The 112,474-nt window shown below is 66.3% G+C and carries 104 protein-coding genes, 1 tRNA gene and 2 pseudogenes (1 of these 107 cut by a window edge); 47 read left to right on the forward strand and 60 right to left on the reverse strand.

All coding sequences use genetic code 11. The annotated features are described in order from the left end of the window. Positions 1-146 precede the first annotated feature (146 nt). From QMZ26_RS04945 to QMZ26_RS05015, 15 genes are all read right to left on the reverse strand, one after another. Positions 147-374, reverse strand: coding sequence for a hypothetical protein (locus QMZ26_RS04945; RefSeq protein ID WP_079222284.1), 228 nt, complete (start codon positions 372-374; stop codon positions 147-149). Between the two features lie 75 nt (positions 375-449). Then, entirely contained in the window at positions 450-1,844 is a 1,395-nt protein-coding gene (locus QMZ26_RS04950; RefSeq protein WP_283220746.1) for an efflux transporter outer membrane subunit, read from the reverse strand. Continuing rightward, positions 1,831-2,994, reverse strand: coding sequence for an efflux RND transporter periplasmic adaptor subunit (locus tag QMZ26_RS04955; protein ID WP_283220747.1), 1,164 nt, complete (start codon positions 2,992-2,994; stop codon positions 1,831-1,833). Before QMZ26_RS04955 ends, QMZ26_RS04950 begins: the two co-directional genes overlap by 14 nt. Continuing rightward, positions 2,987-6,205 carry an efflux RND transporter permease subunit gene (locus tag QMZ26_RS04960; RefSeq protein ID WP_283220748.1) on the reverse strand — a complete coding sequence of 1,073 codons (3,219 nt, stop codon included), beginning with the start codon at positions 6,203-6,205 and terminating at the stop codon, positions 2,987-2,989. The genes QMZ26_RS04955 and QMZ26_RS04960 overlap by 8 nt, the downstream gene beginning before the upstream one ends. 593 nt (positions 6,206-6,798) lie before the next feature. After that, positions 6,799-8,178: an ATP-binding protein gene (locus QMZ26_RS04965; protein WP_283220749.1), complete on the reverse strand. Its 1,380-nt coding sequence runs from the start codon at positions 8,176-8,178 to the stop codon at positions 6,799-6,801. Further along, the gene (locus tag QMZ26_RS04970; protein WP_079222289.1) at positions 8,156-8,839 is read right to left on the reverse strand and encodes a response regulator transcription factor; all 684 of its coding nucleotides are present in this window, start codon (positions 8,837-8,839) and stop codon (positions 8,156-8,158) included. Before QMZ26_RS04970 ends, QMZ26_RS04965 begins: the two co-directional genes overlap by 23 nt. A 95-nt stretch (positions 8,840-8,934) precedes the next feature. Further along, positions 8,935-11,118, reverse strand: coding sequence for a PAS domain S-box protein (locus QMZ26_RS04975; protein ID WP_283220856.1), 2,184 nt, complete (start codon positions 11,116-11,118; stop codon positions 8,935-8,937). 207 nt (positions 11,119-11,325) lie between these two features. After that, positions 11,326-13,713: a Tex family protein gene (locus tag QMZ26_RS04980; RefSeq protein ID WP_283220750.1), complete on the reverse strand. Its 2,388-nt coding sequence runs from the start codon at positions 13,711-13,713 to the stop codon at positions 11,326-11,328. 186 nt (positions 13,714-13,899) lie between these two features. Next, the gene (locus QMZ26_RS04985; protein WP_025879252.1) at positions 13,900-14,115 is read right to left on the reverse strand and encodes a hypothetical protein; all 216 of its coding nucleotides are present in this window, start codon (positions 14,113-14,115) and stop codon (positions 13,900-13,902) included. A gap of 655 nt (positions 14,116-14,770) precedes the next feature. Beyond that, positions 14,771-15,223, reverse strand: coding sequence for a hypothetical protein (locus QMZ26_RS04990; RefSeq protein WP_283220751.1), 453 nt, complete (start codon positions 15,221-15,223; stop codon positions 14,771-14,773). Further along, on the reverse strand, positions 15,220-15,423 hold the full coding sequence (locus tag QMZ26_RS04995) for a PspC domain-containing protein (RefSeq protein WP_079222293.1): 204 nt from the start codon (positions 15,421-15,423) through the stop codon (positions 15,220-15,222). Before QMZ26_RS04995 ends, QMZ26_RS04990 begins: the two co-directional genes overlap by 4 nt. 65 nt (positions 15,424-15,488) lie before the next feature. Beyond that, complete coding sequence (locus QMZ26_RS05000; protein ID WP_283220752.1) at positions 15,489-15,857, reverse strand: YfeK family protein; 369 nt, start codon at positions 15,855-15,857, stop codon at positions 15,489-15,491. Between the two features lie 45 nt (positions 15,858-15,902). Then, positions 15,903-16,970, reverse strand: a complete 1,068-nt coding sequence (gene phaC / locus QMZ26_RS05005) for a class III poly(R)-hydroxyalkanoic acid synthase subunit PhaC (protein ID WP_283220753.1) — start codon at positions 16,968-16,970, stop codon at positions 15,903-15,905. 6 nt (positions 16,971-16,976) lie between these two features. Further along, complete coding sequence (phaE, locus tag QMZ26_RS05010; RefSeq protein WP_283220754.1) at positions 16,977-18,062, reverse strand: class III poly(R)-hydroxyalkanoic acid synthase subunit PhaE; 1,086 nt, start codon at positions 18,060-18,062, stop codon at positions 16,977-16,979. 22 nt (positions 18,063-18,084) lie between these two features. Beyond that, on the reverse strand, positions 18,085-18,699 hold the full coding sequence (locus QMZ26_RS05015) for a phosphatidylcholine/phosphatidylserine synthase (RefSeq protein WP_108746909.1): 615 nt from the start codon (positions 18,697-18,699) through the stop codon (positions 18,085-18,087). A gap of 345 nt (positions 18,700-19,044) precedes the next feature. On the opposite strand from QMZ26_RS05015, the gene QMZ26_RS05020 reads away from it, so the two are divergent. Further along, positions 19,045-19,695, forward strand: a complete 651-nt coding sequence (locus QMZ26_RS05020; protein ID WP_283220755.1) for a class I SAM-dependent methyltransferase — start codon at positions 19,045-19,047, stop codon at positions 19,693-19,695. A gap of 62 nt (positions 19,696-19,757) precedes the next feature. Here QMZ26_RS05020 and QMZ26_RS05025 read toward each other — a convergent pair whose 3' ends face one another. From QMZ26_RS05025 to QMZ26_RS05045, 5 genes are all read right to left on the reverse strand, one after another. Further along, positions 19,758-21,125, reverse strand: a complete 1,368-nt coding sequence (locus tag QMZ26_RS05025) for an MATE family efflux transporter (RefSeq protein WP_283220756.1) — start codon at positions 21,123-21,125, stop codon at positions 19,758-19,760. A gap of 118 nt (positions 21,126-21,243) precedes the next feature. Further along, positions 21,244-21,873, reverse strand: coding sequence for a DUF2239 family protein (locus QMZ26_RS05030; protein WP_200734283.1), 630 nt, complete (start codon positions 21,871-21,873; stop codon positions 21,244-21,246). Between the two features lie 179 nt (positions 21,874-22,052). Further along, positions 22,053-22,541, reverse strand: coding sequence for an 8-oxo-dGTP diphosphatase (locus QMZ26_RS05035; RefSeq protein ID WP_108769173.1), 489 nt, complete (start codon positions 22,539-22,541; stop codon positions 22,053-22,055). A gap of 42 nt (positions 22,542-22,583) precedes the next feature. After that, positions 22,584-23,096 carry a DUF1249 domain-containing protein gene (locus QMZ26_RS05040; protein ID WP_079222302.1) on the reverse strand — a complete coding sequence of 171 codons (513 nt, stop codon included), beginning with the start codon at positions 23,094-23,096 and terminating at the stop codon, positions 22,584-22,586. A 186-nt stretch (positions 23,097-23,282) separates the two neighbouring features. After that, positions 23,283-24,104: a pyruvate, water dikinase regulatory protein gene (locus QMZ26_RS05045; RefSeq protein WP_079222303.1), complete on the reverse strand. Its 822-nt coding sequence runs from the start codon at positions 24,102-24,104 to the stop codon at positions 23,283-23,285. Between the two features lie 143 nt (positions 24,105-24,247). Here QMZ26_RS05045 and ppsA point away from each other — a divergent pair, with 143 nt between their 5' ends. Both ppsA and QMZ26_RS05055 read left to right on the forward strand, forming a co-directional pair. Beyond that, on the forward strand, positions 24,248-26,626 hold the full coding sequence (gene ppsA, locus QMZ26_RS05050) for a phosphoenolpyruvate synthase (protein WP_283220757.1): 2,379 nt from the start codon (positions 24,248-24,250) through the stop codon (positions 26,624-26,626). Positions 26,627-26,757: 131 nt separating this feature from the next. Then, on the forward strand, positions 26,758-27,642 hold the full coding sequence (locus QMZ26_RS05055; RefSeq protein ID WP_200734281.1) for a mechanosensitive ion channel domain-containing protein: 885 nt from the start codon (positions 26,758-26,760) through the stop codon (positions 27,640-27,642). A gap of 122 nt (positions 27,643-27,764) precedes the next feature. On the opposite strand, the gene QMZ26_RS05060 is transcribed toward QMZ26_RS05055, so the two are convergent. The 4 genes from QMZ26_RS05060 to tadA form a co-directional block, all read right to left on the reverse strand. Further along, on the reverse strand, positions 27,765-28,880 hold the full coding sequence (locus QMZ26_RS05060; protein ID WP_283220758.1) for an alkene reductase: 1,116 nt from the start codon (positions 28,878-28,880) through the stop codon (positions 27,765-27,767). A 99-nt stretch (positions 28,881-28,979) separates the two neighbouring features. Continuing rightward, positions 28,980-29,852: an EcsC family protein gene (locus QMZ26_RS05065; RefSeq protein WP_283220759.1), complete on the reverse strand. Its 873-nt coding sequence runs from the start codon at positions 29,850-29,852 to the stop codon at positions 28,980-28,982. A gap of 168 nt (positions 29,853-30,020) precedes the next feature. Further along, entirely contained in the window at positions 30,021-30,593 is a 573-nt protein-coding gene (gene orn / locus QMZ26_RS05070) for an oligoribonuclease (RefSeq protein ID WP_079222308.1), read from the reverse strand. 75 nt (positions 30,594-30,668) lie between these two features. Continuing rightward, the gene (gene tadA / locus QMZ26_RS05075; RefSeq protein WP_283220760.1) at positions 30,669-31,196 is read right to left on the reverse strand and encodes a tRNA adenosine(34) deaminase TadA; all 528 of its coding nucleotides are present in this window, start codon (positions 31,194-31,196) and stop codon (positions 30,669-30,671) included. Between the two features lie 85 nt (positions 31,197-31,281). On the opposite strand from tadA, the gene QMZ26_RS05080 reads away from it, so the two are divergent. Beyond that, on the forward strand, positions 31,282-31,719 hold the full coding sequence (locus tag QMZ26_RS05080; protein WP_283220761.1) for an acetyltransferase: 438 nt from the start codon (positions 31,282-31,284) through the stop codon (positions 31,717-31,719). Between the two features lie 80 nt (positions 31,720-31,799). Continuing rightward, the gene (locus tag QMZ26_RS05085) at positions 31,800-32,006 is read left to right on the forward strand and encodes a hypothetical protein (RefSeq protein WP_283220762.1); all 207 of its coding nucleotides are present in this window, start codon (positions 31,800-31,802) and stop codon (positions 32,004-32,006) included. Positions 32,007-32,045: 39 nt separating this feature from the next. On the opposite strand, the gene QMZ26_RS05090 is transcribed toward QMZ26_RS05085, so the two are convergent. Continuing rightward, positions 32,046-32,552 (reverse strand): N-acetyltransferase, encoded by a 507-nt coding sequence (locus QMZ26_RS05090; RefSeq protein ID WP_283220763.1) that lies wholly within the window; start codon positions 32,550-32,552, stop codon positions 32,046-32,048. Positions 32,553-32,652: 100 nt separating this feature from the next. Between QMZ26_RS05090 and QMZ26_RS05095 the strand changes: the two genes are divergently transcribed. The 8 genes from QMZ26_RS05095 to QMZ26_RS05130 all read left to right on the forward strand — a co-directional run bounded on the left by QMZ26_RS05095 (position 32,653) and on the right by QMZ26_RS05130 (position 40,732). After that, the gene (locus QMZ26_RS05095; RefSeq protein WP_283220764.1) at positions 32,653-33,486 is read left to right on the forward strand and encodes a hypothetical protein; all 834 of its coding nucleotides are present in this window, start codon (positions 32,653-32,655) and stop codon (positions 33,484-33,486) included. 108 nt (positions 33,487-33,594) lie between these two features. Beyond that, positions 33,595-34,791 carry an MFS transporter gene (locus tag QMZ26_RS05100; protein WP_283220765.1) on the forward strand — a complete coding sequence of 399 codons (1,197 nt, stop codon included), beginning with the start codon at positions 33,595-33,597 and terminating at the stop codon, positions 34,789-34,791. 143 nt (positions 34,792-34,934) lie between these two features. After that, positions 34,935-35,183: a hypothetical protein gene (locus QMZ26_RS05105; protein WP_079222314.1), complete on the forward strand. Its 249-nt coding sequence runs from the start codon at positions 34,935-34,937 to the stop codon at positions 35,181-35,183. After that, a complete protein-coding gene (locus QMZ26_RS05110; RefSeq protein ID WP_079222315.1) occupies positions 35,180-35,368 on the forward strand; it encodes a hypothetical protein in 189 nt (62 codons plus the stop codon). Before QMZ26_RS05105 ends, QMZ26_RS05110 begins: the two co-directional genes overlap by 4 nt. 15 nt (positions 35,369-35,383) lie before the next feature. Next, positions 35,384-36,127, forward strand: a complete 744-nt coding sequence (locus QMZ26_RS05115; protein ID WP_283220766.1) for an SOS response-associated peptidase family protein — start codon at positions 35,384-35,386, stop codon at positions 36,125-36,127. 116 nt (positions 36,128-36,243) lie between these two features. Next, a complete protein-coding gene (locus tag QMZ26_RS05120; protein WP_283220767.1) occupies positions 36,244-36,513 on the forward strand; it encodes a hypothetical protein in 270 nt (89 codons plus the stop codon). A gap of 145 nt (positions 36,514-36,658) precedes the next feature. Continuing rightward, complete coding sequence (locus QMZ26_RS05125) at positions 36,659-38,779, forward strand: methyl-accepting chemotaxis protein (RefSeq protein ID WP_283220768.1); 2,121 nt, start codon at positions 36,659-36,661, stop codon at positions 38,777-38,779. Positions 38,780-38,968: 189 nt separating this feature from the next. Then, positions 38,969-40,732, forward strand: coding sequence for a sensor domain-containing phosphodiesterase (locus tag QMZ26_RS05130; protein ID WP_283220769.1), 1,764 nt, complete (start codon positions 38,969-38,971; stop codon positions 40,730-40,732). Between the two features lie 127 nt (positions 40,733-40,859). On the opposite strand, the gene QMZ26_RS05135 is transcribed toward QMZ26_RS05130, so the two are convergent. Then, positions 40,860-41,276, reverse strand: a complete 417-nt coding sequence (locus tag QMZ26_RS05135) for a hypothetical protein (RefSeq protein ID WP_200732417.1) — start codon at positions 41,274-41,276, stop codon at positions 40,860-40,862. Positions 41,277-41,393: 117 nt separating this feature from the next. Here QMZ26_RS05135 and QMZ26_RS05140 point away from each other — a divergent pair, with 117 nt between their 5' ends. After that, the gene (locus QMZ26_RS05140; protein WP_283220770.1) at positions 41,394-42,587 is read left to right on the forward strand and encodes a GAF domain-containing sensor histidine kinase; all 1,194 of its coding nucleotides are present in this window, start codon (positions 41,394-41,396) and stop codon (positions 42,585-42,587) included. Here the strand turns inward: QMZ26_RS05140 and QMZ26_RS05145 are convergent. Beyond that, a complete protein-coding gene (locus tag QMZ26_RS05145; protein ID WP_283220771.1) occupies positions 42,571-44,094 on the reverse strand; it encodes an FAD-dependent monooxygenase in 1,524 nt (507 codons plus the stop codon). The genes QMZ26_RS05140 and QMZ26_RS05145 overlap by 17 nt on opposite strands. A gap of 81 nt (positions 44,095-44,175) precedes the next feature. Here QMZ26_RS05145 and QMZ26_RS05150 point away from each other — a divergent pair, with 81 nt between their 5' ends. The 8 genes from QMZ26_RS05150 to QMZ26_RS05185 all read left to right on the forward strand — a co-directional run bounded on the left by QMZ26_RS05150 (position 44,176) and on the right by QMZ26_RS05185 (position 51,976). Then, positions 44,176-44,823, forward strand: a complete 648-nt coding sequence (locus tag QMZ26_RS05150) for a TetR/AcrR family transcriptional regulator (RefSeq protein WP_283220772.1) — start codon at positions 44,176-44,178, stop codon at positions 44,821-44,823. 93 nt (positions 44,824-44,916) lie between these two features. Next, a complete protein-coding gene (locus QMZ26_RS05155; protein WP_283220773.1) occupies positions 44,917-45,591 on the forward strand; it encodes a response regulator transcription factor in 675 nt (224 codons plus the stop codon). After that, positions 45,591-46,931 (forward strand): HAMP domain-containing sensor histidine kinase, encoded by a 1,341-nt coding sequence (locus tag QMZ26_RS05160; protein ID WP_200732422.1) that lies wholly within the window; start codon positions 45,591-45,593, stop codon positions 46,929-46,931. The genes QMZ26_RS05155 and QMZ26_RS05160 overlap by 1 nt, the downstream gene beginning before the upstream one ends. Before the next feature lie 118 nt (positions 46,932-47,049). Further along, positions 47,050-47,802 (forward strand): hypothetical protein, encoded by a 753-nt coding sequence (locus QMZ26_RS05165; RefSeq protein ID WP_283220774.1) that lies wholly within the window; start codon positions 47,050-47,052, stop codon positions 47,800-47,802. 126 nt (positions 47,803-47,928) lie between these two features. Further along, complete coding sequence (locus tag QMZ26_RS05170) at positions 47,929-49,122, forward strand: efflux RND transporter periplasmic adaptor subunit (protein ID WP_283220775.1); 1,194 nt, start codon at positions 47,929-47,931, stop codon at positions 49,120-49,122. Then, positions 49,119-51,089 (forward strand): MacB family efflux pump subunit, encoded by a 1,971-nt coding sequence (locus tag QMZ26_RS05175; RefSeq protein WP_283220776.1) that lies wholly within the window; start codon positions 49,119-49,121, stop codon positions 51,087-51,089. Before QMZ26_RS05170 ends, QMZ26_RS05175 begins: the two co-directional genes overlap by 4 nt. Positions 51,090-51,180: 91 nt before the next feature. Next, positions 51,181-51,567 (forward strand): hypothetical protein, encoded by a 387-nt coding sequence (locus QMZ26_RS05180; protein WP_283220777.1) that lies wholly within the window; start codon positions 51,181-51,183, stop codon positions 51,565-51,567. Between the two features lie 31 nt (positions 51,568-51,598). After that, positions 51,599-51,976, forward strand: coding sequence for an EF-hand domain-containing protein (locus QMZ26_RS05185; RefSeq protein WP_283220778.1), 378 nt, complete (start codon positions 51,599-51,601; stop codon positions 51,974-51,976). Between the two features lie 129 nt (positions 51,977-52,105). Here QMZ26_RS05185 and QMZ26_RS05190 read toward each other — a convergent pair whose 3' ends face one another. From QMZ26_RS05190 to QMZ26_RS05210, 5 genes and pseudogenes are all read right to left on the reverse strand, one after another. Further along, complete coding sequence (locus QMZ26_RS05190) at positions 52,106-52,561, reverse strand: hypothetical protein (protein ID WP_283220779.1); 456 nt, start codon at positions 52,559-52,561, stop codon at positions 52,106-52,108. 53 nt (positions 52,562-52,614) lie between these two features. Continuing rightward, a pseudogene (locus QMZ26_RS05195) lies at positions 52,615-52,895 on the reverse strand (IS5/IS1182 family transposase); the annotation flags it as partial. 42 nt (positions 52,896-52,937) lie between these two features. Beyond that, positions 52,938-53,171: a hypothetical protein gene (locus QMZ26_RS05200; protein ID WP_283220780.1), complete on the reverse strand. Its 234-nt coding sequence runs from the start codon at positions 53,169-53,171 to the stop codon at positions 52,938-52,940. Positions 53,172-53,255: 84 nt separating this feature from the next. Beyond that, entirely contained in the window at positions 53,256-55,130 is a 1,875-nt protein-coding gene (locus QMZ26_RS05205) for a S8 family serine peptidase (protein ID WP_283220781.1), read from the reverse strand. A 62-nt stretch (positions 55,131-55,192) separates the two neighbouring features. After that, positions 55,193-58,885: an ESPR-type extended signal peptide-containing protein gene (locus QMZ26_RS05210; protein ID WP_283220782.1), complete on the reverse strand. Its 3,693-nt coding sequence runs from the start codon at positions 58,883-58,885 to the stop codon at positions 55,193-55,195. 203 nt (positions 58,886-59,088) lie between these two features. Here QMZ26_RS05210 and QMZ26_RS05215 point away from each other — a divergent pair, with 203 nt between their 5' ends. Then, positions 59,089-60,441, forward strand: coding sequence for an ATP-binding protein (locus QMZ26_RS05215; protein ID WP_283220783.1), 1,353 nt, complete (start codon positions 59,089-59,091; stop codon positions 60,439-60,441). Here QMZ26_RS05215 and QMZ26_RS05220 read toward each other — a convergent pair. Both QMZ26_RS05220 and QMZ26_RS05225 read right to left on the reverse strand, forming a co-directional pair. Continuing rightward, positions 60,413-61,105, reverse strand: coding sequence for a response regulator transcription factor (locus QMZ26_RS05220; protein WP_283220784.1), 693 nt, complete (start codon positions 61,103-61,105; stop codon positions 60,413-60,415). The genes QMZ26_RS05215 and QMZ26_RS05220 overlap by 29 nt on opposite strands. A gap of 319 nt (positions 61,106-61,424) precedes the next feature. Continuing rightward, a pseudogene (locus QMZ26_RS05225) lies at positions 61,425-61,684 on the reverse strand (winged helix-turn-helix transcriptional regulator). Positions 61,685-61,930: 246 nt separating this feature from the next. On the opposite strand from QMZ26_RS05225, the gene QMZ26_RS05230 reads away from it, so the two are divergent. Further along, complete coding sequence (locus QMZ26_RS05230; protein WP_283220785.1) at positions 61,931-62,377, forward strand: DUF805 domain-containing protein; 447 nt, start codon at positions 61,931-61,933, stop codon at positions 62,375-62,377. Here the strand turns inward: QMZ26_RS05230 and QMZ26_RS05235 are convergent. Beyond that, positions 62,325-62,732, reverse strand: coding sequence for a hypothetical protein (locus QMZ26_RS05235; RefSeq protein ID WP_283220786.1), 408 nt, complete (start codon positions 62,730-62,732; stop codon positions 62,325-62,327). The two genes, QMZ26_RS05230 and QMZ26_RS05235, sit on opposite strands and share 53 nt — an antisense overlap. A gap of 630 nt (positions 62,733-63,362) precedes the next feature. Here QMZ26_RS05235 and QMZ26_RS05240 point away from each other — a divergent pair. Then, positions 63,363-64,559 carry a PAAR domain-containing protein gene (locus QMZ26_RS05240; protein WP_283220787.1) on the forward strand — a complete coding sequence of 399 codons (1,197 nt, stop codon included), beginning with the start codon at positions 63,363-63,365 and terminating at the stop codon, positions 64,557-64,559. Between the two features lie 1,141 nt (positions 64,560-65,700). Here the strand turns inward: QMZ26_RS05240 and QMZ26_RS05245 are convergent. Further along, positions 65,701-66,048 (reverse strand): helix-turn-helix domain-containing protein, encoded by a 348-nt coding sequence (locus QMZ26_RS05245; RefSeq protein ID WP_108746931.1) that lies wholly within the window; start codon positions 66,046-66,048, stop codon positions 65,701-65,703. Positions 66,049-66,149: 101 nt separating this feature from the next. Between QMZ26_RS05245 and QMZ26_RS05250 the strand changes: the two genes are divergently transcribed. After that, entirely contained in the window at positions 66,150-67,139 is a 990-nt protein-coding gene (locus tag QMZ26_RS05250; protein WP_283220788.1) for an MDR family oxidoreductase, read from the forward strand. A 149-nt stretch (positions 67,140-67,288) separates the two neighbouring features. Next, positions 67,289-70,042, forward strand: coding sequence for a UvrD-helicase domain-containing protein (locus tag QMZ26_RS05255; protein ID WP_283220789.1), 2,754 nt, complete (start codon positions 67,289-67,291; stop codon positions 70,040-70,042). A gap of 118 nt (positions 70,043-70,160) precedes the next feature. On the opposite strand, the gene QMZ26_RS05260 is transcribed toward QMZ26_RS05255, so the two are convergent. Continuing rightward, positions 70,161-70,520 carry a hypothetical protein gene (locus QMZ26_RS05260; RefSeq protein WP_283220790.1) on the reverse strand — a complete coding sequence of 120 codons (360 nt, stop codon included), beginning with the start codon at positions 70,518-70,520 and terminating at the stop codon, positions 70,161-70,163. A gap of 29 nt (positions 70,521-70,549) precedes the next feature. After that, positions 70,550-70,852, reverse strand: a complete 303-nt coding sequence (locus QMZ26_RS05265) for a DUF3892 domain-containing protein (RefSeq protein WP_283220791.1) — start codon at positions 70,850-70,852, stop codon at positions 70,550-70,552. 364 nt (positions 70,853-71,216) lie between these two features. Here QMZ26_RS05265 and QMZ26_RS05270 point away from each other — a divergent pair, with 364 nt between their 5' ends. Next, positions 71,217-72,389, forward strand: a complete 1,173-nt coding sequence (locus QMZ26_RS05270; RefSeq protein WP_164212578.1) for an integrase arm-type DNA-binding domain-containing protein — start codon at positions 71,217-71,219, stop codon at positions 72,387-72,389. A gap of 34 nt (positions 72,390-72,423) precedes the next feature. Here QMZ26_RS05270 and QMZ26_RS05275 read toward each other — a convergent pair whose 3' ends face one another. Further along, positions 72,424-73,257 carry a hypothetical protein gene (locus QMZ26_RS05275; protein WP_283220792.1) on the reverse strand — a complete coding sequence of 278 codons (834 nt, stop codon included), beginning with the start codon at positions 73,255-73,257 and terminating at the stop codon, positions 72,424-72,426. Between the two features lie 167 nt (positions 73,258-73,424). Further along, positions 73,425-73,688 (reverse strand): hypothetical protein, encoded by a 264-nt coding sequence (locus QMZ26_RS05280; protein WP_164212576.1) that lies wholly within the window; start codon positions 73,686-73,688, stop codon positions 73,425-73,427. A gap of 834 nt (positions 73,689-74,522) precedes the next feature. On the opposite strand from QMZ26_RS05280, the gene QMZ26_RS05285 reads away from it, so the two are divergent. Beyond that, on the forward strand, positions 74,523-74,840 hold the full coding sequence (locus QMZ26_RS05285) for a helix-turn-helix transcriptional regulator (protein ID WP_283220793.1): 318 nt from the start codon (positions 74,523-74,525) through the stop codon (positions 74,838-74,840). A 1,142-nt stretch (positions 74,841-75,982) separates the two neighbouring features. Here the strand turns inward: QMZ26_RS05285 and QMZ26_RS05290 are convergent. Then, on the reverse strand, positions 75,983-76,543 hold the full coding sequence (locus tag QMZ26_RS05290) for a recombinase family protein (protein ID WP_283220794.1): 561 nt from the start codon (positions 76,541-76,543) through the stop codon (positions 75,983-75,985). 171 nt (positions 76,544-76,714) lie between these two features. Between QMZ26_RS05290 and QMZ26_RS05295 the strand changes: the two genes are divergently transcribed. The 4 genes from QMZ26_RS05295 to QMZ26_RS05310 are packed head-to-tail and all read left to right on the forward strand — an operon-like array spanning position 76,715 to position 79,037. Continuing rightward, positions 76,715-77,092 carry a TIR domain-containing protein gene (locus QMZ26_RS05295; protein WP_283220795.1) on the forward strand — a complete coding sequence of 126 codons (378 nt, stop codon included), beginning with the start codon at positions 76,715-76,717 and terminating at the stop codon, positions 77,090-77,092. Beyond that, positions 77,093-78,043, forward strand: coding sequence for a caspase family protein (locus QMZ26_RS05300; protein WP_283220796.1), 951 nt, complete (start codon positions 77,093-77,095; stop codon positions 78,041-78,043). Then, positions 78,040-78,507 (forward strand): hypothetical protein, encoded by a 468-nt coding sequence (locus QMZ26_RS05305; protein WP_283220797.1) that lies wholly within the window; start codon positions 78,040-78,042, stop codon positions 78,505-78,507. The genes QMZ26_RS05300 and QMZ26_RS05305 overlap by 4 nt, the downstream gene beginning before the upstream one ends. Next, the gene (locus QMZ26_RS05310) at positions 78,504-79,037 is read left to right on the forward strand and encodes a hypothetical protein (RefSeq protein ID WP_283220798.1); all 534 of its coding nucleotides are present in this window, start codon (positions 78,504-78,506) and stop codon (positions 79,035-79,037) included. The genes QMZ26_RS05305 and QMZ26_RS05310 overlap by 4 nt, the downstream gene beginning before the upstream one ends. A 1,559-nt stretch (positions 79,038-80,596) precedes the next feature. Here the strand turns inward: QMZ26_RS05310 and QMZ26_RS05315 are convergent. Continuing rightward, positions 80,597-80,686 (reverse strand) — tRNA-Ser (locus tag QMZ26_RS05315). 102 nt (positions 80,687-80,788) lie between these two features. Then, positions 80,789-81,781: a LysR family transcriptional regulator gene (locus tag QMZ26_RS05320; protein ID WP_079222336.1), complete on the reverse strand. Its 993-nt coding sequence runs from the start codon at positions 81,779-81,781 to the stop codon at positions 80,789-80,791. A gap of 125 nt (positions 81,782-81,906) precedes the next feature. Here QMZ26_RS05320 and QMZ26_RS05325 point away from each other — a divergent pair, with 125 nt between their 5' ends. Both QMZ26_RS05325 and QMZ26_RS05330 read left to right on the forward strand, forming a co-directional pair. Then, entirely contained in the window at positions 81,907-82,491 is a 585-nt protein-coding gene (locus QMZ26_RS05325) for an NAD(P)H-dependent oxidoreductase (RefSeq protein ID WP_079222337.1), read from the forward strand. A gap of 245 nt (positions 82,492-82,736) precedes the next feature. Further along, positions 82,737-83,087 carry a ligand-binding protein SH3 gene (locus tag QMZ26_RS05330; RefSeq protein WP_283220799.1) on the forward strand — a complete coding sequence of 117 codons (351 nt, stop codon included), beginning with the start codon at positions 82,737-82,739 and terminating at the stop codon, positions 83,085-83,087. Positions 83,088-83,271: 184 nt separating this feature from the next. On the opposite strand, the gene serS is transcribed toward QMZ26_RS05330, so the two are convergent. Next, complete coding sequence (serS, locus tag QMZ26_RS05335) at positions 83,272-84,552, reverse strand: serine--tRNA ligase (protein ID WP_283220800.1); 1,281 nt, start codon at positions 84,550-84,552, stop codon at positions 83,272-83,274. Between the two features lie 113 nt (positions 84,553-84,665). Here serS and QMZ26_RS05340 point away from each other — a divergent pair, with 113 nt between their 5' ends. Both QMZ26_RS05340 and QMZ26_RS05345 read left to right on the forward strand, forming a co-directional pair. Beyond that, the gene (locus QMZ26_RS05340; protein ID WP_079222340.1) at positions 84,666-85,304 is read left to right on the forward strand and encodes an energy transducer TonB; all 639 of its coding nucleotides are present in this window, start codon (positions 84,666-84,668) and stop codon (positions 85,302-85,304) included. A gap of 118 nt (positions 85,305-85,422) precedes the next feature. Next, positions 85,423-85,986 (forward strand): energy transducer TonB, encoded by a 564-nt coding sequence (locus QMZ26_RS05345; RefSeq protein ID WP_200732451.1) that lies wholly within the window; start codon positions 85,423-85,425, stop codon positions 85,984-85,986. 186 nt (positions 85,987-86,172) lie between these two features. Here QMZ26_RS05345 and aroA read toward each other — a convergent pair whose 3' ends face one another. From aroA to QMZ26_RS05365, 4 genes are all read right to left on the reverse strand, one after another. Further along, complete coding sequence (gene aroA, locus QMZ26_RS05350; RefSeq protein ID WP_283220801.1) at positions 86,173-87,480, reverse strand: 3-phosphoshikimate 1-carboxyvinyltransferase; 1,308 nt, start codon at positions 87,478-87,480, stop codon at positions 86,173-86,175. Between the two features lie 72 nt (positions 87,481-87,552). After that, positions 87,553-88,743 (reverse strand): prephenate dehydratase, encoded by a 1,191-nt coding sequence (pheA, locus tag QMZ26_RS05355; RefSeq protein ID WP_283220802.1) that lies wholly within the window; start codon positions 88,741-88,743, stop codon positions 87,553-87,555. Between the two features lie 51 nt (positions 88,744-88,794). Continuing rightward, positions 88,795-89,880: a 3-phosphoserine/phosphohydroxythreonine transaminase gene (gene serC / locus QMZ26_RS05360; RefSeq protein WP_283220803.1), complete on the reverse strand. Its 1,086-nt coding sequence runs from the start codon at positions 89,878-89,880 to the stop codon at positions 88,795-88,797. 142 nt (positions 89,881-90,022) lie between these two features. Further along, the gene (locus QMZ26_RS05365; RefSeq protein WP_283220804.1) at positions 90,023-90,832 is read right to left on the reverse strand and encodes an FHA domain-containing protein; all 810 of its coding nucleotides are present in this window, start codon (positions 90,830-90,832) and stop codon (positions 90,023-90,025) included. A 124-nt stretch (positions 90,833-90,956) separates the two neighbouring features. Here QMZ26_RS05365 and QMZ26_RS05370 point away from each other — a divergent pair, with 124 nt between their 5' ends. The 3 genes from QMZ26_RS05370 (at position 90,957) to QMZ26_RS05380 (ending at position 93,096) form a co-directional block, all read left to right on the forward strand. Then, positions 90,957-91,232, forward strand: coding sequence for a polyhydroxyalkanoic acid system family protein (locus QMZ26_RS05370; protein ID WP_079222346.1), 276 nt, complete (start codon positions 90,957-90,959; stop codon positions 91,230-91,232). Positions 91,233-91,313: 81 nt separating this feature from the next. Further along, complete coding sequence (locus QMZ26_RS05375) at positions 91,314-91,805, forward strand: phasin family protein (protein WP_283220805.1); 492 nt, start codon at positions 91,314-91,316, stop codon at positions 91,803-91,805. Between the two features lie 238 nt (positions 91,806-92,043). Then, positions 92,044-93,096 (forward strand): restriction endonuclease, encoded by a 1,053-nt coding sequence (locus tag QMZ26_RS05380; RefSeq protein WP_283220806.1) that lies wholly within the window; start codon positions 92,044-92,046, stop codon positions 93,094-93,096. 48 nt (positions 93,097-93,144) lie between these two features. Here the strand turns inward: QMZ26_RS05380 and QMZ26_RS05385 are convergent, their stop codons facing one another. From QMZ26_RS05385 to QMZ26_RS05395, 3 genes are all read right to left on the reverse strand, one after another. Beyond that, complete coding sequence (locus tag QMZ26_RS05385) at positions 93,145-93,537, reverse strand: type II toxin-antitoxin system HicB family antitoxin (protein WP_283220807.1); 393 nt, start codon at positions 93,535-93,537, stop codon at positions 93,145-93,147. A 130-nt stretch (positions 93,538-93,667) separates the two neighbouring features. Continuing rightward, complete coding sequence (gene hutC, locus QMZ26_RS05390) at positions 93,668-94,396, reverse strand: histidine utilization repressor (RefSeq protein WP_200734233.1); 729 nt, start codon at positions 94,394-94,396, stop codon at positions 93,668-93,670. 44 nt (positions 94,397-94,440) lie between these two features. Continuing rightward, positions 94,441-95,811: a formimidoylglutamate deiminase gene (locus QMZ26_RS05395; protein ID WP_283220808.1), complete on the reverse strand. Its 1,371-nt coding sequence runs from the start codon at positions 95,809-95,811 to the stop codon at positions 94,441-94,443. Between the two features lie 67 nt (positions 95,812-95,878). On the opposite strand from QMZ26_RS05395, the gene hutI reads away from it, so the two are divergent. The 6 genes from hutI to QMZ26_RS05425 all read left to right on the forward strand — a co-directional run bounded on the left by hutI (position 95,879) and on the right by QMZ26_RS05425 (position 104,986). Continuing rightward, on the forward strand, positions 95,879-97,102 hold the full coding sequence (hutI, locus tag QMZ26_RS05400) for an imidazolonepropionase (RefSeq protein ID WP_283220809.1): 1,224 nt from the start codon (positions 95,879-95,881) through the stop codon (positions 97,100-97,102). Further along, complete coding sequence (gene hutH / locus QMZ26_RS05405) at positions 97,099-98,640, forward strand: histidine ammonia-lyase (RefSeq protein ID WP_200734236.1); 1,542 nt, start codon at positions 97,099-97,101, stop codon at positions 98,638-98,640. The genes hutI and hutH overlap by 4 nt, the downstream gene beginning before the upstream one ends. After that, positions 98,637-99,491, forward strand: coding sequence for an N-formylglutamate deformylase (gene hutG, locus QMZ26_RS05410; RefSeq protein WP_283220810.1), 855 nt, complete (start codon positions 98,637-98,639; stop codon positions 99,489-99,491). The genes hutH and hutG overlap by 4 nt, the downstream gene beginning before the upstream one ends. Next, positions 99,488-101,155, forward strand: coding sequence for a urocanate hydratase (gene hutU / locus QMZ26_RS05415; RefSeq protein WP_283220811.1), 1,668 nt, complete (start codon positions 99,488-99,490; stop codon positions 101,153-101,155). The genes hutG and hutU overlap by 4 nt, the downstream gene beginning before the upstream one ends. 136 nt (positions 101,156-101,291) lie before the next feature. Next, on the forward strand, positions 101,292-102,728 hold the full coding sequence (locus tag QMZ26_RS05420; protein WP_283220812.1) for a serine hydrolase domain-containing protein: 1,437 nt from the start codon (positions 101,292-101,294) through the stop codon (positions 102,726-102,728). A gap of 149 nt (positions 102,729-102,877) precedes the next feature. After that, on the forward strand, positions 102,878-104,986 hold the full coding sequence (locus QMZ26_RS05425) for a TonB-dependent receptor (RefSeq protein ID WP_283220813.1): 2,109 nt from the start codon (positions 102,878-102,880) through the stop codon (positions 104,984-104,986). Positions 104,987-105,027: 41 nt separating this feature from the next. Here QMZ26_RS05425 and QMZ26_RS05430 read toward each other — a convergent pair whose 3' ends face one another. From QMZ26_RS05430 to QMZ26_RS05440, 3 genes are read right to left on the reverse strand one after another with little or no spacing between them, the layout of a single operon-like run. Next, positions 105,028-105,810, reverse strand: coding sequence for a hypothetical protein (locus tag QMZ26_RS05430; RefSeq protein WP_283220814.1), 783 nt, complete (start codon positions 105,808-105,810; stop codon positions 105,028-105,030). After that, a complete protein-coding gene (locus QMZ26_RS05435; protein ID WP_079222358.1) occupies positions 105,807-106,187 on the reverse strand; it encodes a VOC family protein in 381 nt (126 codons plus the stop codon). The genes QMZ26_RS05430 and QMZ26_RS05435 overlap by 4 nt, the downstream gene beginning before the upstream one ends. Before the next feature lie 44 nt (positions 106,188-106,231). Then, entirely contained in the window at positions 106,232-106,813 is a 582-nt protein-coding gene (locus QMZ26_RS05440) for a TetR/AcrR family transcriptional regulator (RefSeq protein ID WP_283220815.1), read from the reverse strand. Positions 106,814-106,882: 69 nt separating this feature from the next. On the opposite strand from QMZ26_RS05440, the gene QMZ26_RS05445 reads away from it, so the two are divergent. After that, complete coding sequence (locus QMZ26_RS05445) at positions 106,883-107,428, forward strand: thioesterase family protein (RefSeq protein ID WP_079222360.1); 546 nt, start codon at positions 106,883-106,885, stop codon at positions 107,426-107,428. Positions 107,429-107,437: 9 nt separating this feature from the next. Here QMZ26_RS05445 and QMZ26_RS05450 read toward each other — a convergent pair whose 3' ends face one another. The 6 genes from QMZ26_RS05450 to QMZ26_RS05475 form a co-directional block, all read right to left on the reverse strand. Next, the gene (locus tag QMZ26_RS05450) at positions 107,438-107,905 is read right to left on the reverse strand and encodes a hypothetical protein (protein ID WP_283220816.1); all 468 of its coding nucleotides are present in this window, start codon (positions 107,903-107,905) and stop codon (positions 107,438-107,440) included. Positions 107,906-107,920: 15 nt separating this feature from the next. Next, a complete protein-coding gene (locus QMZ26_RS05455) occupies positions 107,921-108,673 on the reverse strand; it encodes an SGNH/GDSL hydrolase family protein (RefSeq protein ID WP_283220817.1) in 753 nt (250 codons plus the stop codon). A gap of 47 nt (positions 108,674-108,720) precedes the next feature. Next, positions 108,721-109,140, reverse strand: coding sequence for a hypothetical protein (locus QMZ26_RS05460; RefSeq protein ID WP_079222365.1), 420 nt, complete (start codon positions 109,138-109,140; stop codon positions 108,721-108,723). A 156-nt stretch (positions 109,141-109,296) separates the two neighbouring features. Then, positions 109,297-111,684 (reverse strand): GH92 family glycosyl hydrolase, encoded by a 2,388-nt coding sequence (locus QMZ26_RS05465; protein ID WP_283220818.1) that lies wholly within the window; start codon positions 111,682-111,684, stop codon positions 109,297-109,299. A 137-nt stretch (positions 111,685-111,821) separates the two neighbouring features. Further along, the gene (locus QMZ26_RS05470; protein ID WP_283220819.1) at positions 111,822-112,163 is read right to left on the reverse strand and encodes a hypothetical protein; all 342 of its coding nucleotides are present in this window, start codon (positions 112,161-112,163) and stop codon (positions 111,822-111,824) included. Positions 112,164-112,181: 18 nt separating this feature from the next. Next, positions 112,182-112,474: the 3' portion of a hypothetical protein gene (locus tag QMZ26_RS05475; protein WP_283220820.1), read on the reverse strand. It continues 34 nt past the right edge of the window; only the last 293 of its 327 coding nucleotides appear in the window; its start codon lies beyond the right edge, outside the window; it ends in the stop codon at positions 112,182-112,184.

The raw sequence follows: 112,474 nt of genomic DNA on the forward strand, positions 1-112,474 counted from the left end.
GGGGGCGGCCCCGGCGGGCCCCCGCCCCGGCGCCCGTCCCGGCGGCCCCCCCCCCCCCCCCCCCCCCCCCGGGCCCCGGCCCCCGGGGGGGGGGGGGGGGCGCCCCCCCCCGCCCCCCCCCCTCGACTCTACCAAGACTGGCCTGCTCAGCGGGGCCTGCGCCCGTTGCGCCACAGTACGGCGCTGGCGCCGATGATGCAGGCCAGGGTAGCCAGCAGCGCGCTGGCCACGCCCCATTGCAGCACCGGCACCAGTGACTGCGCCAGCGGGTCGGCACGCAGCTGTTCCAGGCGCAGGCCGCCGGCCAGGGCCAGCAGCCAGCCGATGCTGGCGGGCGCGTAGGCGCCGACGATGTGGGTGTTCCAACGGCTCATGGCACTTCCCTGCTGAGGTGGCGATGGGGCGATTGTTCCGCCCCGCCCTCTCACAGGTTGAGACCGTGGCCGGACTCAGCGCACCCAGCCGCCGCCGAGGGCTGCCATCAGCGCTGCGCTGGCCTGCAGCTGCCGGCTCTGGATGTCCTGCAGGCCCAGCTGCGCCTGCCGCGCGTCGGTCTGCGCACTCACTACATCCAGGTAGCTCACCGCGCCGCCGGCGTAGCGGTCGCGTGCGATCTGTTCTGCGCGCCGCGCGGCCTGCACGGCGTCGTCCTCGTGCCCGCGCTGCGCGTCCAGCTGGCGCAGCAGGGTCAGCTGGTCCTCGACCTCGCGGATCGCCGCCAGCACCGTGGCCCGGTACTGCGCCGAGGCCGCATCGAACTCGGCGTAGGCCTGCGCCTTCGCAGCCCTGCGGCGGCCACCATCGAACACCGGCAGCGCCGCCAGCGGGCCCAGCGCCCAGTAGCGGTTGCCCACGTCCAGCACCGACGCGCTGCCCGAGGTCTGCCCACCCAGCAGCCCGGTCAGGCTGAGCTGCGGGAACCAAGCGGCACGCGCCACCCCGATGCCGGCGTTGGCGGCAAACACCCGCCGCTCGGCTGCGGCGATGTCCGGGCGCTGCTGCAACAGGTTGCTGGGCAGGTCCGCAGGAACCTGCGGCAGCGCTGGTAGATTGCCGTCGGCCAGCACGAAGCCACTGGCCGGGGCCCCCACCAGTTCGGCGATGGCATGGCGCAGCAGCGCATGGCGTGCATCCAGTGCATCCAGGTCGGCCTGTGCACTGGCCAGCTGGTGGCGCGCGCGGGCCACATCCAGTTCCGAGGCGATCTCGCCGCGGAAACGGTCTTCGGTCAGGGCCAGCGCCTGCCGGTAGTCGTCGATGCTGTCGCGCAGGATCACCTGCTGCGCCTCGGCGCCGCGCAGCTGCAGGTACAGCCCGGCCAGCTGCTGCGACAGGCTCAGCCGCGCCGCCGCCAGGTCATCGCCGCTGGCCTCGGCACGCGCCCCTGCCGCAGCGGCGGCATTGCGCAGGCGTCCCCACAGGTCCAGGTCGAAGGACAGCGAGAACGCCGCGCTGTTGCTGTCGTAGATCGCAGGCTGGGTGGCGCTGCGCAGCGGCTTGTCATCGGACTGGCGCTGGCGCATCGGGCCGCCACTGAAGCCGACCTGCGGCGCGCGGGCCGACGCCACTTCACCGGCTGCGGCACGCGCGGCATCGTAATGGGCCACGGCCAGCGCCAGGGTCGGGCTGGCCTCGACCAGCTGCTGCTGCAGGTGGTCCAGCTGCGGATCCTGGAAGGCCTGCCACCACGCAGCCGGCAACGGCGAGGCGGCCGCGGGTGCGCCACTGCCTTCATAGCCTGCCGGCATCGCCACGGCAGGCACCTGGTAAGTCGGCGCGAGCGAACATCCGCCGAGCAGCACCGCGCCCAGCACCAGCACCAGCCGGCGTTCAACCACGCGCATGTGCAGGCTCCTGCTCACCGGCGACCACGCGCACATGGTCGCCTTCGCGCAGGGCATCCGGCGGGTTGGGAATGACCCGGTCGCCCGCCTTCAGCCCACGGTCCACCCGCAGCGTGCTGCCCAGGTCGCTGGCGATATGGATGTCGCGCAGGTGGACGATGTCCTTGCCATCGACCACCGCCACCTGGGTGCCCTTGGCGCGGAAGATCAGCACCTCGGACGGCACGCTCACGCCATCGCCGCCGCCCTGCTGCGGCAGGGTCACTTCGGCGTAGCTGCCCGGCAGCAGCGCGCCGTCGGCGTTGTCGACCACGAACTGCGCCAGCAGCGTGCCCGAACTGCGGTCGATCGCACTGGAGTCTCCCTGCAGTGTGGCGGTGAAGTGGCGGCCGGAGTGGCCCGGCACCTGCAGGCTGGCCTGCAGACCCGGCGTGATGCTGCCCGCGCTGTTCTGCGGCACCGGCACCATCAGGCGCAGGCGGCGCGTGTCGGCAATGTTGAACAGTTCGCGGCCGCTGTCATCGGCGCGGATCAGCTGGCCGACGTCGGTCTGCCGCGAGGTTACGGTGCCATCGAACGGTGCGCGCAGCGTGCGGTAGCGCCCCAGTTCCTGCAGCCGCGCATAGTCGGCCTGCGCCGCTTCCACGCTGGCCTGCGCCGCCAGCGCATTGGCCTGCTTCTCATCGGCTTCCTGGCGCGACACCGAATGGCTGCCCAGCATGCCCTGCCAGCGCTCGGCACTGACCTTGGCCAGCGCGGCATCGGCCTGCGCCTGCAGCAGGTGCGCATGGGCCTGGGCGATCTGCTGATCCAGTTCCGGGCTGTCGATCACCGCCAGCACCTGGCCGGCCTTGACCGACTGGCCGATGTCGGCATTCCATGATTTGAGGTAGCCACCGACCCGCGCGTGGATGGGCGCTTCGGTCCAGGCAGTCAGGTGCGCCGGCAGGGTCATCGTGCCCGCCGCCGCCTGTGCACCGGCCGTGACAACCTGCACGGCCGGCACCGCCTGGCGCTCGGTCCATTCCACCACGGCGTGCGCCTGCTGCGCGCGCAGGCCCAGGCCGGCGGCAACCACGACCACCGCGATGGCGGCACCCAGGATGAGGGGGCGGCGCAGCGAACGCTGCGGCAGCGAAGCATCAGACATGCAGGGGCTCTCCGGCGGGGGCGGTGCGGGGCTTACGCGAGTGGGCCAGGGCAAACACCACCGGCACGAACAACAGGGTGGCGCAGGTCGCCAGCAGCAGGCCGCCGATGACCGCGCGGCCCAGCGGCGCGTTCTGCTCGGTGGACAGTGCGGTCGGCAGCATGCCCAGGATCATCGCCAGCGCGGTCATGCAGACCGGCCGGAAACGGGTGAACCCGGCTTCCAGCGCGGCCTTGGCGGCATCGCCGTGTTCGGCCAGGCGCTCGCGGCAGAAACTGACCACCAGGATCGAATTGGCCGTGGCCACGCCCATGCACAGGATGGCCCCGGTCAGCGCGGGCACCGACAACGAGGTGTGGGTGAGGAACAGCATCCAGACCACACCGGCGAGGCCAGCGGGCAGCGCGGTGATGATGACGAAGGGATCGGTCCACGACTGGAAGTTGATGACGATCAGCAGGTAGATCAGCACGATGGCGGCCAGCAGGCCGTAGCCGAGGCCGGTAAAGGCCACATGCAGCGCATCGATCTGGCCATGCAGGCCGACCTCGGTGCCACGCGGGCGCTGGCTGGCCATGCCATCGATGACCGTCTGCACATCGGCGGCCACCGCGCCCAGGTCGCGTCCCTGCACGCTGGCGTACACGTCCAGGGTGGGCTGCACGTTGTAGTGGGTCACCACCGCCGAACTGGAACCGCGCTGGATCTCGGCCAGGCCGCCCAGCACCTGCGGCACGCCGCTGCTGCCGGTGACCGGCAACGCGCTCAAGGCGGCCAGGCTGTCCATGCGGTACTGCGGGGTGGCGGCCACCACGCCATAGGAAATGCCGTTCTTCGGGCTCAGCCAGAACGTCGGCGCCACCTGGCCACTGCCGGCCAGCGAGGCCACCATGCTGTTGGTGACGTCGCGCTCGGTGATGCCCAGGCCGTTGGCGCGCAGGCGGTCCACGTCCACCTTCAGCGTCGGGTAGCCATCGGGCTGCTGCAGGCGCAGATCGACCAGGCCGGGCACGTGGCGCAGGCGGCGGATCAGTTCCTGCGCATAGGCGCGGTTGCCGGCCGCATTGGGCCCGGCAATGCGCACGTCCATCGGCGCCGGCGAACCGAAGTTGAGGATCTGGCTGCTGGTATCGGCCGGCAGGAAGGCGAAGCTGGTGCCCGGGAAGGCGGCCGGCAGCACTTCGCGCAGGCGACGCTCGTACCCGGCGGCATCACCGTGTCCGGGCTTCAGCGAAACCTGGATGTCACCGTCCTGCGGGCCGATGGTGCCGCTGGCGCTGTAGGCCATGTTGATGCCGGTCATCGGCAGGCCCAGGTTGTCGACGATGGCATCGATCTCGGCCGGCGGGACTTCCTGGCGGATGCGCGCCTCAATGCGATCGAAGGCAGCAGCGGTTTCCTCGATGCGGGTGCCCAGCGGCAGGCGCACATGCAGCGACAGCGCACTGGCCTCGGTGGCCGGGAAGAAATCCTGGCCCAGGGTCGGCAGCAGTGCGAACGACACCAGCACGCAGGCCATGAAGCCGATCAGGAACGGCCGGCGGTTGCCCAGGGCCAGGCCAAGCAGCGCGTGGTAGCGGTCACGCACGGCCGAGAAACCGCCTTCGAAGCGCTGCTGCCAGCGCACCAGCGTGGCGGCCAGGCGCGCGCGGCGGTGCTGCGGATGATCGCCCTCGTGATGGTTGAGGAAGGCATCTTCGGGATGGTGGCCCACGCCATGCTCGACCCGGTGCGGGCGCAGCAGGTACAGCGCCATGGTCGGCACCAGGGTGCGCGACAGCACGAACGAACTGCCCATGGCGAAGATGACCGCCAGCGCCATCGGGCGGAACAGGTAGCCGGCGATGCCATCGAGCAGGAACATCGGCACGAACACGATGCAGATGCACAGCAGCGAGACGAACGCCGGGCCGACGATCTGTGCGGCGCCATCGAGGATGGCCTCGCGCACGCCCTTGCCCTGCTCCAGGTGCCAGTTGACGTTCTCGATGGTCACCGTCGCATCGTCGACCAGGATGCCCACCGCCAGCGCCAGGCCGCCCAGGGTCATCACATTGAGCGTCTGCCCGGCCGCCGACAGCAGCGCGATGGCCGACAGCACCGCCAGCGGGATCGATGCAGCGATGATCACCGTCGAACGCCAGCTACCGAGGAACACCAGGATCATCACGCTGGTCAGCAGCGCGGCGATGATGCCTTCGCGGGCGACGCTGCTGATCGATTCACGCACGAAGGTGGAAGCATCGCCAAGCAGCGAGATCTTCAGCGATGGCGGCAGGGTTTCGCCGATCTGCGGCAGCATGGCGCGGATGCGGCTGACCAGGGTGAGCGTGGAGGCATCGCCATTCTTCAGCGCGGCCATCAGCACCGAGTGGCCGCCGTTGACGCGCACGATGTTGGTCTGTGGCGGCGAGCCATCGCGCACGTGGGCGACCTGGCCGATGGTGACCACCGCGCCATTGACCGTGCGGATCGGCAGATCGTTGAGCGCTTCGATGTCGCTTGGGCTGTTGTTGAGCAGCACGGTGAACTCGTTGCCGCCCAGCTTGGCCGTGCCCACCGGGGTGATCTGGTTCTGCGCGGCCAGCGCGTTGCCGACGTCCTGCGCGGACAGGCCTTTGGCGGCCAGCGCCTGCGGATCGAGGTCGAGGGTGATCTGCCGCTGCTTGCCGCCGTAGGGTGCGGGGATGGCCAGGCCGGGAATGGAGGTGAGCGGTGGGCGCACGGTGTTCTGCGCCAGGTCGCGGATCTGCGATTCGCCCAGGGTCGGGCTGGAGAACGCCATCTGCAGCACCGGCACGGTGGAAGCGCTGTAGTTGAGGATCAGCGGCGGGGTCATGCCGGCCGGCATCTGCTTGACGATGGTCTGCGAGATGGCGGTGATCTGCGCGTTGGCGGTACGAATGTCCACGCCGGGCTGGAAGAACACCTTGACCACGCCCATGCCGGCCAACGACTGCGATTCGATGTGTTCGATGTCGTTGACGGTGGTGCTGAGCGCGCGCTCGTAGGGCGAGATGACGCGGCCGGACATGGCATCGGGGGACAGGCCGGTGTACTGCCAGACGACGGCGATGACGGGGATGCCGATGTCGGGGAACACGTCGGTGGGCGTACGCAGGGCGCTGAGCGGACCGACGATGCAGATGAAAATGGCCATCACCACGAAGGTGTAAGGCTTGTTGAGCGCGGTCCTGACCAAGCCGAGCATGCAGCTCTCCAGCAGTGCGTGTGCCCACCGTGGGCAGCGCAGGCCGGAAAGTATCGGCGCTGGCAGTTAAAACAAAGCTGTGCCGTGGATGAAACATCTTTCATGAAAGGGGTGGGGTTCGGCAGGGCTGCGCCCTGCACCTGCTTAATACAACGTCAACTGCAAAAGCCACAGCGGCATTCCGTGGGATGGCGGGGCACTGTGGGTTTGCGGGGACGCCGTAAACCCATCCATGGGGGCTTGGTCGCCGCATCCATGCGGCTCACACCCCGCAAACCCACAGTGCCCCGCCTTCGACAGGTTCACGCGGCTGTTGGAACCTGCTGGTGGTGGGTGCCGACCGTTGGTCGGCACATCTGTCAGATATCGGATGAATTCATCCACGCATGGCGTGGATCTACTGGCAATGCCGGCTGTTGGTAGGTGTCGACCTTGGTCGACACATCTGTCAGACATCGATATCCGACCCCGCGCCGACCAACGGTCGGCACCCACCGTCAGCAACCGGACCCACCCCGCCATCCCACGGAATGCAGGCTTTTGAAGTTGATTGCAGCAGGTGCAGGGCTGCAAGCCCTGCAGAAGAACACCCCCTACAGCACCTGCGGCCGGCACAGCAGGCTGAAACTGGCACCGCCCAGCCGCGACTCCCCGGCCGTCACACGGAACCCGTGCAGGCCAGCAATGGCCGCCACGATCGACAGGCCCAGGCCGAACCCCCCGCCTTCGCTCGCATCAGCCCGATGGAACCGCTGGAACACCAGGCTGCGCTCCGCCTCGGCAATGCCCGGGCCGGAATCCTCCACCACGATGCACGTGGCAGTGTCCTGTACCCGCGCGGCCAGCCGCACCCGGCCGCCCTCCGGCGCAAACCGGATCGCGTTGTCCAGCAGGTTGCCGATCGCCTCGAACAACAGCCCGCGATCACCCACCACGCCCGGCAGGTCCGCCGCCAGTTCCAGCTCCAGCCATTGGCCCTTTTCCTCGGCCAGCGGCGCGTAGAACGCATGGATCTCCTGCAGCAGCGCCTCCGGCGCCAGCGCGACGAAACCGGAGCGGCGCTGGTGGTCCTCCAGCTCGGAAATACGCAGCAGCGCGCGGAAACGCGCCATCAGCGTATCGGTCTCGTCCAGCACCTGCTCCAGCGCAAGCGCCTGCGGTTCACCCTCGCCCACCTGCTGGCGCATGCGGTACAGCTGCGCGCGCAGCCGGGTCAGCGGCGTGCGCAGGTCGTGGGCGATGTTGTCGCACACCCCTTTGACCTCGGTCATCAACTGCTCGATGCGGTCGAGCATCGCATTGACGATCGAAGCCAGCATGTCCAGTTCATCGCGGCGGCTGGACAACGGCAGGCGCTGCCCCAGGTTGCCGGCCACGATCTGCGCGGTGGCCTGTTCAATGGCCTGGATGCGCCGCAGTGGCCGCCGGCGCAGCAGGTGCCAGCCGAGCAGGCCGGGCACCAGGGTCAGCGACACGCCCCACAGCAGCGCATCAAGAATCAGGTGATTCACCTCGTTCAAGGGACCGCTGTAGCGCACCAGCACCAGGATGCGGCCGTCGCGGGTCGGCATCGCCAGGCCGAAGCCGCGCTTGCCCTGCGCGTTGGCATCGGTGATCGGCAGCCCCGATACCGGGTGCGCGCTGCCATCGCGCGGCAGTTGCGCCGGCAGGGTTTTCAGCACGCCGGCCAGCGGCTGACCCTGCGGGCTGAACAGCCCGTAGGCGTCGATGCCATGCAGGTCGTAGCGGCGGTTCTCGCGCAGGGCTTCGGTCAGCGCGTCGCCGGTGAAGTGTTCGAACAGGTGCGCCCGCTGCAGGACCGCAGACTGCGCCAGCTCGTCCAGGTACAGCGACACCCGCCAGTACAGCACGCCCAGCAGCACGCACGACCACGCCACGAACAGCAGGCTGTACAGCCCCAGCAGGCGGCTGCTGGACGAACGCCAGCCGTCAGACAGTTTCGCTGAGGACATAGCCACTGCCGCGCACGGTACGGATCAGCGACGGCAGGTCGGCCTGGTCGAGCTTGCGCCGCAGGCGGCCGATATGGACGTCGATCAGGTTGGTGCCCGGGTCGAAGTGGTAGCCCCACACTTCCTCGAACAGCATCATCCGGGTCAACACCTGCCCGGCGTTGCGCATCAGGTATTCCAGCAGCTTGAACTCGGTCGGCAGCAGGCTCAGGCTGCGGCCACCCCGGTGGGCGGTGCGCGCCAGCAGGTCCAGCTGCAGGTCGCCCACGCGCAGCACGGTCTCGTTGCTGGCCGGCTGCTGGCGGCGACGCAGCAGCACTTCCACCCGCGCAGCCATCTCGTCGGAAGCGAACGGCTTGGTCAGGTAGTCATCGCCGCCGGCACGCAGGCCACGCACGCGCTCGTCCACGTCGGACAACGCGCTGAGCATCAGCACCGGGGTCTGCACGCCGATGCGGCGCAGGGTGGTGACGATGGCCAGGCCATCCAGCCCGGGCAGCATGCGGTCCAGGGTGATGGCGTCGTAGTCGCCGCTGGCGGCACGGACCAGGCCTTCACGGCCGTCGGCCACCCAGTCCACCTGCAGCCCATGGTTGCCCAGCTCCGCCACGATTTCCTGGGCGGTGATGGCATCGTCCTCGATGGTCAATACGCGCGACATGGGCACCGCTGAAGTCCAGACTCGCCCATGCTCGCCAAATCGGCCGGTGCGGGCAAATGAAACATGCTTCATGCGGGCGCCCGGTACGCACCGGTTCAGCCCGGCTCGTTGTCCTCGCCGGGCAGTTCGCCCAGTTCGCCCTGCACCTGCACGTTGTTGCGGCCCATGGCCTTGGCCCGGTAGCACTGGGCATCGGCGGAGGCCACCGCCTCATCCACGGTCATGCCCGTCTCAAGCGGGGCAATGCCGATGCTGGCGCCGATACGCAGCCGTGCGGTGTCCCACGGAATGGACAGCGCGGCCAGGGTCTGCAGCAGTTCGCGGCCGATGCGGGCGGCACGGCGCGGGCCACAGCCAGGCAGAATCACCGCGAACTCGTCGCCGCCCAGCCGCGCCACGATGTCCGAATCGCGCACGCCGTGGCGCAGTACGCTGGCCACTGCCCACAGCACGGCATCGCCGGCCAGATGGCCCCAGGTGTCGTTGACCGGCTTGAAGCGGTCCAGGTCGATGAACATCAGCGAGGCGGCCTGGCCGGTGCGCTCGACGCGGGTGATCGCCTGCTGCAGGTGCGCCTCGAAACCCCGGCGGTTGCCCAGTTCGGTCAGCGGGTCGATCTCGGCCAGGTGGCGCGCCTCGCGCTGGCGGGCGCGCTGCTGGGTATCGTCGCGCAGCACCCACACCGCGCCGCGCACGTGGCCGTCGTCGTCGCGCAGCCAGGCACGGGTGAGGTCCACCGGCACTGTGGCTGCGCCCATCCGCATCAGCAGGTCAGCATGCAGGTCCACGGCATTGCTGTCCGGGTCCAGCAGTACGGCCACGTCCAGCACCGAGCCGGGCGCGTATTCGGTGGTGAGCGACAGCACGTCCTGCACGTTGTGGCCGGCCAGAGCCAGCGCGTTATCACCCGCAAGGATGCGCACGGCCGCAGCGTTGGCATACTCGATACGTCCTTCCAGGGTCACGCTCAGCACGAGGTCCGTCACGGCATCCAGGGTGATGCGGCTGCGCTGTTCGGTTTCGTACAGGCGCTGCTCACTGCTGCGCTGCGCAGTGACGTCCTGGATCTGCGACACGAAATGCAGCGGCTCACCGCGCTCGTTGCGCACCAGCGAGACCGACAGGCGCGCCCAGATGGTGTTGCCATCGCGGTTGAGGTAGCGCTTTTCCAGGTGGTAGTAGTTGCGCCGGCCGGCCAGCAGGTCCTGCACCAGGGCCAGGTCGGTCTGCAGGTCGGCCGGATGGGTCAGGCGCTGGAAATCCACCTGCAGCAGCTCTTCGCGCGGGTAGCCCAGGATCCGGCACAGCGCGTTGTTGACGTCCAGCCAGCGCCCTTCGAGCGAGACCAGGGCCATGCCCAGCGCCGCCGAGGTGAACGCACCGGCGAACTTGTCCGCCGCCAGCCGCGCATCGGCACGCGCCTGCTGCATCTCGGTGATGTCGATGGCCATGCCGACGTAGCCGATGCGCTGGCCGTCGGCACCGTCCATGCGGCTGATCGACAGGCGCACCTGGCGGCGCTGGCCATCCTTGCGCAGGAAGGTCCACCGCCGCGAGAACGTGCGGCCCTGGGCCTGCGCGGTCATGGCCTGGAACATCGTCGGCAGGCGCCCCTCGGCATCGGCCAGCGGCGCCAGGAACACGGCCATCTCTTCAGGCTCATGGAAGATGCCCGGGTCGACCCGGCCCACCACATCGTCGGCCGAATAGCCCAGCAGGCGCTCGGCGCCGGTGTTGAACAGGGTGATCATGCCCTGCGGATCGGTGGCCATCACCGCCACTTCGTCGGATGCATCGACCAGCGCCTGCAGCCGCTGGCGCATTTCCGCCGCGTCCTGCCGGGCCTGCTGCAGTTCGGTCACATCGTCATGGGCGCCGGCCATCCACAGCGGTCGCCCCTGCCCGTCCCACTCGAACACGCGCCCGCGGTCGTGGATCCAGATCCAGCGGCCGTCCTTGTGGCGCATGCGCAGCAGGCACGCGTACTGATCGGTGTGCCCCTGGAAATGCGCTTCCAGCGCCGCATCCGAACGCGCCAGGTCATCGGGATGGACCAGTGCCTGGAACGTGTCCTGGCTTACCGGCTCCAGGTCTTCCTGGCGGTAGCCGACGATCTCCGCCCAGCGCGCGTTGATGCGCATCTGGCCGGTCTGCACGTTCCATTCCCAGGTGCCGGCGGCGGTGCCTTCAATGATCATCGCCAGGCGGCGACGGTCTTCGGCCAGCTCCAGCAGGCGGCGCTCGACCAGGGTGCCTTCGTTGTTGCCGGGGCCGCCCATCAGCGCCCCGTGCCCTGCGCGCACGCGCACGCCGGCCGCAGCAGTGGGCTGCAACCGTGATGGATGCTGGCGGGTACGATTGGCGCCACGGCCCTCCCCGGCGACGTCGGGACGGCCCGATGGCCCCCCCATGGGCGCAAGTGTGCGCACTGTGGGGGAACCTCGACAAGTCCCCCCACCCGGGCCGCAGCGCAGGTGGGGCGGAGGTCAGCTGCGCTTGGCGCGGGCGAAGGCGTCGGCCAGGGCGTTGTTGGCCGGTGGCGTCGACTGCGCGGGGCGACCGCCCGTGCCCTGCCCGCGGTTCTGGCCACGGTTCGGGCCGCCTGCATCGCGGCGCGGCCCCTGCCCCTGGCCGCGCTCCTCGCGCTGGCCCGGCCGGCTGGTGGCCTGGCCGGGGGTGTCGTCCAGGCGCCGGGTCAGGGCAATGCGCTTGCGCGGCACGTCCACCTCCAGCACCTTCACCTTGACGATGTCGCCGGCCTTGACCACGTCGCGCGGATCCTTGACGAAGGTGTCCGACAGCGCCGAGATATGGATGAGCCCGTCCTGGTGCACGCCGATGTCGACGAAGGCACCGAAGGCTGCCACGTTGCTGACCACGCCTTCCAGCACCATGCCTTCGCGCAGGTCCTTGATGTCCTCCACGCCCTCGGCGAAGCGGGCCGCCTTGAACTCCGGACGCGGGTCGCGGCCCGGCTTTTCCAGTTCCTTGAGGATGTCGCGCACCGTCGGCACGCCGAAGGTCGCATCGGTGAACTGCTCGGCTTTCAGGCCACGCAGGAAGCTGCCGTCGCCGATCAGCGCCTTGATCGGGCGCGCGGTGCTGGCGACGATGCGCTCGACCACCGGATAGGCTTCCGGGTGCACGGCCGAGGCATCCAGCGGCTGGTCTCCATCGGCGATGCGCAGGAAGCCGGCGCACTGCTCGAAGGTCTTTTCGCCCAGGCGCGCGACCTTCAGCAGATCCTTGCGGCGCTTGAACGGGCCGTTGTCATCGCGGTGGCGCACGATGTTCTCGGCCACCGTGGACGACAGGCCGGACACGCGCGACAGCAGCGCGGCCGACGCGGTGTTGACGTAGACGCCGACAGCGTTCACGCAGTCCTCCACGCGCGCATCCAGCGCCCGCGCCAGGCGGTACTGGTCCACGTCGTGCTGGTACTGGCCAACTCCGATCGCCTTGGGTTCGATCTTCACCAGTTCGGCCAGCGGGTCCTGCAGGCGGCGGGCGATAGACACCGCGCCACGCAGCGACACGTCCAGGCCGGGGAACTCCTTGGCCGCAAATTCAGACGCCGAGTACACCGAGGCACCGGCCTCGCTGACCACCACCTTCTGCAGCTTCGGGTTGCCGGCGGCCTTGATCGCCTCACCGGCCAGCTTGTCGGTCTCGCGGCTGGCGGTGCCGTTGCCGATCGCGATCAGTTCGACGTTGTGCTTGGCGCACAGCTGCCTGATCGTCTGCAGCGACTGGTCCCACTGCCGGCGCGGCTCGTGCGGGTAGATGGTCTCGGTGGCCACCAGCTTGCCGGTGGCATCGACCACGGCGATCTTGCAGCCGGTGCGGATGCCCGGGTCCAGGCCCAGCACGGTCTTCGGCCCGGCCGGCGCGGCCAGCAGCAGGTCCTTCAGGTTGTCACCGAACACGGCAATGGCGTCGGCCTCGGCCTTCTCGCGGGCCTGGTTGAACAGGTCCAGCAGCAGGTGCGTGTGCAGCTTCGCGCGCCAGGTCAGGCGGCAGGCATCGAGCAGCCAGCGATCGCCGGCGCGGCCCTGGTCGGCGATGCCGGCCTTGCGCGCCACGCGGCCTTCGGCGTACTGGTGGCCGGCTTCGGCATCGCTGCCCGGGTCCAGCTCCAGGAACAGGATCTCTTCGCGGCGCGCCCGGAACAGCGCCAGCAGGCGGTGCGAGGGAATCTTCGCCAGCGATTCGGCGTGTTCGAAATAATCGCGGTACTTGGCGCCCTCGGTTTCCTTGCCCTCGGCCACGCGGGCGCGGATGACGCCGGTTTCGCCCAGCCAGGTGCGCAGTTCGCCCACCAGCGCGGCATCTTCGCCCCAGCGCTCCATCAGGATCGCGCGGGCGCCTTCCAGCGCCGCCTTGGTATCGGCCACGCCCTTTTCAGCATCGACGAAGGTGGCAGCGAACACCTGCGGGTCCTGCGTGGGGTCGCCCAGCAGGCCATCGGCCAGCGGCTCCAGCCCGGCCTCGCGGGCGATCTGCGCGCGGGTGCGGCGCTTGGGCTTGTACGGCAGGTACAGATCCTCCAAGCGGCTCTTGGTATCGGCGGCGAGGATGTCGTTGCGCAGCGCGTCGCTCAGCTTGCCCTGCTCGCCGATGCTGGCCAACACGGCGGCGCGGCGGTCTTCCAGCTCGCGCAGGTAGGTCAGGCGTACTTCCAGGTTGCGCAGCTGGGTGTCGTCCAGGCCACCGGTCACTTCCTTGCGGTAGCGGGCGATGAACGGAACGCTGGCGCCCTCGTCGAGCAGGCCGACCGCGGCACGTACCTGGGCGGACTGGGCACCGATCTCGTCGGCGATGGTCTGGGCGATCTGCTGGGCGAGCGCGCTCTGGGCGTTCTTGGCGTCGTGCATTGCTTCAGGTCTGGGCCGCGTTACGGGAAGGTCCCATTCTGGCAACCCCCGGCCGAGCGGGACAAGGCGTTGACAGGCGGTGGGATTCAGCCTCCGGCGGCCGGTCTGGACGCCGGCATCCTGGCGGGGGGGCTGGGATGCCGGCGCGGGCGCGATGGTGGGCGCGCCCTGCCGCGTGCTACGGGGTCAACGGTAGTGGCGGGCGGCGCGCTGCATGACGATGTCGTCGCGCAGGCTTTCCAGGGCCATCAACCGGACCTTGCCGACACCCTGCAGTTCCATGAACCGCTCGGTGTAGAACTCCGGCCCCAGCGCGGTGTCGGCGCGGGATTTGCTGAAGCCGTAGGGCACTACGCCCTTTTCGCCATCCTTGCTACCACCCACATAGAGAACGATTGCCATGTGATGTCTTCCTCCAAATTGCTACTGCGTACTGCACACGATGAGCGGTACTTGCGAGCTCATCGGGATAGAGCTTACCGCGATCAAGCTGACTGGAACGTCACGAAGGCTAATGACGATCGGTTGCATGCAGATGACTGCCGGATCACTGCAGAATGCTTACAGATCCTTAACTTCCGGCTAACAAACGGGGGTTTCCAGCCAACGGCGCAGCCCCTCGTGGGTGGTGGTGGTTGGTTGACTGGCAGTCGATCGGCATCGCGAGCTGGGCCGGGCGGTTCCCGGGTGCCACCACCCACGGAAAAGAAAAAGAAGATCAAAAGCAGAGCGGCCTGGCTGGCCGCTCTTTGTAGAGCCGAGCCCATGCTCGGCTGCCTTTCGCGGGGCAACGGCAAGCCGAGCGCAGGCTCGGCTCTACACGAGCAAGCGCAGCGCGCGACCCGCTTCTGCTGTTCTTTTTCTTTTTCGTGGCTGGACGCCCCAGGAACGTGTCCGTGGCCGGGCAGGTGGGTTGCGCAGGGGCGTGAGCCGCATGGATGCGGCGACCGAGCTTACAGGGACGTACTTGCAGCGTCCCCTGCGCAATCCACCTGCCCGGCCAGCCCCCATGAATCACCGCGCCCCAGCCACGAGGGGCTGCGCCGTTGGCTGGACACTACGGCCACCAGCCATGCCCGAACCGGGCGTAATGATCCGCCGCGCGCTCGAACGGATTGCGCGCACTCACCCCGCCGCACAGCAGGTACACCGGCAGGTACAGCGGCCCCAGCACCAGGTACTGGTACACGTGCGCCCGCTCGTGGTCATCCAGCCGGATCAGCGGCTCCACGCCCCACCCCGCCTGGTGCGCATAAGTGCGGCACGACATGCCCAGGTCGTGGCCGGTGTGCAGGATCACATTGCCCAACGTGATCGCCCCACCCGGCCCCCAGGGCCAGTGGTCGAAGATGAGCGCACAGTCGCGCCCGCTCCAGCGCAGCTTCGCCCCGCCCAACAGGCCGGCCAGCCCAGCGATCACACCGATCAGCGTATTGGGCACGGTCCAGGCCGCGCCCAGCACCTGCAGCGCGCGCAGCCAGAGGGGCCAGGGCCGGGAGGCGGCGTTCAATCGGCCTCGTTCGGGATCAGCAGCCACAGGATCAGATAGATCAGGATGCCGGGGAAAGCCGCCGAGCCGATCGAGATCAACACGAACACGATCCGCACCAGGGTCGGGTTCCAGCCGAAGCGATGGGCGATGCCGCCCATCACGCCGGCGATCATGCGATCGTTCAACGAACGCGACAGCGTGCGTGGCGTGGTGTTCATGGCGGTTCTCCTCGGGAATCAGAAGGCACAGTCGAGCGTGGCTCGACTCTACACCCGGGCCATGTCTACGGCGTGCGTTGGCGCAGCGCCTGCAGGCGGGTGCCGAACCAGGCCGCGGCGGTCTGTTCAGCCTGCCCGGGGCACTGGATGCGGTAAGGCTTGCCGCTCATGCTGCTCTGGCTGGCCGCGCGCTCGATGAACTGCTCGGCGCTGTCCACCTTGTCCTTCTTCAGCAGGTAATCGTACTTGCGCTGCAGGTGCGCACGCGCCTCGGCCGCGTCATGCCAGCTGCCGTTGCGCTGGAACCGGCACTGCGAACCATCCAGGCTGCCGATCAGCTGGGCGATCTCGCGCTGCGCCTGCGGGCCGGGGGCGGCGTGGGCAAGCGGCGTTGCCAGCAGTGCGGCGAGAATCAATGGAATACGGTACGGCATCATCCCCCCAGGGCAGTGTACAGAGGCAGTCGAGCAAGCTCGACTCTACGGGTCGCGGGCCTTCAGCCAGCCATCGATCGTTGCCGGCACTTCGCGCTGCGCGCGGCCGGAGACGTAGATCCCGATGTGCCCGCCGCGAAAACTGGATTCAGTGTAATCAGCCGTGCCCAATCGCCCACGCATGGCCCGCGAGGCATCCGGCGGCACCAGATGATCCTGCTCGGCATAGATGTTCAGGACCGGCAGGGTCACCTGCGACAGATCCACCGCTTCCTCGCCGATCCGCACTGTGCCATTCACCAGCCCGTTGCCCTGGTAGAACTGCTTGATGAAGTCACGGAACGCCTCGCCCGCCAGGTCCGGCGAATCGAAGATCCACTTCTCCATGCGCAGGAAATCCTCCAGCGCGGCCTTGTCATCGAGGATGTCCAGCAGGCCAACGTACTTCTGCACGTTCAGCCGGAACGGCTTGAGCATCAGGTAACTGGCGTTCATCAGATCGGCCGGGATGTTGCCCAGCGTGTCCACCAGCAGGTCCACGTCCACCTGCCGCGCCCAGTGCGAGAGCATGTTGTCGGCGGTATGGAAATCGACCGGGGTGACCATCGTGATCAGGTTGCCCAGTTTGTGCCGGCGCAGCGCGGCATAGCACAGGGCGAACACGCCGCCCTGGCAGATGCCCAGCATGTCCACCGGCCCACCGCTGCGCGCACGCAGCGCATCCACTGCGCCATCGATGTAGCGCAGCAGGTAGTCCTCCAGGGTCTGGAAGCGCTCGGAGCGGTCCGGGTAGCCCCAGTCCAGCACGTACACGTCCTGGCCCAGCGCCAGCAGCTTCTGCACCAGCGAACGGTCCGCCTGCAGGTCGACCATGTACGGCCGGTTGACCAGCGCGTAGACGATCAGCAGCGGCGGCTTGCGGCTCGGCGCCTGCTCGCCCACGAACCGGTACAGCACCACCTTGCCGTCGCGCCAGATTTCCTCGCGGGCGGTGGCACCATAATCCACGTCCTCCACCTGCGGCAGCAGTTTCAGCCCTTCCATCAGCTTGCGCTGCATGGCCAGGGTTTCCTGCATCAGGTCATCGGCGTTGAAGCCCAGCGGTCCTTTCATCGGTCGTTATTTCCGCGCAGTGGTGCGGCGTGTGGCGGGCTTCGCCGGTGCTTTCTTTGCTGCGGCCTTCCTGGCAGCCGGCTTGGCCACGGCGGACTTCTTTGCCGGCGCGGCCTTCTTCGCCGCCTTGCGCGCGGCCGGCTTCACCTTGGCCGGGGCGGGCTGCGCCACCGGGTCGACCTCGGCGGTACCGGCCAGCACCGCCACCTGCGCCTGCAGGCGGCGCAGGCTGCGCTCCAGCTCGGCGATGCGGCGGTGGGCGGCGTCCATCTCGCTGCGCGTGGGCAGGCCGATGCGTTCGCTCACCTGCTCGACCTCGCGCTGCAGGCCCGCACGCAGGCGCATCTGCGCATTGCCCAGCGAGGCGTAGACCTGCTGGAACGCCTCGGACAGGGCAACCTTGGCGTAGGCCTCTTCGGCCACCTCGATCCACAGGTCGAACATTGCCCGTGCGCTGGTCAGCTGGCTGCCCGGCTGTTCGTGCTCGGCCAGGCGCTTCTCGAACAGGTCGAAGGCCTCTTCCAGCGCCTGCTTGATCTGGTCCACGTAGGCACGCGAATGCTGCTGGTATTCCTCCTGCGCACGCAGCAGGGTCTGCCAGCGCGCCTGGTGCTCGCGGCCGGGGCCGAACGCCGGGCTCTGCAGCCACGGGCCCGCCTGCACCTGCCATTGCTGCAGCCAGGCAGCGAACTCGGGCAGCGAGGCACCGGCCTGGGTGCTGCCGCGTGCGCCCTGCAGCATCCACTGCAGCATGCCATCGCCCTGCCCCTGCACGGCTTCGCGCCAGGCCTGGGCCACGTCGGCGCTGCTGGCGTCGCGGCCGGCAAAGCGCGCGGCCACTTCCTGCATGGTGCCGTACCAGCTGCCAGCCTGCTCGCGGAAGCGGCGCAGCGCATCTTCCGGGGCACCCTGCCCCTGCTCGGGCAACAGCTGCCCCCACCAGTCGAACAGGCGCTGCCAGCTGCCGGGGTCGTCCCCGGCCGGTGCGCCCGGCGTGGCGGCATGGCGCAGGGCATCGCCCCAGGCGCCGAAGTACTGGCGGGACAGGTTCTCGAAATCGCTGCTGCCGGCGTCGTGGGCCGAGCTGGTCATCGCGGGCCTCCGCTGGGCTGGGTCATGGCTTGGGGATGTGCAGGGTCTTGCTGATCATCAGCGACCCGGACAGGGCGAACAGCAGCACCATCGGGTGCAGCTGCCACGGGCCGAGCTGCCATTGCCCGAACCAGAGGTTGTGGCCGATGGCGTCGGTGCCGGCGGCAATGGCCAGCACGATCACCAGCGCCAGGCTGGTGGGAATGGGCGTGCCCTCGAAATACTTGACCTTGCCCTCGTCGCCGGACAGCGATTCGGCGGTCACGTTGTAACGGGCCAGGCGGCTGACGCCGCAGCAGACGAAGTAGCTCAGCACCAGCCAGTCCCAGCCGCCCTGCATGCCGCAGGCATAGGCCAGCGCCGCCGGGGCCACGCCGAAGGAGATCACGTCCGACAGCGAATCAAGCTCGCGGCCCAGCGTGGAACTGGACTTGCGCCAGCGCGCGATGCGGCCGTCGAGGGCGTCGAAGATGAAGGCCAGCGGGATCAGCGCCATGCCGAACATCAGGTAGCCGCGCTCGCCGTCCTGCAGGAAGCGCATGGCGGCAAACACGGCCCCGGTGCCGCAGAAGGCGTTGGCCAGGGTGAACCAGTCCGCCAGTTGGAACTCACGCAGCATCGAGAAATGACGTTTCATGGGGTCTCACGGAGGATCAAGGCGGACAGGGTACCGCGAGCGCCGCTGCTGGCGACAGCGCGGACCGACGACGGCCTTCACCCGCCCGTCACCGCTCATCACCAGCGGTGAATTTTTGGCCACCCATCTTGACAGCCTAGGGGGGTGGCGCCTGTCGGGGCTTATCCACAAAGTTGCCCACGCGTAATCCACACCCCCTGTGGACAACCTGGTCTCAGGGACTGCGACGCTGGCCATTTGCTGATCACCTCGACGAGGGGTTTCCCTACTTCCCAAGTTGCCGACCCGGCGCTATGGTCACCGGCGGACCCGCCGACGCCACGTCCGATTCCTTTTTCATGGACGTTGTCGATGCTGGACGCACGCACCCTGGCCGCGCAGTTGCGGCACCCCCACGGCCAAGCCGCGCTGGCCGTGGGCGAATCGATGAACCGCAGCAATGGCGAGCTCAATCGGGCCGCCATCACACTGCTGGCGGTGGCGCCGGGCGAACAGGTGCTGGAGATCGGGCCTGGCAATGCCGCCTTTGCGCCGCTGCTGCTGCAGGGCGCGGACAGCCGCTACCTGGGCATTGAACTGTCCACGGCGATGGTCGATGCCGGCAACCAGCACCTGGCCGGCACCGGCCTGGCCGATCGCGCCGTCCTGCGCCACGGCGATGCCCACGCACTGCCGGTGGCCGATGCGTCGGTGGACGCGGCGCTGGCGGTCAACACGCTGTACTTCTGGCCCAACCTGGCCCCGGTGCTGGACGAACTGGCGCGCGTCGTGCGCCGTGGTGGCCGCCTGTGCCTGGCCTTCGGCGATGCCGCCTTCATGCGCAGCCTGCCGTTTGCCGCTGATTTCCAGCTGCACGAGCTGGATGCCGTGGAGCTGGCCCTGCGGGTAGCCGGCTTCAATGTCTCGGCCTGGCGAAGCCACCGGGAAACGGCGGCGGGCAACGACGGGCAGGCGCGCGACAAGCACTTCCACCTGTTGCTGGCGCACCGGCGCTGAACCACCCCGCCGGGCCGCCACCGGTAGTGCCGGCCGCTGGCCGGCAACATCGGCAGCAGCGCTCAGGCAGCCGCCGGCAACCTTCGCCGCCAGCGGCCGAAACACGCCACCTGCATCACCAGCATCGCCAGCAATCCCAGCGGCCAGGCCAGCCACAGCCCCGGCAGACCCTGCGTTGCCTGCAACCACATCGCCAGCGGAAGCTCGAGCAGCAGTACCGCCGCCATGCCCAGCAAGGCGGGCAACAGCACCGTTCCGCTGCCGCGCATCACCCCCACCAGCACCGCCATCGGCGCCATTGCCAGCACGCCCCACACCACCGTCCGCAGCTGCAGCGTGGCCAGTGCCTGCACCTCGGCTGCATCCAGGATCAGGCCGACCAGCCACGGCGCCAGCAGCACCACAAGCAGTACGACCGCAATCAGCAGCACCAGCGCCAGCAACACACCGACGCGGGCGATGGACGGCAGCCGTGCCGTGCGCCCGGCCCCCGATGCATGGGCCGCCAGGATGGTGGCGGTGATGCCCAGCGACATCGCCGGCAGCTGCACCCAGCTCATCAACTGGTTGACCGCGCCATAGGCCGCCGTGGCCTGGTAACCGTGCTGGTTGATCCATCCCAGCAGCGCGATTTCCACCACCGCCAGGCTGAACATCTGCAGCGACGCCGGCACGCCGATCCGCAGGATGCGACGGACGAGCTGCCCATCGAAACGGATCGCCCCCAGCAGCGCGCGGCCCGGCGCCAACGGATGCCGCAGGCGGCGCCAGCACCACAGCAACCAGCCCAGCGCCACGGCGGAGGCGAACACTGCCGACACCGCTGCACTGGCAGCGCCCAGTCGCGGCAGTCCGCCCCAGCCCAGGATCAGCAGCGGCGTGCACAGCAGTCCCAGCACGGTTGCCAGCAGCAGCGCATGCAGCGGTGTCTTTGCATCGCCCACCGCACGGCTGACCGCCGTGGCCAGCCACAGCAGGAAGAACACCGGCGCGCCCAGCAGCAGCACGCGCGCATACACAGTGGCCTCGCCGAGGATGGCCACCGGTGTGCCCAAGGCCGCCATCAGCTGCGGCGCGAACGTGCTGCCCACGCACAGCACCAGCACCGACAGCAGCAGGACCAGGGCGATGGCGCTGCCGGCCACGGCACGTGCCTGCTGCGGCTGACCCGCCCCCCAGGCATTGCCGATCAGCACCATCGCCCCCGTTGCCAGGCCCATCACCAAGGCCAGCAGCAGGAAGAATACCGGAAAGAAGGCAGCGGCAGCCGCCACCGCCTGCGTTCCCAGCAGGTGCCCCAGGTAGATGTTGTCCAGCGTACCGGCCGCCAGCTGCAGCGCATTGGTCAGCAGCATGGGCACCAGCAGGGCCAGGTAGGTCCTCCACAGCGACGGGGTGGCTGCGGCGATCGGTGGTGCGGCGATGGTCATGGCATTCCTTGGGCAAGGCGCTGCCCTGCCCGGCGTTTCCGCCAGCAAAGCACGCACAGTCAGGGCGGGCTGCGGCCCGCGGTCAGTTGAAGCAGCGGCTCACCGCCGGGATGAAAGGTCAGCTGTTGGTGCGTTCGGCGCCGTCATCGAAGGCCAGGCACAGCGCGTGCCGGCGCACGTCCTCCGGCCACGCCTGCAGCGCCGCGAGGAATCGGTCACGGTCGTGCGCGAACAGCACACGGATGACCTCCTCGAACCCCGGCAGGTCACCTGCGATGGTCTGCAGGAAGTGGTAGGCACGCTCGCTGTCGCGGCGCCGGCGATCCTTGTCTGCGCCCTCGCGGCTGGCCGCTTCCACCAGCCGCCGCAGCACTACCGACGCCCCACCCGGCTGCTCCGCCAGCCACGCCCAATGGCGTGACAACAGAGTCACCTCGCGCGCCACCACGCCCAGCTTGGGCCGACCGCGTCCGCGCGGTGCGGCGGGCAGCGCTTCGGCAGGCGACTCCGGCCCGGCAGCAGGTGCGACCGGAAACGCCATGGCCACGCGCGCCAGCAACTGCGCGTCGCTGCCCCGCGTGTCGAAATCATGGGTACGACCGGTAGCGTTGTCGAACACCTGCAGCGGCCCGGCAGCGTTGTCGGCGCGCAGCTGCTTGAGCGCCAGCGCGGCCATTGCCGGGGTGCCGGAAACGACCAGGCGATGGCCATCAAAACAGCTGAAAGGGGCAAGTTCCTGCGCAGGCATGGCGGTGGCATCCGGGACGATGCGCGAATATTGCCCGGGTAATATTGAAACGTCAATATCACCCGGGTATTAATATCCCGAAGCACGTGCCGACCGGTCGCACCCGGTCGTGCCGGCCGCTGGGCGGCAACATCGCGGCGTCCGTCAGCCAGCCAGTGGCCGGCACTACCCGAACAACCTCAGAGCCGGCTGAACGCCCAGCTCTGCATGCGCCCATCCCGGTACGGCATCACCCCATGGAACGGGCGCGGGTCGGCGTCGAACACCAGCGGCAGGAAGTTGCGGTCGCCCTCCCACATCGGCAGCGTGTCCAGCTTGTCCACGTCCACCCACTCCAGGGTGCCCTCGTGGTTGCCGCCGTGCGGGCTGCCCTCGAAGCTGTCGATGACGAAGACGAAGCCGAACCAGTCCTCGCCGTGCTTGCCGAAGCCCGGCCAGCTGATGGTGCCGCGCAGGCGCATGGCCGTGCAGTCGATGCCGGCTTCCTCGGCGATCTCGCGGCGCATGCCGGCCGCGACGTCCTCGGTCGGTTCGACCTTGCCGCCCAGGCCGTTGTACTTGCCCAGGTGATGGTCACCGGGCCGCGTGTTGCGGTGGATCATCAGCACCTGGCGACGATCGGGCGAGAGCACATAGCCCAGGGTGGCGACGATCGGGGTATACGGCATGGGGCAGCATCCAGCGGCAGGTCAGCCCCGGATTATGGCCGATCAGCGCACCAGCGACAGGCGGCGCTCGGCCGGCAGCGCCGCGCTGCCCTCCGGGTCGCGGCGCAGGGTGGCCACGCCGTGGCCTCGCTCGGCCAGGTATTCCAGCCACTTGCCGAGGAAGGTGTTCATCCGCATGCGATGGCTGATCAGCTCCGCCGGCGGCGGGTACAGGCCCATCGTGTCCTGCCAGCGGCGGCCCACGTAGCAGTGGGTGGTCTCGGCCTGGCGGGCATCGCGGTACAGGCGCACATAGGCCGAGGGGTCCGGCTCGCCGGTGACCGGGTCGGCCAGGTCGTAGGTCAGGCGCAGCTCCACCGTGTAGCGGTGGCATTCGATCACATCCAGGCGCACGTCCAGGCCGTCGCCCACGGAGGAGACGTAGCTGCCGGCGGTCAGTTCGGCCGGGGCGAACAGGCGCACCAGATGCCGGTAGTTTTCGGCATACAGGCCCATCAGCCAGCTGAGCCGGCTCAGGCGGGGGATGCGTTCGGTGCGGGGCGAGGCTTGGGCCATGGGTCGATCCTACACGTTGGCCTTACAACGTGGGGGCTGCACGGGCCCGGCCAAAGGGGGGCGTTCAACCGCCGCCGCGCCGCCGGCGCTCACGCCTGTAGAGCCGAGCCTACGCTCGGCTGGGCCACCGGGGTCTGGCGGAAGAGCAGCCGAGCGTGGGCTCGGCTCTACAGGGAGTGGTTCCGGTCAATACATCTCGCGCTGCAGCCCCAGCGTGCCCAGCACCTTGCTGGAAATCTCCTCGATCGAGGTGTGGGTGGTGCTCAGCGTCGGGATCCGCTCCATCTGGAACATCACCTCGGCGGCGGCCACCTCGCGCTTGCAGGTGTCCAGGTTGGCGTAGCGCGAGTTCGGCCGACGCTCCTGGCGGATCTGCTGCAGGCGGTCCGGGTCGATGGTCAGGCCGAATAGTTTCCGACGATAGTTTCTCAGCCGCGGCGGCAGGCGGTCGCTTTCCAGGTCCTCGTCGGTCAGCGGGTAATTGGCCGCGCGCACCCCGTAATGCAGGGCCAGGTAGATGCAGGTGGGCGTCTTGCCGGCGCGCGACACCGCCACCAGGATCACGTCGGCGTCGTCGTAGTTCACCGCGATGCCGTCATCGTGGGTCAGGGCGAAGTTCATCGCGTTGATGCGGCGGTGGTAGGTCTCGAAGTCCACCATGCCGTGGGCCTGGCCGACCCTGGCCAGGCGCGGGCTGGACAGTTCCCGCTCCAGCGGCTCGATGAACGGGGCGAACACGTCAAGCATCAGGGCCCCGCTTTCACCCAGGATCAGGCTCAGGCTCTGGTCCACGCAGGAGTTCACCACGATGGGCCGGACCTGGTACCTCTCGCCCGCTGCCTGGATCCGGGCACAGGCTTCCCGGGCTTTTTCGGGGTCGTCGATGAACGACATCCGATCAGTGATGAAGCTGAACCCGGTGAACTGCGTGAGCAGGCTATGCCCAATGGTTTCAGCGGTGATACCGGTTCCATCGGAAACGTAGAACACCGGACGGATGGTCGACATAGGCGGTTTTCACCCCTCTGAAGCTGAAAATGGTTGCAGCACAAGCTTGTGCCGACGGTACTGCGACCGGCATCATATCGGCTTCTTCCTACGGACGCGGCCATTCAGCCCGCCTCGGGCGATGGCCAAACGGAGCATCGCGCTTGAACGAGAACATCCTGTGGTTGCACGAACTGCGTCTGGGCGATCTGGCCCGCGTAGGCGGCAAGAATTCGTCGCTGGGCGAAATGATCGGCAACCTGGCCGGTCTGGGGGTCTCCGTCCCCGGCGGTTACGCCACGACCGCTGAAGCCTTCAAGGACTTCATTGCCCACAACGACCTGTCCAAGCGCATCTTCGACAAGCTGGCCACGCTGGACGTCGAGGACGTCAATGCGCTGACCGTCGCTGGCAAGGAAATCCGCGCCTGGGTGATCGACGCCCCGCTGCAGCCGCAGCTGGACCAGGACATCCGCAGCGCCTACGCCACGCTGAGCGCCGAAAACGGCGGCGGCGACGTGGCCGTTGCAGTGCGCTCCTCGGCCACCGCCGAAGACCTGCCCGATGCGTCCTTCGCCGGCCAGCAGGAAACCTTCCTCAACGTCACCGGTGCCGACGATGTCGTGCACAAGGTCAAGGAAGTGTTCGCCTCGCTGTACAACGACCGTGCCATCGCCTACCGCGTCCACCACGGCTTCAAGCACGAAGACGTGTTCCTGTCGGCCGGCGTGCAGCTGATGGTGCGTTCGGGCGTCGGCTCCTCCGGCGTGCTGTTCACCCTGGACACCGAGTCCGGCTTCCGTGACGTGGTGTTCGTCACCTCGTCGTTCGGCCTGGGCGAAATGGTCGTGCAGGGCGCGGTCAACCCGGACGAGTACTACGTCTACAAGCCCACCCTGCAGGCCGGCAAGCCGGCGATCCTGCGCCGCTCGCTCGGCAGCAAGGCGATCCGCATGGTGTATTCGGATGTCCCCGGCGAGCGCGTCAGGATCGAGGACACCCCGGCTGAACTGCGCAGCACCTTCTCCATCAGCGACGAGGATGTGCAGGAACTGTCCAAGCAGGCCCTGGTCATCGAAAAGCACTACGGCCGCCCGATGGACATCGAGTGGGCCAAGGACGGTGTCAGCGGCAAGCTGTTCATCGTGCAGGCTCGCCCGGAAACGGTGAAGTCGCGCAGCCACGCCACCCAGATCGAGCGCTTCGCGCTGACTGAAAAGGGCGGCAACGTGCTGGCCGAAGGCCGTGCCGTCGGCGCCAAGATCGGCTCGGGCACCGCCCGCGTGGTCAAGACGCTGGAAGACATGAACCGCGTGCAGCCGGGCGACGTGCTGATCGCCGACATGACCGACCCCGACTGGGAGCCGGTGATGAAGCGCGCCTCGGCCATCGTCACCAACCGTGGTGGCCGTACCTGCCACGCCGCGATCATCGCGCGCGAGCTGGGCGTGCCGGCCGTGGTCGGTTCGGGCAACGCCACCAAGGTCATCGAAGATGGCCAGCAGGTCACCGTCAGCTGCGCTGAAGGCGATACCGGCTTCATCTACGAAGGCAAGCTCGATTTCGAGCGCACCACCACCGATCTGGGCAACATGCCGCCGGCACCGCTGAAGATCATGATGAACGTGGCCAACCCGGAACGTGCCTTCGACTTCGGCCAGCTGCCGAACGCCGGCATCGGCCTGGCCCGCCTGGAAATGATCATCGCCAGCCACATCGGCATCCACCCGAACGCGCTGCTGGAATACGACCGCCAGGATGCGGCCACCAGGAAGAAGATCGACGAGACGATCGCCGGTTATGGTGACCCGGTCAGCTTCTACGTGGACCGCCTGGCCGAAGGCATCGCCACCCTCACCGCTTCGGTTGCGCCGAACCCGGTGATCGTGCGCCTGTCGGACTTCAAGTCCAACGAGTACGCCAACCTGGTGGGCGGCAGCAACTACGAGCCGCACGAAGAGAACCCGATGATCGGCTTCCGCGGCGCCAGCCGTTACGTCGATCCGAGCTTCTCGGCTGCCTTCGCGCTGGAATGCAAGGCCGTGCTGCGCGTGCGCAACGAAATGGGCCTGGACAACCTCTGGGTCATGATTCCGTTCGTGCGCACCCTGGAAGAAGGCCGCAAGGTCGTCGAGGTGCTGGAACAGAATGGCCTGAAGCAGGGCGAGAACGGCCTGAAGATCATCATGATGTGCGAAGTGCCGTCCAACGCACTGCTCGCCGATGAGTTCCTGGAGATCTTCGACGGCTTCTCGATCGGCTCCAACGACCTGACCCAGCTCAGCCTGGGCCTGGACCGCGATTCGTCGATCGTCGCGCACCTGTTCGACGAACGTAACCCGGCGGTGAAGAAGCTGCTGTCGATGGCCATCAAGGCCGCCCGCGCCAAGGGCAAGTACGTCGGCATCTGCGGCCAGGGCCCGTCCGACCACCCGGATCTGGCCGAGTGGCTGATGCAGGAAGGCATCGAGTCCCTGTCGTTGAACCCGGATACCGTGGTCGACACCTGGCTGCGCCTGGCCAAGCACAAGGCCAATGGTTGATCCATTGATGGGCTGACGTCGCTTTCATTGGCGTCCGCCCATACTGCAGCTGCATGCACGCCCCGCCTCTGCGGGGCGTGCCTGTTTCTGGCGTCCGCATACGCCATGACGACTGCTGCAAAGGAGCCCGCATGATTGCTGTCACCGCCCCCGCCACGACCTGGTTCCACTCGCTCGACTGGGAGCGGTTGCTCGAGACTTATGGCTTGCCGTTGCTGGCTGCGGTCGTCGTACTGCTGATTGGCCTGTGGATCGCTCGCCGCATTTCCAACGCCATGCCGCGTGCCACCTCACGCATGGGCGTGGATCCGATGCTGGGCAGTTTCCTGCGCAACGTGGTCTACGCAGCGGCGCTGGTGATCGTGGTGGTGTTGGCGATCGCCACGCTCGGCGTGCCGATCTCGCCGCTGCTGGCTGTACTCGGCACGGCCGGCCTCGCGGTTGGCCTGGCGCTGAAGGATTCGCTGTCCAACATCGCCTCCGGCGTGATGCTGGTGACCCTGCGCCCGTTCCGCGTGGGTGACGTGGTGACCGTGGCCGGGCAGACCGGCACCGTGCGCGAAGTGCGCATCTTCCAGACCGTTCTTACCGGCGCCGACAACCAGCACACCACCCTTCCGAACACGCTGATCACCGCCGCGCCGATCATCAACCTGACCGCAGAACCGACCCGCCGCGTCGAGCTGGTGATCGGCATCGGTTACGAGGACAACATCCAGCTGGCGCGTGAAACCGCCATCGCGCTGATGAAGGCCGACAGCCGCGTGCTGTCTACGCCCGAGCCGGACGTGGTGGTGTACGAACTGGGCGACCACGCCATCAAGCTGGGCATCCGCTGCTACGTGAAATCGGCCGACCAGTTCGGCACCAAGGTCACCCTGCTGGAACAGATCAAGCTGGGCTATGACAAGGCTGGCATCAACCTGCCCTACCCGCAGCAGGACATGCACCTGTACCTGCATGGCAAGGATGGCGGCGTGGTCGAGGCCGAGGCGCTGGTGCGCGATAAGCCCTGAAATCCAGGTTCCGCCGGGCATGGCCCGGCGCTACCCGACACAGCGTGCCGACCAACGGTCGGCACCCACCACATGCCATGCACGGGTAGTGCCGGCCGCTGGCCGGCAACCACACATCGGTATCAGGCCTCGACGGCCTCTTCCAGCGCCGGGTAATCGGTATACCCCGCTTCGCCGCCGCCAAAGTACGTCGCGCGATCCGGCGGATTCAGCTCCGCCCCGTTGCGCAGGCGCTCGGGCAGGTCGGGGTTGGCGATGAACGGCCGGCCGAAACCGATCAGGTCCGCCCAGCCCTCGGCCAGCGCCTGCTCGGCTCGTTCGGCGGTGTACTTGCCGGCGTAGATCAGCGTGCCCGGGTAGACCATGCGCAGGGCCTGCTTGAATGCCACCGGCATCACCGGCGCATCCTCCCAGTCGGCCTCGGCGATGTGCAGGTAGCCCACGCCGAGCCCGCCCAGCAGATGCGCGGCGGCCAGGTAGGTCGCCTGCGGCGTGTCGTCCACCGCACCCTGCAGGGTCGTCAGCGGCGCCAGGCGCACGCCCACGCGCTGCGCACCGGCGACGGCCACCACGGCCTCCACCACTTCGCGCAGGAAGCGCAGGCGGTTCTGCAGCGCGCCACCGTAGCCATCGGTGCGCTGGTTGGCCTGCGAATCGATGAACTGGTTGATCAGGTAGCCGTTGGCACCATGCAGCTCGACGCCGTCAAAGCCGGCGGCCAGCGCATTGCGGGTGGCCTGCGCGTAGTCGGCGATGATGCCTGGAATCTCGTCCTCGGCCAGCGCGCGCGGCATCGAGTGCTGGATCATCTCGCCCACGCCCGACCCGGGGCCGGCGCCGGTCGGGTCGACGAAGACCTTCACCCCTTCGGCCAGCAGTGCCGACGACGAGACCGGCGCCGCACCCTCCGGCTGCAGGGCGACGTGGGAGACGCCGCCGACGTGCCACAACTGGGCGAAGATGCGGCCACCGGCGGCGTGTACCGCATCGGTCACCTGCCGCCAGCCCTGCACCTGTGCCTCGCTGTGGATGCCTGGGGTCCAGGCATAGCCCTGGCCCTGCGGGCTGATCTGGGTGCCTTCGCTGACGATCAGCCCGGCACCGGCGCGCTGGGCGTAGTACTGCGCCATCTGCGCGGTGGCGACATTGCCGGCGGCCGCCCGCGAGCGGGTCATCGGCGGCATCACGATGCGGTTCGGCAGGGCCAGCGTGCCCAGGGTGTGGGGAGTGAACAACATGGCGCGTTCTCTTGCGGGGGACTGACCGCAAGGATGGGGATGGCCCGCGGCGCGCAACAGCCGCCCTCGGGCAAAACAGTTGTGCCGTGAAGGCAAGGGTTACAGCGTCGGCTCGATCCTGGCCGCGCCGTGGGCCACCCGGTCATAGCAGGTCCGCACCACCTCTTCGCCGTACTTCAGCTCCAGCCGGCGCACGATGAAGTGGCCGCGCGCCATGTCCTGGTAATAGTCGGTGAACATCGTATTGAGGGTGGCGCCGGCCGCAGCGCCCACGATCGGCACCGCCTGCGCGGCGAACTTCTCGGCTACCACCACGCCGAAACGCGCAGCCACCTTCTCCACCAGCTTGGCCAGCAGCTTGCCGGCCTCCTTCGGTGCCACGCCCAGGGTCAGGTCGCGGCCGGTCACCACGCGCCCGGCCAGTTCGGCCGACAGGTGGCGCATCACGTCGGTGGTGAAACCGCGCGCCAGGTAGTAACCGGTCTCGCTGGCATCGTCGCGTGGCGAATTGCCGCCCAGCGCGAACACCTCCAGGCAGGCCTGGCGGGTGCTGAACTGCGACAGGTCGAAGCCCTCGCTGCGGGCCACGTCGGCCACCGCACGCATCATGATGGTGGTCGACACCGGCAGCTCGATGAACAGCGCGGCGAAGCCGAAGGCACCGCCCACGGCACCCGATGTGGCCGCGGCCACCTTGTGCCAACGGGTGGAGGCCGACTTGCCGGGCGTGTTGCCCATGCTCCACAGCGCCGCCTGCGCGGATTTCGACAGTGCCGCCTCGACGGCGCCATGGATGCGTCCGGAGATCGCTTTGGGCAGCGCCTTCACCGCGAACTCCAGCGGCGTGCCGACCAGGTTGGCCATGCGCGCGGTGATCGTCGGCGCCTCCAGCAGGGTCACCGCCCGCTGCAGGTCGGCCCAGTCCTGGGCATCGTGGGCGATATCGCGTGGCAGCAGGATCGGCTCGTTCATGGGGCCGATAGTAGCGCCATGGAGTTGAACGGTTTGTCGCGGGCACGACAGAGGGGTCAGAGCCCTTTCCGCCGGAAAGGGATCCGACCCCGGCGCCTTGCCGGCCAGCGGCCGGCACTACCAGTTCGCGTGACCCCGGTAGCGCCGGGCCATGCCCGGCGTCGTTGTTCAGGCCGTCGGCAGGCCCGACAGCACGCCCATGAACTGGCGGTAGTGGCGCAGTTCGGCGATCGAATCATGCACGTCGCTCAGCGCGGTGTGGTTGCTGTTCTTGGCCAGCCCGGCAGCCACGGTCGGCGCCCAGCGCTTGGCCAGCTCCTTCACCGTGGATACGTCCAGGTTGCGGTAATGGAAGTACTTCTCCAGCCGCGGCATCTGGCGGTGCAGGAAACGGCGGTCCTGGCAGATCGAGTTGCCGCTCATCGGCGAAACACCCGACGGAATCCACTGTGCGAGGAAGTTCACGGTCTGCGCTTCGGCCTGGGCCAGGGTGGTGGTGCTGTCCAGCACGCGCTGCCACAGGCCCGAACGGCGATGCTGGTTGCGGTTCCACTCGTCCATCGCTTCCAGCGTTTCCAGCGGGTGGTGGATGGCGAATTCCGGGCCCTCGGCCAGCACGTTCAGCTGGGCATCGGTGACCACGGTGGCGATCTCGATGATCGAATCGTTGTCGGTATCCAACCCGGTCATTTCCAGGTCGATCCAGATCAGTCGTTCGTTGGCCGCGCCGTTCTCCACCATCGTGTCGCCTCGTTGCTGGGCAGGCATGGCGCCCGCCGGAAAAGGAAAGAGGCGGCCATCATACCCTTTCGCTGCTCAGCCCTCGCCGGCGTGGTCTTCCCGCAGCAGCGGCGGTTTGCCGCGCTTGGCGCGGAAGTAGTTGGTCAGGCGCAGGCTGGCCTCCTTGGCCAGCACGCCACCGTGGATCTCCACCCGGTGGTTGTGGCGGGCATCGCCCAGCAGGTTGAACACGCTGCCGCAGGCACCGGTCTTCGGGTCGCTGGCACCGTAGACCAGCCGCGCCACGCGCGCGTGCACGATCGCCATCGCGCACATCGCACACGGTTCCAGGGTCACGTACAGGGTGCTGCCGATCAACCGGTGGTTGGCCAGTGCCCGCCCACCTTCGCGCATGGCCACGATCTCGGCGTGTGCACTGGGGTCATGGGAGGCGATGTTGAGGTTCCAGCCCTCGCCCAGCAGCGTGCCATCGGCACCCACCAGCACCGCCCCCACCGGAATCTCGTCGAACTCGTGCTGCGCGCGCTCGGCCAGGGCCAGTGCGTGGCGCATCCAGTGTTCATCGGCATCGTGCACAGGCACGCCCAGCGGGGTGTCGACCATGGTTCTCCTCCCGCTTGGGGGCTGTTCAATTGCGGGTGAGGCAGCAGCATACTACGCGTCCTTCACAAGCACCTTGGACAGTCACATGCCCACACTACGTCCCTCCCGCGCCGACGAAGGCGCTGCCCTGGTCGATCTCTGGCGCCGCTCGGTCGATGCCACCCACGATTTCCTCAGTGCCGATGACCGCCAGGCCATCGATGCCGAAGTGGCCGGATTCCTGCCGCAGGCGCCGCTGCTGATCGCCGCCGATGCCCAGGATCGCCCGCTTGGCTTCATGCTGGTGGATGGCAGCCACATGGAAGCCTTGTTCATCGACCCCGCTGCGCGCGGTTCCGGCGTGGGCCGCCTGCTGCTGCAGCACGCGCTGGCCGAACACCCCCAGCTCACCACCGATGTCAACGCGCAGAACGCGCAGGCTGTCGGCTTCTACCGGCACCTGGGCTTCGTCGAAACTGGCCGCTCGCCGGTCGATGGCCACGGCCGGCCGTATCCGCTGATCCATCTGCGCTACGGCGGCTGAGCACGCCCACAATCCGTGCACTGGATGCTAGGTTTGCACTCCCTCGACACGGATGACGAACGATGCAACCAGGCGAAGTGATGTGGGGCCTGCTGATGGTGGTGATGGGCACGGTCTGGCTGTTCGTGCCCTTCGCGATTTTTTCGTGCCGCTCGCTGCTGGCCCGGCTGCTGGCCGAACAACAGCGCACCAATGCGCTGTTGACCCATATCGGTGGCCGGCGCATTCCGCCGCCGGAACCCGAGCCGGTGCCATGGGTGCCGCTGCGCGACGACGAAATGCCCTGAACCATTGCGCCCGGGGCATCGCGCCCCTGGGCTGGATACTCAGGCAGTCGCTTCGAATGCCGGGGAATAGCGCACCTCGCCCTGTGGCAACGGTGGCTGCAGGCACAGCGCCTGGAAGTACCCGGCAGGAACGCCCGGCAGCACCAGCGCCGGTTCGGCACGGAAACCAAAGCGGTGGTAATACGCTGGCTCGCCCAGCAGCACGCAGCCCCGCGCATGCTGCCGGCGCAGTGCGTCGATGGCCGCGTCCATCAATGCAGACCCGATGCCCTGCCCCTGCCAGGCCGGCGCGACCGAGATGGGGCCCAGGCCGAACCAGCCAGCGCTGCCATCGGACATCGACACCGGCGATACGGCCACGTGGCCGAGCAGCCGACTCTCGTCCACCGCCACCAGCGACACCGTCAGTTCACCGCGCGCACGCAATGCGTCAACGATGAACGCTTCGGTATGGCTGCTGTGCGCGGCATGGGCGAAGGCGGCGGCCGTCAATGCATGGATGCTGGCGACGTCGGCCGGGGTTTCAGGGCGGATGAGGTAGTTCACGGTGCATCCCGTTCAGTGCGTCTGCCCGCCATTGTCGGGCAGCAGGCGTAGCGCGGCTACGATTGGGCGATAATCGACCTCCCACCTGCAGGAGGCGATGATGGACTGGGTCGAACGAGCACGCGCATTGGCAATCGAAGCCCATGCCGGGCAGCAGGACAAAGCAGGGCGCCCCTACATCGAACATGTGGCGCGCGTGGCGGGCGCCATCGAGGACGATCCGATCGCACAGGCGACGGCCTGGCTGCATGATGTGGTGGAAGACTGCGCCGATCACGCATCCCGCGTCGGCGACTTCCCCGCGCCGATCCAGCAGGCAGTGCAGCTGATGAGCCGCAACAGTGCACCCGATGCAGACACGTACTACGCACGCATCGCCGCCGACCCGGTGGCGTTGAAGGTGAAACTGGCGGATATCGCCGACAACGCCGACGAAGCGCGCCTGGCCGCGCTGGATGCGGCGACCGCCGAGCGGCTGCGCAGCAAGTACCGGCACGCGCTGGCCGCCCTCGGCGCCCGCCGCACGCCTTTGCACCCGCCGCGCTACAGCCCTGGTGCCGAGCGCGACGAGGCGGCCCCACGCCAACGCCTGGTGCAGCTGATGGAAGCCGGTGAGCGCCTGGACACGCTGGTGTGCGGCCTTGACCGCATCGCGTCCGGCTTCACGGAAGAAACTGAACAAGCCGCTGCGCTGCTGCTGTTCATGCACAGCCAACAGGTGCTGCAATCGCTGGCGGAGGTGCGCGGCATCGTTTCGCAGGAACTGGAAGCCCAGATGGAACTGGATGCGTACGACACCTGGACCGACAAGGGCACGCCGGACTGGACGCCGCCTTACGGCGAGAGCGCCGAGCGCATCCTGCAGCGTTTCCTGGACACCTGTGGGCCGCTGCCCCGCTGGCAACCGGTAACACCGGGCACGCCCCTGGGCTGAAACACGGCAGCAATCCACCCATCGAACACTGATTTAACCCCGCGCAGCTGTTGGTGTTGCGGTGCAGCAGTACAATGGGCGGCTTCCTCCGCCCTGCCCGCCCCCCGCATGAGCCCCAATTCTCCCCTGGCCGCGCGGCTGACGCCGCGTCAGCGCACCTGGATCATCCTCGCCCTGTCGCTGGGTGGCTTTGCCATCGGCACCAGCGAATTCGCCAGCATGGGCCTGATGCTGGAAATCAGCCGCGGCCTGTCGATCAGCGAAACCCAGGTCGGCCACCTGATCAGCGCGTACGCCATCGGCGTGGTGGTCGGTGCGCCGATCCTCGCGTTCATCGGTGCCTCGTTCCCGCGCTGCAAGCTGCTGCTGGCCCTGATGGGCTTCTACGCGGTGGGCAACCTGGCCAGCGCCCTGGCGCCCAACTACAGCACCATGCTGATCGCGCGCTTCGTCGCCGGCCTGCCGCATGGCGCCTACTTCGGCGTGGCGATGCTGGTGGCCGCGGCCATCAGCCCGGCCGGCCAGCGTGGCCAGGCGATGTCGCGGGTGCTGCTGGGCCTGTCCATCGCGATCCTGATCGGCAACCCGCTGACCACCTGGCTGGGCCAGCAGTTGAGCTGGCGCACCGCCTTCGGCCTGGTCAGCGTGCTGGCCATCGCCACCGTGGTGATGATCGCCCGCTTCCTGCTGCCCGACCCGGACGAGGTGCGCACCTCGCCAATGCGTGAGCTGCGCGCGTTCAACACCACCCAGGTCTGGCTGGCGCTGGCCATCGGCGCGGTCGGCTTTGCGGGCATGTTCTGCGTGTTCACCTACCTCGCACCGACCCTGGTGCAGGTAACCGGCGTGGCCGAGTCGTGGATGCCGCTGGCGGTGGGTGTTTTCGGCATCGGCGCGATCATCGGCAACATCGCTGGCGGCTGGCTGGTGGACAAGTTCCACTTCAAGGCCGCGGCCGTGGTGCTGGTGTGGTCCATCGTGATGCTGCTGCTGTACCCGCTGGCCGCACAATCGGTGTGGACCATCGGCCCGATGATCATCACCGTGGGCACCATGGGCGCGCTGGCAGCCGTGCTGCAGACCCGCCTGATGGATGTGGCCGGCGAGGCGCAGACGCTGGCCGCCGCCTCCAACCACGCCGCCTTCAATACCGCCAATGCGCTGGGCCCGTGGCTGGGCGGCATGGCCATCAGCGCCGGCTTCAGCCCGGCCACCACCGGCTATGTCGGTGCCGCCACCGCCATCGGCGGCCTGCTGCTGTGGGGCGTGTCGATGCTGGTGGACCGCCGCCGCAAGGCGGCCTGAGCCCCCGGACCGCAGCCCTTGCCGCTGGCAGGGGCTGCGCCTGCCGAGGGCTGCGTTGACCTCGCCGCCGCATCGGGCTGACGGTGCCGTCACAGGGGAAAGTGTGACGATGAATGCACCTTCTCCCTGGCAGCCCCTTTCCCATGTCGGACACCGGTCACTTCGCCATTCGCGCCTTCGAGGCCGTCTTCAACATGGCCGGTGGCGTCGAACGCATTACCGCGCTGACGGTGACCTGCAAGCACTGCGATGCCACGACATCGTCCACCGAAGGCAACCTGCTGCATCTTCCCGGTGGCACCCTGTTCCGTTGCGATGACTGCGGCTGCCACCAGGCGGTGAGCAATGCACGCGTGGCCGACTGGCAGCTGCCGCGGGTACTGGGTGTATGAACATGGACGCGACCCTGACGGCCGGACAGCTGCAGATCCTGCGCGCGATCGCCGATGCGCAGCCGGTGAAGGGCGACGACGCCACCTGGGCTGTCACCGCCGGGCTTGCGGTGCAGGCCGAAGACGGTGACATCGACCTGACCCCGCACGGCCGCGACGTACTGCAGGCGCACGCGCCGCACTGACGCGGCGGGGCGGGCATGCGGCGCTTCGTGCAGGCCTTCGTCGACGCGGAAAGCTTTTCCGCTGACCTGCCCGGCGAAGTGTCTGCGGCGCTGGCCGGTGCCGATGCGCGCTACAACATCGGGAAGGACGGCCACGCATGGGTCTGGGCCGCCGGGGCATCCGATGCAGCTGCGGGCACCGTTGTTGCGGACATGCAGTGGGGCCTGGTGCCGCGCTGGTCGAAGCAACCGTCCACGCCCTACACCACGGTCACCGCCCGGCTGGAACGCGCGCCACGCAGCCGCGTCTTTGCCGATGCCTGGAACAAGCGCCGTTGCATCGTGCCGATGACCGGCTATTTCAAATGGGACCGGCAGCGGCGGCCGCCCTGGCCGATGTTCGTCCAGCGCCAGGATGGCGTAGCGCTGCTGGCGGCGGGGCTGTGGGAGCACTGGCAGGATGACGCGGGCCAACAGCGCGATACGTTTTCGATCCTGACCGATGGCAACCCAGCCATACCCGCCCCGTTGTCGCCCGATGGCCCGGTGTTCCTTGAGCCCGCCGCAGCTGCGGCCTGGCTCAGCGGCACCCTGGCCACACCGGCACAACTGCGGCGGCGTGCCCATACCGCTGCACTGGAAGCCACGTACGTCGGCCTCGGCATCCGCGACCCGCGTCGCGATGACTACACGCTGCTCGAACCCGTCGACCCGGACGGGCTGCAGGCCGATGACGCGCCGACCGACTGGGATGGGGATGCGCTGGACGACGACGCGTGAGCGGTGGGCCTGGGGTCGGATCCCTTGCCAAAGGCAAGGGCTCTGACCCCTACGCCGCCTTCGCTGAACCGCAAAAAACACATGGCGTGGATGTGGCTTCCTGCACAGTGCAGCCCATGCATCACCGCCCTGCCCCCGCCCGCCATGATGCCGTTGCCCTGCAGGCCGGAATGCTGGGCAGCGTGCTGGGCGTGGGCCTGTTCAAGGCACTGGCGCTGTCCGGCGTGGTGTCCGGCTCGTTGATGGGCATGGGGCTGTGGCTGCTGGCGTGCTTGCTGCTCGGCGCCTGGGCGCTGGCCGCTGGATTGGCCTGCCTGGCCCTCAGCCGGCGGGTATTCGTGCTGATGCTCGCCCTGTCGGCCGTGTTCGTGCTCTGCATCGCCTGACCTGCAGGCACCTCCGGAAAAAATCCTGTCGCCGGCGCTAAAGCTTCAGCCTGCGCCGCCGCTACCGTTGTACTGCTTGCCGGGACTCTCTCCTGTGCAGACACGCCCGGCAGTCGGGCCTACAACGACTACCGGATTTCACAAAATGAACACGCTGCGCCGCTTCAAGGTTGGCACCCGCCTCACTGCGGGCTTTTCCATCCTGCTTCTCCTGATCGCCACCATTCTTGCGATCGCCCTGCACAGCAATTACCAGCAGCGGCAACAGTTCGACAACGCCGTGAACGTCCGCGTCACCCGCATGGGCGAGCTGTACGACATGCTCATCATCAACAAGGAACTGCTGCTCCTGCGCCGCGACATGCTGATCAAGCGCGGCCAGGGCCTGGGCGAGGACATTGCCAGGGCGCATGCGATGTCGGAGCGCTACGACCAGATCTGGACCCACTTCACCGAGCGCCCGGCCACCAGCCCGCTGGCCGAAACAATGCGCGCCAAGGTTGCCCAGAAGCAGCAGGCCACCGTTGCACTCAACCGCGACCTCGATGCGGCGATGCTGGCCGGCGATTTCGATGCGGCCAGCACGCAGCTGCTGACCCGTGCCGGCCCCGCTGCCGCCGATTGGAACGCCGCGCTGGCCGAGTTCGCCGAACTGCAGCAGACCCTGGTCGACGAAGCCGCCAAGGAGATGCAGGCACTGGCCGCACGCACGACCGCGCTGCTCAGCCTGTTCGGCGTGCTCAGCCTGGGCCTGGGCATCATCGCGGCATGGCTGATCTCGCGCAGCCTGACCCGCCCACTGGCGCAGGTGCAGGCGTCGATCAATGCGGTCACCCGCGGCGATCTCAGCATCCGCCACCAGGACGACAGCCCCGACGAAGTGGGCCAGATGCTGCGTGCCACCGACGGCATGGTCGGGCTGCTGCAGCGTTTCTCGCAGCAGACCCAGCTGATGATCGGCAAGCATGCCGCCGAGGACATCAGTCACCGCATGCCGGTGGATTTCCCCGGCGTCTACGGCGAGCTGGCGCAGGGCATGAACACCATGGTGTTCGAGCACCTGGACGCGATCGTCGACGCCATCGAGGTACTGAACCAGTATGCCCAGGGCGACCTCAGCCGCGACGCACGGCGCCTGCCGGGCAGCCGCGCGATGCTGCACGAATCGATGGATGCCGCCAAGGCCAGCCTGCACGCCATCAACCAGGACATCCAGCGCCTGGCATCGGCCGCCGCGGCCGGCGACTTCAGCGCGCGTGGTGATGCCACCGCCTATCGCCACGATTTCCGCCGCATGATCGAAGACCTCAACCGCCTGATGGCCACCGCTGACGGCAGCCTCGGTGCGTTGTCCAAGGTGCTGGGTGCGATGGCCGAGGGCGACCTGACCCGCCGCATCGACGGCGACTTCCAGGGCGTGTTTGCCGCCATGCAGCGCGACACCAACCGCACGGCGGAAAACCTCGCCGGCATCATCCGCCGCATCCAGCAGGCCTCCGGTTCGATCGCCAGTGCGTCCGATGAGATTGCCGCCGGCAACGCCGACCTGTCGCGGCGCACCGAAAGCCAGGCCGCCAACCTGGAAGAAACCGCTGCATCGATGGAAGAGCTGACCTCCACCGTCCGCCAGAACGCCGAGCATGCGCAGCAGGCCGATGCGGCCTCGCGCAGTGCCGGCGAGGCCCTGCAGCAGACCGCGCACGCGGTGCAGGACGTGGTGCGCGTGATGGGCCAGATCAACGCCTCTTCGCTGCGCATCGGCGAAATGGTCAGCCTGATCGACGGCATCGCGTTCCAGACCAACATCCTGGCCCTCAATGCAGCGGTCGAGGCGGCCCGCGCCGGCGAACAGGGCCGCGGCTTCGCCGTGGTCGCCAGCGAAGTGCGCACCCTGGCCCAGCGCGCGGCGGCCTCGGCCAAGGACATCAAGGCATTGATCGATGAATCCACTGGCAGCGTGGAAGCGGGCATCGCCATCGCCCGCCAGACCGAGGCCGCCATCGGGCAGCTGACCGATGCCGCGGGGCAGACCGGGCACCTGGTGCAGCAGATCGCCCAGGCCAGCGTCGAGCAGGCGGCTGGCATCGAGCAGGTCAACCAGACCATCGCGCAGATGGACGAGGCCACCCAGCAGAATGCCGCGCTGGTCGAGGAAGCCAGTGCAGCCGCGCGCGCAATGGCCGGGCAGGCAGCGGAACTGGACCAGGCCGCCGCCGTGTTCCGCGTCTCGGGCCACGCAGCCACCGCACTCCGGCGCGCGGCCTGATCGGCAGGGGCCGATGCGGGCACTCACACTGCCCGCATCGGCCCCGCACTACCATCACGGCGCAGGCCTGAAGCATTCAGCAGGCAGCGGCCTGCACCCCTTCCCCCGATCCCTGCCGCGCGACATTGTGGTTGCGCTGCCGCGGTCGTTCCGCCTGTGCAGCCCCCTGTACGTTCTGATGTGGTCCTGATGCCCTCCCCCGAACAAGAACGCCTTTCCACCCTGGCCGGCCTCAATGCGCTCGGCGACGTCTCCGGCGCCGCCCTCGACAGCCTCACCGAGCTCGCCACGCACGCCTTCAACGTGCCCGTTGCGTTCGTTTCGCTGCTGGAGGTCGATCGCCAGCGGCTGGTCTCGCGCAAGGGGCTGGATGTCACCCAGACGCATATCCGCGATTCGATCTGCGCCTCTGCCATCGGCATTGCCGAGACACTGGTCATCGATGACCTGCGCGCGCACCCGCGCCACGCCAGCAATCCGCTGGTGACCGGCGATGCGCAGCTTCGCTTCTATGCAGGCACGCCCCTGGTTGCCCGCAACGGCGTGGCCATCGGTGCGTTCTGCATCATGGACGACGCGCCCCGGCAGTTTTCCGAAGCGCAGCGTCGCCAGCTGCAGACCCTGGCCAATGCAGCGATGAACGAACTCGAGCTGCGCGCGCTGACCGGCCGCCGCGATCCGGTCAGCGGCCTGCCCGACCGCCATCAGTTCGCGCTGGACTTCGACGCCCACGCCGCGCGCGAGCCGGACACCTTCGTGCATGCGGTGCTGATCGACGTCTTCGATGCCACCACCGCTACCGAGGCCGGCCAGGTACTGGGCATGGCGCCACTGGAAACGCTGATCCGCCGCATCGGCGTGCGCCTGCGGGTGGCGCTGGACGGCATGGCCGAGGTCTACCACGTGGGTGTGGCGCGGTTTGCCTTCGTGGTCGAGGTGTCATCGTCGAAGGCCGTGGAAGACCTGGTGGCCGAGCTGCAGGATCGGCTGACCCGGCCCATGATGGCCGCGCAGGTGCCGATGTCGCCCTCCTTCCACGCCGGCATCTGTGGCGTCACGCTGGGCCAGCACACGGCGGACGAGGCCATCCGCCGCATGCTGGTGGGACTGAACGCCGCCATCAACAGCCGCGCGCCGTTCCGCTGGTATTCCGAAACGCGCGATGCGCGGACGCGGCGCGGCTATCGGTTGGCCACCGATGCACGCGAAGCGCTGCAGGAGAAGCAGTTCCACCTGGTCTACCAGCCGCGCTTCCGCGCCTCGGACCTGGAACCAGTGGCCGCCGAGGTGTTGATCCGCTGGAACCACCCGCAACTGGGTACTGTCAGCCCGGCCGAGTTCATCCCGGTGTTCGAACGCACGGCGGTCATGCAGGGCATCACCCGCTGGGTGATCGACCAGGCGCTGGACCAGTGCGTTGCCTGGCGCGCGGCGGGCATCACGCTGACCCTTTCGATCAACTACTCGGCGCGCGACATGGGCGAGGAAGATGCGGCGCTGCGACTGATACGCGCGATCGAACAGAAAGGGCTGTCCTGCGCGGACATCGAAGTGGAGATCACCGAGAGCCAGTGGCTGCGCGTGGACTCCCCCGCTGGCCAGCAGCTGCGGCAGATGGCGGCGGCGGGGCTGCGCATCGCCGTGGATGACTTTGGTAGCGGCTACAGCAACTTCGGCTACCTCACCGAGCTGCCGATCAGCACGCTCAAGCTGGACAAGACCGTGATCGACCGCCTGTGCCTGGACCCGCGTGCCGCGCTGAAGGTGGAAGCGATCATCGGCCTGGCCCAGCGCCTGGGCTATGCCGCGGTGGCCGAAGGCGTGGAAAGCGCCGAGCAGGTCGCGCGGCTGCAGGCACTGGGCTGCGATGAAATCCAGGGCTTTGCCCTGGCTCGACCGATGACGGCTGAAGCGTTCAGCGAACGATTCCGCCCCGCGTCCGCCCAGGCGTAGCGTCGAGCGTGCTCGACTGCCTCTGCGTGAAAATCCGTCGAGCAAGCTCGACGCTACGAAGCACGCGATTACACACCGAGTATTCCCAGGCGTAGAGTCGAGCTTGCTCGACTGCCTCTGCGCGCGGTTACGCGGCGCGTGTGGCCAGCAGTTCAGCCACGCCGACACCCTCGAGCGAGCCGCAGCGCTCCAGCACGCCGCCGGTGTACTGCGGTCGCAGCAGCGGCAACGCTTCCTCCAGCGCCACGACATCGCCAAACGCGAAGCACAACGCGGTATCGGCAGGCACCTGCTGCAGTTCCTGATGGAAGCGGATGGGGCACTCGAAGGCGCTGCCCAGCACCACCACCTTCACCTGCCCGGCGCGCTCAAACAGCGCATCCAGCATCTGCTCGCCGGCCATGTCGAACACCGGCCGGCCCAGTTCGATGCCGGTCACGCAGCAGCCCACGAAAGTCTCCTTGCTGCCAAACCGGGTGCGCAGCACACGCGCATCGGCCGGGTGGGAAGCGGAGAAGGTCTGGAGGAGCGTACTGCTGATCACGGCATGCCTTGCGGTTCGGGAAGGGCGTGCAGTGTGTGCATGCGGCCGCGAAGGCGTGATGAAACTCCAGTAGCGCTCGCTATACTGGCCGCATACCGCAGTCTGTCTGGAACCCCCATGCCTACCCGAATCGATTTCCGGCCATCGCTGGACCTGGCATGCGCATTGACCGGCATGCGCGTGGCACTGGTGGCGGAAGTAACCGACACCTCGGCACGCTCCATCCAGAGCATCGACAGCGCCGGCCTGGGCATTTCCAGCGGCATGCTCCTCGATGTGAACAAGACCTTCTGCAAGGAAGTCCGCGCGTCGTGCTCCCCGGTGTGGTTTGCCGATGCGCTGAGCCACCCGGACTACCAGTGCAGCCCCATCCCCGGCATGTACGGCTTCCGCAGTTTCCTCTCGGTGCCGCTGGTGCTGGTCGACGGCTCCATTTTCGGCACGCTGTGCACGCTGGACCCGGAACCCCGGCCGGTGGATGAGGAACGCGTGCAGTCGCTGAACTCTTTGGCGGCACTGGTGGCGGCGCAGATCGATGCCATCCTCAGCCACGATGCCGACAGCCGCACCATCGATGGCCTGAGGGCGCAGGGCGATTCGGTCGGCCGCCAACTGGCCGAGTTCGAGCAGTCCAATGCCGAACTGCAGCGGGTGGCCAAGCAGCGCGAAGAATTCATCGGTGTGCTGGCGCACGATCTACGCAACCCCGTGCAGGCCATCCGCGCCGGTGTCGACCTGCTGTCGCTGGGCGCGTTGTCCGATTCGCAGAAGAAGGTGCTTGGCCATATCAACGAGAGTGCCGACCGCATCGCCGAACTGATCGATGTCACCCTGGATTTCACACGCGGACGCCTGGGTAGCGGCATCGCACTGAAGCTGGAGCCGTGGTCGGACCTCTCGGGCATCCTGGCCATGGCCTGCCGCGAAGCAATGCGCCCGTATCCGCAGCGCAGCTGCGAGGTGGACCTGCAGTTGCCGTTGACCTTCCTCTGCGACGCCGCACGCCTGTGCCAGCTGCTGGCCAACCTGGTCATCAACGCCGCCGTGCACGGTACGGCGGACCAGCCGATACGGGTGCATGGCCGAGGCACCGAAGACGGCATCGAAATCAGCGTGGCCAACCAGGGCGTCATTCCCGCAGCGCAGCTGGCGCAGATGTTCGAGCCGTTTGCGCGGCCGCAGGAGCGCCGGCTGGATGCGGGGCTCGGGCTGGGGCTGTACATCGCCTCGCAGATCGCCAAGGCCCACAGCGGCACGCTGAGCGTCATCAGTTCCGATGGCGCCGGGACGGTGCTTACGCTGCGGATCTGAACCAGCGCGACGCCGCCTCACGCACGTCGCCTGCCGCTTCACCAGTGTCGGCCGCCCAGGCGACGATGCCATCGGGCCGCACCAGCAGCGCGGCCAGTCCCATGCCATCTATGGGCTGGCGGATAATGCACTGGACCTGCGGCTGCCACGCATCCAGCACGCCGCACAGCGGCGAACCTGCGTCGAACACCCAGTACACAGCGCGTCCGGCGCGCAGCAGTTCGCCCATGCGCAGCCCATCAGCCGACACGAAATCCGGCGCGCTGCGCCCGACCAAAGGATGCGCGCCCCCGAGCGGCAGCTGCTGCGAAATACCCCACACGCGCTCGGCCATGTAGGTCGCGCCCCCGGTGGTATCGAGCAGATCGGCCATCACCGCAGCCAGCGCACGCGAGCCCGCACCCGGCCGCATCAGCGCCACCTGCGCGCGCGACCAGTCCAGCACCTGTGCCCCGATCGGGTGGCGCTCGGCGTGGTAGCTGTCCAGCAGCGCCTCGCCCGCCTCGCCACGCAGCACGGCGGCCAGTTTCCAGCCCAGGTTCATCGCATCGCCCAGCCCGAGGTTCAACCCCTGTCCGCCCAGCGGCGAATGCACGTGCGCGGCGTCACCGGCCAGCAGCACGCGCCCGTGGCGATAGCGCTCGGCCTGGCGCGCGGCATCGGTCCAGGTTGTCGCCAGGTGCAGTTCGCGCACCCGCACATCGCGGCCTGAAACGCGGCGAAGCAGGGCCTCAGCGGTATCACGGTCAAGCGGTTGGCGGTGCCCGGCGCCACCATCGAAATCGGCCAGTGCCAGCGTGCCGGGCGGGTTGAAGTTGCACATGCCATGGTCGGTGTACTGGCGGCCAGGCGTCAGCACCGTGGGATCCTCCAGCGTGACGCCGAGGGAGTGGCCGGTGAACTCAGGCGCCGTGCCGACGAAGGCAACACCGGCGCGCTTGCGCACCGTGCTGCGGCCGCCATCGCAGCCCACCAGCCAGCGGCCAGTGAAGCGCTGCCCGCCTGCATCAACCCGCACATGGTCAGCCTGCGGCTGGAGGTCTTCCACGGCCGTACCGCGCATGATCCGCACGCCCAGCGACTGCGCGCGTTCGGCCAGCACCACTTCCAGCGCCGCCAGCTCCACCGGCACCTGGGTGGCCGCCGGACCAGGCAACCGGTACGGCCAGCGCCCGCTGTCGACGCGGTCCAGCGCGAACGGAATACCGGCGAAGTGCCCGCCCAGTGGCCGCGCCTGCGCCAACCAGTGCGCGGTGCCCGGCGGCGGCGCCCCCTTGGCGGGCATGCGCACCTGGGTGGCGGCCAGCGCCTGCGGCAGGCCACGACGGTCCAGCGCCTCCAGCGTGGGCGCGGTGAGGCCGCGCAGGCCGAACGGCAGCCGCTTCAGCGGCGTGTCGGCCACTGCCGCATGCTCCAGCACAAGCACCTGCGCGCCACCCTGGGCCAGCTCGGCCGCCAGGAACAGGCCGACCGGGCCGGCCCCGGCGATGACCACGTCGTACTGCATGGAAAACCCCCATGAGCACCGGGTCGGCGCTCTGTCGCCGCGAATGTTACACTCGGTGTACGTTTTCGATGTGAACCCGTCATGAGCCCACCTGCTGGCCGCCGCGAGCAACGCAAGGCCGAAACCCGGCAAGCCATTTCCGATGTGGCCACGCGCCTGATCATCGAGCGCGGCTTCGAGGCCGTGTCGATGGCCGATATCGCCGAGGCCGCCGGGGTATCGCGCAAGACGGTGTTCAACTACTTCGCCAGCAAGGAACACCTGGTCTTCGACCGCGACGAAGAAGCACGGCAGCTGCTGCGTGAGGGCATGCATGCGCATGCCGGCCTGACCCCGCTGGCCGCCTTCAGCACCCTGCTGCGCGAGCTGCTGCACAGTGGCCACCCCCTGCTGCGCATCCACCCCGGCGCCGCCGCGTTCTGGGCCACCGTGGCCAACAGCCCCGTGCTGGCCGACCACGGGCGGCGCCTGCAGGCGCAACTGACCGATGATCTGGCCCTGCTGATGGCCACTGCCGCAGGCCGTGACGCCGATGATGCCGAGGCGCGCCTTGGCGCGGGCATGCTCATGGGCGTGGTGGTGGCCGCCTATCAGCGCGGGTTGCAGGCCCTGGCAGGCAATGAGGAACCGCGCGAGGCCATGCTGCAGCTGATCGTGCGCGGCACGACCGGGGTCCTGGTGGCACTGGCCGGCACGCCGTACACCGCCCCCGCCCTGCCGCCGGGATAAATCCCACACGGCACCGGGCCACGCCATGTTCACGCAATGTTCCTGTAATACGGTGCGGCACCGCCGCCTCCCTCTCTCCACGCCGTACCGCCGATGCATATCCTGCTGATCGAAGACGAAGCCGAACTGGCCGCCACGCTGAAAGGCGCGCTGCAGCGCGAGCGCCACGTGGTGGATCTGGCCGGCACTGTGGCGATGGCCCGCGAGGCGGCGCTCTGCGGGCTGCACGACCTGGTGCTACTGGACCGCACCCTGCCCGACGGCGATGGCCTGGCCCTGATCGCCCTGCTGCGCCAGCACAACCCCGGCGTACCCATCATCGTGCTCAGTGCGCTGGGCCAGCTGCCCGACCGCGTGGCCGGGCTGGATGAAGGTGCCGACGATTACCTGGCCAAGCCCTTTGCGCTGGAGGAACTGTTCGCCCGCATCCGCGCCGTCGGCCGCCGCCCCAGCGGCCTCAACGCCGAGACTGTCACCGTCGGCCGCCTGAGCTTCGACCCGGTGTCCGGTGAAACCCGCGTGGGCGGCGAGCGGCTGGACCTGCCGCGCCGCGAGATCCGCGTCCTGGCCGCGCTGGCGCGGCGCATCGGCCGCACCGTGCTGCGCGAATCCATCGAGATGGCGGTGTACGGCTTCGATGATGGCGTGCACTCCAACACCCTCGATTCGCACGTCTCGCGCCTGCGCCGCAAGCTGGCCGAGGCCGATGCCGGCGTGGAGATCCACGCCATCCGCGGCGTCGGCTACCTGATGCGGGAAATCAAGTAATGGCGCGGCGTCCTTCGCTGAAGTGGCCGCTGATCATCAAGCCGCTGATCTTCCACCTGCTGGCCCTGCTGCTGGCGTTCTTCGTGCTGCTGATGGTGCTGGTGCGCGTGGACAGCGGTGGCTACTACACCATCCAGACGTTCGCGCCGGTGGCCGCCGATGCCGTGCATCGCGATGCCAGCGGCAGGCTGTTCGTGAAGAACACACCGGAGCTGGCCGAAGAACTGAAGATCGCCCCGGGCGCCTGGTTCATCGCCCAGGATGACAGCGGCCACCACGTGACCTTCGGCAACGTGCCGCCTGCCTACGCCTCACTGGTGGGGCTGCTGGACGGCATTCCCTACGGAGACCTGCGCGGGCGCGAACGCGGCGACGGCCTGGCGGTGGTGGTGCGCCAGCACACCGGCCCGGCGGGCAAGCTGACGATCATGGCCCATGGCGAAGTGGATACCCTCACCTGGCAGATGGCGCTGGCCGCGCACATCATCACCGTGCCGATCTTCCTGCTGCTGGCGCTGGTGACCATCGTGCTGACGCCGATCATCGTGCGCCGCGCGCTGGCCGGCGTGGAGCGCATCGCCGCCGAAGCCGGGAAGATTTCCGCCAACCACCGCGGCATCCGCCTCACCGCCACGGCGGTACCCGTGGAGATCGCACCGCTGGTGAACGCAGTGAACGACGCGCTGGACCGGCTGGACGAGGGCCACGAACGCCAGCGCCGCTTCATTGCGGCTGCTGCCCACGAACTGCGCACGCCCATCGCGATCCTGCGGGTGAAGCTGGACGCCGCCGACGATGCCACCTCGCACAGCCTGGCCCTGGAAGTAGCGCGCCTGGCCACGCTGGCCGAGCAGCTGCTGGACCTGCACCGCATGGACGAAGACGGGCCGAAGGAAACGCTGAACCTTGCGCGTGTGGCCAAGCGCGCGGTGGCCGACCTGGCGCCACTGCTGATCCAGTCCGAGCGCACGGTCGCGGTGTCGGTGGAGCAGCATTACCCGGTGCTGGGCGAAGCCGGCGCGATCGAGCGGGTGATCTCCAACCTGGTCTTGAACGCGGCCGAACACGGTGGCCGCAACGTGATCGTGCGTGTGCAGGGCAGCTGCCTGGAAGTGGAAGATGATGGCCCCGGCATACCGGTGGCCGAACGCGAACGCGTTTTCGAGCCTTTCCAGCGCCTGCGCCCCCGGCAGAGTGGCGCGGGCCTGGGCCTGAATCTGGTGCGGCAGGTGGTGGAACGCCACGGTGGCCAGGTCACGATTCTCGACGCGCCCGGTGGCGGCGCGTTGATCCGCGTGGAGTTTCCGCCGCACCCCGGTGCGAACCCGCCGGCGGCGTGACTGCCACCTGTCTGCGCGCGCGTGCGGCACGCGCCGGCAAGCTTGCGGCAATGTTGGCTGCGCAGTATCGGGCGCAGGGCGCCTGTGCGCGTCCCTGTTCCGTACTGAAAGGACGCCCATGCCGCAGGCCGCCGCTGCACCGCCGAAGAACACGCCCCGATCCGAACCGGGCGCCGCGGCCACTTCGCTGACCGCCGCCGCATGGAACCGGCATCCGCAACAGCGCCGCCTGCGCGGGCTGGCACACTGGCCACGCTGGCTGCGCGACCTGCCGGAGCCGGCGCGGCCGATCGCACTGGCGCGACTGTTCGGCGCACTGTTCATGGCCCTGCCCGGCGCCGCCCTGGTGGTGTTCGTGGCACTGCACGCAGGCGCCGCGCTGGCGGCGGCCACACTGCCGCTGGTGGCGACGCACGCCACGCTGCATGCCATGGCCGCATGGTCACAGGCCAGCACCGGAGTGTCTTCACCGTGGCCGCAGCGGCTGGAAGCCCCTGCCCCGGCGCTGCTGTCGTGGACCAGCCTGCTGCCGTTCGCAACGGTCGCGGCCCCGGGTGCCAACACCCTGCTCGGCGCCAGCGTGGCCCTGCTGCTGCTCAACGCACGGCTGACTGCACACGGCCGCCATCGCCCTTGGCAGCGACCGCTGCATGTGGCCACGGCCACGCTGTTGGCCGCCACCCTGGCCGGGCAGGCGGTGCTGTTGTCCCTGCCCGCGCGCGCCGCGTTGCTGGCGGGCGCGGCCTGCATCGGCGTGTCGGTGGCCGTGCAATTGCGTGCTGGCACGCATCGCATCACAGGGCATCTGTTGCTGGTGCTGGGCAGCCTGTGCGCGGCCGTCGCCGTGGCGCTGCAGGTCGGCAGCCGCTGAACAGGCCCGGCGCCGCAAGGTTGGCGCAATCCTGGACATCGAGACTCGGCCCTGCCTGCACGCACAGGCACGCCCGTCATTCCTGCAAGGATTTCCGATGTTCACCGCACAACGGGCAACGCGCCCATGAGCGCCGTACCCCGCACCCGTCGCCGCCTGTGGATCGCCGCCGCCGCTGGCGCGTGCCTGCTGGCCCTGGCCGTGCTCTGGCTGATGCCGGCCGCACCGCCGGAACTGGAGGTGTCGCCCGTTCAACGCGGCGATATCGAACAGGTGGTCGAAGCCACCGGCACCCTGAAGCCCTCGCGCCTGGTGAGCGTGGGTGCACAGGTTTCCGGCCGCATCGAAACCCTGCACGTGAAGCTGGGCGACAGAGTGAAGGCCGGCGACCTGATTGCCGAGATCGACTCGCGCACCCAGCGCAACGCGCTGCAGAGCGCCCAGGCCGCACAGCGCAGCGCCCGCGCCAACCGTGATGCACTGGCTGCCGACCTGCGCCAGTACCAGCTGACCCTGCAGCGCCAGCAGGCACTGGTTGCCCGCCAACTGGTGGCGCGTGCCGACTACGATGCAGCGAAGAGCAAGGTCGACGCCACCCGCGAACAGGTCGCTGCGCTTGATGGCGAAGTGGTGCAACGGCAGACCGATGTGGACGTGGCACAGACCAACCTGGGCTACACGCGCATCACTGCCCCCACCGACGGCACCGTGCTGGCTGTGGTCGCCCGCCAGGGGCAGACCGTCAACGCCGTGCAGAGCGCGCCGACCATCGTGATGCTGGGCAACCAGGACGTGATGACCGTCTACGCTGAAATCTCCGAGGCCGACGTGGTGCACACCACCCTGGGCCAGGAGGCGTACTTCACCATCCTCGGCGACCGCGGCCGGCGCTACAGCAGCACGCTGCGCGACATCGCACCGGCGCCGGAATCGATCACCAACGAAGACACCTCCGGCTTCGCCGCGCCCGGCGCGTCGGCCGGTGCCAGCCGCACCGCCATGTACTACAACGGCCAGTTCGACGTGGACAACGCCGATGGCCGCCTGCGCAGCTACATGACCGCACAGGTGCGCATCGTGCTCGGCCGTGCCAAGGGGGTGCTGACCATCCCATCGGCCGCCCTGGGCGCACGGTCAGCCGATGGCAGCTACAGCGTGCAGGTCCGTGGCGCCGATGGCCGGCCAGCCGCGCGGCGCATCACCACCGGGCTGGATGACCAGATCAACGTAGAGGTGCGCAGTGGCCTGCAGCAAGGCGAACAGGTGGTGCTGGCACAGACTGCCGATGCCGCCGCTGCCACGGGCGCTGCACAGCCATGACCGACGCCGCGATGGACGGGGCGCTGCTGCGCGTGCGCGGCATCCGCCGCGAGTTCGCCGCGGGCGAGCAGACCCTGGTGGTGCTCGATGGCATCGACCTGGATATCCGCGCTGGCGAACTGGTGGCCATCGTCGGCCAGTCCGGCTCGGGCAAATCCACGCTGATGAACATCCTCGGCTGCCTGGACCGGCCCTCGGCCGGCACCTACTGCATTGCCGGCCGCGAGACCGCGCAGATGACGCCGGATGAACTGGCCGAACTGCGCCGCGAGCACTTCGGCTTCGTCTTCCAGCGCTACCACCTGCTGACCGACCTCACCGCGCTGGGCAACGTCGAAGTGCCGGCCATCTATGCCGGCCAGCCAGCGGCCGAGCGCCACCGCCGCGCGCAGGCGCTGCTGCAGCGTCTGGGCCTGGGCGAGCGCATGCAGCACCTGCCCGGCGAGCTGTCCGGCGGCCAGCAGCAGCGTGTGTCCATCGCCCGTGCGCTGATGAACGGTGGCGCGGTGATCTTCGCCGACGAGCCCACCGGCGCACTGGATACGCAGTCCGGCAAGGAGGTGATGAAGATCCTCGGTGAACTGCACGCCGAAGGCCACACCGTGGTGCTGGTGACCCATGACATGGCCGTGGCCGAGCACGCCCAGCGCATCATCGAGATCCGCGATGGGCGCATCGTGGATGACCGCCCCACCGCAGCTGCCTTGGCCGCCAGTACCAGCACGAGTGCCGTCCTGCAGGCGCGCAGCGAGGGCAGCGGCTGGCAGGCGCTGCGCGACCGCTTCACCGAAGCCTTCCGCATGGCCCTGCGCGCGATGAACGCACACCGCATGCGCACCTTCCTCACCATGCTCGGCATCATCATCGGCATCGCCTCGGTGGTGTCGGTGGTGGCGCTGGGCACCGGTGCACGCCAGGCCATCCTGTCCAACATCGCCTCGCTGGGCACCAACACCATCGAGATCTACCCCGGCTCGGGCTTCGGCGATGTACACGCCGCGCAGGTGGAAACACTGACCCCGGGCGACAGCGTTGCCCTGGCCGGCCAGCCCTTCGTGGACAGCGCGACGCCCGGCGTGGCCAGCAGCGGCACCGCACAGCGTGGCAATCGTGCAGCAAACGTGCAGATCCAAGGTGTCAGCGAGCAGTACTTCCGCGTGCACGGGCTGAAGCTGGGCGCCGGCCGCTTCTTCGGCCAGCCTGCGGTGGCCGGCCACCAGCAGGTGGCGGTGATCGACGCCAACACGCGCGCACGGTTCTTCGCTGCCCAGGAGGATCCCATCGGCCAGAGCCTGCTGCTGGGCAACGTGCCGGTGCGGGTGGTCGGCGTGGTCAAGAAGGAAGCCGGCGCCGTAGGTGACGCTTCACTGCTGCAGGTCTGGGTGCCCTACACCACGGCCATGGCCCGCATGCTGGGGCAGAGCCACGTGTCGAACATCACCGTCCGCGTTTCCGATGCGGTGGGCATGCAGGCAGCGGAGGCCTCGATCAGCCGCCTGCTGGCGCGCCGCCATGGCCGCACGGACTTCTACATGAGCAACAACGCGCAGATCCGCCAGTCCATCGAACAAACCACCCGCATCCTGACGTTGATGATCAGCGCCATCGCCGCCATCGCGCTGGTGGTGGGCGGCATCGGCGTGATGAACATCATGCTCGTCTCGGTGACCGAACGGACGCGCGAGATCGGCGTGCGCATGGCCGTGGGTGCCCGGCGCAGCGACATCCTGCAGCAGTTCCTCATCGAATCGGTGCTGGTGTGCCTGCTCGGTGGCGTGCTGGGCATCGGCGTGGCACTGGCCCTGGGTGCGGTGCTGGCCTTGGCCGATATCGGCTTCAGCCTGGTGTTCTCCTCCGCCTCAATCCTGGCCGCGTTCGCCTGCAGCAGCCTGATCGGCATCGGCTTCGGCTTCCTGCCGGCACGCCGTGCCGCACAGCTCGACCCGGTGGAAGCCCTGGTCCGCTGAACGGCATGCAGAACGCTGCAGTGACGGCAGGTTCGCGCAATGTCCGCGCGCTGTACTGAGCCTACCGACACAGCCGCACAGGAGCGGAACGATGGTTGAGAAGACAGGACGCAGCGCATGGCTGCTGGCGGCCGCCGTGCAGTTTCTGGTGCTGCTGCCCTATGCCGGCCCGGCGCAGGCGCAGCACCGCGATGGCTACCGCGCCGGATGGGACCGTGGCTACGAAGACCGCCAGCGCGATGAACGCGAGCGCCGTGAGCGCGAACGGGAACGCGACCGCCGTGACGATGCCAAGGCCAAGGGCGTGGTGGTGGGTGTGGTGGGCGCGGCCGTGGTGGCCGGCGTCATCGCGGCCGCTGCCAAGCGTGAACGCGAGAACCGTGAGCGCGCCGATTACTGCATGAGCCGCTACGGCAACTACGACCGCCGCAACGACACCTACCGTGGCTCGGACGGCTACAGCTATCCCTGCCGCTGAACTGCCCCGCAGCCTTCAAGGAAACCACCGCATGAACAAGACCGCTCTACTGATTGCCCTCTGCGCCGCGCCGCTGCTTGGCCACGCCGCCAGCAATGATCCGAAGCAGGCTTACATTGATTCGAATTTCGCCGCCATGGACAGCAACGGCGACGGCCGCATCGACAAGGCCGAGTACGCGAAATACCAGCAGGCGCGCTTCAGCAAGCAGGCCGATTCCATCGACGCCGCGTTCAAGGAAATGGACACCAACAAGGACGGAAAGATCAGCAAGCAGGAAGCGGCCGTCGTGCCGGAGATCGCCAAGTACTTCGCCGGCCTGGACACCGATGGCGACGGCTATCTCTCGCTGAAGGAGATGCAGCAGGCGATGGTGGCCGCACAGACGGCGGACGCAGCAGCGAAGTAGCGCCGTGGCGGATTCGCCCTCACATCGCTCTGGCAGGTGCCCACCGTGGTGGGCACGATTCCGACACCGCGCGCGCAAGCCGAAGCGCCCACCAAGGTGGGCATCTACCGGCCCTGCAGCGCTGATGAATCAGCGCACCTTGTACAACACCGCCGCACCCGGCCGCGGTTCAAACGCCGGCACCGTCTGCTGGGTCAGCGCGGTGCCCTTGGCATCCCACACCAGCGTCTCCACCGGGTACTCATCCTTGCGGGTCATCTGGTCGATCTTCGCCACCACCACCGTCGTCGCCGCCGGCACTTCCGGGTTCCAGCCAAACACCCCCACGCGGCCATGGAACACCGCCGGGGCAGCGGCATCAAGGCGGCGGTCCGGGCACATCACCAGGCCGCGGTCGAGCATCACCCGCAGCGCACCCACCGGCACCTTCTTCACGGTCGGCGTAGTGCGTTCAGTGCTGTGGCCGGGGCAGACATTGGCGGCGCGGGTGACCATGTCTTCAGCCACCTGGCGGTCTGACTGGGCGAAGGCCAGCGCTGGGGCCAGGCAAAGGCAGAACAGGACAAGCGGGGACTTCCGGATCATTGCAGAGTTCCTGCAGTGGATACCCAGCGAACTTAGCAATGGCTCGACGCAAAGTTGCAAAGACTGTGTGAGGCCACGGTCAAGAGCGTGCTGCAAGCGCTGCACGCTTGTCTCTGGCGAGCCGCGACAACCTGATTCTTTGAGCACCCGCTCCAGCAGGCTCACTCCTTCATCGTCTGGTTCGCTCCACCTGGCAATGCAGGAATGCACCGTGCGCCACTTCGGGAAGTCGCTGGACAGCAGGTACTGCACACCACACTTCATACAGATCCACGATCCGCGGTTTCGTACGCTTGCGCGCCTGCTCCAGAATGGGACGGATCTGCACGCGCATCCGCAGGGTTTTCACTACCCGCGAAAAATCGTGAACAGCTTCCTAGTCCAGGCGAACAATCCGTAAACGGCCTGTGTCACGGTCATGCGCGACTTCAAACCAACGCGAAGCGAGCGCCAGTTGACGGCAGCGCCACGCCAGCAGTTCCTCATCCCAGTTGCACTCACGAATCCCGCTCCGAGCCATGAATTGGGACAGCTCCATTTCAATTTCGGAGAAGCCGCTTTCTCCGGCCCTCCATGCGTTGCTTTCCAGCAACCAGTCAAAATTGCTCATACGTGGCGCTCTTGTTACCTGACGACAGCGAAGCGAAAAAGGGGAGGCGGCAGCCTCCCCCTTCCCGTTCCCTTGACTGGCAAATTACTGGCGGGCGACCAAGGTCAGCCCCGAGAAGTTGCCTGTCATTCGGATGTAGTAGGTGCCCGCCTTTGGTGAAGCAATGCGGATGGTTTCGGTGTTCGTCGCCCGGGTGGAGCTGGCGTCGAAGTCCGAAGAGGTAGGCACCCGTCCGGCTGCGACGTAGAGCGATGCGTTCCCGCTTCCACTCAACGTCATCACCGTAAGCGGCTTGCCTGCCACAGCAGTGAACCGGTAGGTCACATCTCCGCTTGCACTGGTGAGATTCCGCAGCTCCACCTTGTTGGACAGGTCAACCGCTGGCGGGGTGCAATCCTCCGTCTTCGGATCACAGGGCTCGGCCGTGGCGGCTGTCACCAGCGCATTGGCATCAAGAATACCAACGCCGATGGGAGTGCTGGCCGGGATTGCGGCGGGGAATGGACGTGCAGTGCGCTTGAGCAGGTCACGCATCTCATTCCACTTCAACGGCACCGGCGCCACGCTCTGCACCAAGGCAGCCGCTGCGGCCACATGCGGCGAAGCCATCGACGTTCCGGTGTATCCACCGACCGAGAACTGGTCGGTGGGCTGGGTGGCCCCTGCGTTGATGACCTGGAAGATGAAGCCTTGCGGATCGCCGTCCACAGATCCACCACCACCAGGCGCAGCAAGATCGACGCGACTGCCCCAACTGGAGTAGCTCGCCTTGCCACCGGTCACCCGCGAGGCGCCAACGCTGATCACCCCATCGCAGGACGACATGGTGTAGGTGCCGGCATCGGCGTTGGAATTGCCTGCAGCCACGACCACGACCACGCCCATGGCATTGACCTGGTTGATCGCGTCTTGATAGATCTGCGGGCAGGCCTGCGGTGCCGAGCTGCCCAGACTCATGTTGATGACCTCTGCCGGGTTGGGGTTCACCGGCAAGCCTTCGACAGTCGCCCCCGCCGCCCAGAGGATACCGTCAGAAATGTCGCTGCCGTAACCACCACAGGACCCCAGCACTCGAACCGGGAGGACCTTGGCACCATGGGCCAGACCCGCCAGGCCCGCACCGTTGTTGGTCTGCTGCGCGATCGTGCCCGATACGTGAGTTCCATGCCAGGAGCTTGCCCGCCCGACGTGGGGAGGCGCCCCCATCTGGGTGCAGTAGCTTTCCTCTACCCAGTCGCCCATGTCCCAGCCACCGGCCACGCGTTCGTCTGTGTCGCGCCGGGAAACCAGGTGATCAGAAATCATGTCGTAGCCGGGAAGGACGTTGGCGGCCAGATCCGGCGTGTTCTGGACGACGCCGGTGTCAACGACGGCCACGACCACACCTTGGCCCGTGGACTTGTCCCATGCCTGCTCGGCACGGACACCACCGGTGGCGTCGTGGAAGTTCCACTGCATCGTGCCGTATTGCGGGTCGTTGGGAACAAGCCGCGGCTGGACCGCCCTCGTGCCCACGTCCAGGGGCTGATAGAGCTGGTCGACCTGGACCGTGGAGACGCCGGGCTCTGCCGCCAGCTCCCTGACAAAGTTCGCCGTCTCGGAAGCAGTCAGCTTTCGGGACGTCTTCACCACATACCAGCCTGGCGATGCCATGGAGCGCAGCACTTGAGCCGAAGCGGCCGGACGTGCAGGCGAGCTGGAGGTGGCAGCGATACCCACTGAAATGCCCGCCCGCCGCGACGAACTGCTCAACGAACTGCTCAAAGCCGCACGCCCTTGGCTGGACCTGGACGTCATCTTGACGATGAAGCGCTGACCGGCGCTGGCCTGCCCGGCCGTGGCCGGCGTGGTTGCCTCACGCTTGACCACCTTTGTCGTGTCCAAGCGGGGAGCTGCATTGACGCCGGTGGCAAGCAGAAGCGAAGCGATGGCCGCAGCCAGTGGTTTGTTGATCAACATTCTGGAAGTCTCCTGGAGATGGAATGGCGCTCTCGATGAGCGCCCTGTTTTCAAGGGAAAAGCTACAGGTCAATACCAAAGCCGATACCAGCGGACGACTCATCGCCGCTGAATGCTCCGCCCAGGCTGAACGACGCACGTTCGCCAATCTTCTTCGCATAGCCGATGGAGAGAGCTCGCTCACCGCTCTGGAAGCCGGCACCCACCGCGATCCTTCCCCGCTCGCTTTGCGTGCCTGCGGCGTTGGTTGCCATGTTGAGCATCGCCGCGCTCATCGCGCCTTGCTTGTCCATGCGGCGGTCCACAGAACTCAATCGACGGTCCACAGCGCTTTTATAGGCTGCAAAATCATCATCCATAGCGGCAAAACGCGTATCGGTGTAGCTTTTTGCCTCGGCAATTCCACGGTTGACCTGGCCCACGTTTGCAGCATCGGTATCCGTGGTGCCCGCTGCCACATTGGTGATCTGCCGCTCCCCGCCAACGGTTCCGACCGACACCGTATTTGCACGGTCGGCCACCGCACCTTGGCCGAGGGCTACCGCGCCCTCCGCCGTGACCGTAGCGCCCTGCCCCAGGGCGGTCCCAGACGCTGCTGCCACGTTCGAGCCCTCGCCGACGGCCACGGCATTGGTCGCCGCAGCTGCGATCCGTGCGTTTGCGCCCACTGCGGTGCTGCCGTCCGCTTCCACACGTGCGCCGCCGCCAATGGCCGTATCGTTCGGCCCGTGGGCGTATGCATCACCACCCAACGCGATGCCGTTCTCGGAATTGGCCACCGCGCCCGAACCCACGGCGACCGCATTGGTGCCACTGCCCGACTGAGCCGGCTTGTCTCCACCAACTGCGACCGGGTTGTCGCCACCATCGCCCCCTTCCGATCCATCGGACGGGCCCTTGAGGGCGCTCAGCTGCAGGTCGATCGCAGAGAAAGTGTCCGCAAGCCCATTGAAGCGGGTGCCCTGGATGGTGTAGGACGGCATGCTGATCGATCCATAGGGGGACAACGCAGAGCCACCGCCGAAGATTTCAACCGTAGACTGCATGGCCATATAGAGCTGCGACCCGTTGATTGCCTGGGTGCTGCTTGCCGCCACCAGCCCAGACCTCACGTTGGACAGGGTTGTACCTGAACCACCAGCCAGCGTCAGCGACTGCCGATCATCGTCGTCATACACCACAGCGTTGGCGCTCAGGTCCCCCAGGCTGGCAGCCACCGAATCGAGCTGCGCCTTGTTCACCGCATCGGTCGCCGCTGAACCAGCGGCCACATGGGTGATCTGCCGCTCGCTGCCAGCCGCACCGACCGAAACGGTGTTGCTTCTATCGGCGTACGATCCCGCACCGAGGGCAACCGCATTGTTGACCGCCGTGGGTTGACCGTCGACAAAGGTCAGGTCACCCACCTTCGCACCCGCGCCAAGGGCAATGGATTCACTGCCGAAAACTTCGGCCCCGGTGCCCATGGCGATGCTGTTCTGGAACAGAACCGGCGTCTCAGCCCAGAAGTTGCCATTCCAGACCATCGATTCGCCGATCGAGATGCTGCCCTTGCCACCTGCCCACGAGCCCCCACCGAGTGCCGTGGAATTCTCACCCAGGGCGTAGGCAACCTGCCCTATGGCCGTGCTCCCCTCTGCTCCCGCCGTTGCGTTGCTGCCCAGTGCCACCGTCCAGTCGGCCTGCGCCCGGGCTCCTGAGCCGATGGCATTGGAAAACTCGCCGCCCGCCTGGGCCCGGTCACCCACGGCCAGCGCGTCATACTGGGTCGCTGCCGCACGATACCCGACGGCCACCGAGCGGATGGCAGATGCCTCCGACAGGGCGCCGACCGCCAAGGCAGACGTGTCGGTCGCCTGGGCCCCCGCACCAACCGCGGTGGCCAGGCGGCCGCTTGCCACGGTGTGCTTGAGCTGCATGCCAATCCCCGTCTCACCGATCTGATCTTCCAGATCATCGGCGATGCCGCCCAGCGCCACGCTGGATTTACCACTGCTGGTCGCGCCCGCACCGGAGGCAGACGAGAAATCCCCTTCTGCCTGTGCACCCGCACCCACAGCCGTGGATGCAAGGCCGGACGCACTGGTCTGCTGGAACAGGACAGCGCCGTTTGCTGGGTTGTCAATGGAGTAGTCCACGTCCAGGATGCCGCCGACAGCCGTAGCGGAAGTCTGCGTGGCGATCGCCTCCTGGCCGACTGCGCTGGCATGTTCGGCGTACGCCACGCTGCCAGCGCCCAACGCCGTGGTCCCGTTGCCTACCGCCGATGCCGCCTCGCCAGAGGCGGTAGCATCGGAACCATCAGCATAGGCCCCTGCATCGCTGTGGTCGCTGCCGGTGGCCTGGAACCAGCGGGAGGCGCCCGATACCGCCGCATCCAGCTGGGCTTTGTTCACCGCATCGGTAGCTTCCGTGCCTGCCGCGACATTGGCGATCTGGCGCTCCTGCCCTGCAGCACCCACCGACACGGTATTGGAACGATCGGCGATTGAATTGGCACCCAGGGCGACCGCGTTGTCGACGATGAGCGTACTTCCATCGACGAAGTCCGCGTTGCCGACTTTTGCCCCTGCCCCCAGCGCAATCGACTCGCTTCCATACACGTCGGCACCGGTGCCCACGGCAATGCTGTTCTTGAAGAGAACCGCTTCATCCCCCCAGAAGTCTCCGCGCCACGTCATGGCGCCGCCGATGGCAATGCTTCCGCTTCCCGCTGCCCACGAGCCAGTGCCGACGGCCGTGCTGCTCTCTTCCAGGGCCATCGATCCCTGCCCTAGCGCCATTGCGCCGACTGCTCCGGCCGTACTGTTGCTGCCCAAGGCGACGGTTCGGTCAAACTGCGCTCTCGCTCCTGAACCAATCGCGTTGGAGAACTCTCCCGTGGCCTGCGCCCGATCGCCTACAGCCAGGGCATCGTATTGGCTTGCCACCGACCGGTAGCCGACCGCCACGGAGCGGATCGCCGTGGCTTGGGACAAGGCACCCAGCGCAGTGGCCGAGGTATCCATTGCCTGTGCACCCGCCCCCAGTGCGGTGGACAGCCTGCCCGTTGCCTGGGTTGCCTTCAATTGCATGCCCTCGAAGCTGGAGCCGATCTGGTCCTCGAGATCATCGGCGATGCCGCCTACAGCTACGCTGGACTTCCCTGCACCCACCGCGCCTGCTCCGGATGCCGTCGCGAAGTCCCCGCTTGCCTGGGCTCCTGCGCCGGTCGCGGTGGAGGCGAGGCCGGTGGCGGCGGTCTGCTGCTTCAGTACCGCTCCATTGCCAGGGTTGGCAATGCTGTAATCCACGTCCAGAAGGCCGCCCAAGGCGGTCGCGGAGTCACCGGTCGCCAGAGCCTCCTGGCCGACTGCGGTCGCGCGGTTCGCATAGGCGACGCTGCCGGCTCCCAGTGCCGTTGCCCCCGTCCCGATGGCCGAGGCGGCCTCGCCTGCTGCCACGGTGTCCTCTCCATCTGCGTAAGCACCGGCGGAGCTGTTCGCCCCACCTGCCGCAGCAAAGAACTGCACCTCCTCATCAGCCTCCGGCTCCGCTTCCGTGACCACCTGGCCTGAAGGATCGGACAGCACCTGGGTTCCCAACGCCACCGTGATGTCCGATGCCAGAACGGACATCGGAGCCAGCAGCAGCCCGGCGATGAGGCCAGCGGAGCGCAGACGGCGTGATCCGCGGCCGGCGCGTGTGGCCAGTTCAGATGCCACCACCATGTGCCCCAGAGTGGCATTCCATACGGTACGGTATATCCGATTCATTGCTGATCGTCCTCGATTGGGAGTGCGTCGCCACGGCTGGGCGGAACCGTCATGCCGTGGATGGATGGTTGTCTTCCGCCCGTCACTGTTGTCAGCTAGGGCCCCCTTGCTGAGGTCGACCGTAGGGGCGGAGGATGGGGGTTGTCGACTGCACTTCCTCTCCGAAATATCATCAAGTTCTCACGCGCAGGGCCTCTCCTCCCATGATCAGCACGTTCCTTTCCTGGCTGGACAAGGCACCCTTGGCCGACCCCGTCGATCGCCGCAACGCGCGGGTAGTCCAAGGCTTGATGTTGTTCATGGGCATTACGATCCCAGCCATGGTGTGCTTCGCGATCGCCATCGCCTGGCCGTACCTGTCGCAGGCCGAAACGCATTGGGCAACCTACGCGTCGCTGGGAATGAGCCTTTCCATCGGGGCCGTGGCATGGACGGGCCTTTGGTTGATACGTCGAGGTGCCTTCAGGCTCTCCGTGCAGCTCCTGGTCGGAATCCTGTTGGCAGTGTCGATCATCAACCTGGGAGTAAACGGATTGCAGCGCCAGATCGCGGACCAACTGGCGCAGATGCTGGTGCTGCTGCTCAGCGGCCTCATCCTCGGACGACGCCCGCTGTGGATCACCTTGGCAATCCTTGTGGCAGGCACCCTTCTGGGCGCAACGCGCGATGCACTGGGCCCGCTCTCTGACGCTCCCGAGCGGGCGTTCTTCAATCTACCCCCGCTGGTTTTCACCTACCTGCTGGTTTCGATTCTCATTGACCGAACTACCCAGGCGCTCCGGGAAACGTTACGAGAGTCGAACAACCGTGGGCACCGCCTGGCCGAAGAGATGCAGCAGCGTGAGAAAGCGCACTCCCAGCTCATCCATGCACAGAAGAAGGAAATTACTGAACGACTGGCCAGCGGCATGGCCCACGATTTCAACAACATCTTCGCCGTCATCATTGGGTTTGCCAATCACTGCCGCGAAGATGAGGGCGACAGCATCACCGAGCGCGTTCGCCAACTGGAAAACGGCATGAACGCCGTAGAAGAATCCGCCCGCCGAGGCATGGCGGTCAGCCGTCGACTTCTCCGGTTCAACCGTAGAGACAATGACAACCCCGAACCGTTCGACGCGTGGGAGTCCATTCAAGCCCTGGAGCAGATGCTGCGACAGCTTCTTGGGCCCGGAACGCAGTTGATTCTGAAGGGCTCGCGTGAGCCGGCGACCGTTCTGATGGACAGGAGCCAGTTCGAACTGATGCTCCTCAACATCGCCTCCAATGCAGCCGATGCCATGGGTTCAACCGGTCGCTTTTCAATACAGACCAGCAGCACCGGACACTGGGTTCATATCTCACTGGAAGACAGCGGTTCTGGCATGCCTACAGAGGTCGCAGCACGTGTCTTTGAGCCGTTCTTCAGCACAAAGCCTGCAGACAGCGGCACGGGGCTGGGCATGGCAGTCGTCCATGAACTGGTCACCAAAGCCGGGGGCACCATCACCGTGCAGAGCACGCCGGACATCGGGACCGTGTTCTCCATCAATCTCCCGAGGTGCGACCAAGGCTGAGGATGTAGCCTCTGCCATGCACCGATGCCAGAGGAAGCTCCAACCCGCAGCGTTTTCGCACTTTCGCGCGCAACCGGTGAATCATCGCATCCAACCGGTGCGCGTCGAAGTCCTCCGAGCGTCCTGCAACAGCCAAGGCAAGCTCTTCGCGCGGCACGAGGTTGTCAGCCTGTGCGAACAGCGTGTCGCAAAGCCTGCGCTCGCTCCCGCTCAGGGCTACTGCAGCTCCATTGGGCCCAGTGAGGCCCCACCCATCCGGCGTCAAGGACCAGCGAGCGGCCGGTAGCACTTGCGGCGCGTTTACAAGTCGCCGGACCAGGCTGTGCAAGGCGGCAGCCAGCAGATCAATCTCAATGGGCTTGGAAAAGAAAGAATCGGCGCCCTCAGACAAGCCTCTTACCTTGTCGTCCACGGCGGCCCGGCTGGTAAGCATGATGATGCCCAGCCCCGGATGGGTCTCCCTTAATTGCCGGGCCACGCTGTAGCCGTCCCCGTCCGGCAGCCCGACATCGAGAATCAGCAACCGTGGCGCAAAAGCCACAACGTCATCCTGAAACTGCCGGATGGACTCGTAGCCGCGTGCGTCGAATCCGTACCGCCGTAGCCCCGGCACGATGATCAGGTCCCGCAACGCGGCCTCGTCTTCGAGCACCGCCACCCTCATGACCGCCTCTCCTCATATGTCGGCCTCCATGCTACCCGATGTGTGAACGGGTATTGATGGACGAGCACGTCCAGATCCTGCGCCCCCCCCTGACCAGTGCATACCCTATGGATCCGGACCCCGCCCTGCCCCGCCGCTTCAGGTGGGCGCGTAACGTAGGTTCAAAACCTGCTTTCACCTACATCAATCCGCCGATGGCCTCGTACCAGAGCCTGTCGTGGTGACCTGCGGGGACGTGGCCCCATCCTCGCTACCCCCTCATGAGAGGAGCGCAGCCATATGAACCATTGCAGCAGGAATCTCACCAGGCTCCCAACCTTCAACTGTCCCCGCGCGTACCCTGGTACCCGCGATAGGTTTCACCCCACTCGCGCATTGCCAGCAGCACCGGCACCAGCGAACGCCCGAATTTGGAACGTTCGTATTCCACCTTCGGCGGCACTTCCGGGTACACATGGCCGATCAGCACGCCGTCCGCCTCCAGTTCACGCAGCTGACTGGTCAGCATCGATTGCGTGGCGTTGCAATAACTTCATGAAGTTCAAGGCTCTGCTTTCCAGCAAGACCAATGATGACCATTGGGGAGCGGTAAAACACGGGAATGCTTTGCGTCTCACAGGTCCGGTTGACTCCGGTACTGGACATCCAGAGCTCAATGGTGATTGTTCAGGACATCCGGAGCGATTCAGGATGCGCTCAAGGGCCGGCTGCTAACACAGCAGCCAGGAACTGCCGGTGGCGCCCTCGCCCACCGCAGCAACGGAATGCCCCGCCCATGCCATGGCGCGGACACCTGATTGCCCCATTGGATTGAGCCGACCACCGATGCTTCCCCCGTTTGAGCCGCTCAGGCGTTACTTCGATTTCTCCGGCCGCTGTGACCGCACGGAGTTCTGGTCGTACCTGCTGTTCGTACTCGCGGTGTTCGGCGCATGCCATGCCCTGATCGAGCTGCCCCATGGGGAGAACGCCTACAGACTGGCTGCCGCCGGCTGGTTGCTGGGCATGGCGGCAGCCGTGTTGCTGTTCATCCCGACCCTGGCCGCGATCGTGCGCCGGCTGCACGATATCGACGAGTCAGGCTGGTACGCGGTGATCGTTTTCGTACCGTTGGGCGTGTTCGTCCTGTTCCCGGTAATGCTGCTGCCGGGAACCGGCGAGGACAATCGATTCGGCCCGGAACGCACCGCGCAGACGCGTTCGCTGCCCGGGCTGAGCCTCAAGGCACCAGGCAGCGCTCCACCTGCAACGACAACACCTGGCAGGCGTTGAACAGGCCCTCCACCACGGCGGCCGAAGGGTAGCCATCCGGGGTCTCGCTCTCCCGCGCCACATGCGCCGCGTGCAGCACGGCAGTCAGCGCGGTAATGCCCGAGGCGCTGCGGGTGGCCAGGGCCATCTCAAAGGCGCGCCCGGGGCTGAGGCGGGTTTCGGTCCAGGGTTCACCATCGGCACGCAGATTCGCGCCATGGTCCTTCAAGTGGGCAAGGAATGTGGAAGGTACGGCGCGCTCGGCAGAGTCGCAGAGGGCATCCTCGAGCTTTTCTGCAAGGGTATTGGGAAGATCGCGCAGGGCCGCGCCGAGCAGCGCGTGCAGGCGGGGATAATCGGGAAGACGGTCAGGCATGACGGCAACCTCACGGTGTGGCCACCTGCAGATGCAAGGTGGCGGACGGTGCGGGTTGGCGTGCCGGATACGTAGTACGAAAGCCGGCGGGTCCTGAGACCCCCACACACCGTCCGCCATGGACTGGCAGAAGGTGCATTGTCGTGACTGCAGGTTCGACCGCAACCACGACGCCGTGTACTACGTAAGTTCGGGACGCCAATCCCGGCCAGGGCGAATGCCTTGGCGAGGCGATGATTGACGTACTCGTTCGTAGATGAAAAGTAGGGAAATGCCGCGTTCGCGTGCAGTCACGGCACTTGCGTCATGTGGTGGCGAGTTATCCATCAAACGCGCCCGATGGGGCGGCAACGTTCGCCTGTAGATGGCATGCCGCCGTGCATGCAGGAATGCCGAACGCGACACACCCGACTCACCTTTCCCTAGAAGCCGCTCACGTCGGAACAGATCAGGTGTCGCAATCGATCCTTGAACACCCTGCGGATCCGGCATCAGAGAGCAGGCCTGCGCCTCCAGAGAATCCGCAATCGCCCGTTGCAGTGCGGTTCCAGCGGGAATGTCGCAAAAGACACTCGAATCCATTCCGAATTGCATCGGATTCTCCCGGCCGATCAGCAATGGAAGCGATTCATGGCACGGAACTGGATTGTGATGGGAGACCCGACCTCCAGCGGAGGGCGTGTAATCACCGCGTCGAACCGAACCGACATCGAGGGCATGGGCGTTGCACGCGTGGGTGACAAGGCCACGTGCCCGCAGATGCACAAAGGGGTGTTCTCGATTGTTGAAGGCGACAGCACGATCATCATCGATGGCCAGCCCGTTGCGCTGGACGGATGCGCGCTCGCGTGTGGCTGCAGGGTGATGTCCAGCCAGCAACTCCGGGTGTATGTATCCAATACGGCCACCACGGGCGGAACTGCCAGCCGCAACTCAGCCAGTACGCAGCCTGCTGCAACGCCGCTGGACAGCGGCCGCCACCTTCAGTTCGACCAGGCCATCCGTTTCACCGGCTCACAGGGCATGCCGTTGCGTGAGCTTCCCTACACGCTCCACCTGTCGGACGGCCAGACCTTCTCCGGCATCACCAGCGCGCTGGGCGAGACCTCACGTGTATCAACCCGGGAAAGCGTGGCAGTGGTGCGCGCGGAGTTGCGCCCACCCAGTACCACGAGCGGCTGTTGCGAACGCACCCTGCTGGCCGGGATCGATGATGCAGAGATTTTTGAAGTGGATGGTGTAATTACTACCTCGGACACCTTGGGAACGTCGATCGTACCGGTGCAGGTGCCAAGCCATGAACGCCGCTTGACACAAGGCGAGATCGAGATGGCACAGCTGGTATTCGGCGATGCGATTGACTACAGCCTGGTGAGGATTCACAACCATGGCTACTGGATGCTGCTTGGGATGCAACCGGAGGACACGGTGGTTGCGCCCAATGGCGAGATCTATTTTCCAAAAGGTCTCTATCTTGATGATTATTTCTCTGGCGAACTTCGAGATCAGCACCTTTTCATCCATGAAATGACCCATGTCTGGCAGTATCAGCTTGGCTACAACGTGAAGCTGGTGCGTGGACCGCGGCCGAACATGAGCTACGACTACGTGCTCGATGACGTGCGCCTGCTCCACGACTACAACATGGAAGCGCAAGGCGACATCATCGCAGACTATTTCCTCGTCGCCTTCCGTGATTCACAAAGCTTGATGAGCAACAAAATGTATCGCACCACATTCGGCATCCATGCCCAGTTGAAACGCGTCCTCTCACAATTCCTCGGCTCCACGGCCGGCAAGCGCAACCTCCCGAGAACGACCCGATGATCAAACAGTCATGGCCCCTTTGGGCGATGCTGCTGCTACCCCTCGTGGCAAGCTGCTCACCACCGCCCGGGCGCTACCAGAAGGCCACGGTCAGCACGTCTGACGGCAGGCTGTGTTTTGGTGTTCCTGACACGCGGGAGACTCGATCCGCGCCCCCTGAGATCGCTGTCATCGGAGTGAGCGCTGCTGGGCAAGGACTCTACCCGCAGTGGGAGCGGGTCTTCATGGACGAGCACATTCCCGAACCTGCGCTCCCACCTGACCAGTGCATACCCTACGGGTCCGGCCCCACACCTGCCCCGCCGCTGCAGGTGGGCGCGTACTACCAGGTGGTCCTTTCTGGGTATACGCCAGACAACCTGGACAATGGAACTGTGGGAAAGATGCGTGTGTTCAAAGCATGCTTCCACCTCCGTCAATCCGCCGATGGCCGCGAGTTGAACCCTGTCGTGGTGACCTGCGGGGAGGTGCCGCCATCCTCGCTGCCCCCTTCATAAGCGGCGGACCAGTGGCTCGGGTGGCGCAGTGAGCGGCCCGGTCCTGCGGAAGGTCCGCCTGGCGACACGTACACCTTCCAAAGACGACACGATGACCAGACAAGCATGGCCGCTCTGGGCGGTACTGCTACCCCTCGTGGCCAGCTGCTCACCACCGCCCGGGCGCTACCAGAAAGCCACAATCAGCACGTCTGACGGCAGGCTGTGCTTTGGTGTTCCTGACACGCGCGGGAATCGATCCGAGCCGCCTGAGATTGCTTCCATCGGAGTGAGCGCTGCTGGGCAGGGTCTTTACCCGATGTGGGAACGGGTCTTCATGGACGAGCATGTTCCCGAACCTGCGCTCCCACCTGACCAGTGCATGCCCTATGGGTCCGGACCCCATCCTGCCCCGCCGCTTCAGGTGGGCGCGTACTACCAGGTGGTCCTCTCCGGATATACGCCAGACAACCCAGACAATGGGGCTCTGGGAAAGAAACGCGTGTTCAAAGCCTGCTTTCACCTACATCAATCCGTCGATGATCGCGAATTGAAGCCTATCGTGGTGACCTGCGGGGACGTGCCCCCATCCTCGCTACCTCCCTGATGAGAGGAGCGCAGCCATATAGACCGTTGCAGCAGGAACCTCACCAGGCTCCCAACCTTCAACTGTCCCCACGCGTACTCTGGTAACCGCGATAAGTTTCGCCCCACTCGCGCATCGCCAGCAGCACCGGCACCAGCGAACGCCCGAATTCGGAAAGTTCGTATTCCACCTTCGGCGGCACTTCCGGGTACACATGGCGGATCAGCACGCCGTCCGCCTCCAGTTCCCGCAACTGGCTGGTCAGCATCGATTGCGTGGCGTTGGGCACCAGGCGCGTCAGTTCCATGAAGCGCCGCTTGCGCTTCATCAGGTGAAACAGGATGACCGGTTTCCACACCCCGCCCATCACCGAGAGGGTGACTTCCACGGCGCACCCGCTCTTCCCGTCCCAACGCTTGCTACGCATACATACTCCGGAAAACCATAGTACCTACGAAAAATCATCGTTCTTGTTGCGATCACGGTGCGAGCCTAGCATGGGGCCATCCACTGAACGTGAGGCGCTTCATGAAGTTCAAGGCTCTCCTTTCCAGCAAGACCAACGACCGTGTTTCCACCGAACTGGTGGATTTTGACGAAGCCGACCTGATGGACGGCGATGTCCTGGTGCAGGTTGATTATTCGACCCTCAACTACAAGGACGCGCTGGCGCTGACCAACGAGCGCCCGGTCATCCAGAAATTCCCGCTCATTCCCGGCATCGACCTGTCCGGCGTGGTGCTGGAATCCAGCAATGCCGGTTTCAAGGCCGGTGATCGCGTGGTGCTCAATGGCTGGGATCTGAGCATGGGCCACCACGGCGGCCTGGCCCAGCGCGCCCGCGTGCGGGGTGAGTGGCTGAACAAGATTCCCGGCAACCTGACCACCCGCGATGCCATGGCCATCGGCACCGCCGGCTATACCGCCATGCTGTGCGTGCTGGCACTGGAAGACGCGGGCGTGACCCCCGAAAAGGGCGATGTGCTGGTAACCGGCGCCAATGGCGGCGTGGGCTCGATTGCCGTGGCCATTCTTTCCAAGCTGGGCTACCGCGTCGTGGCCGCCACCGGCCGCCCCGAACATGCCGAATACCTGCACAGCCTGGGCGCGGCGGAGATCATCGATCGCGCGGAGCTTTCCGAGCCACGCAAAAAGCCGATCAGCGCCGAGCGCTGGGCCGGCGTGGTGGACGTGGCCGGCGGCCCGACCCTGGTCAACGCGCTTGCCGAAACCAAGTACCGCGGCGCCGTAGCGGCCTGCGGCCTGGCACAGAGCGATGCGCTGCATGGCTCGGTGCTGCCTTTCATCCTGCGCAACGTCACCTTGGCCGGCGTGGATTCGGTGAACGCCCCGCAGGACGTGCGCCAGCGTGCATGGGATCGCCTGGCCACCGACCTGGACCCGCAGAAGCTTGAGAGCACGGTGCAGCAGATCGGCCTTGCCGAGGTGCTGGACGTGTACGAGCAGATCATCCCGGGCAAGGTGCGCGGGCGGATCGTGGTCGACGTGAACGCCTGACGCCTGTTACGCCAGCGGTGGTGCAACGCCATCGCTGGCTGCTGGCCCGCCAGTCCAGAAGCCCTGCGCGTGACACCAAGCCCCCTTATCATGGGGCTGTAAGGGCGCTTTACGCCCAGTGACGTACGCAAGGCAGTATCTGGATGTCTATGGAATGGCGCCCCTCGGGCTGGGGCCAGCGTGTGACCCGCTCGCCGGACTGGCGGCTGCGGCTGGATGGCGAACATGTCGAGCTGCTGATTGCGGGCCGGCAGTACTCGCAGCGCGTGGACGGCGACGAACGCGTGCGGGTTCTTCCTGGCCTGTTCTGGGCCCGAGTTGCGCTGAAGAGCGATGACGGCCAAACACTGTCAGTGGATGGTCTGCCGAACCGCCAGGCTTCGCAGCTCTCGGGGGCTGTCCAGCACGTGCTCTCTGCGCACACCACGCGCGGGCGCAAGGCGCTCTTTGAGGACATCCTGGAGCAGATCCAGTCATGGCTGGCTGACGCCGACGCTCTCACCGACCGCGGCAGCGCGGGCCGCCGCTGGATCACTCACGAGCAGCAGCAGGCCCTGCTGGCCGAGCGCCCCGCCCTGCCCCTGTCGCCGGCCGAGCTGGAGCGACTGTTCCTCGATGAGGACGTGCACGACGATCTGCAGGCGCACAGCCACCGCGTCGCGCTGGATGCCCTGCACGACTGGCAGCTGGATTGGCCCGCCGTGTGGGCAGACGCCAATGCGACCATGACAACGCGGGAACTGGTGCTGGCCAAGGACTTCCTGGACCGGGTGGAAAGCAGGCCACTGACCGAGGAACAGGCCCGTGCGGTCATCTGCTTCGACAACTGCGTGCAGGTCGTCGCCTCGGCCGGCTCCGGCAAGACCTCCACGATGGTCGCCAAGGCCGCTTATGCCATTGATCGCGGGTTCGTTGAGCCCGAGCGGATCGTCATGCTTGCCTTCAACAAGGATGCGGCCAAGGAGCTGGAGGAACGCGCGCAGCGCTCCTTCGACCGGCTCGGCATGGGCGACACCGTGGTCGAAGCACGCACCTTCCATGCGCTGGGCCTGGCCATCATCGGCAAGGCCACCGGCCGCAAGCCCGACATTCCCGAGTGGGCCATCGATGCCACGCTGGGCTTCAACAAGCTGGCCGAGCTGGTGGACGACCTGAAGGATCGCTCGATCCACTTCCGCACCCAATGGGACATGTTCCGGCTGGTGTTCGGGCGCGACCTTCCGCCGTTCGGTGCCGAGATGATGGCCGACGGCTACGACCGCGATGGCACGCCCTACATCCGCACCCTGCAGGGCGAGCGGGTAAAGAGCCTGGAAGAGTGCGTCATTGCCGATTGGCTGTTCTACAACGGCGTGGCGTACGACTACGAGCGCCGTTACGAATTTGATACCGCCACCGATACCCATCGCCAGTACCGACCGGACTTCTATTACCCGGACGCCGCGCTGTATCACGAGCACTTTGCGCTGGATGCCAATGGCCAGCCGCCGAAGCACTTCGACAACTACGCTGAAGGCATGCAATGGAAACGCCAGCAGCACGTGGCGCGCGGCACCGCGCTGGTCGAAACGACGTCGTTTGGCCTGCGCAGCGGGCATGCGCTGGAACATCTTGCCGGGAAACTCGGCGATTCCGATGTCCGGCTCGACCCGAACCCCGACCGTGAGCTGCCCAACGAGGGCGCCAAGCCGATGCCGGATGCGGACCTGATCGGCCTGATGCGGACCTTCATCGCCCACGCCAAGAGCAACTGCCTGACGCTGGACGATCTGGCCGCGCGCCTGCGGCAGATGCCCGAAGACCAGTTCAAGGAACGCCATCGGCGATTCCTGGAAATCGCCGCGCCGGTTTTCCAGGCCTGGGACAACGCGCTGGCCGACGAGCGCGGCATCGACTTCGAGGACATGCTCAACATGGCCGCCGGCATCCTGGAGCAAGGGCATTACCAATCGCCCTACGACCTGGTGATGGCCGACGAATTCCAGGACGCCTCGCGCGCCCGCGCCCGGCTTTGCCGTGCGCTGGTCAGCCAGCCGGGCCGTCACCTGTTTGCGGTGGGCGATGACTGGCAATCGATCAACCGCTTCGCCGGTGCCGATGTTTCGGTGATGACCGGATTCCGCGAATGGATGGGCCATGCCCAGGTGCTGAAGCTGGAGCAGACCTTCCGCTGCCCGCAGGAACTCTGCGATATCTCCAGCCGCTTCATCAGCCGCAATCCTGCACAGATTGCCAAGGCGGTGCGTTCTGCTGCGCCGGCGATGGGGCCGGTAGTGCAGGCCTTCCAGATGACGCGGCGTGAGGAAGTGCAGGACGGTGTTCGCCAGTACCTGGCCAAGCTGCACCAGCAGTTGGTTTCTGGAGCTGTACCACGGGGGCGCGATGGGCGCGTTCGCGTGTTCGTGCTGGGCCGCTACCGGGCGGATCGCAGTGCGCTGCCTGCGGACTGGAAGACATTGTTTGGCAGCACGATGGAGGTTGAGTTCCTGACGGCCCATCGCTCGAAGGGCCGCGAGGCGGACTACGTGATCCTGCCCGGCATGGTGAATCGTGGATTCCCGAGCCTGCGCGCGGATGATCCGGTGCTTTCATTGGCAATGCCGGATGGGGATACGTACCCGCTGAGCGAAGAGCGGCGGTTGTTCTATGTGGCGCTGACGCGTGCGCGGCGCAGCGTGGCGATGTTTACCTTGCAGGGCAAGCACTCGCCCTTCCTGGATGAGCTGGTGGAGGAAGGCGTTGTGGAGGTGACCGGGATTTCAGGCGCGGCCATCAATGAGGAGCGCTGCCCGGTGTGCAAGGTGGGTGTGTTTGTGGAGCGCAATGGGCCGCATGGGGCGTTCCGGTCTTGCTCCAGTTATCCGTTGTGCCATAACAAGCCGAAGGGTGGGCATCGACGGTAAGGTATGTATTCCGCCACCGGCAGCTGCGGAATATGCAACTGCTGCTGGTATGTATCCGAGAAGATCAAACACGAGCAATACAACATCCGTTGGAAAGCCGCCTGTGGGCGGCCTGCTTCTAGGTATAACCTCTCGCCGCTTGATAGGCTACGTCACAGGCGGCGTGAATCAGACGGGTATTCTGGGGCGTGTAGCCATCGACCGCCCGGGTGCGGTCCAGCACCGCCCCCCGCTCGGGCAGCGGCTCATTGCAGAGCGCACACAACCCCTCCTGCTCCGTCATTTTGAGCTGTTTCAAGCCCCGCCGAACCATCGGCTTGCTGCGCTCGTCGTAAGCGAGTTCTTTGTAGACCTTGCGGCGGTAGGCAAACAGCAGTTCCTTGTCGCCGCCGCTCAAGTCCACCAGCCTCGCCCGCACTTCATCAAGCAGGGCACGGGCGAGGTCGAGTTGCTCTGGAGTCAGTCGAGGATTGGCCATAGACGAAAGATAACCTGACTGCCTGCCGATCAAAACTCCGGCAGGTTTTCAAGATTGTCTCGGGCCTGGCCGTTGTCGACGGTCTTGAGGTACTCAACCCCGTTGACCTTGATGATGTAGACCGACTGCCCTTTCTGCCATTGCCCGTTAGCTCGCGGGATGGTGATAAATGTAACGCCGTCCTTGATCGCTCTGACGATGGTCGCTCGCTCGTGCTCGGCGGCGGGGCCGAAGCTATCGCCGTTGTCCTGATGAATGCGTAGCCGATCAATGTGCGTATGCGCTGCGTTGTACCGAACGGCTGATATGCCGTAGTCCGCCCACTTTGCCATGCCGCCCCCTGACGATGAATGTAGGATCGTTATAGTCGGGCGGTGTCGCACGGGCTGCGACTGGACAACAAAAAAGGCCACCACAGTGGGCGGCCTTCTGACCCATCCAGCCCAGTAGATCAGACTTGGCAGGTCTTTTGGCAGGACATTTTCGGGGCTGATTGACCGAAGCCTGCCTATTGAATAACTGGCGGAGAGAGTGTCATCCAAACCAGAATACAAATTTTTTCCAGCCAGTCCACACAACTCACTTAAAAACTTATAAATCAGACACTTGCAGTCCATGAAATACAAATAGAGTCTAGACCGTTCCCGCCCAGCCAGGCTACTATGTAGGGAACAAAGATGGGAACGAAACCAAGCAATGCTCACAGCGGTGGCAGTCAAAAACGCAGGCCCCGGCAGGCATAGTGACGGCGGCAACCTGTATCTGTACGTCAAGAAGGACAGTGGTCGTAAGACTTGGGTTTTCCGCTACCGAGACCGGCTCACGGGGAAGCTGAAGGACTTGGGACTAGGCTCGGTCAGAGATGTAAGCCTTGCGCAAGCGAGGCATCGCGCCCAGCAGCTCCGAGCCAAACTCGCGACAGGCATAGACCCCTTGCGCGCAAAAAGAGACGCACTGAAAGCGGCGCGGCGCGGCCTAGCAAGACAAATAACCTTTGGAGAGTGCGCACTGCACTGCATTGCGACACATGAGCACGAATGGCGGAACGCAAAGCACAAAGCGCAATGGACCTCGACCCTCAAAACACACTGCGCCTCGATTGAGGACATACCCGTTTCAGAAGTCAATGTGGACCATGTATACGAGGTACTGAAAAAAATCTGGCTCGATAAGACCGAGACCGCGACCAGAGTCAGGGCACGAATGGAACGAGTCCTTGATTGGGCGAAGGCCAACAATTATCGCGAGGGTGACAACCCTGCTGCGTGGCGCGGCAATCTTCGCAGCCTCCTCCCCTCCCCCGCGAGGGTAAAAAAGGTCGCGCACAGACCTGCATTAGGCTACACAGAAGTGCCAGCCCTGATGCGCGAGCTGGCGTCCAAGACTGACCTGTCCGCAGCCTGCCTGCGCCTCCAAATTCTTACAGCGACTCGTCCAGGCGAAGCTTCGGCCGCTCGATGGGAGGAGTTCAACTTGACCAATAGAACCTGGAAAATTCCAGGGTCACGCACAAAGACCGGAACGGAACACGCTATCCCCCTATCCGTCCAAGCCATTGCATTGCTGACCAGCCTTTCAACATCGGGGGGCGCTTTCCTGTTTCCTGGGAAGCCAGGTAAGTCCATCACAACTGCGGCCCCCTTGAAGCTCCTGAAGTCGCTAAGAGCGGGACAGACATGCCACGGCTTCCGAAGCTCCTTCAGAGATTGGGCTGCCGAGGTCACCCATCACAGTAGAGAAGCGGCAGAGCTATCGCTTGGACACGTCATCAAATCCAAGACCGAGGCAGCCTACTTCCGTTCTGATATGTTCAAAAAGCGAGTTCCACTCATGCAAGACTGGGCGGACTACTGCCACGCCAAGCCGTAGCGGCTAGGCCAAGACCAGCGCAGCCCTGGCCAAGCTACCGCTGCCGCGCAAAGCGACCATTTGCGTAAGTCCATACCACCCTCCCCGGAAGGCTTCTCAGTACCGGCCTTCCGTTGCTGCTATCCAAGTAGAAATTGGTCCCTTTGAACTGCTTGGCGCTCTCGGTGTATCCAGGCAGCACATCACTACTCGCATTGTGCCACCGGCCCCCTTCATACCGATAGACGCCCAGCTCATGCAAACCGGAGTTGCCTTCGTAGTACGTCACCAGCATGTTTGAGGCCCCTCGCGGCAACCACATCTGCGTGCTCGCATCAAGCTCAGCGTAGCCATTGCTGGCATCTATACGCGCGAAATCTGATGCCGACACACCCGCATAGCTTGGATGAGTTCCTAGTGCAGCGATGGCCTCGTGGATAGAGACGAATCCCTGCGAGGTGATGGGGCGGTCACAGTCAGTGCCGAGCGGGGATGTCACACGATTCACCCGTACCTGCATGAGGCGGGCCTCAATGCGCTCGTCATACATTTCATCTTCGGGAAGCAACCTTACATTGGCGAGCACAACGGTAGCTGTCCCTTTTGCTACATCCTTGCATCCCGGCCTCCGGGCGTTCGGCACGACCCCAAGGAGCTTGGCGCCCTCCGAAGGGTTTGACAGGCAAAGAGCACCGCCCAACTCCTGTAGCTGTGGATTCCGAGCTAAAGAAGCCGCGTCCAGCTGGAAGCAGACATTGAGTCCTTCGTCCGTCTCAATTCGGGATGCGTCGTGGAATTCCCACTGGCCGGTAACGGTGAGATAGCTTTGCGCCTGGGAGCAAAGCGGAACGAATGCGAGGGATGCCGCGATGACAAGCCGATTCAACATGTGCTCTTTCCTTAAAGTGTAATGTCCGAAGAGACGAGGGGTTTGGGTCTCTCAGAGCGCTACGCCGGAGGCAGGAAGGAGTCCCTGTCTGCGCGAACCCAAAGAAGGCCAAACTTGTTGTCTCTTCAGCCTGGTTGCTGTGTGGACTTTCTAATCTCTCCAGCCATCTACAGAGCAAGCACGGAAGTGATGTCCCGCGCGTTGGGGTCGGCGATCAACTCCTGCACCCTATTGAACGCCGGAATGCTGTCCTTTACGTCAACACATACAAGGCTTTCGACCCCCTTCTCGTAGAAGATGGTGGCAACGCGCTCCTCTCCCGGCATCAGGGTAACGCCCATCATTGCGTGCACGTTCTTGGGCCTGCCCACCATGCGCTTTTGACCGTCAAAGCCCGCACACTCCATGTTGGCCTCCCTGGGAGCGCTCATGTGATTGCGCATCACGCAGTTGAAGCTGACTGGTCCACGCCGTTCGCATGACACGGGTCTGACGAACCCGAATGAAACCATCTCACTCGGGCCAGTCATGGCCGTGAGCTGGTCACAGCCAGCAAAGACATGGGTAACTAGCACTACGCATAGAAGGCGGATGAAGCGCATGATTCTCCTTTGGCTCAGACGGATTTCTTAAGGGAAAAACAGGTCCGACTAGCGGCGCTGAAGGTCTACTTCGCAGTTCGGGCACGAATAGATGTCGCGGCATCCGGACATAGCCACTCCACTGACCAACGCGCCAACAACGAATGCAGTCAGCACTCCGATACCTCCGAACATTGCAAACGCGACGCACGCCGCGACGCTAGAGAGAAGAGTGCTTCCCCACCAGGTCGCATACCAGGGCTTGTAGCTAGCCTTGACGCCCATGAGACCGGCGTATCCGCATTCCAGGCAAGTCAATCCCGGCACGTGGCTACGGTGCTTCTTCAGGTTCTTCCGGACATGCTCTGGCAACGGAGGCGGGACAGAGACCGGGTTCAGATTTGGAGTCGTCATGTAGTTCTCTCATCTCCTTTTTCTATGGCTCGCACGGTAGGTGTCAGGCACTAACTCACTTGCACCTTGTGCGGCCGGAAATCCCACGGAATCCCCTGTCGCACAAGGCTCGCAGCCGCTTTCTTGCCTCAAGATGCGCGCGCAACAAACAATGGGTCATCAGCGCCAAGCTACAGATAATGTAGCATACGTAATGAGCCGGGAGAGCCATTCTGTAGAGCGCTACAGAACGGTCCCTCCCAGCATATGGCGCCCCCTAAGCCACGCAGCATGTTCACCAAGCGCCTCAAGGAGGCGCGCCTATCACTAGGCATTTCGCAGCGAGAGTTGGGCCGCCGCATTGGGCTATCGGAGGACGTTGTGTCTAGCAGGGTGACAAGGTATGAGCTGGGGACGTCGGAGCCGGATTTCGATACAGCTGCTCGACTAGCTAGAGAGCTAGGAGTTCCACTTGCCTACCTCCTCGCAGATAGTGATGCCCTAGCAGACGTCATCCTCTTAGTCAGCAGGCTGCCTTTGGCTGAGCAAAAGAAGTTAGTAGCGAGCCTTAGAGCCAGAGCATCTGGTGCGCCCAACGGTGGCGATTGATGCCTACCTTCAGTTCCATTCATCACTAACCCGATAGAACTAGGTGACACATTGCTTATCAGGGTGCCTCAAAACTTGTCTCTTCGGGAGGCTCTAAATTTCTGCACACGCCTATGGTCACTGGAGGCTTGCGAGGAAATCACGTTTGATTTCGGCCGAATGGGTAGAATCGAGCCATTCACAATGGCCCTGCTTGCTTCTGAATTGAAGCGATTTCGGACTTCCAGGCCCGAAACTCGCTTCCGCGCGGAGAATCATGCAGAGTCCACTTACGCAGCGCACATGGGATTTTTCCAAGCCTTTGGTCTAGAGCACGGGAATCGGCCAGGCGAAGCTCAAGGCAGTGGCAACTATCTACCCCTGACCTATTTGAATGTGGAAGAGATTAGGCAGCAAGCCGCCCAGAGCTACGAACCCGTTGGTGAGTTCCTTGACCGCGAGTCGGGACGACTGGCCCACGTTCTCACTAGGCTGCATGAAGGCCAGCTAGTTGATACGCTAACCTACTCATTGCGAGAAATACTCAGAAATGCGGTAGAGCACTCACAGTCAGAGAAGCTTGCCTACTGCGCGCAATACTGGCCGACACGGCATCGTGTTGAGATTGCGGTACTGGACACAGGCATGGGAGTGCGCGCCTCTCTCGCGGCAAATCCCTACATTGAGGTTGACTCCGACAGAACGGCTTTGCAGCTGTCACTGATGCCAAGTATATCGGGCAAGATGTATCGCGGGGTCCGTAGAAGACCGGGGGACCACTGGCAAAACTCGGGCTACGGCCTCTATATGACCAGTAGACTTTGCCGGAACGGAGGGAGCTTCTTCATTGCTAGCGGTCAATCCGGGGTTCTACTCACTCCCGGGCAAAAGACAGACTTTGCATGTAACCTACCCGGTACCGCACTTCGGCTGGTGATGGACACCAACCTAACCCTAAGCCTGCAGGACCGCCTGGGCCAGTTTAGGTCTGAAGGATACGCGGTCGCACAGCGGTTCTCCGGCGAGCACGCCATCTCTCCCTCATCAGCATCCACTATGCTGGCGAGAGACTTCGCGGGCGAATGAGTCCACGCATTGCCAATAGCGACGCTGCATGCTGCTCATGCCTTCATCCCCCAATGCCCCCAATGCCGGCACGGGATTCATCCAGTCGCAGCAAGGGCTCTGTATACGCTGCTTCTACTGATGGAAAAGCGGTCAGCTAATTGCTCAATGCTGAACCCTTCTTCGGCTCGAAGCCTACGGATGCGCTCCCCCTGCTCACTCGTGAGCGCCCTCTTGCGGCCAAACTGGACGCCCTTCTGCTGAGCGAGCGCGATGCCATCTCGCTGGCGCTCGGCGCGGATATCCGCCTCAAACTCTGCGAAGGCTCCTAGCAGGTTGAACATCAGTTTGCCTTCTGACGTGGTCGTATCCAGACCTTGGTCGAGCACCCGAAGACTGACACCCTTCCGCTTGAGTAGCTCGGCAATTTTGGCGAGGTCCAGCACTGACCGGGCCATGCGGTCCAAGCGACACACGACCAACGTGTCCCCGTCGCGGAGATACTCCAACGCCGCTTGTAGCTCCGGCCGATTCTCAGCTTGACGACCAGAACGCTTCTCCTGATAGACCCGGCTACACCCTGCCCTGTGCAGCTTATCTAGTTGAACGTCCAGCGATTGCCCCGCTGAACTCACGCGCGCGTAGCCGATGACCTGCATGAGCCGCCTCAAAACCTCTAGATGTTACGAGAATACCATTCTGGAATGGTTTTTTGTACAGAGACCGAGCCGTCTCAAGTTGTATAGAATTTGACTTGGAATTCGTTCAGTAAACATTTAATATCGAGTCGAACGTCTTCACGCGATGCTCTTTCAAAAGGAGTTGTAGCTATGAGCAAGAAAGTCGTTTTCGTCGCGTTCGCCATCGAAGATGAGCGGATGAGAGACTTCTTAAAGGGGCAGTCCCTTCTCACCAACTGCCCCTTCGAGTACATCGATATGTCGGTTAAGGAAGCCTATGACTCTGACTGGAAGAGCAAGGTAGAAACACGCATCCGTCGGTCAGACGGCGTCATCGCTTTGATTAGCCGCGACTCTCTGAACTCCTCAGGGCAACGGTGGGAGGTTGCGTGCGCAGGCAAGGAACGAAAGCCTGTTCTTGGCGTGTGGGCTTACACCAGCGACCGCACCAAACCCGATTTCATGGCGAACTATCCAATCGTTGAGTGGTCATGGGATAGCATCAAGAAGTTCATCGAAGGCCTTTGAATGCGCAGAGCATTGCTTGTCGGCATTGACGATTACGACAACTTTTCGTCGCTGCGAGGATGTGTCAACGACGTTATCGCGCTGCAACCTCTGTTCGAACGACATGAAGATGATTCTCCGAACTTTGAAGTAGTTCCGCTCACAAGTGCCAGCTCTAAGGTCACCAAGGCTTTACTGATGTCGAACATCGCGAGGCTTCTGGCCCCTGGAGCCGATGTTGCAGTGCTCTATTTCGCGGGCCACGGGCAGGCGGAAGCCAGCGATGTCACTATTTGCACAGCCGACGGGCTGCCAGGAGATGAAGGAGTAGCCTTCTCCAAAATTCTTTCTCAGGTGAGGGAATCGAAGGTTGGTGAAGTAATCATCATTCTCGACTGCTGCTTTTCCGGTGGTGCCGGGGGGACAGGTGTAATAGGAGGCGATTTGTCTCTTCTTCGACCAGGAGTTGCCATTCTTTCTGCAAGCAGAGCGGACCAACCGGCTGGAGAGAACAACGGTCAGGGCGTCTTCTCCTTCTACCTTGGCGGCGCACTAGATGGCGGGGCTTCGGATGTACTTGGCCACGTAACAGTTGCGAATGCCTATTCCTACCTAAGCGAGTCACTAGGAGCTTGGAGCCAGCGCCCCACCTTCAAGAGCAATCTTGAGAGGCTGAATGCTCTACGCAAATGCGAACCAGCTGTGCCTCTTCCACTGCTGAGGAGACTGCCGACTATCTTCCCTACCGAGAGCTACGAGCTGCCTCTTGACCCAAGCTACGAGCCAGATGCAGCACCGGACCACCCAGAACACGAGGAGGTCTTTTCGGTACTGCAAAAGTTTAGAGCTGCCAAGCTGTTGGAACCGGTTGGGAACGAACACATGTACTATGCGGCAATTCATAGCCTGAGTTGCCGCCTGACTCGCCTAGGCCGCCACTATTGGCGAATCGCCGCTAGGGGAGCTATATGAGAATTGGTTTCTCAGGACATCAAGACCTCCCGGAGGAAGCAGCAACACTGCTTCAACAACGGCTGCAGGACCTCTTCACCGAAACCAACGCACTAGTAGGGGTGTGTGCGCTCGCCGAAGGGGGCGACCAACTCTTCGCTCGTACTGTGCTTGAGTGCGACGGGCGACTTGAGGTTGTTGTTCCCTCACAAGGGTACGAGACCACATTTGAGGGAAAGAGCCGCTTGGAGTTCCAGCGCCTACTCAAGCTGGCTACAAAGACAAGGACACTGGAGTTCACTAGCCCAACAGAAGCAGCCTACATGGCTGCTGGAAAGTACATTGCGGAACATTGCGATGTACTTGTTGCGGCTTGGGACGGCAAGAGTGCTCGCGGTCTCGGCGGCACAGCCGACGTAGTGAAGTACGCAGAGCAAACTGGCATCAAAGTCATTGTCATATGGCCTGAAGGTGTGGAGCGATGACTGAGAGCGACGAAAGCGCCTGCGAACCCGTCAAGCACCCTCCCAATGAGTACAGACAGTGGCTAATTGCTGCCGAACAGAAGGCCCAGGACGACTTCGATAAGGCTGTTCTGTCGCTATCAGGCGGTGCACTTGGCATCTCCTTTGTTTTTGTAAAGGATATCGTTGGACCTGACGCGATAGTTGAGCCAGTTCTGCTTCTGCTCTCCTGGGTAGGCTGGGGCCTAAGTTCATTGGCAATCCTCTCATCCTACTTCTTTAGCCACCTTGCTCTTCGGCGAGCAATTCGTCAGTGCGATGACGGGTCCATCTACAGTAATACTCCGGGGGGCATCTTTGCCCGCATAACAGGGAACCTGAATGCTTTGGGCGCCGTTCTTTTTGTAGTCGGCGTCTGCTTCATGGCGTCTTTTATCTACGTAAATTTATCGTCACGAGAGAAACAGCATGTCCGACAAGAAGCCATCCACCCCACCAAACCGGCAACCAACTCCTCCGCCACACCGTCCACCATCAGGAAAGCCCAATGACGGAGGGCTGCGCACTCCTGGGAAGGGCTACATTCCACCGCCACCTCCGCGTCGCGGCTGAACATTTATCATTGAACAAACTCAAGCTTCAGCTTCAGGCTATAGCTTTAAAGTCTGTGGCCCTGAGGGACGGCGTGTGCTCATGTATTGGCATGCAGAGGGCTATAACTTGGACAATAGTTTAGTCAAGAGCTGGGGCGGCCAATCCCCAGCTCCGACGTCCTTAGCGATGTACAACGTTGAATTTGGCGCACCACAGGGAAGCAGTCTAGCCGCTAATCAAGTAGTCCGAATCTTGCGCGCAAATTTCCAAAGCACCGGTTGGTGGTCCACACAGCACTGCTTCAATGAGTAGTTGACGCGCTTCCTCATCGATTCCGGTGTGTGAAGAGACATGTACCAACGCTCACCGTCAGGGCAGTAGATTCTCGGGTCTCCACATACCGACCCTGCACCAAGCCAGCTTGTTCGAACCAATTCCTTGTGGTCCAAAGGATTTCCGGGAAGCTTGATACAGCAGTGGATATGAGTCCGCTCAGTTGGGTCATGCGGGGCGCCGCTGCACAACGGCCTCCCCGGATAACTCTCAACAACCGGGACCAAGGGCATCCTGTACGTGCATTTTTTCTTAAACAGGCTGCACCTGAGCGCATGCATGAAGCGGCCGAAGGACTTCTCAGCGTAGTCGTAGCTGACCGAGTCCTCAGACCTGAATGTCAAAGTGATGAAGGCATTGTAGTCGTCTTGCAAGAAATGGCTAGCTAGCGCCTTTTGCAATTTAGTTTGTCTCGCCTCGTATTCGTGGTCATCCATTGCGTTCCTCACGGAGCATTGCTTTTTTATGCTCTCGTGAGGTATTTGTATTGCTACTTTACATTTCGCAATTAGGAATTGAATGGCAAGACCAGGAGGAAATCCCGACCTGCGGCAAGTTCGCAATCAAAGCACCCATCGAGCTAACGAGAAACGACGCTCCCTGGCGGACAACCACAGCATTGAGACAGGGGAACTCCTCTATAGGGCGTCTCTAGAGGAAGCCGGCATGAGCCTCACTGCATACGCAGATTGGCTAAACGCCCATGGCTGGTTGACGCGAAGGGGCAAAAAATGGACAGCCACGCAAGTGAAGCGGGTATTCAAACGACTGCCGCTGGCAAAGCGCATGCGCAACGTCTAATTGAAGCTAGCCGCTCTGCGCTCGGTCAACGCGCTACGCCCTGCTATTGCTCTTCCGCCTCAGCACAGCGCCCAGGAACGACGCCCAATCTCTCTGGAAGCGCATGCACGCTAGCGACGTACACGAAGGTCCGATTACCCATCGGGAACGTCTCCAATAGGCCGTCACGTGCGTACTGGAATGCTCGCGTCCGCGAGATGCCATGAGCCTTGCAGACGTCGACCAAGGGGCCGTAGGCGACTTCGAACGTAGTTGACTTCGTCATACCACTCCCCTTCTTCGTTGCCCAATTGTAACCAGATGACCGCTTAGGGAACAAAGTAGGGAACGCCACGAGGCGCAAGAAAATAAGCCTGTAAGTTCAATGGCTTACCAGCCAACTTGGCGGAGAGAGTGGGATTCGAACCCACGGAAGGTTTAACCCTTCGCCGGTTTTCAAGACCGGTGCCTTAAACCGCTCGGCCATCTCTCCGTATCGGCCCAGCCTGTTGGCCGGGCACGCATTCTCGCACGGCTGGGCGATTTGCCCAAGACCGGCGTAACGCCGGGCACGGCCCGGCGCTACTGGCAACCCTCAGCCCGCATCCACCGCCAGCGCACCCAGCGCACTGGCCTTGATCTTCTCCTTGGCCTTCTCGCACGCGCCACCGCAATCCAGGCGCGAGGCCTCCAGCTGCGGCGGCAGGTGTTCGGCCAGGAAATCGATGAACACGCGCACCGCCGGCAGCAGGCCGCGGCGCGAGGCGAACACGGCGTGGCACACGCCCTGCGGCAGCGACCAGTCCGGCAGCACCACTTCCAGCTCGCCATTGCGCACGGCTTCGGCGCAGACGGTTTCCGGCAGCATGGTGATGCCGAAACCATCCTTCACCATGCTCTGCAGCAGCGGGAAATCGAAGCCGGCCACGCGCGGCTGCAGGTCCACCCGGCGCACTTCGCCTTCGGGGCCATGCAGTTCCCAGCGCTGGCGCGCCTCGTCTTCGCTGATGCTGAGGGTGACGTGCTGGGTCAGCTCTTCCGGGTCCTTCGGGCGGCCGGCGCGATCCAGGTACTTCGGGCTGGCCACCAGCAGTTCCTGCACCTGGCCGAAGCTGCGCATTACCAGGCTGCCATCGTCATCCAGGCGCGAACGCACGCGCAGGGCCACGTCGTAGCCTTCATTGATGATGTCCACGCGGCGGTTGCTGATGTTCAGCTGCAGGCGGACCTTCGGGTACTGCTCGAGGAACTTGGGCAGCAGCTTGGGCAGCTGCATCTGCGCCAGCGAGACGGGCACGCTGGCACGCACGACGCCACGCGGCTCGGCGCTGAGGCGGTCGACCACCTCGCGCGCGGCCTGGGCCTCGGCCAGCATGGTCTGTGCGTGGCGGTGCACGCTGGTGCCAACGTCGGTAACGGCGAAGCGGCGCGTGGAGCGCTGCAGCAGGCGCACGCCCAGATCGGTCTCAAGCTGGCTGATACGACGGCTCAGGCGCGATTTGGGGATGCCCAGGGCCCGCTCGGCGGCGGCGAAACCGCCGTGGTCGACGACCATGGCGAAGTAGTACAGGTCATTCAGGTCATGCATACCCGAGTTCCATATCTAGAACAATTCGTGGCATTGAACCACCTTTATCCCGCCCATGCAACAACCTATCGTTCTCTCCGTCGGCGGCAAACCCCGCCCCTCCTTCCAGAACATAGGTGACTGCCATGAAGCTTCTGCATCTCGACGCCAGCGTGCTTGGCGACAACTCCGTCTCCCGCCAGCTGACCGCCGCGGTGGTCGCTCAGTTCAAGAACCAGATCGACGGCCTGCAGGTCGATTATCGCGATCTTGACGCCAATCCGGTACCTCATCTGCGCAGCAGCTCGCTGGCCGGTGTGGATGCCGCCGAGGCGACCGATGCTGAACAGGTGATGCAGCAGTTCCTGGCCGCCGACATCCTGGTCATCGGCGCACCGATGTACAACTTCAGCATTCCGTCCACGCTGAAGGCCTGGATCGACCGCGTTGCCGTGGCCGGCCGCACCTTCAAGTACACCGAGAACGGCCCGGTGGGCCTGGCCGGCGGCAAGCGCGTGATCGTGGTCAGCGCCCGTGGCGGCATCTACACCGATTCGCCGGCTGACTTCCAGGAGCCCTTCCTGCGCCAGGTGTTCGCCTTCATGGGCATCGACAACGTCGAGTTCGTGCGTGCCGAGGGCATCGCCTACTCGCCGAAGCACCGCGAAGACGCCATTGCCGGCGCGCTGTCGGCCCTGCCGTCGCACGCTGCCGAAGAAGTGGCTGCGTAAGTACTGCGTTCCAGTGATCGGCGCCCTCCCCCCTCCTCGTCGGGGGCGCTGATTGCGGGCCGGGAGTCCCTCCCCCATCCTGGCCCACCCCGACGGCTCCGCTTTGCGGGGCCGTTTTTTTGTGTCTGACCTGAGCGGTGCGCCATCCACGCATGGCGTGGATCTACCGAAGCACACGCAGTAGATCCACGCCATGCGTGGATGCAGCGCCATGCATAGCACTCATCAGAACGTTAGGCTGAGTCATGAACTACATCGTGACGGCTGCGCATCGCAGCGAGTTTCCGCACCCGATCACCCTGCGCCGTGGACAGGCGCTGGTGGTGGGCGAGCGTTATGAAGGCCCCGAGGGCTGGGAAGACTGGTTTCTGTGCCAGGCCGAGGGGCAGGAACCGGGGTTCGTGCCTGCGCCGGTAATCGGGCGCGATGCGCAGGGTGACGCGTTTGCCACCGAGGACTATTGCGCGCGCGAGCTGGATGTCGAGCCGGGGCAGCGGCTGCGCGGGGTGCGCACGCTCAATGGTTGGGCGTGGTGCGTGCCGGAGACGGGCGAGCCCGGGTGGGTGCCGTTGGAGAAGGTGCGGGTTGTGGGGTGATCGCGAGGTTCATCCACGCATGGCGTGGATCTACTGCATCGGCGCTTAAATCCACGCCATGCATGGATGCGGGACCGCGCAATGCGCGACCAATTCAGTAGATCCACGCCATGCGTGGATGCGGGACCGCGCAATGCGCGGTTCCCCACCCAAAAACGCCGGGCATGGCCCGGCGCTACCGGGTTCAGCCGATGGTTTCGACGCCGCCCATGTACGGGCGCAGGACGTCCGGCACGGTGATGGTGCCGTCGGCGTTCTGGTAGTTCTCCATCACGGCGATCATCGCGCGGCCGACCGCTACGCCCGAGCCGTTCAGGGTGTGCACCAGTTCCGGCTTGCCGGTGGCCGGGTTGCGCCAGCGGGCCTGCATGCGGCGGGCCTGGAAATCACCGGTGTTGGAGCACGAGCTGATCTCGCGGTAGGTGTTCTGCGAGGGCAGCCAGACTTCCAGGTCGTAGGTCTTGATGGCCGAGAAGCCCATGTCACCGGTGCACAGCAGCACCTTGCGGTACGGCAGGCCCAGCTTTTCCAGCACGACTTCGGCGCAGCGGGTCATGCGGGTGTGCTCGGCGTCGCTCTCTTCCGGGCGGCAGACCGACACCAGCTCAACCTTCTCGAACTGGTGCTGGCGGATCATGCCGCGCACGTCGCGGCCACCGCTGCCGGCTTCGGCGCGGAAGCACATCGAATGGGCGGTCACGCGCAGCGGCAGGCGCTCGGCGTCGACGATCTCGTCGCGCACCAGGTTGGTCAGCGGCACTTCCGAGGTCGGGATCAGGTAGCGCGTGGAATCGCCCACGGCGGTCTTGAACAGGTCGTCCTCGAACTTCGGCAGCTGGCCGGTGCCACGCAGCGAATCGGCGTTGACCAGCAGCGGCACGTTGGTTTCTTCATAGCCGTGCTCACCGGCGTGCAGGTCCAGCATGAACTGGGCCAGGGCACGGTGCAGGCGCGCGATCTGGCCGCGCAGCACGGTGAAGCGCGAGCCCGACAGCTTGGCAGCGGTTTCCGCGTCCAGGCCGGCGTTGCGGGCGCCCAGCTCGACGTGGTCCAGCACCGGGAAATCGAAGGTGCGCGGGGTGCCCCAGCGCGCCTGTTCGACATTGTCGTTCTCATCGGCGCCCGCCGGCACGTCATCGGCCGGCAGGTTCGGAATGCCCGCGGCGATGGTGTCGATCTTTTCGCGCAGCTCGTCCAGCGCCACTTCCGAGGCCTTCAGCTCATCGGCGAACGCGGCCACTTCGGCCATGATGGCCGAAACGTCCTCGCCCTTGGCCTTGGCCTGGCCGATGGCCTTGGAACGGCTGTTGCGCAGGCTCTGCAGCTCCTGGGTCCGCACCTGGATGCGCTTGCGATCGGCCTCCAGGGACTCCAGGGCAGACACGTCGAGCTCGAAGCCGCGGCTGGTGCGCAGGCGTTCGGCGAGGTCGGCGGGCTGGTGGCGGAGCAGGGCTGGATCAAGCATGGCAGGTGTCGTGGTGGGTATCAGGGACGGGATTATCGCCTGTTATACGGATTTCTGCCGCCCGGTTCATTCCCGCCGTGGCAGAATCGGGGCATTCCCTGCTGGTCCGGTCCATGTCTGCACCCCGCTCATCGCCTGCCAAGTCGTTCACCGTGCATATCCCGCGCAACGCCCTGAAGATCGCCGGCATCGCCTTCGGCGTGGGCGTGCTGCTGTTCGTGGTGGTCTGGTTGACCGGCCGCGACAAGGAATTCTTCCGCGCCGATGATCCGGCCACGCAGACCCCGCAGGAAACCGCGCAGGTCGAGCCGCTGCCCGAGCCCCTGGCCGCGGCGGCCGGTTCCAGCGACATGCCCGATGCCAAGCCGGCGCCGGTGCAGGAGGAAGCGCCGAAGCTGGTGGAAACCGCCCCGCCCCCGCCGGCCAGCATTGAGCCGGCCCCGGCCGCACCGGGCAGCACCGCCCCGGCCACGGGCAACAGCCAGCCGATGCCCGTGGCAGGCCAGTCACCGCCGCCGGCCTACCCGTCCGGCGCCCTGCGTCGCGGCGAGTCCGGCAGCGTGGTGGTGCGGGTGGACGTCGATGCCACCGGCTACGCCAACAACATCACGGTGATCCAGCGCAGCGGTTCGCGTGACCTGGACCGCGCGGCCACCGACGCGGTGCGCCGCTGGCGCTTCACCCCCGCGCTGAGCAATGGCCAGCCGGTGCCGGGCTCCATTGAAGTGCCGTTTGACTTCAAGCCGCAGTAACTGAACGCATCCCGGCAGGCAACCTGAACCCTGCCGGTTGCGTTGACGCAACGCTGACACACCACTACACCGGCTCGGGCAAGACTCTGAGCGTCGTTACTGACGCGAGGAGTCTGCAATGAGTGCTACTGCCCATGAACACCTTCATTCCCCGCATCTGCAGCAGGACGTGAGCGAGCGCCCGCAGCGCACGTCGCCGTGGCTGTGGATGGCCCTCATCGTGGCGATGTTTGCTGCTGCGCTGATGTGGCTGCGTTTCTCGGGCCAGGAAGACGTGGCGCCGGCCCCCGTGGGCGAGCGCATGCTGCCGGCCAGCGAGACCCCTGTGGCCACGGCCCCGGCAGCCCGCAACGCGGCGCCGGCCAGCGAGCAGCGCAAGGCGGCCCCGGCCGTACGCAACCGTGAGGCGCGTCCGCTGGCCAGCAATGGCAAGCCGAGCTACCCGCCCACTGCGCTGCGCAATGGCGTGCAGGGCAGCGTGATTGCCAGCCTGGATGTGGATACCCGCGGCAACGTGACCAACGCGAGCATCGTGTCGCGTAGTGGCGAGCGCAGCCGTGACCTGGATCGTGCGGTGCTGAACACCGTGCAGGGCTGGAAGTTCCAGCCGGCTATGCAGGACGGCCGTGCGGTGGCGAGTGTGGTGCGCGTGCCGGTGGATTTCCGTACCGAGCAGCGTTGATCGCGAACGAGGGGTTCGTGATCGGGAGACGGAGGCTTCGGCCTCCGTCTTTTTTTGCCGGCCAGCGGCCGGCACTACCGGGATGCGTGCGCGCCTTCGTTTTCGCCGGGCATGGCCCGGCGCTACCGGGGCGCCGAATGGTAGCGCCGGGCCATGCCCGGCGAGCGCAGCGGCGTCGCGGCGATCTCAGGCCAGGTTGAAACCGGCGCTGCGGGCCAGGCCGTCGAAATCCGGGAAGGACGTGGCGACGTTGGCGATGTCGTTGATGCGTACTTCGCCGCCGCTGATCTGGCCGGCAATGGCAAACGCCATCGCAATGCGGTGGTCACCGTGGCTTTCGATGGTGCCGCTGCCCAGGGTGATGCCACCGTGCAGCGTGGCGCCGTCCTCGGTTTCATCCACCTGCATGCCCAGCGCGCGCAGACCGGTGGCCATGGCCGCCAGGCGGTCCGATTCCTTCACCCGCAGCTCGGCAGCGCCGGTCACCACGGTCTGGCCTTCGGCGGCGGCGGCGGCCACGAACAGGGCCGGGAATTCGTCGATCATGTCCGGCACAAGCGCTTCGGGAATGCGCGCGCCCTTCAGCGGGGCGTAGCGCACCACCAGGTCGGCCACCGGTTCACCGCCCTGCTCGGCCGGATTCTCTTCGTTGATGTCCGCGCCCATCAGGCGCAGCGCGTGCAGCAGGCCAGTGCGGCGCGGGTTGAGGCCGACCTGCTTCAGGCGCAGCTCGGACCCCGGGATGATGCTGGCGGCCACCAGGAAGAAGGCCGCGGAGGAGAAATCGGCCGGAACAACAATATCGGTCGCGCGCAGGCGCTGGCCGCCACGCAGGCGGGCCTTGCCCGGCGAGAACTCGATGTCCACGCCGAAGGCCGACAGCATGCGCTCGGTGTAGTCGCGGGTCGGGTGCGGTTCGAGCACGCTGGTTTCGCCCTGTGCGTACAGGCCGGCCAGCAGCACGGCCGACTTCACCTGCGCGCTGGCCACCGGCGAGGCGAAATCAATCCCCTGTAGCGACTGGCCGCCATGCACGTGCAGCGGCGGCGTGCCATCGCTTTCGGTGTCGATCTTCGCGCCCATCTGCGCGAGCGGGCCGGTGACGCGGCGCATCGGCCGGCCGGACAGCGATTCATCACCCACCAGGGTGCAGTCGAACGCCTGGCCTGCCAGCAGGCCGGCCAGCAGGCGCATGCCGGTGCCGGCGTTACCGCAGTCCAGCGGCGCGCTGGGGGCCTGCAGGCCGTCGATGCCGACGCCGTGGACGATGCGCTGCGACGCACTGGGGGTCTCGATGCGCACGCCGAGCTGGCTGAAGATGCGCGCGGTGGCACGGGTGTCTTCGCCTTCCAGGAAGCCCTCGATATGCGAGGTGCCATCGGCCAGCGCGGCAAACATCACCGAGCGGTGCGAGACCGACTTGTCGCCGGGGATGGTCAGGCTGCCCTGCAGCGGCTGGCCCTTGCGGGCAATCCAGTGTTGCGCGTTGCTCATCGTTCGATCATTCCGTAAACGCCGGCACGCCGGCGGTGCATCAAAGGGCGCGGCACGCGGCCGCAACGGCAATCAGGGCACGGCAACCGGGTAGGAACCCAGCACCTTGATCTGCGCCGAGTGCGCTTCCAGCTCGGCCAGCGCGGCCTGCATCGGTGCGTCGTCGATATGGCCGGCCAGGTCGATGAAGAAGCCGTATTCCCACTTGCCGTGGTGCGAGGGGCGCGACTCGATGCGGTTCATGCTGATGCCATGGCGGGCGAACGGGCTGAGCACATCGAACAGCGCGCCGGGCTTGTCATGGATGAACACCAGCACCGAAGTGCGGTCGTGGCCGGAGGTCGGGAAGATGTTGCGGCCCACCACCAGGAAACGGGTGGTGTTGTCGGCATCGTTCTGGATGGGCTTGGTGACGACCTTCTTCAGGCCGTACACGTGGCCGGCGCTTTCGCCACCAATGGCCGCAGCGTCGTCGGCATTGCGCGCACGGCGCGCGCCTTCGGCGTTGCTGGCCACCGGGATCTTCTCGGCCTTGGGCAGGTTGGCGCGCATCCACGCCGAGGTCTGCATGAACGACTGCGGGTGGCCGTAGACGCGCTCGATATCCTCCAGGCGGCCACTGCGCGACATCAGGTACTGCTGCACGCGAAGTTCCACTTCACCGCAGATCTTGAGGTTGGAGGTGAGGAACATGTCCAGGGTGATCTGGATGGTGCCCTGCCCCGAATTTTCCACCGGCACCACGCCGAAATCAGCGTTGCCCGCTTCCACTTCCTGGAACACTTCTTCGATGCTGGCCATCGGCAGGCCCAGCGCCGAGCGGCCGAAGTGCTTGAGCACGGCCTGCTGGCTGAAGGTGCCTTCCGGACCGAGGTAACCGATCTTCAGCGGTTCCTGCTGGGCCAGGCAGGCCGACATGATTTCACGGTAGACGTGCACCAGCACTTCATCGCTGAGCGGGCCTTCGTTGCGGTCCACCACCATGCGCAGCACCTGGGCTTCGCGCTCGGGGCGGTAGTAATCGACGGCGGCGGCAAGCTTGCCCTTGGCCTTGCCGACCTGGTGGGCGAACTGCGCACGCTCGGCGATCAGGCTCTGGATGTCACGGTCGATCTGGTCGATCTTGGAGCGCACGTCGGCCAGTGCCAGCGGCGCCTGGGTCGGCACCGGGGTGGTCCTGGGCGAGGCCTTGCCCTTGGGCGCGGCGGCGGCCTTGGCGGACTCGCCCTTCTTCGGCGACTTCTTGCTGGGTTTGCTTGCCATCGGAATTCCTTGTTGCGGGGCACGCACCCGACGGTGCGCGCCGTTCATTGCTCAGCCGTAGCGCTGCTGGAAATCGGCCATGAAGGCGACCAGCGCCTCGGCCCCGGCCAGCGGCATGGCGTTGTACAGCGAGGCACGGATGCCACCGACCACCTTGTGGCCCTTCAGCGCCAGCAGGCCGGCGGCCTTGGCTTCGGCCACGAAGCGGGCATCGAGATCGGCGCTGGGCAGGAAGAACGGGATGTTCATCCGCGAGCGCGCCGAGTGCGCCACTTCGTTGCGATAGAAGCCGCCGGAGGCATCGATGGCGCCGTACACCAGCGCGGCCTTGGCGGCATTGCGCTTGGCGAACTCGACCACGCCACCTTCGGCCAGCATCCACTTGAACACCAGGCCGGCCAGGTACCAGTTCCAGGTAGGCGGCGTATTGAGCATCGAATCGCGGGCGACGTGCGAGCGGTAATCGAAGATGTCCGCGCGGGCCTGGCCACTGCGCTCGAGCAGGTCCCGGCGGATGATCATCACCGCGATGCCGACCGGGCCCAGGTTCTTCTGCGCGCCGGCATAGATGACGCCATAGCGGCGCACATCCAGCGGCTCGCTGGCGATGGACGAGCTGAAATCGGCCACCAGCGGGACGTCGCCGGTGTCGGGCACATCACGGAACTCGACGCCGTGGATGGTCTCGTTGGCGGTGATGTGGACGTAGGCGGCATCGCTGGAAAGCTGCCAGCTGCTGCGCTCGGGCAGCGCGCGGTAGCCATTGGCTTCGCTGCTGGCGGCGATGTTGACGCCGACATAGGGGCTGGCCTGCTTGACCGCCGTCTTGCCCCAGTGGCCGCTGACCACATAGTCGGCACGCTGGCCGGCCTGGGCGAAGTTGAGCGGGATGAGCGCCTGCTGGGTGGTGGCGCCGCCGGGCAGGAACAGCACGGCGTAGTCATCGGGGATATCGAGCAGGCGGCGCAGGTCGGCCTCGGCCTCGGCCGCCACGGACATGAATTCCGGGCCGCGATGGCTCATTTCCACGATCGAGGCGCCGGCACCGTGCCAGTCCAGCATTTCCGCCTGCGCCTGGCGCAGGACCGATTCCGGCAAGGTTGCAGGGCCGGCACTGAAGTTGAACGCGCGCGTCATGTCACACCTGTGGGGCAAGACGCCTAGTATGCCGCAGTGCACCAGCCTTGCGGCCTGGTGCGGCAAGGGAAATTTGGTTTCATTGGAATCCATTTCCCACGCGCGGCACCGGTAGCGCCGGGGCATGCCCGGCGGACGCAGATCAGCGCGCGCCGAACCAGAGCAGCAGGCTGAGCACACCGGCCAGCAGCAACGCACTTGCCAGCAGCCACGGCCAACGCCGTACCCGGCGCGGAGCCACGGGGGCATCGGCCACCTGCTCGGCGTCCTGGCCGGCGTCGTCCTCGGCCGGCAGCGGGCGCCGGCGCGGATCGTGCGGCACTTCGAGCACGAAGCGGTGCTGGCCATCGAACACGATCTGGTCGCCTGGCTGCAGCCAGCAGTGGCGCACGGCCACGCCGTTGACCCGGGCACCGTCGGCACTGCCGAGGTCGCGCAGCAGCACGCGGTCGCCGTGCACTTCCACCCGCGCGTGCTGTTCGGCAAACGCAGGATCGTCAATCCCGATATCGGCGTCGCCACCACTGCCCACCAGGCGCGGGCGCGACAGGGTGTAGCTGCGGCCATGGTGCAGGCCGCCGACACCCCGCAGCAGGCGCTGCTCATCGGCGCTGCCCTCACTGGCCGGCGACGGCGACGGCGCCTGCAGCAGGCTCTCGACCTCACCCTGCAGGAGCATTTCCACGCCATCCACATAGACCGCATCGCCTGCACGCAGCAGGGCCATGCGCCGCACCGGGCGGCCGTTCACGTGGATGCTGCGGATGCCGTTGCCAACCTGCAGCCAGAGGCCGCGGTCGTCCATGCAGAACTGGGCCAGCAGGAGCGCGCCATGGCCGGGATCGCCCAGCCGCACGCTGCCGTTTGCCTGGCGCACGATGCGCTGCACCCCGGGCCGCAGGGGCTGGTCGGGCTGTTGTTGTTGACTGAAGTGAACTAGCAGGTTCTGCACGCGGCGCAGACTAGCAGGTTGCTCGCCAAGGCAGAAGAACCGGCGACGGGCGCTTGGCGTGGCGCCCGCCGATGCGCACAATGGCCGCCCTCTTTGATATCCCCGCACAGCGCCAGGAGCCTGCATGTCCACCATCGATGTCCGCCACGCCCACGCCCTGCCCGATGCACAGGCCCGCGAGGCGATCGAACAGGTTGCCGCCAAGCTGGGCGAGCGCTTCGGCCTGAAGTCCAGCTGGGCTGCCGACGTGCTGAACTTCAGCGGCAGCGGCGTGGACGGCGCCATCGAGCTGCAGCCGGGCGCGGTGCGCGTGACCGCCAAGCTGGGCTTCCTGCTGTCGGCCATGAAGGGCATGGTGGAAAGCGAGATCCAGCGCGTGCTGAAGGAAAAGCTGGGCTGAACCCTGGCCGCGGTCATCACGGCCCAGCAACGTTCGTGCGCGCTACCCTCGGGGGCAGGTCCAACTCCCCCGGGAAGCGCGATGAACCAGTACGAGAATGACGACCGCCGTGACGACGACGCTTCGTTCGGCGAACAGGCCGAGCGCTTTTCGCGCCGATTCAGCGATTCGGCACAGCAGGTCTGGCTGGCCGGCCTCGGTGCCCTGGGCCGCGCACAGGCCGAAGGCAGCCGCTTCTTCGATGGCCTGGTGAAGGAAGGCGAAGCCTGGGAAGCCCGCCGCCGCGAACGCAGCGGCGAGCAGGGGCCGGGCTGGCGCGACAACGTGGAGACCTCGCTGGACGAGGCCCGCGAAAAGGCGTCCGGCACCTGGAACAAGGTCGAGAAGGCGTTCGATGACCAGGTACAGGGCGTCCTCAAGCGCCTGCACGTACCCACCGCCGATGAACTGGCCGGGCTCGAAGCGCGCCTGGACGTGCTGCATGCACGCCTGGCCAAGCTGGAGAACCGCGCGGCCTCGGGCAGCGATGCGCCCGCACCGGGCAGCCACCAATCGCCGGGTGGCGTGCCCTGACCGTCGATTGTTGCAATGCAATAAAGATTGTCTGACAATCGCGACGAACCCGCCAATCGCTTCGCCTGCCGTTTGTTCCCTCCCCTCACGGCTTCAGGATTGGCGGGTTTTTTCGTGCCTGCGCCACGCGGATCTGCGGGCTGCATCACAATCCGTGTCAGGAACGCCCTGACGCATTCGGACGGCGCGGCCTTTACACTGTGGTCTTCCGTTTTCGCCCCTTCCGCTCTCTTCCTGCATGCTCCCTTGGATCCTGGCCCTGCTGTCGGCCCTGCTTACCTGCACCCTGGCAATCGTCTATCTGTGGTGGATCAAGCGGCGGCGAACGGAAATGCAACTGGGGCTGCAAGCCCTGGCGGGCATGCATTGGCGTGAGTTTTCGACGCTGATCAAGCGGATGCTGCGCGAGCAGCGCGGCCTGCGCGAAGTGGCCGACCCGACCGAGGAAGTCCGCGAACCGAGCAGTGATTTCCTGCTGAGCGATGGTCCCAACACCTGGCTGGTGTCCTGCAAGCATGGCCTGGCCTACCGCATCGGTACGGCTGCCGTGAACGAGCTGGGCGCGGTCGCGCGCCTGGGCGGCGCCAAGGGCGGCCTGCTGATTACCGAAGGCCGCGTCGAGCGCGATGGCCTGGCTGCAGCGGAAAAGCAGTCGGTGGAAGTGCTGGACGGCCCGCGCCTGTGGCCGCTGCTGCAGGCCTACCTGCCGGGCGAGATTGAAACGCGTGTGCGCGCCACGGCCCGGCATGAAGCCCTGCGCCGCATCGCCATTGCCGCGCTGGGCGCGGTGACCCTGGGCCTGCTGGTCGGGCTGGGCCTGCAGGGGCTGCATGTGGAGCCCACTGCGACGGCGGCGGAAAGCACGCCCGTGCCGGCCCCTGCACCGTCACCCGCACCCGAACCCGCCGCAGCCGAGGCGCAACCGGCCGCAACGCCGATGGCGAGCGCGGAGGATGTGGCTGCGCCGGTCGCACCGGCCGCACCCACCGCAGCCGCACCCGCTGCAGCGGCCGATGGCGACCGCAACGACCTCAATCCAGATACGGCCACCCTGGACCGTTACCAGGCGGAAATGGCCCGCGCGTTGTCCCGCCAGCCGGGCATTGCCAGCGGCGTCTGGCTGACCCGTCAGACCCTGGCCATCAACCGCACCGGCGAGCTGGAAGCGGTGTGGCCGCGGGTGTGCCAGGAAGTGCTGCGCTACCCCGCCCTGCGCAACGTGCGCGTGCAGATCAACGCCCGCCCCGGCGTGGACGAGCCAGTACGCTGGCGGCAGTGCGCCACGTATTGATGGGGCAACATCCACGCATGGCCTGGATGGATAAACGATTCCGCGGCTTCAACCCAACGCGGCAAGGTGGGCGATGTAGCTTGAACGCGATTCGCCGGCCGCCTTGGCCTGCGCATCCAACCTTGCAAGGATCCGCCGCGGCAGGCTGATGTTGACCCGCTCGACGGTATCGTCCAACAGGGCTGGATCAATGTTGATGTAAGCAAGAATCCAGTGCGTGCCGGTGGCAGCTTCGGTCACGAGCTTCTGCGGCGCAGACGGCGTCGGGATGGAGTTCCCTGCATCCAATGCGGCGTCAATCCAGGCAAGCGCGGCCTCCTCCGCCGAACTGAGCGCTTCATCAAGCGTGTCGGCAGCAGAGAAACAGCCCGGCAGATCGGGCACGACCACGCCCCAGGCTGTACGTTCGTCACCGGCTTCGATCAAGACTGGATATCGCATGGGACCCGCCTGACGCCGCGTCAAAGGCACGCTAAACGCCCGTGCGCCGTTGCGGAAGAGGCGGACGCGACAGTCCACGTGCCCCGACGGAGCAGCCGAGCATGGCTCGGCTCTACAGGACGCGGGCGACTTACCGCGCACCCGGCGCAAAACGCGCCACCAGGTCCCAGGCATCGCCCAGGAACATCTGCCGCACGCGGGTGATGGGCTGGTCGCCGCGCCAGGTCAGGCGCTCGATCACCAGGCAGGCGGTACCCGGCTTCACCTCAAGCAGCTTGGCCGCGGCCGCGTCCGCGCCCCACGCGCTGATGCGGTGCTGGGCGCGGGTCCAGGACACGTTCTGCAGCAGCCAGCTGCCCGGCGCGGTGGTGCTGAAATCCACTTCCAGCACCTCGGGCACGCCCACCGGGCTGATCAGGCGGTGCTCGAGCGCAAGCGGCCGGCCATCGGCCAGGTGCAGGCAGCGCATCGCCAGCAACGGCTCAGCGCCGGCCAGCTCCCGCTCGCCGGCATTGCCGGGCTCGGCCAGGCGCAGGTCGCGCTGCAGCAGCTGGTAGGCGTACTGGTGGCCGCGCGAGCCGACTTCCATGGCGATATCGGGAATCTCCAGCGCCACCTGTTCCAGGTGCGGGGGCTGCCGCGCCACGAAGGAACCGGCACGGCGGCGGCGCTCGATCATGCCGCTCTCGGCCAGCGCGGTCAGTACCTTGTTCACCGTCATCCGCGAGCAGCCGTACTGCTCCATCAGCTCGTGCTCGTACGGGATGCGGAAACCCGGCGCCCATTCGCCGCTGAGGATGCGGCTTTCCAGATCGCTGCGGATACGCTGGTTGAGCGTGGCGGACTTGCTGGCCTTCACGGGTGTGGGGGTCTCGATGAGGATCTCGACAAGCAGGGAGGCGGTCAGCCCAGCACGCCACGCAGGGCAGCGGCGAAGGCGGTGGTGATGGCCTCGCGCTGCAGGTGGCGGCCGTCGGCCACGACCTGGCGGCCATGGCGCCAGACCGAACGCAGCGCGCCATTACGTGCAGCGAAGACCCAGCTGTCAAGCCATGCGTCACCTTGTCGCACCTGCAGCGCCGGGTGCGCGGGGTCCAGTTCAAGCAGATCGGCACTGGCGCCGACCTGCAGCCCGGCAGCCACGCCCAGCGCCTGCGCGCCGCCGTGCAGGGCACCTTCGAACAGGAAACGGCCGCTGCTGCGCGAAGCATCCGGGGCCAGCACGTTGCGCCCGCGCAGGGCCAGGCGCTGGCCATACTCGAGCAGGCGCAGTTCCTCAGGAGCGTCGATCAGCACGTTGGAATCGGAGCCGACGCCGAAACGTCCGCCTTCGCGGGCGAACGCCTGCATCGGGAACAGGCCATCGCCCAGGTTGGCCTCGGTGATCGGGCACAGGCCGGCCACCGCCTGGCTGGCCACCATCTGCGCGCGCTCGGCATCGGTGATGTGGGTGGCGTGCACCAGGCACCAGCGCGCATCCACCGCCGCGTGTTCGTACAGCCACTGCACCGGCCGCTGGCCGCTCCAGGCCAGGCAGGCCTCGACCTCGCGCACCTGCTCGGCAATGTGAATGTGTACCGGGCCGGTGGTCAGCGGCAGCAGCGCATCCAGCTCCTCGCCGGTGACCGCGCGCAGGCTGTGCGGGGCAATGCCCAGCACCGCGTCGGGCAACGTGGACAAGGCCGTCTTCGCCCCCTCCAGCAGCCGCGCGAACCCGTCCACGTCGTGGATCAGCCGGCGCTGCGCGGGATTGGGCGGCGCGCCGCCAAAATCGGCGTGGGCGTAGAAGACCGGCAGCAGGGTCAGGCCGATGCCGGTCTGGTCGGCGGCGGCGGCGATGCGCGCGCTCATCTCGGCCCGCAGCGCGTAGGGCTGGCCGTCAGCCTGGTGGTGCAGGTAATGGAACTCGCCGACCCGGGTGAAGCCGCTTTCCAGCATTTCCATGTAGGCCTGGGCGGCGATGGCCTGCACCGCGTCGGGGCGCAGGTGGGCCAGGAAGCGGTACATCAGCTCGCGCCAGCTCCAGAAACTGTCGCCGTCCCCCCCGCCGATCTCGGTCAGGCCCGCCATGCCGCGCTGGAAGGCGTGGCTGTGCAGGTTGGGCAGGCCCGGCAGCAGCAGGCCGACGCGGGTATCACCGTCCTGCGCGCCCTGCCCCGCGTCAATGCGGGCGATGCGGCCGCCCTGCACCTGCAGGCGGACATCGCGCGCCCAGCCCTCGCCCAGCAGGGCGTGGGCGGCATGGAAACTCTGCGGGGAACGCGAATCGGACATGGCTGGACAACCCGAAATGGACGCCTATATTGTATAGACATATAAGCACAGCCGCGTTGTGGATGCCATGCACGTCGATACCCTCTGGTCCAACGTCCACCTGATGACCCTCGATGGCCCCGGCCTGGGGATCATCCGCAACGGCGTGCTGGCCTGCGCCGAAGGGCGCATCGTCCACGTCGGCACTGCCGGCAGCGACGCGCACCTGCGTCCGACCACCCGCATCGATGGCGAAGGCCGCTGGATCTCGCCGGGCCTGGTCGACTGCCACACCCACCTGGTCTACGCCGGCAACCGCGCCAACGAGTTCGAACAACGCCTGCAGGGGGTCAGCTACGCCGACATCGCCCGTGCCGGCGGCGGCATCGTCTCCACCGTGCGCGCCACCCGCGTCGCCTCGCCGCAACAGCTGGCCGACGAAAGCCGTCCGCGCCTGCTGGCCATGCGTGCCGAAGGCGTGACCACGGTGGAGATCAAATCCGGCTATGGCCTGACCCTGGACGACGAGCGCAAACAGCTGCAGGTGGCCCGCGCACTCGGCGAGGAATGCCGGGTGAACGTGGTGCCGACCTTCCTCGGTGCGCATGCGGTGCCCCCGGGGCGCGAGGCCCAGGAATACACCGACGAAGTGTGCAACGTGATGATTCCGGCCATCGCCGCCGACGGCCTGGCCGAAGCGGTGGACGTGTTCTGCGAAAACATCGCGTTTTCGCCTGCGCAGGCACGCCAGGTCTTCGAAGCCGCACGTGCCAACGGGTTGGCGGTGAAGATCCACGCCGAGCAGATGAGCAACCAGCATGGCGCCGAACTGGCCGCCAGCTTCGGCGCGCTGTCGGCCGACCATATCGAGCACCTGGACGATGCCGGCATCGCCGCGATGGCCTCGGCTGGCACCGTGGCGGTGCTGCTGCCCGGCGCCTTCTATTTCACCCGCGATACCACCCTGCCCCCGATCGCCGCGCTGCGTGCGGCCGGCGTGCCGCTGGCGTTGGCCACCGACAGCAACCCCGGCACCTCGCCGCTGACCAGCCCGCTGCTGGCGATGAACATGGGCGCGACCCTGTTCCGCCTGACCGTGGACGAATGCATCGCTGGCTTCACCCGTGAAGCGGCGCGTGCGCTGGGCCATGGCGGGCGCATCGGCCGCCTGGCGGTGGGCATGGACTGTGACCTGGCGATCTGGGACATCGACGCGCCGGCCGACCTGGTCTATCGCATGGGATTCAATCCGCTGCACGCGCGCGTGGTGCGCGGGCAGCCCGACCTGCCTGCTTCCTGGAGCAACACATGAGCAACACCCTGGTTCTTCGCCCCGGCCATGTCACCCTCGCCCAGTGGCGGCAGGCCTATCGCGGTGCGCCGCTTGCGCTGGACCCGGCCGCACTGCCCGTGGTGCGCGCCAGTGCGGCGGCGGTGGCCGCCATCGTCGCCAAGGGCGCGCCGGTGTATGGCATCAACACCGGCTTCGGCAAGCTGGCCAGCGTGCGCATCGAGCGCGAAGACCTGGCCACCCTGCAGCGGAACATCGTGCTTTCGCATGCCGCCGGTGTGGGTGAGCCAATGCCGGCCAGCGTGGTGCGGCTGATGATGGCCCTGAAGCTGGTAAGCCTGGCCCAGGGCGCTTCGGGCGTGCGCGAGGAAACGCTGCTGCTGCTCGAAGCGATGCTGGTGAAGGGCGTGCTGCCGGTGGTGCCGGCACAGGGTTCGGTCGGTGCCTCCGGCGATCTGGCGCCGCTCTCACACCTGGCCAGCGTGATGCTGGGCGTAGGCGAGGCCTTCATCGGCGACGAGCGCCTGCCGGCGCTGGACGCACTGGCGCGTGCCGGCCTGCAGCCGGTGGAACTGGGTGCGAAGGAAGGCCTCGCGCTGCTCAACGGCACGCAGTTCTCCACCGCGTATGCGCTGGCGGGCCTGTTCGAGATCGAGACCGTGTTCCAGGCCGCGCTGGTCACCGGCGCGCTGTCGGTGGAAGCGGCGAAGGGCTCGGATACGCCGTTCGACCCGCGCATCCACGCCATCCGTGGCCAGCGCGGGCAGATCGCCACCGCCGCCACGCTGCGCTCGCTGATGCAGGGTTCGGACATCCGCGAATCGCACCGCGACAACGACGTGCGCGTGCAGGACCCGTACTGCCTGCGCTGCCAGCCGCAGGTGATGGGCGCGGCGCTGGATATCCTGCGCCAGGCCGCGACCACGCTGGAAATCGAAGCCAATGGCGTGTCCGACAATCCGCTGGTGTTCACCGATACCGGTGAGGCGCTGTCCGGCGGCAACTTCCACGCCGAACCGGTGGCCTTCGCTGCCGACATGCTGGCGATGGCGGTGTGCGAGATCGGTTCGATCAGCGAGCGCCGCCTGGCGATGCTGGTGGACCCGGCGCTGTCCGGCCTGCCGGCGTTCCTGACTCCGCGCCCGGGCCTGAATTCCGGCTTCATGATTCCGCAGGTGACCGCCGCCGCGCTGGTCTCGGAAAACAAGCAGCGCGCCTACCCGGCCAGCGTCGATTCGATCCCGACCTCGGCCAACCAGGAGGACCACGTCTCGATGGCCGCGCATGGTGCACGCCGCCTGATGCAGATGGCCGAGAACGCGGCCAACGTGATTGGTATCGAGCTGCTGGCCGCCGCGCAGGGCTGTGATTTCCACGCGCCGCTGCGCTCCAGCGCTGCGCTGGAGACCGTGCGAGCCACCCTGCGCGCGCAGGTGCCAACGCTGGAAGAAGACCGCTACTTCCACCCGGACATGGTGACCGCCACGAACCTGGTGCGCAGCGGCGCGCTGGCACAGGGCCTGGGTGAACTGCTGCCGACCGTGGAGCCGCAGGCATGAATGCCCGGCCCGAATGGCTGACGGTACACGAGGGCGACGCCCCGTTGATCGTCAGTTTCCCGCATACCGGCAGCGAGCTGCCGCACGAGCTGATGGGCGACTACCACTCGCCGTGGCTGGCACGTCGTGATGCCGACTGGTGGGTGCACGAGCTGTACGACTTCGTGCGCGGCATGGGCGCCACCACCGTGCGTTCGGCGATCTCGCGTTCGGTGATCGACCTCAACCGCGACCCCAGTGGCGTGTCGTTGTACCCGGGCCAGAACACCACCGGCCTGTGCCCGCTGACCACCTTCGACAACCAGCCGCTGTACCACGCCGGGCGCGAGCCGGATGACGCGGAGATCGCACGACGCCGCGACACCTATTTCGCGCCCTACCACGACGCACTGGCTTCGCAGATCACGCGCCTGCGCGAGCGCCACGGCACGGTAGTGATGTATGACGCGCATTCGATACGCTCGCATATCCCGCACCTGTTCGAGGGCGAGCTGCCGCAGTTCAACCTGGGCACGGCCGGCCCGTCCGGCGCACCGGACACCTCCTGCGACAACGCGCTGAGCGATGTGGTGGAGAACCTGCTGAAGATCAGCGGCATGAGCCAGGTGCGCAACGGCCGCTTCAAGGGCGGCTGGATCACCCGCCACTACAGCAACATCGCCGGCGGCGTACATACGCTGCAGATGGAGCTGGCCTGCCGCGGCTACATGCACGAACCGCTGCCCGACCAGGTGGACGAACACAGCTGGCCCACCCCGCTCGACCCCGACCACGCCGCACCGCTGCGCCACACCCTGGCGCAGGTGCTCAACGCCTGCCTTGAATTCGCTACCAACCGGAGCGCCGCATGACCCGCAACGACCCGAGCCGCACCATCATCGCGCCCACCGGCACCACGCTGAACGCCAAGAGCTGGCTGACTGAAGCGCCGCTGCGCATGCTGATGAACAACCTGCACCCGGATGTGGCCGAGCGCCCGCAGGAACTGGTGGTGTACGGCGGCATCGGCCGCGCCGCGCGCGACTGGGAAAGCTTTGACGCCATCGTCGAAACGCTCAAGCGCCTGGACGACGACCAGACCCTGCTGGTGCAGTCGGGCAAGCCGGTGGGCGTGTTCCGCACCCACGCCAATGCGCCGCGCGTGCTGATCGCCAATTCCAACCTGGTGCCGCGCTGGGCCAACTGGGACCACTTCAACGAGCTGGATAAGAAGGGCCTGGCCATGTACGGCCAGATGACCGCTGGCAGCTGGATCTACATCGGCGCGCAGGGCATCGTGCAGGGCACCTACGAAACCTTCGTGGAAATGGGACGCCAGCACTTCGGCGGCGACCTGACCGGCAAGTGGCTGTTCACCGGTGGCCTGGGTGGCATGGGTGGCGCACAGCCGCTGGCCGCGGTGATGGCCGGCGCGTCCTGCCTGGCCGTGGAGTGCCGCAAGAGCAGCATCGACATGCGCCTGCGCACCGGCTACCTGGACACCTGGACCGACAACCTGGACGAAGCGCTGCGGCTGATCGACGAAGCCTGCAAGGCCGGCACGCCGAAGTCGGTGGGCCTGCTCGGCAACGTGGCCGACGTGCTGGCTGAACTGCTGGAGCGCGGCATCCAGCCCGACCTGCTGACCGACCAGACCTCCGCGCACGACCCGGTGAACGGCTACCTGCCGCAGGGCTGGACCGTCGAGCAGTGGGACGAAAAGCGTGTCTCTGCGCCGAAGGAAGTGGAAAAGGCCGCGCGTGCCTCGATGGCCAACCACATCCGCGCCATGCTTGGCTTCCACGCACTGGGCGTGCCGACCGTGGACTACGGCAACAACCTGCGGCAGATGGCGCTGGAAGAAGGTGTGGCCAATGCCTTCGATTTCCCGGGCTTCGTGCCGGCCTACATCCGCCCGCTGTTCTGCCGCGGCATTGGCCCGTTCCGCTGGGCCGCGCTGAGCGGCGACCCGGAAGACATCGCCAAGACCGATGCCAAGGTGAAGGAACTGATTCCGGACAACCCGCACTTGCACCGCTGGCTGGACATGGCTGCCGAGAAGATCAAGTTCCAGGGCCTGCCCGCGCGCATCTGCTGGGTGGGTCTGGGCGACCGCGATCGCCTGGGCCTGGCCTTCAACGAGATGGTGGCCAACGGCGAACTGAAGGCACCGGTGGTGATCGGCCGCGACCATCTGGACAGCGGCAGCGTGGCTTCGCCGAACCGCGAGACCGAGGCAATGGCCGATGGTTCCGATGCGGTGTCCGACTGGCCGCTGCTGAACGCCCTGCTCAACACCGCCAGCGGCGCGACCTGGGTGTCGCTGCACCACGGCGGCGGCGTGGGCATGGGCTTCTCGCAGCACGCCGGCATGGTGATCGTCTGCGATGGCACCGAGGCGGCGGCGAAGCGCATTGCGCGCGTGCTGTGGAACGACCCGGCCACCGGCGTGATGCGCCATGCCGATGCCGGGTATGAGATCGCGGTGGAGTGCGCGAAGGAGAAGGGGCTGGATCTGCCCGGAATTCTGGGCTGATCAAGCAGGCTTCTGTAGAGCCGAGCCCATGCTGGGCTCAATGTTTGCAGGTGCGCGAGACCTGATCCGAAGGCAGCCGAGCATGGGCTCGGCTCTACAATCTTGACCCACTGCCCGCCGCTGACGGACCACCGCGATGTATCGCGCCCTTGCCGCTGCACTCTTCTTCGCCCTGGCAGCCACCCTGCCCGCTTCGGCGCGTGATGTCCCCGAAGATCTTCCGGCGCGTCTGGACACCCAGCTGCAGGCCAATAGCGAGCGCTACCGCATCGCCGGCCAGGCGGTACTGGTCGCACACAACAGCCAGATCCTCTACCAGGGCGCCAGCGGTGAACGCGATCCGGCGTCCCATGCAGCGGCCACGGCCGATTCCATCTTTGCCGCGCAGTCGATGGCCAAGCTGCTGACCAGCACGCTGGTGATGCAGCTGGTCGACCAGGGCAAGCTGGATCTGGATGCACCGGCCAGCCGTTACGTGCCCGGACTGCCAGCGGCTTGGCAGGCAATCCACGTGCGCGACTTCCTCAATCACAGTTCCGGCATCGCCGAGTACTACGAGCGCGTGGACAACCGCTGGGTGAGCAAGGGCTACCGCGGCGTTGCCCCCGATCTTGCCGCCGCACTGAAGGTGGCAGGCGTAGCGCCGATGCAGTTCGCAACCGGCAGCCGCGTGCAGTACACCCAGGCCAACTACCTGGTGCTGACGGCGTTGCTGGAAGCGCATTACCGCAAGCCCTATCCGGATATCGCCCGCGAACGCATCCTGCAGCCACTGAAGATGCGCAGTACTTCATGGGGGCTGGACAGCGTGCCGGCAGCACGCGCGGCGGTGCCGTACATCGGCAAGGACGGCGCGTTGCAACCCGCCAATGAAGATCCGTGGCCGAACTACGGCTGGGGCCATGCCGACCTGCAGACCACCGTGGGCGACATCAATCGTTTCCTGCAGGCCCTGGCCACCGGGAAACTGGTACGGACAGCGACACTGGAAAAGCTCTGGCAGCCGCAGAAGCTCGCCAACGGCGGCAGCAATTTCTTCTCCACCGGCTGGGACACCACGCGCAGCGATGGCTACATCCAGGTCGGCCACGATGGCGGCACCCGCGTGCGGGCACGGTTGGCCTACAAGGGCAGCCTGGCCAGCGGCTACTGGGTGTTCGTGTATTTCACCAATGGCAGCGCGCGCAACGTGTGGTCGAGCATGCTGGTGGAAAGCACGATGGCGGTGGCGGCGCCGAAGGAGTTTCCGCATGCGGTGCTGTCCGAGCGGCTGATCGCCTATGCGCTGGATGAGGATGCAGGCGCAGCCGCAGCGATGCAGGACTGGCTGCAGGACAACCCCGGCATCACCGGCGACGAGCGCGAGCGCGCGATCAATACCAGCGGTTACGCCATCCGCGAGAGCCTGGGCGCAGCCAGGGCATTGAAGGTATTCGCCCTCAACACCGAGCTGTACCCGGCGTCCGCCAATGCGTGGGACAGCCTGGCCGAATGCCATGCGGCGCTGGGTGATGCGGAGACTGCCAAGGCGCTGTACGCGAAGGCCAAGGCGCTGGCGAAAGCGCCTTTGTAGAGCCGAGCCGATGCTCGGCTCCGTAGAAAAGCAGCCGAGCATGGGCTCGGCTCTACAGGTGCACCAACCCCCATACGCAGCCGGCGGGTGACGTATCGCCCGCGACCTGTTAACTTGCGCGCCGTTCTCGCAGTTTACAGCCTGTCCGCATGTCGCTTCCGTCCTACCGCCCCACCCCGTCGCTGCTGTTCCTGGCCGTTTCCCTCGGCCTTGCCGCCACCGCCCACGCCGCGCCGCAGGCCACCACGCTGGACGCCGTGCAGGTCACCGCCGCAGATGCCAGCGCCCAGGCCCGCGAGGCGCTCAAGCGCGTGCCCGGTGCCAGCAATGTCATCGACGTCGCCAAGGCTGACAGCCGCCTGTCCAGCAGCGCCGATGTGCTGGCCTTCCAGCCGGGCATCAGTGCGCAGTCGCCGGGCAACGAGGGCACCAAGGTGTCGATCCGCGGTTCGGGCATCAACCGCGGGCCGGGCGCGCATGCCTCGGGCATCGCCGTCTCCCTCGATGGCCTGCCGCTGACCGGCCCGGGCGGCACGCCCTACGAACTGCTGGAACCGCTGTGGCTTTCACGCGTGGAAGTCCTGCGCGGCGCCAACGGTTTCGAGCGCGGCGCGCTGGCGTTGGGTGGTGCCATCGACTATGTCAGCCGCAGCGGCCGTGATTCGGCCGGCGTGCAGCTGCACTACGAAGCCGGCAGCCGCGGCTACCAGAAGCGCGGGATCAGCTGGGGCGGCGTCAGTGGTGATGTCGACTACTTCCTGGCCTACACCGACAGCGAATTCGACGGTTACCAGCGCCACGCGCGCGGTGATGGCAAGGGCGCGATGGCCAACATCGGCTGGCAGGTCACGCCCGATCTGCAGACGCGCTTCTTCGTGCGCTACCGCGAGACCAATCACGAAACGCCCGGGCGCCTGACCCGCGAGCAGATCCGCAACGACCCGCGCGCGGCCAACCCGGCCAACCTGGCCATCGATGCGCGCCGTCCGCAGCCGGGCAGCACCTGGATCGGCAACATGACCACGCTGCAGATCGACGAGGATTCTTCGCTGCAGGCCGGGCTGGTCTACCACAAGTACCCGATGGACCTGGGCGAGAGCCTGTACCGCCAGCAGCTGGACTACGCCGACCTCAACGCCACGCTGGACTACCGCCATCGCCACACTCTGTTCGGCCGGGACAGCGAAACCACCGTCGGCCTGCGCGTGGCCCACGACCTGGATGCCAACGTTCGCGAGTCGCTGCGTTTTGCCAGCAATGGCTATGCCGCCGGCACGCGCACGCGCGGCTTCCGCCATCTCGGTACCAACAGCACGCTGCACATCGGCAACAACCTGGCCGTGAATGATCGCCTGCGCGTGCAGACCGGCCTGGCGCTGATCAACACCCGCAGCGATGTGCAGGTGACCTGGCCCACCAGCGGCGGCCGCCTGCGCGACCACGACTGGGATTACGCGCCGCGCCTGGGTTTCACCTGGCAGCACAGTGCGCAGACGCAGTGGTTTGGCAACCTCAGCCGCTCGGTGGAGGCGCCGCACCCGTGGTCGATGATCTGGGGCTCGAACCAGTTCTTCGGCACTGGCAACGGTCCGTCGACCGGCCGCCAAAGCACGCCGGTGGCGATGAAGAACCAGACCGCCACCACGCTTGAACTGGGGGCGCGCGGCGAAGCGGCACTGGGCCGCTGGGAATTGACCGGCTACTACGCACACGTCAACCACGAACTGCTGAGCGTGGAGCTGCAGCCGGTACCGAACCTGTTCGTGGCCGAGAACAACGCCAGCCCCACCGTGCACCGCGGCATCGAGGCCGGCCTGGACAGCACGCTGTGGCAGGGCGCACCGGGTCGACTGTCACTGCGCCAGGCCTACACCGTCAGTGATTTCCGCTACCGCCATGACACGCGCTTCGGCAGCAACCGCCTGCCCGGCCTGCCGCAGCACAGCTACCAGGCCGAACTGCGCTTCGACCATGCCTCCGGCCTGTACGCCGCACTCAACACCGAGTACGCCTCGCGCATCGCCGTGGATTACGCCAACAGCTACTGGGCCGACAGCCATGTGATCTTTGGCAGCCGCATCGGCTACGACGCACCGGGCGGCCGCTGGCAGGCCTGGGCGGAGATGCGCAACATCGGCGACCGCCACTACGCGGCAACGGTGACGCCGGGCTATGACGATGCCGGCAAGGATGTCGCCCGCTCCACGCCGGGCGAAGGCCGGGGTGTGTATGCAGGGGTACGCTGGCGTTTTGATTGAGCGGCAATCGGCAGCCCGCAGGTGCAGGCGCACCCGGGAAACTACAGCGCCTGCACCACCTGCATCAGGCTGACCGCACCCGGCGCCAGCTGCTGCGCCACCCAGCCCAGCCCGGCGAAGAACACCAGCAGGCCCAGCAGCGGCCAGAACGTGTGCGACAGGCACAACCGCCACCAGCCCTGCGCACCCATGCCCTGCATGCGCCGGTACAGGCCGCCGACAATCGCAGCGTCCACCAGCAGCTCGGCCATCAGCACCGGCGCTGACCACACCACCCAGGCACTGGCCAGCAACACGCTGGCCACCAGCGCGAGAATGCCGAGCACGGCCAGCAATGGCAGGCCGGCCTCGTGCTCGGTGGCGGCATCGAGCAGGGATGCGCCGTCGCTGTCCATGACCGAGGCGGCCGAGGCCTCGCCCCAGGATGCCGACGCGCCGCCACCGCCGGAGTGACCGCCGTTGCCGCCCCAGGAAGGACCGCTGCGCGGCGTACTTCCACCGCCGCCACCATTGCTGGCGACGTCGCCTGCCCCGTCCGCCACCGCATCCCAGCGCCAGCGGATCCAGATCCACATCAGCAGCAGGAACACGGCATAGGCCAGCAGCACCGCCAGCGGGTAACGCAGCAGCATGCTGTCCAGCCCGGCCAACCGCAGCACATGCGAGGCCAGGAAGCCCGCGCCGCCGGTCAGCAGCACGATCAGCGCCATCTGCAGGCGCGGCCATCCCTGGTGCTGCAGCTGCCGCCGCGCGCGTGCGACTTCGCTGCTGCGGGTCATCGGCAGCTTCAGCGCGCTGCCGCCGAAACGCCTGGTCCGCTTCATGCCGGCAGCGCCTTGGTCACCGCTTCGATGTGATGGCCATCGGGGTCGACCACGAACGCTGCGTAATAGGTATCGCCGTAATCGGGGCGCAGGCCGGGCGGACCGTTGTCACGCCCTCCGGTCGCCATGGCCGCTGCATGGAAGACATCGACGGCCATGGCAGAGTCGGCGGCAAATGCCAGATGGAAGCCCGGGCCTGGCGGCGTGGCATCGTCGCGCAGCTTCAGGCACAGCGCGTCTTCATCATCGGCCACGCCGTAGCCGATCGCGGTGTCATCCTCGAACACGCGGCGGTAACCGAGTGCGGCGAGCACTGCGTCGTAGAAGCGACCGGCGGCATCCAGATCACGGACGCCGAGGGAAAGGTGGTGCAGCATGCGGACATCCTTGCCGAACAAGCGTGGTTACGTTCGGGTCGATTCTAGCGTGCAGGTGGCGCGGCGGCCGTCAGCAGCTGCGCGGCCACCTGGTCGAACGGGGCGATGTCCTGCAACGCGCGACTCATGGCCACCGCACCTTCCACGCTGGCGATGACAAGACTGGCCAATCCGGCCGCCTGCTCCGGCGCGTGCCCATCGGCGACGAAGGCCTGGGCAAGGTGCCCCTGCCAACGCACGAACACCTCGGCGGCGGCCGCGCGCGGCTGGCTCGCTACGGCGTCGACCGGTTCTTCCACTGCCGCAGCCAGCACCGGGCAGCCGGCACGGAACTGCGAGCGCAGCAGGCGCTCGCGCCACATCGCCAGAAACTGCTGCAGGCCCTGCACCGCGCCGTCGCGCAGCAGCTCCACCAGCAACGCCTCCACCTTGTCGCCGGCCATGTGGGTCGCCCTGGCCAGCAGTTCCTGCTTGCCTCCCGGGAAGTGGTGGTAGGTCGAACCCAGCGGCGCTTCGGCCAGCTTGGTCACCTCGCGGATGCTGGTGGCATTGAGCCCTACCCGCGCCAGCATCTGGGCGGCGGCATCGATCACACGCTGCGGGGCTTCGGACGCTCGCGGGCTCATGCCGCTCTCCTTGCTAGGACAGTCGTCATAGATTAGCGTATCGGCTGTTCTATAACAGTCGTCATAACCATGAATCTCTGGTTCCGCCTGCTCCACCTGCTGCTGTGCAGCCTGTTCCGGCCGAAGCTGCAGGCCCCGTTCGGGGTTTCGCGCCTGCCGTTCCGCGTGCTGCCCAACGATCTGGACAGCAACCTGCACATGACCAACGGGCGCTACTGGAACATCTTCGACCTCGGCCGGCTGGACCTGATCCTGCGCATGGGCCTGGGCAAGGTGGCGCTGCGCGAGAAGTGGGCGCCCATCGTCGGCGCCGGCACCATCCAGTTCCGCCGCGAGCTCAAGCCGTTCCAGCGCTTCACCCTGGAGACGCGGCTGGCCGGCTGGGTCGGCACGCGGATCATCATGGAACAGCGCGTGCTGGTCGGGCCGGAGCAGAAAGTTGTCACCCGTGCCCTGCTGGTGACCGGCATCTACGACCGCCGTGCGCGCAGCTTCGTGGGCATGGAACGGATGATGGCGGCCATCGGCTGCGATACGCCGCCGTCGCCGCCATTGAGTGCGGCCGCCGAAGCGCTGCTCGCCGCCGATGCGGCACTGAAGCGCGACGACGACTGAGCGGACGCTTTAGAGCGCCTTCCGGAGCACGTCCTTCAAGCGCCGCTTGTGCGATTCCACCGCGTTCCAGTTCCAGTCGCACACGGGCGGAACATCCAGCGCGCCCCGCTCCCGGCCCAGTGCAGCGCGCTCGGTGAGGGCGTGCACCTTCGCGGCGCAGTTGGCATCGACGGCCATCGGCAGCAGGATCGAGATCAGCCCCCAGCCGGAGACCGTGAAACGCGCAGATTCACTGCGCCCGGTGTCGAACGGGCGCACGCGCACGGCACCGCCCATGTCCGCGTACTGCACGCCTATCAACAGCATGCCGCCGGACACCCACTGCAGGGCCCGGCCATGTTCGCAGAGCGCCTCGGCCGACGCGTAGCGGCGCGGCTGCGCACCGGCGTTCGAGTAAAGCTCGGTGACCAGCACCGGGTTGCGCTTGAACACGGCGCGCGCCACGGTCTCGACCAGCCTGTTGGAAACAGCTGCCATGCCCAGCGAATGCGATCAGCGCGCGCCAGGCGGCGTGGCGGCCAGCGCGCGCTCGATGGCGCGCTCCGCCAACGGTGCCATCACGGCATAGCCCTTCGCGGTGGGATGCACACCATCGGCCGCCAAGGCAGCATCCAGTCCACCGGCCGCATTGGCCATGGCCGTGTAGTAATCCAGGTACACCAGCCCCTGTGCATCGGCATACTGCTTGAGCGCCGCATTCAAGGCACGCACCTTCGGCGCCGGTTCGATGCCGGGCATCCACGGGTAATCGCTCACCGGCAGCACCGAGGCCAGCACCACGGCGATGCCGTGTGCACGGGCCAGCTCCACCATCGCGTGCAGGTTGTCCTCGATCATCGCCTGCGTGCTGGGCCCGGTGTTGCCAGCAATATCGTTGGTGCCGGCAAGGATGAGCACCACGTCCGGCTGCAAAGCGATGACGTCCTGGCGGAAGCGCAGCAGCATCTGCGGCGTGGTCTGCCCGCCGATGCCGCGGTTGAGGTAGCCCTTGCCGGGGAAGAACGCCGCAGGATCTTTTTCACCCCAGCCCTGGGTGATCGAATCGCCGTAGAACAGCACGCGTGGCACGCCGGCCTGCTTGGCCGGTACGCGCGCGTTGGCCTCGCGGTAGCGGGCCAGCTCTGGCCAGTCGGACAGGCGCTGCTGCAGGTAGCGCACCTCATCCGGGGTGACCTGGTCGACCGGTTTCACCAGCAGTGGATTGACCGCCTGCGGCGGCTGCGCCTGCACACAGGAAGCGGTCATGGCGAGGGCCAGGGCGGCAGCGCAGCATCGGGCGTGAAGGATGTGGCTCATGAATTTTCCAGAAGGAACTGGCTGATCTCGCGCCGCAGATCGAGGTCGTCGGTCTGCCGTGCGGCTTCGTCGGCGCGCAATGCGAACTCGTAGCCGCGCTCCTTTTCACCCTGGTCGATGTGGCGCCGCGCCAGCTCCAGGCAGATCGACGCTTCGCCTTCGATCACGCCCAGCTGGCGCGCCTGTTTCAGCGCGCGTTCGTAGTAACCGATCGCTACGCCACTGTCGCTGGTGAAGTCGCCCAGGGTTTCCCACAGGAACGGATGGTCGCGGCCTTCCACCGCCATCGCATCGCAGTACTGCCGCAGTTCGTCATGCAGCCGCCACTGGCTGCGGGTATCACCGTGGGTGCTGGCATTGGCCATTTCGACCGCCACGCCCAGTACGTGCTCGTACACGTCCTGTGGAATTTCCATGGGAACCTCCTGCCGCTTGTCTGTTGCACGGTCAGGCTAGCACGGCCGGGTGGTGCCCGGCCGTGTCGAGGTTCATCCACGCATGGCGTGGCACGGCATCCACGCATGGCGTGGATCTACATGCCGTACGAGGCCTCATCCACGCAGGGCGTGGATTCAACGGGGGCCGTGCGAAGGCGGTACGTCCTGTGCGCCCCACTGCTCGTTCTTCGTGCTGCCCAGTTCGAAGTCCAGGGTGCCACCGCGCTGCACGAAACTGGCGGGCAGCCAGCTCGCGTTGCTGGCCTTGCCATCCACCTGCAGCGACTGCACGTACGGCGCATCCATCGCTGCGCCGCGCGCACGCACCACGATCTTCGCGCCCGGGCGGGTGATCACCGCTTCGGTGAACAACGGGCTGCCGATCACCAGGTCCGCGCGGCCCGGGTACACCGGGTACAGGCCCAGCGCCGACCACACGTACCACGAGGACATCTGACCTAGGTCATCGTTGCCGGGCATGCCTTCGGGCGTGTTGGTCCAGATCTGGCGCATCGCCTGGCGCACGGTTTCCTGGGTCTTCCACGGCTGGCCGAGGAAGTTGTAGAGCCACGGCGCGGCGATGGACGGTTCGTTGTCCAGCTCGGCGTGCAGCGGGCCGGACTTGGTCACCGCCCAGGCCCCATCCTCCTTGCGGAAGAACGCATCCAGGCGCGCAATGCTGGCGTCGCGGCCACCGAGCGCCTCGAACAGACCGGCCGGATCGAACGGCACCATCCACAGGTACTGCGCGCCGCTGCCCTCGACGAACTCATCATCGGCCGCCGGGTCGAACGCGGGCCAGCTGCCATCGGCGTTGCGCGGCTGGATGTAGCCCTGCTGCGCGGTGGCCTTCGGGTTGTAGAGGTTGCGCCACCAGCCGGAACGCTCGCGGAACTGCTTTGCGCCCTGCGCATCGCCGGCCGCCAGGGCCAGCTCGGACAGGCCGAAGTCGGCGCTGACCATTTCCAGCGTATCAGCCGCACTGCCCCAGCCCGGTGCGCCTTCAGGCATGTACTTCAACGCCAGCCACTGGTCCAGGCCCGGGCGCTGGCCCACGCACAGCACCGGGCAACCGCGCTTGTCCAGGTCGCGCGCGGTGGGCACGGTGGCGGCCTTCTTCAGCGAGGCGTAGGCGCGCTGCAGGTCGAAGCTGCGGCCGCCAAAGGCATGGATGGCCGCCACGGACGGCGGCGACGGATCGCCGTTCATCACCCCGGTGGCACCGGTGATATGCGTCCAGCGATCCCACACGCCGCCATTCTGGTCGGCCTGGTTCAACAGCGACTGCGCCACGTCAGAGCCCACCTGCGGCTGCAGCAGGGTCAGCAGCTGCAGCTGCGAGCGGTACACATCCCAGCCCGAGTAGTTGGCGTACTGCGCCTGCTGCCGCTTGGACAGCGCATGCACCTTGCCATCCATGCCGCGGTAGCGCCCGTCGCCATCGCTGTGCAGGTTGGGCGCCAGCATGGCGTGGTAGAGCGCGGTGTAGAACACGGTGCGCTCGTCGGCGGTGCCGCCCTGTACCCGCACCTGGCCCAGCAGTTCATTCCACTTCGCACGGGTGGCCGCCTGCGTTGCTGCCACCGTCGTGCCCTGCGGGCTCTCGCGGCGCAGGTTGGCCCGCGCGCCGGCTTCATCCACGTACGAAATGCCGATGCGTGCGGTCACCTGCGGCGTGCGCTTGGCATCGAAACTGATCCAGCCGCCCGCACCCTTGCCGGCCGGCGGATGGCCCTTGCTGCCATAGGTGGTACCACCGCCCCCTTCACGCGCGCCGGCCTGCACCGTGTCGTCGCGCCAGGTGCCACCCACCTCGAACGGCTGGTCGAACTCGGCGACGAAATGCAGGGTGTAATAGCTCTCGCGGCGGTCCTCGGCGAGGTAGCCGCAGAAGTTGCCGCTGGTGACCGAACCACGCACGGTGCGTGTGGCCGGGTCGATGATGATCGTCGAATCGCTGCTGCCCACTTCGCTGTCGGACGTACGGAACAGCAGGTTGGCCGGCTTGTCGACCGGGAACTGGAACTGGCCCACGGCCGTACGCGCGGTGGCCGCCAGGCTGACGGCCACGCCGTTGTCCAGGATGAGCGTGTAGGCGCCGGGGCTGGCGGTTTCCTTGGCGTGGTCCAGCAGGCTGGTGTAGCGCACCCCGGCATCGGCGGATGAGGGCGACAGCTCCACTGGCAGGGTCACTGGCATCAGCGGGATATCGCCACTGGCGCCGGTGCAGCCGGTGCCATTGACGTGGGTCAGGCTGAAACCACGCACACCGTTGCTGCGCCACTCGTAGCCGCCGGGTGCGGCGATCGGGAAACGCTTGCCCGGCAATGCGGTCATTTCCGGGCTGAAGGCCACCATGCCGAAGGGCACCGTCGGCCCGGGGTAGACGTTGCCGGCATTGGTGGTGCCGATGAACGGATTGACCTCGGCGGCCAGGTCCTGCGCAGGTGCCCTGGCGGCCAGCAGCGGCAGTGGGGACAGCGTCAATACAGCGGAAACGACGACCAGCAACGAACGGGACATCGACAACTCCAGTGGAAGGAGGCACCCACGCGCCTTGAACCGCTGAGAGTAGTACGCGGCCGGACACCCGGCGACGGGCCGGAGGTCATGGTTACCGGTACAGGGTCACGAACCGCAGCCTTCTGCTGGCGCGTCAATCAGAACAGCGTGCCCAGCTTGAACAGCGGCAGATAGGCCGCGAACAGGGCCATCGGCGTCGCCAGCATCAGCGCGATACAACCGATCAGCGCCGACGTGCGAGCCCGCCCCGCCAGCCAGGTCGCAACCACCGCCAGCGGTGCAAGCCATACCAGCCCGTAGCTGCCTGCAAAGACCTGGGTGATCGCGGGCAAGGGCTGCCCCGCTTCGGCGAAACTCTCAACGAACTGCGGTATCGCAAACCGGCCCAGCACCGTGCAGCCCACTGCAGCCACGCCACTGCACAGCAGGCCGATCAGCAGCCATCCGATTCCGGTACGACCGGTTGCAACTGATGTCATGGCGGCATCCGTGGCCGATCAGTAGGTGCCTTGTACGTACGGCTGCCCCGCCTGGGTGGTGCCGATGATCATCGCCACCGATTGATCGTCCTTGTGGAAGCCGGCCGAGCACACCGCATCGCGGCCCTGGCCGCATTCGATCTCGGGGAAGTCCGGCAGTGCGGCCTGCGCTGATTCCGGCGGCGTGACGTGCCAACCGGCCGCATCAAGCAGGCGCTTGGCCTTGGCATAGGGCATGCCGGCGGTAATGCCCAGCGCGGCCAGTTCACCGGTCAGCTCCTGTGCCGGCGCGATGGCCGGTGCGATGGCCA

This window comes from Stenotrophomonas sp. PFBMAA-4 (assembly GCF_030053215.1).
GTDB lineage: Bacteria > Pseudomonadota > Gammaproteobacteria > Xanthomonadales > Xanthomonadaceae > Stenotrophomonas.

Excerpts from the sequence above, each read along its gene's own strand:
- QMZ26_RS04945 (WP_079222284.1), bottom strand. The coding sequence starts at position 374 with ATGAGCCGTTGGAACACCCACATCGTCGGCGCCTACGCGCCCGCCAGC.
- QMZ26_RS04950 (WP_283220746.1), bottom strand. The coding sequence starts at position 1,844 with ATGCGCGTGGTTGAACGCCGGCTGGTGCTGGTGCTGGGCGCGGTGCTG.
- QMZ26_RS04955 (WP_283220747.1), bottom strand. The coding sequence starts at position 2,994 with ATGTCTGATGCTTCGCTGCCGCAGCGTTCGCTGCGCCGCCCCCTCATC.
- QMZ26_RS04960 (WP_283220748.1), bottom strand. The coding sequence starts at position 6,205 with ATGCTCGGCTTGGTCAGGACCGCGCTCAACAAGCCTTACACCTTCGTG.
- QMZ26_RS04965 (WP_283220749.1), bottom strand. The coding sequence starts at position 8,178 with ATGTCCTCAGCGAAACTGTCTGACGGCTGGCGTTCGTCCAGCAGCCGC.
- QMZ26_RS04970 (WP_079222289.1), bottom strand. The coding sequence starts at position 8,839 with ATGTCGCGCGTATTGACCATCGAGGACGATGCCATCACCGCCCAGGAA.
- QMZ26_RS04975 (WP_283220856.1), bottom strand. The coding sequence starts at position 11,118 with ATGGGCGGCCCCGGCAACAACGAAGGCACCCTGGTCGAGCGCCGCCTG.
- QMZ26_RS04980 (WP_283220750.1), bottom strand. The coding sequence starts at position 13,713 with ATGCACGACGCCAAGAACGCCCAGAGCGCGCTCGCCCAGCAGATCGCC.
- QMZ26_RS04985 (WP_025879252.1), bottom strand. The coding sequence starts at position 14,115 with ATGGCAATCGTTCTCTATGTGGGTGGTAGCAAGGATGGCGAAAAGGGC.
- QMZ26_RS04995 (WP_079222293.1), bottom strand. The coding sequence starts at position 15,423 with ATGAACACCACGCCACGCACGCTGTCGCGTTCGTTGAACGATCGCATG.
- QMZ26_RS05000 (WP_283220752.1), bottom strand. The coding sequence starts at position 15,857 with ATGCCGTACCGTATTCCATTGATTCTCGCCGCACTGCTGGCAACGCCG.
- phaC (WP_283220753.1), bottom strand. The coding sequence starts at position 16,970 with ATGAAAGGACCGCTGGGCTTCAACGCCGATGACCTGATGCAGGAAACC.
- phaE (WP_283220754.1), bottom strand. The coding sequence starts at position 18,062 with ATGACCAGCTCGGCCCACGACGCCGGCAGCAGCGATTTCGAGAACCTG.
- QMZ26_RS05015 (WP_108746909.1), bottom strand. The coding sequence starts at position 18,699 with ATGAAACGTCATTTCTCGATGCTGCGTGAGTTCCAACTGGCGGACTGG.
- QMZ26_RS05025 (WP_283220756.1), bottom strand. The coding sequence starts at position 21,125 with ATGACCATCGCCGCACCACCGATCGCCGCAGCCACCCCGTCGCTGTGG.
- QMZ26_RS05030 (WP_200734283.1), bottom strand. The coding sequence starts at position 21,873 with ATGCCTGCGCAGGAACTTGCCCCTTTCAGCTGTTTTGATGGCCATCGC.
- QMZ26_RS05035 (WP_108769173.1), bottom strand. The coding sequence starts at position 22,541 with ATGCCGTATACCCCGATCGTCGCCACCCTGGGCTATGTGCTCTCGCCC.
- QMZ26_RS05040 (WP_079222302.1), bottom strand. The coding sequence starts at position 23,096 with ATGGCCCAAGCCTCGCCCCGCACCGAACGCATCCCCCGCCTGAGCCGG.
- QMZ26_RS05045 (WP_079222303.1), bottom strand. The coding sequence starts at position 24,104 with ATGTCGACCATCCGTCCGGTGTTCTACGTTTCCGATGGAACCGGTATC.
- QMZ26_RS05055 (WP_200734281.1), top strand. The coding sequence starts at position 26,758 with ATGATTGCTGTCACCGCCCCCGCCACGACCTGGTTCCACTCGCTCGAC.
- QMZ26_RS05060 (WP_283220758.1), bottom strand. The coding sequence starts at position 28,880 with ATGTTGTTCACTCCCCACACCCTGGGCACGCTGGCCCTGCCGAACCGC.
- QMZ26_RS05065 (WP_283220759.1), bottom strand. The coding sequence starts at position 29,852 with ATGAACGAGCCGATCCTGCTGCCACGCGATATCGCCCACGATGCCCAG.
- orn (WP_079222308.1), bottom strand. The coding sequence starts at position 30,593 with ATGGTGGAGAACGGCGCGGCCAACGAACGACTGATCTGGATCGACCTG.
- tadA (WP_283220760.1), bottom strand. The coding sequence starts at position 31,196 with ATGGTCGACACCCCGCTGGGCGTGCCTGTGCACGATGCCGATGAACAC.
- QMZ26_RS05080 (WP_283220761.1), top strand. The coding sequence starts at position 31,282 with ATGCCCACACTACGTCCCTCCCGCGCCGACGAAGGCGCTGCCCTGGTC.
- QMZ26_RS05085 (WP_283220762.1), top strand. The coding sequence starts at position 31,800 with ATGTGGGGCCTGCTGATGGTGGTGATGGGCACGGTCTGGCTGTTCGTG.
- QMZ26_RS05095 (WP_283220764.1), top strand. The coding sequence starts at position 32,653 with ATGGACTGGGTCGAACGAGCACGCGCATTGGCAATCGAAGCCCATGCC.
- QMZ26_RS05100 (WP_283220765.1), top strand. The coding sequence starts at position 33,595 with ATGAGCCCCAATTCTCCCCTGGCCGCGCGGCTGACGCCGCGTCAGCGC.
- QMZ26_RS05105 (WP_079222314.1), top strand. The coding sequence starts at position 34,935 with ATGTCGGACACCGGTCACTTCGCCATTCGCGCCTTCGAGGCCGTCTTC.
- QMZ26_RS05110 (WP_079222315.1), top strand. The coding sequence starts at position 35,180 with ATGAACATGGACGCGACCCTGACGGCCGGACAGCTGCAGATCCTGCGC.
- QMZ26_RS05115 (WP_283220766.1), top strand. The coding sequence starts at position 35,384 with ATGCGGCGCTTCGTGCAGGCCTTCGTCGACGCGGAAAGCTTTTCCGCT.
- QMZ26_RS05120 (WP_283220767.1), top strand. The coding sequence starts at position 36,244 with ATGCATCACCGCCCTGCCCCCGCCCGCCATGATGCCGTTGCCCTGCAG.
- QMZ26_RS05125 (WP_283220768.1), top strand. The coding sequence starts at position 36,659 with ATGAACACGCTGCGCCGCTTCAAGGTTGGCACCCGCCTCACTGCGGGC.
- QMZ26_RS05130 (WP_283220769.1), top strand. The coding sequence starts at position 38,969 with ATGCCCTCCCCCGAACAAGAACGCCTTTCCACCCTGGCCGGCCTCAAT.
- QMZ26_RS05140 (WP_283220770.1), top strand. The coding sequence starts at position 41,394 with ATGCCTACCCGAATCGATTTCCGGCCATCGCTGGACCTGGCATGCGCA.
- QMZ26_RS05145 (WP_283220771.1), bottom strand. The coding sequence starts at position 44,094 with ATGCAGTACGACGTGGTCATCGCCGGGGCCGGCCCGGTCGGCCTGTTC.
- QMZ26_RS05150 (WP_283220772.1), top strand. The coding sequence starts at position 44,176 with ATGAGCCCACCTGCTGGCCGCCGCGAGCAACGCAAGGCCGAAACCCGG.
- QMZ26_RS05155 (WP_283220773.1), top strand. The coding sequence starts at position 44,917 with ATGCATATCCTGCTGATCGAAGACGAAGCCGAACTGGCCGCCACGCTG.
- QMZ26_RS05160 (WP_200732422.1), top strand. The coding sequence starts at position 45,591 with ATGGCGCGGCGTCCTTCGCTGAAGTGGCCGCTGATCATCAAGCCGCTG.
- QMZ26_RS05165 (WP_283220774.1), top strand. The coding sequence starts at position 47,050 with ATGCCGCAGGCCGCCGCTGCACCGCCGAAGAACACGCCCCGATCCGAA.
- QMZ26_RS05170 (WP_283220775.1), top strand. The coding sequence starts at position 47,929 with ATGAGCGCCGTACCCCGCACCCGTCGCCGCCTGTGGATCGCCGCCGCC.
- QMZ26_RS05175 (WP_283220776.1), top strand. The coding sequence starts at position 49,119 with ATGACCGACGCCGCGATGGACGGGGCGCTGCTGCGCGTGCGCGGCATC.
- QMZ26_RS05180 (WP_283220777.1), top strand. The coding sequence starts at position 51,181 with ATGGTTGAGAAGACAGGACGCAGCGCATGGCTGCTGGCGGCCGCCGTG.
- QMZ26_RS05185 (WP_283220778.1), top strand. The coding sequence starts at position 51,599 with ATGAACAAGACCGCTCTACTGATTGCCCTCTGCGCCGCGCCGCTGCTT.
- QMZ26_RS05190 (WP_283220779.1), bottom strand. The coding sequence starts at position 52,561 with ATGATCCGGAAGTCCCCGCTTGTCCTGTTCTGCCTTTGCCTGGCCCCA.
- QMZ26_RS05200 (WP_283220780.1), bottom strand. The coding sequence starts at position 53,171 with ATGAGCAATTTTGACTGGTTGCTGGAAAGCAACGCATGGAGGGCCGGA.
- QMZ26_RS05205 (WP_283220781.1), bottom strand. The coding sequence starts at position 55,130 with ATGTTGATCAACAAACCACTGGCTGCGGCCATCGCTTCGCTTCTGCTT.
- QMZ26_RS05210 (WP_283220782.1), bottom strand. The coding sequence starts at position 58,885 with ATGAATCGGATATACCGTACCGTATGGAATGCCACTCTGGGGCACATG.
- QMZ26_RS05215 (WP_283220783.1), top strand. The coding sequence starts at position 59,089 with ATGATCAGCACGTTCCTTTCCTGGCTGGACAAGGCACCCTTGGCCGAC.
- QMZ26_RS05220 (WP_283220784.1), bottom strand. The coding sequence starts at position 61,105 with ATGAGGGTGGCGGTGCTCGAAGACGAGGCCGCGTTGCGGGACCTGATC.
- QMZ26_RS05230 (WP_283220785.1), top strand. The coding sequence starts at position 61,931 with ATGCTTCCCCCGTTTGAGCCGCTCAGGCGTTACTTCGATTTCTCCGGC.
- QMZ26_RS05235 (WP_283220786.1), bottom strand. The coding sequence starts at position 62,732 with ATGCCTGACCGTCTTCCCGATTATCCCCGCCTGCACGCGCTGCTCGGC.
- QMZ26_RS05240 (WP_283220787.1), top strand. The coding sequence starts at position 63,363 with ATGGCACGGAACTGGATTGTGATGGGAGACCCGACCTCCAGCGGAGGG.
- QMZ26_RS05245 (WP_108746931.1), bottom strand. The coding sequence starts at position 66,048 with ATGCGTAGCAAGCGTTGGGACGGGAAGAGCGGGTGCGCCGTGGAAGTC.
- QMZ26_RS05250 (WP_283220788.1), top strand. The coding sequence starts at position 66,150 with ATGAAGTTCAAGGCTCTCCTTTCCAGCAAGACCAACGACCGTGTTTCC.
- QMZ26_RS05255 (WP_283220789.1), top strand. The coding sequence starts at position 67,289 with ATGGAATGGCGCCCCTCGGGCTGGGGCCAGCGTGTGACCCGCTCGCCG.
- QMZ26_RS05260 (WP_283220790.1), bottom strand. The coding sequence starts at position 70,520 with ATGGCCAATCCTCGACTGACTCCAGAGCAACTCGACCTCGCCCGTGCC.
- QMZ26_RS05265 (WP_283220791.1), bottom strand. The coding sequence starts at position 70,852 with ATGGCAAAGTGGGCGGACTACGGCATATCAGCCGTTCGGTACAACGCA.
- QMZ26_RS05270 (WP_164212578.1), top strand. The coding sequence starts at position 71,217 with ATGCTCACAGCGGTGGCAGTCAAAAACGCAGGCCCCGGCAGGCATAGT.
- QMZ26_RS05275 (WP_283220792.1), bottom strand. The coding sequence starts at position 73,257 with ATGTTGAATCGGCTTGTCATCGCGGCATCCCTCGCATTCGTTCCGCTT.
- QMZ26_RS05280 (WP_164212576.1), bottom strand. The coding sequence starts at position 73,688 with ATGAGCGCTCCCAGGGAGGCCAACATGGAGTGTGCGGGCTTTGACGGT.
- QMZ26_RS05285 (WP_283220793.1), top strand. The coding sequence starts at position 74,523 with ATGTTCACCAAGCGCCTCAAGGAGGCGCGCCTATCACTAGGCATTTCG.
- QMZ26_RS05290 (WP_283220794.1), bottom strand. The coding sequence starts at position 76,543 with ATGCAGGTCATCGGCTACGCGCGCGTGAGTTCAGCGGGGCAATCGCTG.
- QMZ26_RS05295 (WP_283220795.1), top strand. The coding sequence starts at position 76,715 with ATGAGCAAGAAAGTCGTTTTCGTCGCGTTCGCCATCGAAGATGAGCGG.
- QMZ26_RS05300 (WP_283220796.1), top strand. The coding sequence starts at position 77,093 with ATGCGCAGAGCATTGCTTGTCGGCATTGACGATTACGACAACTTTTCG.
- QMZ26_RS05305 (WP_283220797.1), top strand. The coding sequence starts at position 78,040 with ATGAGAATTGGTTTCTCAGGACATCAAGACCTCCCGGAGGAAGCAGCA.
- QMZ26_RS05310 (WP_283220798.1), top strand. The coding sequence starts at position 78,504 with ATGACTGAGAGCGACGAAAGCGCCTGCGAACCCGTCAAGCACCCTCCC.
- QMZ26_RS05320 (WP_079222336.1), bottom strand. The coding sequence starts at position 81,781 with ATGCATGACCTGAATGACCTGTACTACTTCGCCATGGTCGTCGACCAC.
- QMZ26_RS05325 (WP_079222337.1), top strand. The coding sequence starts at position 81,907 with ATGAAGCTTCTGCATCTCGACGCCAGCGTGCTTGGCGACAACTCCGTC.
- QMZ26_RS05330 (WP_283220799.1), top strand. The coding sequence starts at position 82,737 with ATGAACTACATCGTGACGGCTGCGCATCGCAGCGAGTTTCCGCACCCG.
- serS (WP_283220800.1), bottom strand. The coding sequence starts at position 84,552 with ATGCTTGATCCAGCCCTGCTCCGCCACCAGCCCGCCGACCTCGCCGAA.
- QMZ26_RS05340 (WP_079222340.1), top strand. The coding sequence starts at position 84,666 with ATGTCTGCACCCCGCTCATCGCCTGCCAAGTCGTTCACCGTGCATATC.
- QMZ26_RS05345 (WP_200732451.1), top strand. The coding sequence starts at position 85,423 with ATGAGTGCTACTGCCCATGAACACCTTCATTCCCCGCATCTGCAGCAG.
- aroA (WP_283220801.1), bottom strand. The coding sequence starts at position 87,480 with ATGAGCAACGCGCAACACTGGATTGCCCGCAAGGGCCAGCCGCTGCAG.
- pheA (WP_283220802.1), bottom strand. The coding sequence starts at position 88,743 with ATGGCAAGCAAACCCAGCAAGAAGTCGCCGAAGAAGGGCGAGTCCGCC.
- serC (WP_283220803.1), bottom strand. The coding sequence starts at position 89,880 with ATGACGCGCGCGTTCAACTTCAGTGCCGGCCCTGCAACCTTGCCGGAA.
- QMZ26_RS05370 (WP_079222346.1), top strand. The coding sequence starts at position 90,957 with ATGTCCACCATCGATGTCCGCCACGCCCACGCCCTGCCCGATGCACAG.
- QMZ26_RS05375 (WP_283220805.1), top strand. The coding sequence starts at position 91,314 with ATGAACCAGTACGAGAATGACGACCGCCGTGACGACGACGCTTCGTTC.
- QMZ26_RS05380 (WP_283220806.1), top strand. The coding sequence starts at position 92,044 with ATGCTCCCTTGGATCCTGGCCCTGCTGTCGGCCCTGCTTACCTGCACC.
- QMZ26_RS05385 (WP_283220807.1), bottom strand. The coding sequence starts at position 93,537 with ATGCGATATCCAGTCTTGATCGAAGCCGGTGACGAACGTACAGCCTGG.
- QMZ26_RS05395 (WP_283220808.1), bottom strand. The coding sequence starts at position 95,811 with ATGTCCGATTCGCGTTCCCCGCAGAGTTTCCATGCCGCCCACGCCCTG.
- hutI (WP_283220809.1), top strand. The coding sequence starts at position 95,879 with ATGCACGTCGATACCCTCTGGTCCAACGTCCACCTGATGACCCTCGAT.
- hutH (WP_200734236.1), top strand. The coding sequence starts at position 97,099 with ATGAGCAACACCCTGGTTCTTCGCCCCGGCCATGTCACCCTCGCCCAG.
- hutG (WP_283220810.1), top strand. The coding sequence starts at position 98,637 with ATGAATGCCCGGCCCGAATGGCTGACGGTACACGAGGGCGACGCCCCG.
- hutU (WP_283220811.1), top strand. The coding sequence starts at position 99,488 with ATGACCCGCAACGACCCGAGCCGCACCATCATCGCGCCCACCGGCACC.
- QMZ26_RS05420 (WP_283220812.1), top strand. The coding sequence starts at position 101,292 with ATGTATCGCGCCCTTGCCGCTGCACTCTTCTTCGCCCTGGCAGCCACC.
- QMZ26_RS05425 (WP_283220813.1), top strand. The coding sequence starts at position 102,878 with ATGTCGCTTCCGTCCTACCGCCCCACCCCGTCGCTGCTGTTCCTGGCC.
- QMZ26_RS05430 (WP_283220814.1), bottom strand. The coding sequence starts at position 105,810 with ATGAAGCGGACCAGGCGTTTCGGCGGCAGCGCGCTGAAGCTGCCGATG.
- QMZ26_RS05435 (WP_079222358.1), bottom strand. The coding sequence starts at position 106,187 with ATGCTGCACCACCTTTCCCTCGGCGTCCGTGATCTGGATGCCGCCGGT.
- QMZ26_RS05440 (WP_283220815.1), bottom strand. The coding sequence starts at position 106,813 with ATGAGCCCGCGAGCGTCCGAAGCCCCGCAGCGTGTGATCGATGCCGCC.
- QMZ26_RS05445 (WP_079222360.1), top strand. The coding sequence starts at position 106,883 with ATGAATCTCTGGTTCCGCCTGCTCCACCTGCTGCTGTGCAGCCTGTTC.
- QMZ26_RS05450 (WP_283220816.1), bottom strand. The coding sequence starts at position 107,905 with ATGGCAGCTGTTTCCAACAGGCTGGTCGAGACCGTGGCGCGCGCCGTG.
- QMZ26_RS05455 (WP_283220817.1), bottom strand. The coding sequence starts at position 108,673 with ATGACCGCTTCCTGTGTGCAGGCGCAGCCGCCGCAGGCGGTCAATCCA.
- QMZ26_RS05460 (WP_079222365.1), bottom strand. The coding sequence starts at position 109,140 with ATGGAAATTCCACAGGACGTGTACGAGCACGTACTGGGCGTGGCGGTC.
- QMZ26_RS05465 (WP_283220818.1), bottom strand. The coding sequence starts at position 111,684 with ATGTCCCGTTCGTTGCTGGTCGTCGTTTCCGCTGTATTGACGCTGTCC.
- QMZ26_RS05470 (WP_283220819.1), bottom strand. The coding sequence starts at position 112,163 with ATGACATCAGTTGCAACCGGTCGTACCGGAATCGGATGGCTGCTGATC.